Raw genomic sequence first — 113553 nt, 5'->3', positions numbered from 1 at the left:
CATCGTGTATGCCGTCGGCGACGGTGTGCAGGGTGTCGACATCGGCGACCAGGTGGTGATCCACCCCGGCGTGTGGGACGCCGATGATCCCTGGATCGCCGGCGGCGGTGATCAGATGATTGCCCCGAGCGCCAGGATCTGGGGGTACGATACCAACTACGGCTCCTTCGGCCAGTTCGCCCGCGTCCAGGCCCATCAGCTGCTTCCCAAGGCCGCACACCTCAGTTGGGCCGAGGCGGCCGCACCGACCCTGGTCGGCACCACGGCCTACCGGATGTTGCACGGCTGGGCGGGCAACACCGTGGCGCAGGGTGACCTGGTTCTCGTCTGGGGTGGCTCCGGTGGACTGGGCACCCAGGCCTGCCAGCTGGTCCGGGAAGCCGGTGGTCGTGCCGTCGCAGTGGTCTCCGATGACGACCGTGGCCGGTACGCCATGGAATTCGGCGCCATCGGCTACATCAACCGGCGCGAGTTCGACCACTGGGGCGTCCCGCCCCTGGTGGACGACGCGGCAGGTCAGAAAGTGTGGACCGCGGGAGCGCGGGCCTTCGGCAAGGCGATCTGGGGCATCGCAGGATCGCGCGAAGATCCCGCCATCGTCTTCGAGCATCCCGGTGCCGCCACGGTTCCCACCAGTGGATTCGTGTGCCGTCCCGGAGGCATGGTTGTGATCTGCGCGGGGACAACGGGTTTCGATGCCATGGTGGACCTGCGTTACCACTGGACTCGGCAGAAGCGGTTCCAGGGGTCGCACGGCACCAACGACGCTCAGGCCGTGGCGTACAACCAACTGGTTCTCGATCGGAAGATCGACCCGGGCCTGGGCCGGGTGCTGCCGATGTCCGACATCGGCCTGTCGCACGCGCAGATGAGTCGCGGTGAGGAGGTTTTCGGCAACACCGTGCACCTCGTGGGCGCCGACTCTCCCGACCAGGGCCGGGTCTGAGCATGCGGGCCTGGCGGGTCACCCGGCACGGCGACCCCAGGGACGTACTGCGTCTCGACGAGGTCGAGCCACCTGCGCCGGCCGCGGATCAGGTCGAGGTGGCCGTGCTGGCGGCGTCGTGTAACTTCGCCGACGTCCTGCTGTGCCGAGGACGCTACCAGCAGCGCCCGGCTCTGCCGTTCACCCCGGGTCTGGAGGTGTGCGGCCGGGTCACCCGCGTCGGGCCGGGGGCGGACACCGCACTCGTCGGTGCCCGAGTGGTCGGCCAACCGCTGCTGCCACACGGCGGTTTTGCCGAGACGGCGCTACTGCGTGCCCAGCACTGCCACCTCGTTCCGCCCGATGTCGACGACCTGACGGCGGCCACCGCGCATCTGACCCAGCTCACCGCCTGGCTGGGCCTGCACCGGCGTGGGGCGGTGCAGGCGGGGGAGACGGTGGTCGTCACCGCCGCCGCCGGCGGTGTCGGGTCGGCGGCCGTACAGATCGCGCGCGCCGCGGGAGCCGTCGTCATCGCCGTCACGTCCGGACCTGACAAAGCCGCCACTGCACGACGTCTGGGGGCACACCACGTCGTCGACCGGTCCGGTGATGTCATCGGAGACATCCGGCGACTGGCACCGCACGGCGTGGATGTCGTCTTCGAATCGGTGGGCGGGCAGGCCTTTGCGCAGGCCACCAGATACGTCGCCTTCGAAGGCCGCATCATCGTCGTGGGCTTCGCCGGCGGCGACACCCCGCGCGCCGCACTCGACCACACGATGGTCAAGAACTACACCATCGCAGGACTGCACTGGTCGCTGTACCGCGACCACCACCCGAGCCTGGTCCGTGAGGGCCAGAACGCCGTCTTTGCGCTGCTGGCCGCGGGACAGCTCACCCCCGACGTCACCCCAGTGCCCTTCGCCGATCTCCCGACAGCGCTCGAACAGCTTGCTGCCGGGCGCATCCGTGGCAAGGCCGTCATCACCGTCGACAAGAACCAGGACACCCCATGACCACGTACCGCCACCTCCACGTCGAACACCGCGGCACGGTCGCCGTCATCACCCTCGACCGGCCGAAATCGCTGAACGCACTGTGCAACCAACTGACCGAGGAACTTACGGCGGCATTGGACGCCACGGAGGCCGACGACGGTATCGGCGCGGTGGTGTTGACCGGGAGCGCCAAGGCCTTCGCCGCCGGGGCTGACATCGCAGAGATGCAACCGAAGTCGTTCGCCGAGGTGTATCTCGAGGACTTCATCACCAGCAGCTGGGAACGGCCGGCCACAGTACGCAAACCCATCATCGCCGCAGTGGCCGGCTACGCCCTCGGGGGCGGCGCCGAGCTGGCGATGAGCTGCGACTTCATCATCGCCGCGGACACCGCGAAATTCGGCCAGCCCGAGATCACCATCGGCATCCTGCCCGGCGCCGGCGGAACCCAACGCCTCACCCGCGCGGTCGGGAAATCCAAGGCCATGGACATGGTGCTGACCGGACGCACCATCGACGCCGAGGAAGCCGAGCGCATCGGACTGGTGGCGCGTGTGGTGCCCGCCGCCGCGCTGGTCGACGAGGCGGTGGCGGCGGCGGTGAAGATCGCCGGCTACTCGCGGCCGGCGGTGCTGATGGCCAAGGAAGCGGTCAACAGCGCATTCGAAACCCCTCTGCGCGAGGGCCTTCGATTCGAACGGCGACTGTTCCACGCGGCGTTCGCCACCGACGGCCAGAGCGAGGGCATGGCGGCGTTCCTCGACAAGCGCACCCCCACCTTCAACCACCGATGATGACGAAGGAGCACCCGACCATGGTCGCACCCATTGCACTGCCGCGTGTCCTGCGGATCGGCGGCGGCGCCGTCCAGCACATCGGCGACGTCGCCCGTCAACTCGGAGTGAGCCGCCCACTGGTGGTCACCGACGCTTTCCTGGTGGGCACCGGCGCCGCGTCCACCGTGATAGAGAGCCTCGAGGCCGCCGGCCTGCAACCACACCTGTTCGACGGGACGGTGCCCGATCCCACCACCGACTCGCTGCAGGCCGGACTCACAGCCATCGCCGGCCACCGCTGCGACGCGGTGATCGGCTTCGGCGGCGGCAGCCCCATGGACACAGCGAAGGCACTGAGCCTGCTGGCCGGCCGGCGTGGTCAGATGCGCGACTACAAAGCCCCGCATGACAACCGCGACGGCGCCCTGCCCATCATCGCCGTGCCCACAACCGCGGGAAGTGGCTCCGAGGCCACCCAATTCACCGTCATCAGCGACAGCGCCTCGGATGAGAAGATGCTCTGCACCGGCTTGGCATTCCTGCCCACCGCCGCGGTGATCGACTACGAGCTCACCCTGTCGATGCCGGCCCGGCTCACCGCTGACACCGGCGTCGATGCACTCACCCACGCCATCGAGGCCTATGTCAGCAGACGGGCCAACGCCTTCGCCGACACCATGGCGCTCGCGGCCGTCGCCACCATCGGCCGGTACCTGCGGCGCGCGTACACCGACGGCGGCGACACCGAAGCCCGCGAGCAGATGATGCTTGCCGCCACCCAGGCCGGCATAGCGTTCTCGAATTCCAGTGTTGCGCTGGTGCACGGGATGAGCAGGCCCATCGGGGCGCACTTCCACGTCGCGCACGGACTGTCCAACGCCATGCTGTTCCCGGCGATCACCGCGTTCTCGGTGAGCGCGGGTCGCGCGCGGTATGCCGACTGTGCCCGTGCCTTCGGCGTGGCCGGTGATTCCGACGGCGACGCCGTGGCCGCCGACAGTCTGGTGTCGGCATTGCAGGAACTGTGCGCCGACGTCGAGGTGCCCACCCCGCGCGCCTACGGCATCGACCCGTCGCGCTGGGAAGCGCTAATACCCGTCATGGCGCAGCAGGCGATCGCCTCGGGTTCGCCGGCCAACAATCCGCTGATCCCCACCGAGGAGCAGATCCGTGACCTCTACGCCCAGATCTACGGTTGAGCGCCGTGACGTCCTGGCCGGCGTCACCGACAACATCGGCACCATCGAATTGAACCGGCCGGCGGCCCTCAATGCGCTGACCACCGAGATGGTGCGCGACATCCAGGCAGCCCTGACGGACTGGCAGGCACACCCGCTGACGGCGGTGCTGATCACCAGCGCACACCCGGAGGCCTTCTGCGCGGGCGGTGACATCCGGGCCGTCCGCGCCAATGTCCTGGCAGGTGAGTTCGACTGCAACACCCAGTTCTTCGACACCGAGTACCGCCTCAACCTGCACCTGTCCCGGTACCGGACCCCGGTGATCGCGCTGATCGACGGGATCTGCATGGGCGGCGGCCTCGGTCTGTCGGTGCACGGGGCCTTCCGGGTGGTCACCGAGAACGCGGTGCTGGCCATGCCGGAGACGTCTCTCGGCTTCTTCCCCGACATCGGGGCCAGCCATTTCCTGTCCCGACTGGCCGGTGGACTGGGCGCGTACATCGGCCTGACCGGGTGCCGGTTGACGGCTGCGGACGCGCTGTACTCGGGATTGGCCACGCATTGTGTCGGTTCCGCAGAACTGGCGCAGGTGCCTGCCCGATTGGCCGATTCGCCCGGCACCCCGGTACACCAGGTCCTCGCAGGTCTGCAGCAGGAGCTGCCGCAAGACAGTGACCTACAGCGTCACCGGTCGGCGGTCGACCGGTGCTTCACGGCCACCACTGTCGACCAGGTACGGGCGCGGTTGCGTGCGGAGGGCAGCTCGTGGGCCGAGGCCACGCTGGACACCTTGGATCGGCGTTCACCGCAGAGCCTCGCGCTGACGCTCACGCTGCTGGGGTGGGGTAGGCAACTCGACCTCGCGGACTGCCTGGCCATGGAACTGGCCGCCGCCGAAGCAGTCACCAGAACTCCCGATTTCGCCGAGGGTGTCCGCGCCGTCCTGGTGGACAAGGACCAGCAGCCTCGCTGGGTTGCCCACAGCCCGTTCGAATTTCGTCCGCGATGAGAAAGCCGATCCCATGACCGACGCCTACACCGAAGTCCACCGCCACAGTCTGGCCGCGCCGCACGAGTTCTGGCGAACAGCTGCCGAGGCCATCGACTGGGCGAGCGCACCGACGGTGATCCTGGAGGACACCACCTGGTTCGCAGACGGCACCCTGAACACGGCCTTCAACGCGTTGGACCGGCACGTGCTGCAGGGGCGTGGATCAGCCCCGGCGCTGATCCACGACTCCCCGGTCACCGGAGGCCGGCTCACCTTGACCTACGGCGAGTTGCTGCAGAATGTCAAAGACACTGCTGCGGCGCTGCTTTCGCTTGGGGTGCGGACAGGTGACCGGGTGCTGATCTACTGCCCGATGATCCCCGAGGCCGTCATCACCATGCTGGCGTGTGCACGTATCGGCGCTGTGCACGTGGTGGTGTTCGGTGGCTTCGCGGCCGCGGAGCTGGCCACCCGCATCGACGACGCCCGCCCCGCCGTCATCGTCGCCGCCTCCTGCGGCGTCGAACCCACCCGGGTGGTCGAGTACAAGCCCATCCTGGACCAGGCGCTGGTCCTGGCGCAGCATCAACCGCAGTCCTGCGTGATCCTGCAGCGCCCGCAGGCGCGGGCCGCACTGCGGGACGGCGACGTCGACTGGCACCACCTGATGTCCACCGTCGCGGGAAGCGACGTCGAATGCACCGCAGTGAAATCCACCGACCCGCTATACATCCTGTACACCTCGGGTACCACCGGGCGTCCGAAGGGCATCGTGCGCGACAACGGGGGACACGCGGTCGCCCTGCAGTGGTCGATGGCCAACATCTTCGGGATCGGACCGGGGGACGTGATGTTCACCGGCAGCGACATCGGGTGGGTGGTCGGGCATTCCTACATCGTGTACGGGCCGCTGCTGGCCGGTGCGGCGACGGTGCTCTACGAAGGCAAACCGGTGGGAACCCCCGATGCCGGCGCGTTCTGGCGCGTCATCGCAGAACATTCGGTGAATGCGATGTTCACCGCACCCACCGCCATCCGGGCCATCCGGCGGGATGATCCTTCGGCCGAGCTTGTTATCGCACAGGACATCTCGAGCCTACGGGCGGTCTTCCTGGCCGGCGAACGGCTGGACCCGGACACCTATCACTGGCTCGATCAGCACCTCGGCGTGCCCGTCGTCGACAACTGGTGGCAGACCGAGACCGGGTGGCCCATCGCGTCGTGCCTGCTGGGGCTTGCGCCGATGCCGACGAAGCCGGGCTCGGCCACCGTTCCCGTTCCGGGGTACGACGTGCGGGTGCTGGATGCCGACGGTGAGGTGGTCACAGCTGGCGAAGAGGGGGCGGTGTGCCTGAAACTGCCACTGCCACCGGGTGCTTCGACCACGATCTTTGGTGACCCGGACCGGTTCCACCGCGCGTATCTCAGCGCCTACGACGGCTACTACCTCACCGGGGACGGAGGCTACTTCGACCACGACGGTTACCTCTTCATCCTCGGCCGCACCGATGACGTGATGAACGTGGCAGGGCACCGGTTGTCGTCAGGGCAGATCGAAGCGGTGGTCGGCGAGCACGCGGGCGTGGCCGAGTGCGCAGTGGTGGGCGCCCACCATCCGCTCAAGGGGCAGGTGCCCCATGCGCTGGTAGTGTCGACGACATCCCATGCCGGGCATGCCGACGAGTTGTCGGACGAACTCGCGGCACTGGTGCGCGCACGCATCGGTGGCATCGCGTCGCTGTCCCGCGTCGACATCGTGCCGGGGCTGCCGAAAACCCGCTCCGGCAAGATCCTTCGGCGGATACTGCGCCAGATCGTCGACGGCGAGCAGCCCGATGTGCCGCTCACCATCGAGAACCCGGCGGTGGTTCCGTCGATCCTGGACGTGGTGCGCCGACGGTAGGCACGGGTGCCCCGCGTTCAGAGAAAGTAGCGGTCGTGGCGGAAGTTCCACTGTTGGCGTTCCTGTCGCTGAGGCCGGCCAGATGGGCGAGCCCTTCGAAGTAGGACTCCCGGGGCGCGCCGGGGGAGAACAGGATCAGCACCTCGGCGGGCTCGTCGGCGTCGTTGCGGAACCCGTGCACGCCGCCCGGCGGGACGTAGAGGAAGTCGCCTTTGCTGGCCTCGATCCACTTGTCCCCGTCGAGGCCAGCGAGTTACGCACCGAGGCCACCCCTGACACCTTCCCGGTCGCCGCGATGGGCCCGCACACTCTGTGTTAGCGGCCACCGGAGTTGTTCGGCGGCGACGCTAAGCCTGAATCCGTGGACTGACCCGGCGTTGCGGAGCATGATTTAAGCCCTTCTTAGCGCCGCCATAGTTGCAGAGAGCGAAAGGTATTGCATCACAGTATCTTTGGACCGGTCAAGGATCTTGGACCGATTACCGCGGAGTTGCATCACAGTGACGAATCGAGGCATTGGTGCAGGTGTCTAGGAGTCAACGGTTCGCAGGCCCGTAATCGCGCCATTGATGTAGTGGACATCAAAGTGGGATTTTTGGGGGTGGACATAGTGTGGGAACGCTGTTATCGGCGCACGTCAGGGAAGTCGAGGTGGTCAGGAAAGTTGGGAAGCCACAGGCGTACGGCGGACGGCCTAACGATCTCCAGCTGGCGGTGGATTTGCGATCCGGCGCGTCATAGATAGCCGGACAACCGCAGCATAGATTTGCTATGCCAGGTATCTCATGGCTCCGTTTCCAGTAGAACGTGCCCGAGAAAGGGCGAGTTAGGAAGCCTCAGAAGGAATTAGATTCCGTCGGATCGAATTTGCCAAGGAGGGCGGCGACACGCACAGCAGTTGCTCCATTGCGGCACAATACCGTTGTACGGTCTTCCATAGGTCGTTAATCGACGACCAAAAGAGGAAGCCGAGGCCCTAGCCGGAGCGGACTCCAGCTAGGGACTCGGTTGTCTTGGCAGGACTATCGAATCCTATGCGTTCGCCGCGTAACGGCAAAGCCGTTTCGGCGACAGCGCTGCGGTCTGTAGGTGTGTGGTCATTGGCCGTGCGCGGCTATGCCGCAGATGGGGAAGAAATGACCGACAACCCGCGTGTCTACGAACTTGCGGCAGAACTTGGCTGCACATCAAAGCAGTTGATCGCCGAGCTTCACCGATTGGGCGAGTATGTTAAATCTGCTTCGCGCACGGTCGCACCAGCGGTCGTACGCACGATAAGGCGAGCCTTCGCAACAGATGTCGCTCCAACCGAAGATGCAGTCGACATTCTTGCACCTGGTATAGAGCTTCGGTTGTCGACGTTCGACGCCAGCACCTGCGTCGGCGAAACATTCGGAGAAGAACTTCAGCACGCAAGAGCGGAAAGTGCACGACTGCGTGCTTCAGGACGGAACAAGTGGGTCTCGCCGGTGCGTCGTGCCTTGCTGCGCCAACTGACCCCACTGGATACCGAACCTTCTCAACGCGACCTCAGAGAGGCCAGCCGGCAACATCGGCAATGGGCCGAGGCGTGTCTACACGGGCTTGATGACGACGAAGCCGTCATCGCCAAATGGATTGACCTGACTGGTGGTCGATATCCGATGGTCGCTGCGCGCCTCTCGCGGGAAGGCATCACTCCTGACGAGGCAGGTCTACGCCTTTCCAATAGTGGGAGAATAGATATGCAGTCACCGAGCCTCTTTGTGAGATTCCGCGCACGAAAGCTGACTCTTCGGCAAGCTCTCACCGCGGTGACGCTATGGCGCGCGATGCGCATCGCGCGTGGACAATGATCAGGTCGGAAACAGTATGGTTCGATGGTCCAAACCGAGTACCTCCAGTAACTTGCATAAGCATTCGGGTTTAGCATCGACGACCGGGCACCGCGACCGAGACGTTGAACGCCGCGACTACGGTGCAGATCTTCCCCACTCACAACAGCAGTCCGACAAAGATGATGAACGGGATCGGGAGCGCATTGCCGACACGTTCGATCGTGTGTATGACTGGGCCGCTTCCTTGGCGCCGATGCTGGTGCTACGAACGTGATCCTTGTCTTCCGACGGTAGTCGCCGGACACCAGTATCGCGAGCCAGATCAAATCTGCCGGAAAGCGCGGGGATTCGACGCCGTTGCTCTGGATAGCCAGCGACGAAAGCCGCTTCACCAAGGTTTCACCTTCGATATCTGCGGAGACGGGCCACCTACTGGCGCCGGCCTGACATATAAGCCAGTGACGTTACAGGCGTCACGTGACTAAACCGAATCCAATAACTCAGATAGCAGCCGACGGTCCTGGACGGGCGAACCGACTGCAAGTAGCTCAGTGGACACGAAAGTGGGATCTCTACCCGCGGACACGTACTGGGATCGGTTCGATTCGCACCGGTCAGCACGCGTTGGTGGACGTTTTGTGCCCATATCCCATGTCAAATGTCCACATGATGTCCATAAACCGGGATTCTTGCCACCGTTCTATCGATAGGCGAAGGGCCTGCGCGTCGTAGTGCGGGACAGCCGCCGCGCATCCTCCACCATCCTCCTCGTGGAGAATTAAACCGGAAATAAACCGGCACTGTGGGGCACCCATTCGGCTCCGAATGCAAACACCTCGGCAGACACTGCGGCGCGTATCAACGACTCGACCCCGGCCGCGTGATCCTTTCGTAGCCAGACTCAACTACAAGTGGCCCAAACTCGGCCGGTAGTCAGCCACCTCGGACTCGGCAGTAAGCAGCGCAGCCAATTCGCCCTCCTGCTGGGCAACAAACACACCGATCACTTGGCGGCACACCTCGGGCACGCTCACCCCACGCGTATCGGCAATACGTTTCAACCCGATCAGCATTGACGTGGACACGTGAAACTGCACGGCGTATTGACCGCACGAACCGTCCTCGGGCGGCAAGCCCGGTCCCACCACTACGGGATCATCTGCTCCGAATTGGTCCACCTCCGCACGGCCCGTCCTATCAACGACCCCACCACCGGCGACGTCCGCAGTGCGGTCGGCGGAGTCCCGGAACTCCTCATGGCTGAACAAACCCATTCGGGCAACGTTAGACCTTGAAGACCTCCGAAGCCGCCGAGTGAGCGGCACCGCTCGCTGTGGCAGGCCGACAGCGAGCGGTTTGCCGTGGAGCTGTTCGCTCCGATGCGAGCCAGAGCAGCCTCACGCGTAACCTCTCCACATGCCGCGCAAACTGACTGACGACGAAATCACGGCGCTTCTCGACAGCCGTCCGGGCTGGGCGATCTTGACCACCATTGACAAGGACGGGTTCCCACACACCGTGCCGCTGGGCTACTTTCGGATCGGCGGTGACATCGTCATGGGCGTGCGAGATGGCACGCGCAAAGTGGCCAACGTGGAGCGCAATCCGAACGTGAGCGTCATGCTCGAAGCCGGCTCGACCATGGCGGATATCCGCGGCGTGATGTTCCAAGGTCACGCGCGCATCGCTCGGGAACCCGCTGAAACACTGGAGCTCGCGCGGCACGGTGCCCGGTCGCGCGGCGTGCCAGAGTCCGAGTGGCCCACCGCGCCGAGACCGGGTGCCACCTACATCTACGTAACCCCCGTGCGGACCCTGTCGTGGGACTACGGCGCCTCGGCGTCGGACGACGAATAGCCGTGGCGGACCTCGAGTCCGCCGCGGGTGTCGTTCACCTCAGGGCAGTCCCGCCACATGAGCTGTCCCGCACTCACATGACCTGCGTCGAGATGGCATCACATACCAAACATGGCCAAAAAGGGGAACGCTGCGCCAACGGGTGGACCCCGACTCCAGTGGACATGACAGTGGGAGTGCAGGCTGTGACACGGGGTGGGTTGTTGCGGCTCGCCGCAGCTCAGCCGGCGCGCGTGTGGACATCAAACTCGGGAAGCCACAACCGCTGTGGCTTCCCGAGCTTTAATTCGACACCTCAAGTCGAATGTGCACGCGGTGTCCATAGGTGCGGGATCATCAACAGTGCGAGTCTCGGTTCGCTCTGAAGGCAGGGACTGAACGAGTCACTTGAACTAACACACGGGTACGAGAAATCAACGGAGTAGGCGATGACAGTGCGACAGTTCGAGAGCTTCAACGTTCCGTGGGAGAAAAGCTACGGCTACGTTCAGGCGGCCAGACACGGCGATACCATCTACATCTCAGGGCAGTTCGCGCATGACGGCGACAAGCTCGTCGCTCCTGCCCCGCTCGACGATTCGGGTAACGTCACGGACTTCGGCAACATGGCCGAGCAGATGCAACAAACGTATGTGAACGCCGCCGAACTGTTGGCCCGATTCGACTCCTCGCTGGCGGACGTCATCGACGAGGTGATCTACGTGCTCGATATGGACACCGCCTTCGCTGTCGCCGGCGCAGTGAGGAAGGCTGCATACGGAACTGAGAGCCCGCAGGTCGCCAGCACCATCCTCGTGACTCCGAGACTTGCTATGCCATCCCAGCTGGTTGAGATCAAGATGATCGCGAGGGTGTAGTCGAGTCGCAGGCGGATGGTCCGCTGCCGTGGACGTGATGGTGGATTTTCGGTCCCGGACATCGCGCGGGATACTCGCGCTCGACTCAGATTTTCTGCGCAGCAACGCGACTCACACGTGATCGGCACGGTCACCCTCACGCACGAGTCGGGGAGTTACCGCGACTCAGTCGGGGCTCGGCCCCGGCTGACACACCGGGCACCACCACGTGCGGCGCCGTTCCGGATCGCCGGTGACCTCGGCGACGACGCGTACGGTCGTGCCGCACCGCAGGCAGGGCCTTCCGGCGCGGCCGGCCACCCAATGTTGTTCGCCCTTACGCCGATTGCCGGTGGTGACCTGCATGGCGCCCGGCGTGGTGGCCGAGTGGCGGAGCGCGCGTGCCCCCAGGTCGAGAAGCGCACCGACATCCACCTCACCGACCGGCGTCCACGGACTGTGCCCGCGAAGGAAGCACAGTTCGTTGGCCCATAGATTGCCGAAGCCTGCGACGCATCGCTGGTCGAGCAGCACGGCAACCAGGGGCCGCTCCGGCGCGACACAGATCCGGCGCATCGCCTCGGCCGGATCCCAGTCCTCGCGCAGCGGATCGGGCCCCAGATGCCCGATGACAGTCGCCTCATCGCGGGTACGCAGCAGATCCACGACGGGCAGCCGCACCCCATAGGCGGCGGGACCGTCTGTGCGCAGCAGCACCCGCACGTCGGGCATCGTCTTGCGCGGCAGCCACCGACCTTCGGCAGAGATGGTCCACGACCCGGACATCCGCAAGTGGGTGTGCAGGGTGAGACCGTCCGACAGGCGAGTCAAAAGGTGCTTGCCATGGGTGTCGTGCTCGCGCACGGTCAGGCCGGCGAGGTCGTCGGTGGCGTGGGCCGGCACGCGCAGTCGGCCGACGGTCAGCGTGCGACCTCGTAGCGCCGCGTCGAGGCGGCGGGCCAGCGCATACACGGTGTCACCCTCGGGCACCCTTCCATGGTGCCGTCAGGCGACGGCGGCGATCGTGTCGACGGTGATCTCGAATGGGCCCTGCTGCTTGTCGAGAATGTAGATCGACACCTGGTCTATGAGTGATGGGTCCATTGTCGGCGGCGCGTCGGGCGCGGGGTCAAGGCGCATGCCGACGGGCTCGAATCCGTCGACGGTCAGGTCGTAGGTTTGCATCACGCCCGCTTCGGTCGAGAAACGCTGTACGTACGACCACTTCTGGCCCTCGATGCCCGCCTTCAACAGGTAGGTCTTGCCGTCTCCCACGGCGTGGACGCGCAGCGACTCCGCGCCGGATGCTCGCCGCCCGATGTCGGGATCCCGGGGACTGCGGGCGGAGGCGAACCCACCGTTGTTCGCCAATGAGATGTCGCCGGAGAACACGAGGCCGCCATCCCCGACCGCGATTCTCGAGGTGGACCTGCCGCCCATGACGGGGTCATTGACCGTTGTCCAGGCAGGCACGTCGGCATCGTCGAGTTCCACGAGCGCGACCTCGGTACCGTCAGCGACGGCAGGCGAGCGTTCGGTCAATGGTGCTGGGCTCGTCGTCTCGTCGGCCGATTGTCCGGCGCCGGCACACGACACCAGTGCCGAGGATGCGATCACGATGCAGAGCAACCTCTGCTGAAACCGCCGGCGTTGTCGCCACCTACCCATGTGGCCAATGTAGATGGGGCACGCGCCTTGTCAACGGCGGCCGCCGGCTGCTGGGAAACTGTCGATCTGTTCGCGCAAGATGTCGCCGTGGCCTGCATGCCTGGCGAATTCCTGGATGAACATGAGCAGCGTCCACCGCATGCTGACCCTTCCTTCGCGGGGATTGTCCTTGGTGTCGTCCAGGTCGAACCTGGACGCGATCTCCCGTGACCGTTGGCTCGCGCGTTCGAACTCAACGATGACCTGTGGCAACAACTCATCCTCGGCGACGGTGAAGGTGCCCTCATCGCGACGCGCGTACCCGTCGCATTCGGATTCGTCGAGTCCTGCCCAGAAACGTTGAAACCAAATGCGTTCGGCCGCAGCGGCATGCTTCACAAGGGAGATCGGTGTGGTCAGCGACGGGACGAGCCTGCGACGGGCGTCATCCTCGGAGAGGCCGCGCGCCGTCGCGATGAGCGCTTCGCGGTTGTGGTCGAGCAGGTTCTCGATGATGGCTCGTTCGGATCCGGTCGTTATGGCGTGAAGAATCATTGTCTTTTGTTCCCATCTGTCGTGAAGAAGTCATGACTGCAGCAGTCCTTGAGGAGCGACGCGGTCAGCGCCAAAGGATTCCCGCTATCGAGCGGAGGAAAGGGGAGAAAGCCGGCCAAAGGTGCCGACAGAACAGGCGTATGAAAGTCGCCTCAGATCACCCTAGCCGCGGCGCCCACCAACCGCCACCGGCACATCACGAAGCGACAAAGATGCCGCCGGTTGCTGCCCATAATCGCCGGCAGGCTCGTAGCGTGCCCTTGTCCGGTTACCGCGAGAGCGAAGGCTTCCCTTGAGAGTGGTGAACGGTGGGTTCAAGAACGCCGAAGCACGCCGGCGCTACCTGTCTCACTACGACGAGCTACGTGTGCGCAGCCCGCAGCCCAACGTCACGCACGACATCCACACCGAGTTCGGCACGGTCCGGGTGTATCAACACGGCCCCGACGGCGGTGTCCCGGTCGTCCTGATCCACGGCTTCTTCCTGACGTCGGCGATGTGGTGGGGCCAGATCGCCGATCTGTCGGCGGATTTCACCGTGTACACCATCGACGCACCGGGCCAGCCTGGAGCGAGCATCCAAACCCGAGCAATGTTCACCCCTGCGCAATCCACCCGCGCCATCGAGGCAGTGCTGGCGGGGCTGGCGCTCGACGACGTCCATCTGGTCGGCCATTCCTACGGCGGCTGGCTGGCCACCCACATGGCCGCGCGGAATCCCGGTCGCCTGGCCAGCGTGACACTCGTGGACCCGGCCGCCACGGTGGCGCCACTGTCTGCGACATTCTGGCGCAGTCTGGCGCTGCAAGGGCGTCCGCGCACCGATCGGGCACGCCGGGCCGCGATGTGGATCACCGGCCACCCTGCGCTCGCCGAGATCTTCGGCGCCGGGTTCGACGCCTTCGCGCCCCCGATGCGTACACCGGCAGCGCGCCTGATCAGCGACCGCACGCTGCGTGCGGTCGACGTCCCGGTGCAGGTTCTGCTGGCGGGCAACACCGTTCACGACTCCGAAAGAGGTATCGCCCGGATGCGGTCAGTGGTCCCGCACTGGCGATACCACCTGTGGCCGCACGCCTCTCATGCGTTACCGGCGGAGCTGCCCGATGATGTCAACCGGTACATAGGCGTTTTGGTCGACGAACACCGCACGGGAAGGAAATGACCGCTCCAGCGATCACGCCGTCGTCCAGCGGCTGGGGTCGATCTCCAGTGTGTCGCGGTCCCAACGTCCGAGTTCCGCGGCGGCACTGTAGGTGAACTGTAGAAAATCCAGCACACACTGATCCGGATCCGCGGCCGCCCGCGCGACCTCGTACGGCAGCAGGTACTGGCGGAGTTGGGTGTCGTAGAACGCCCCCTCGGGACACCCGGGGAAGTCGGCGAATCCGTCCGGTTCGGGATAGGCGTAGGAGTAGAACGCTCCCTCGTCACCGCCGCCGGGCCAGAACCCACAGCTGCTCAACTCGTGCGAGTAGGCCTCGACCATCACCCAGTCGGCGCAGTTCGGAGTGCCACCCGGGTGGGTGGGGGCCGGTCGTCCCGAGAATCGGCTGCATGCGAGATCGAAGGAGCCCCAGAAGAAGTGCACGGGACTCACCTTGCCGATGAAGTGCGACCGGAAGCGCCCGATCACGCGGTCCGCTTGCACGAGTTGCTGCCAGAACGCCGCGGCCGCCGCAGGGTCGTAGCCGACGTGACGGTCCTGGGCGAAGGGGATCGCAGGATCAACCTCGTTGGGCTCCTTGGAAATTCGGGTGGGAACGCCCAATCGGTCGAGTATGGCCATCGTGTCGTCGTGGAACTGGGCCACGGACTTGTCGCGCAGATCCAAGCGGTCCGCGCCGCCGTCGCTCACCCGGACCGACAAGGCATGGTCGACGAAGTCGAACTCCATGTCGAAAAGCCGATTCCCCGCGGGGATCGGCGATGTCGTCAGCCCGCGCGAGGACACGTACAGCGGTGCCTGCCACCAATGATTGAGCAGCGGCGCATGGGCCAATCGGATCTTGCCGACGATCTGGGACCACATGTGCAACGTTCGGCGCGTTGGCTCCCAGTCTTCGACGCGCAGCGACGGCCATCCGCCACCCGAGATTGCTTCACTCATGTCGGTCCTTCGGTCATGGATCGCCGCCGGTCGGATACGGTTGAAACGCTACGGTCCGGTCCGTCTCGCGTCAAGATGGGTCGAATCGTCGCACCGACGCCGCGTCCCGTTAGGGTGCGGAGATGGTCGTAGGCGTCCGAGACCCCAGCCGGCGAAACGAGAACTCTCGTCGCGCCATCCTGGACGCGACCATGGCGTTGATCTGCGAGGTGGGTTATGACAACCTCTCGATCGAGGCGATCGCCCGACGGGCGTGCGTGGGCAAGCAGACGATCTACCGGTGGTGGCCGTCCAAGGGCGCCGTGGTGCTCGAAGCCGCCACGCACAGCCTCGACACCGTGATCGCCTTTCCCGATACCGCGGATCTGCTCGCAGACCTGAGGGCGCAACTCGTCGGGATCCTGGAGGTGATCACGACGACCGGATTCGGGACTGCCTATCGAGGCTTGATTGCCGCAGGCCAGTCGGATTCGACGCTGCTGCATGACGTCTTCGAGCAGATCATCGAACCGAACGTCGCGGCCTTCGGTGCCCGCCTCGCCCTCGCCAAGGAGCGCGGTGAGATCCGCGCTGACGCCGACGTGCGAAGCCTACGAGACGTGCTCTACGGCGTCATCGAGTACCGGCTGCTACACGCGATGCCGCTCGAACCACACCACATCGACACTGTCCTGCACATCGCCTTCAACGGTGTGCGCGCCTGATCAACTCGCCAAGGGAGTGATCGAATCCGGTTCCGCGGTCGGCAATCTGAGCTGCATGCTCGTCACCCGCAACGAACCGAACGACGTGACCGTGGCATACGTCGTCGACGATGCGACGAGTTGCAGCGTCACGGTCTGCCCGGGCCGCAGGGTATGCGCCACCGGCTCCAACGCCACGGTGATCGAATGCGTGCGGCCATCCAGCGTCACCGGGATCGGGGTCACCTGATCGCCCAGCACCTGTCCGGTGGAATCATCGACCAATTGCGCATAGACGTGTCGGGCAATGCCGGTGCCGCTGTAACTCAGCGTCACTTCCGGCGCACCCACGACGTGGGTTGTCGCGGCCTGCGCGGATGTCGTGAGGTTCAGCGCGTTGAATGCCCGGGAGCCGCCGAACGGCACGACACCGAACATCGGCCCGGATCCCCCGAGGAACGGCACCAGGGGCAACAGCCCACCGGAACCGGCCGACACGACAGGGCTGGCCGTGCCCGGCGGGTACCCGTCCGATGCGTAGAACTGTCCGCGCTGATCCACGAACTCGAACTGCGGGCCGGTCACCGCCTCGGTGTTGCCGTTGACGTAGCGATCGAGCCATGCCAGCGTCGCCCGTTGGATCAGCACGCCGTCGGTCGGATCGAACAGGTCACTGCACAGCCCGTGCCCGCCGCAATACCAAATAACCTTCACCGGAACACCATTGGCCATCAGTGCCCGCGCGGTGGTGTCGGCCTCCTGCAACGAGAAGAGGGTGTCGACGGTGCCCTGGATCAGCAGGGTCGGCGCGGTGATGTTGTCGATGAGGCCGCCTGGACCGAGGCGCGCCAGCCGCTCCTGCTCGGCGGCGGTCTGCTTGCCGGTCAACACGCCATAGATGGTGGCGGGCAGGATCGCCGGATTCGGCCGGGTGAACAGGGTGATGCCCGCGGTCAGGATCGCCGCCCAACTGCTCTTGAACGACGAGTTCTTGTACTGCGCGGTGTTCAGGCTGTTCCAGGCGATGGCCGGCACGATCGCATCGATGCGCGGATCCGTTGCCGCCGTGACCAGTTGTATGCCACCACCATAGGACGCTCCGGTCATCCCGATCCGGGGATCGAGAACGCCGGGGTCGAGGCGCACCTCCGGTTGGGTGGCCACCCAACTGATGATCATCGAGACGTCCTTGGCCTCGAAGTCGGGGGAGTTCTGTTCGAGCCTTCCGCCGGACAGATGTTCCCCGCGCGGATCCCACGTCACCACGTTGTACCCGGCGGCCCGCAAGGTGCCGACGTACACCAAACCGGCGGTGTCGGTGATGATTCCGTCCAGCGGAGTGGGATGAAGGTTGGTGGCGCCGGGCAACAGTAGGCCCGGTCCCTGCAGAATTGTCGCGGCCTTCTCGCCGGGCTTCAATCCGACGGCCGGCATGAAATGCGTATAGATCTGTGTCCCGTCGAACGAGGTCAACATGACATCACGCGGACGTGGCGCGCCGGCCGGCAGTCCGGCACGGAGCGGATAGCCGACGATCGGGTGTAGCAGGTCGCTGACCACCGGTATCTGATTGATGACGGTGACGATCGGTGTGATGACCAGTGGACCGATCACCGGTATCTGCTGCAAGGGTTCCAGCAGTGGGGTCCGCGGGGTCGCGATGACGGGTGCCTGCGTCACCGGATCGGTCACCGTCGCCGCGCCGGTGGTGGGCGCCAAGGTGTTCCTGCTCGCCGCGGCCAGCATCGTCCACGACAGCGGAGGATCGATCGGGGTGGTCGGCGCGTCCTTTGCGGTGCGCACCGTCCGCGAACTGGCCACGGCCCGTGGGACATCCGCGGCGGGAGTCGGGGTGAACACGACCGGATCCGGCGTCGGCGCATCCGACACCGTGGCGTCCGTAAGTTCTGACGTCGCGGTCTTGTCCTCCTCGTCCTCCTCGGGCCGTGCCGCCATGTCGTCCGATGCCGGAGTATCCGCGTCGGTACGGTGCGCCGACGCGGTACGGGGCTTCTTCCGCGCCGACGTTGCCCGGGCACTTTCGGTGGCCGATGGCCGGTCCGCGCTCTCTTTGTCGTCCTTCGACACCGACGAGGTGCTGTCGCTCGACGCCGACGAGTCGGTGCGGCTCTGATCGGATCCGTCGGCCGGGGCCGCCGACGCAACCCCGGTTCCGCAGAACACCGCCGCACCGATCCCCAGCGCCGCTGCGAGTCCGCCGATCCTGCCGATGTAGACCGCGGGGCTGACATGGGTCATGGCATGGTTCTCCCGCCGGTCGAGGACGCGTTTGCTGGGGGACGTGATACACATCACAACACGGCTGCTCGCGCGGTGGCAAGGACGCTCGACGCACCGTCGCTGCGAGCCGGCGCACCGCCGCGAGATGCCGTTCGGTAACGATTTGCCACCCGATCGATTCCGGTCCGGCTCAGCCGTGGCGACCGCCCCGCGCGGGGCCCTAAATTTTTGAAGTGCGCCGCCGAACCCTGCTCCAACTGTCTGCTCTGACGGCTGCGGGGGCGGCGCTCACCCAGTTCCCGAGTGCCTCGGCGGCACCCACGCGCTGGACACCGGAACAGGCACACACCTGGTACCGCCGGCAGGGCTGGCTGGTGGGCGCCAACTACATTCCCGCCACCGCGACCAATCAGATCGAGATGTGGCAGGCCGGTACCTACGACCCGCGACGCATCAACGGGGAACTGCAGGTCGCGCGGACCATCGGGTTCAACACGGTCCGGGTGTTCCTGCACGACCAACTGTGGGCACAAGACCGGGCCGGGTTTCTGCGCCGCATCTCGCAGTTCGTGGACATCGCGTCGAGCCACGGCATCAAGCCGCTGTTCGTCTTTTTCGACTCCTGCTGGGATCCGCACCCCAAGCTCGGCCCGCAGCCGGCACCCACCAAGGGGGTGCACAACTCCAGGTGGGTGCAGAGCCCCGGCGCTGAACTGATCGACAACCCGCGGTACCGACCGGTGCTGCGCGACTATGTCACCGGCGTCATCGGCGCATTCCGCAACGACAGCCGGGTGCTGGGCTGGGACCTCTGGAACGAACCGGACAACCCGGCCCCGCAGTACAGCGACGTGGAGCGCAGCGACAAGAAGCAGGTCGTGGGTGAGTTGCTGCCGCAGGTGTTCGAGTGGGCGCGCGCGGTGAATCCGGGCCAGCCGCTCACCAGCGGCGTGTGGACCGGGTCATTCCGCGATCCGAAGGGTATCGCCAAGGCCCAACTCGACAACTCCGACATCATCACGTTCCACAGTTACGCGGAACCCGAGACGTTCGAGGACAAGATCGACCAGCTGGAGCCGCTGGGCCGCCCAATCATGTGCACCGAATACCTTGCCCGCGAGGACGACAACACCGTCGAGAACATCCTGCCGATCGCGAAACGGCGCGGCGTGGGCGCCTACAACTGGGGACTGGTCGCGGGCCGCACGCAGACCTACTATCCGTGGGACTCCTGGGATGACCCGTATGACGCCCCGCCCGAGAAGTGGATGCATGATCTCGTTCACCCGGACGGGCGGGCGTTCCGGGCCAGTGAGATTCAGACGATCCAGAAGCTGACAGCCAAGACCTGAGGTTCAGCCGAGGCTCAACGCGCCTTTGTGGTGATCGCAGTACTCGGCGACCGAGAATCCGGCGATCATGCCGGCCGTCTCGAGATCCACTCCGTGACCGGCGGCCAGCTGATCTGCGACCGCAGGCAGTGGGTGGCCCGCGTCGAAGCCGGCGCACACGGCCCGACCCATCTCACCCGCGGCGGCGGGGCTGTCGACGACGACACCGATCATCTCCAAAGCGCCACGAAACGTTTCGTCGTCCGCAACGGCCGGTGCCGCCGTGACGCCGCCGGCGACAATCAGGGCGGCAGACAAAGCGAGGGACTTGAGCAGTGCCATGTCCTCGATCATGCCAGGTGATGGTCGGCGACCAATTTCGCGAAAGCGCATGCGCAAGCGCTTGCGCCGTGACTACGCTGCGGACATCAGGATGAGATCGACGTCACATCGGGACAAAGGAGTCCACATGTTCGGTACGCGCACGAGCACGCAGGCGGTCGGAGCGGTGCTCATGGCCGGGTCACTGATCTTCGGTCTGACGGCCTGCGGTAGCTCGGATTCCGACGGCATCAAGGTCGGCCTGATCACCAAGACCGACTCGAATCCCTTCTTCGTGAAACTGCGCGAGGCCGCCCAGGCCCAGGCCGACAAGGACGGCGCCGAACTGATCGCCCTGGCCGGTGCGTTCGACGGCGACAACGAGGGCCAGGTCGCGGCCATCGAGAACATGGTCGGCCAGGGCGTCAAGGGCATCCTGATTACCCCGAACTCGTCGACCGGCGTGCTCGACGCGATCAAGAAGGCCCGCGACGCCGGCGTCATCGTCATCGCATTGGACACCGCGACCGATCCCGAAGACGCCGTCGACGCCACCTACGCCACCGACAACCTGGCCGCCGGCGTCAGCCAGGGCAAGTGGGTGCGCGCCGCTCTCGGCGACGCGCCGGCCCAGGTCGTCATGCTCGACGGCACCCCCGGCGGCACCGTCGACACCTTCCGCCACGACGGGTTCCTCGAAGGCTTCGGCATCACCGAGGGATCCCCGGAGATCGTCGGCCAGGAGAACACCAACGGCGATCAGACCAAGGCACAGACCGCGATGGAGAACATCCTGCAGCGGGCTCCGGGCATCAACGCGCTCTACACCATCAACGAGCCCGCCGCCGCCGGCGCGTATCAGGCCATCGACTCCGCGGGCCGGGCCGATCAGATCACCATCGGGTCGATCGACGGCAGCTGCACCGGCGTCGCCGACGTGAAGTCCGGCAAGATCGGCGCGACGGTCATGCAGTTCCCGGCGAAGATGGCCGAGCAGGGCGTGCAGGCGGTGGTGGCGTTCGCCAAGGACGGCACCAAGCCAACCGGATTCCACGACACCGGTTCGGAACTCATCACCGACAAGCCCGTGCCCGGACTCGCCTCCAAGGACACCGCCTGGGGCGAGCAGAACTGCTGGGGCTGAACCCGCCCATGAGTACCGGCGCCCCGACGACAGCCAAGCCATCGGTCACGAGCCGGTTCAACGCCGACACCATCCTGCGTGAACCGCTGCTCGGGCCGCTGGTGGCGCTGGTCCTGGCCATCGTCATCTTCAGCGCGATCTCGGATTCGTTCCTCAACCCGCAGAACGTCTCGTTGATCCTGCAGCAGTCGGTGGTCATCGGCATCCTGGCCGTGGGCCAGACGCTGATCATCCTGACCGCCGGTATCGACCTCTCGATCGGCGCCATCGCCGTGTTCGGAAGTATCGTGCTGGCCCAGAGTGCCGGCGCCAGTGGCCCGTTCGTGGCGTTGGGGTCGACTCTGCTGGTGTGCGTGGTGTTCGGCGCGCTCAACGGCGGACTGGTCACGATGCTGCGGTTGCCGCCGTTCATCGTCACGCTGGGAACGTTCACCGCCATCCAGGCGGCGACCCGCCTACTCGCGGGTTCGGAGACCTACCGCGTGGAGCAGGGACCGCTCACCTTCCTGGGCACCTCGTTTCGCATCGGTTCGTTCGCCACCACCTACGGCGTCGTCGCGATGCTGCTGGTCTACCTGGTCGCGTGGTATGCGCTGAGCCAAACCGCCTGGGGCAAACACGTTTACGCGGTCGGTGGGAATCGGCAGGCGGCCGATCTGTCCGGGATCAAGTCCGGACGGGTCCTGTTGTCGGTGTACATCACCACCGGCGTCATCGCCGCCATCGCCGCGTGGGCTGCGCTCGGTCGCATCCCGAACGCCGACCCCAACGCCTATCAGAACGCCAACCTGGAATCGATCACCGCCGTGGTCATCGGCGGCACCAGCCTGTTCGGCGGCCGCGGCGGTGTCGGCGGAACACTGGTGGGCACGTTGATCGTCGGTGTCCTGCGCAACGGCCTCACCCAGGCCGGCGTCGACAACCTCTACCAGAACATCGCCACCGGCATCCTGGTGATCGTCGCGGTGGCCGTGGATCAGTTCGCGCGCAGGAGATCACAATGAGTGACACACCCGTGCTGGAAGCCCGCGGCCTGGTCAAGAAGTACGGCAGCGTGACGGCCATCAACGGTGCCGACTTCGCGTTGCGCAGCGGTGAGGTGCTCGCCGTCATCGGCGACAACGGTGCCGGCAAGTCGAGTCTGATCAAGGCGCTCGCGGGCGCGGTGATCCCGGACTCCGGGCAGATCCTGATGAACGGGACCCCGGTGTCGTTCAGGAACACCCGCGACGCGCGCGCCGCCGGAATCGAGACGGTGTACCAGGACCTGGCGGTGGTGCCCGCACTGGACATCGCGTCGAACCTGTACCTCGGCCGCGAGGTGCGGCGGAAAGGTCTCGCGGGCAGCATCTTTCGCAGACTCGACATGCCGAGGATGCGCCAGGAGGCCGCCCAGCACCTGACCGACCTCAAGATCGGCATCAAATCGGTGAACCAGGCGGTCGAGACGCTCTCGGGTGGACAACGCCAGGGCGTGGCGGTGGCTCGGGCCGCAGCATTCGGTCGCGGCGTGATCATCATGGACGAGCCGACCGCCGCGCTCGGCGTGCGGGAGTCCGGACAGGTGATCGACCTGATCCGGTCGATCCGTGACCGCGGCATCCCGGTGGTGCTCATCAGCCACGACATGCCGCATGTGTTCGAAGTGGCCGACCGCATCCACATCCACCGGCTCGGGAAACGCGCCGGTGTCGTCGATCCGAAGAAGCGGTCCATGTCCGAGGTGGTCGCGCTGATGACCGGTGCGGAGGAGCCGACCGATGGGGAACGCGCCGGTATCTGAGAAGGCCCCCGTCGGGGTCTTCGTCGGATTGGCCACGCTGGATGTCATCCACCGCATCGCGAAACCGCCTGCGGTGAACCAGAAGATCACCTCCAGCGCGCAGTTCGTCTCCGCCGGCGGACCGGCCGCCAACGCCGCCGTCACCTTCGCGGCATTGGGCGGTGACGCCACTCTGGTGACCGCGCTCGGTGCCGAGCCGGTCGCCGACCTGATCCGGGCGGAGCTGGCCGCCTATCGGGTGACCGTGGTCGACACGGCGGCCGGTCAGCACCGGGCGGTACCGGTCTCGGCCGTGTCGGTCGTCGAAGCGACCGGTGACCGCTCGGTAATCTCACTGGATGCGGTGAACTCCGACGCGGCCCCACCGGAGAACCTCGCCGGACTGTTGACCGGTGCCGACGTGGTGCTCGTCGACGGGCACCATCCGCTGATCGCCCGGGCGGCCGCCCAGCGAGCCGCGTCGCGGGGTACCACCGTCGTGGTCGATGCCGGACGCTGGAAGCCGGTGATGGCCGATCTCGCGCCGCACGCAACGGATATGGTGTGCTCCAACGACTTCCGAACGCCCGGCGCCGACGCGCCGGATGCGACGGCCGCCGCGCTGGCCGGCATGGGTGTGCGGACCGTCGTCATGACCCGCGGCGGCGACCCGGTGCAATGGTGGTCGGGCGGCAGCTCCGGATCGGTGCCGGTGCCCACGGTGGACGTGGTGGACACCCTGGGCGCCGGCGACGCGTTCCACGGTGCCTATGCCTACTACACGACGCATGCCGGCAGCCTCGCTGAACGCATCGATCGCTGCGCCCGGGTGGCCGCACTACGGTGTTCGATGGTCGGGCCGCGGGTATGGCTGGACCATCTGCCCAACAAGCACAGTCGGAAGCGGGAACGGTGACCCTCGAGCAGGATGCACAGGACGCCACACTGGACCAGTTGGTCGAGTGGGCCAGGGCGCTGATCGTCACCGGCGAACGTCGCATCCTCGGACTCACCGGCGCACCCGGGGCGGGCAAGTCCACCGTCGCCGAGCAGATCGTCACCGCGTTGGGTCCGCAGCTCGCCGTCCTGGTTCCGATGGACGGTTTCCACCTGGCCAACGAGGTGCTGATCGACCTGGGACGCCGGGACCGCAAGGGCGCGCACGACACGTTCGACGACGGCGGATACGCCCGGCTCGTCGCGGCCATGCGGACCCAGCGCATCGACGACCCGGTGGTCTATGCGCCGCGCTTCCACCGCGAGATCGAGGAGTCCATCGGTTCGTCCATCCCGGTCCCGCCGACGGTGCCGCTCGTCGTCACCGAGGGCAACTACCTGTTGCTGGACTCGGACGCCTGGCCGGTCGCCCGCGCCCATATCGATGCGGTCTGGTTCTTGGCCCCGGACACCGATATCCGCCACGACCGCCTGGTGCGACGGCACCAGGCGTACGGAAAGTCGCGGCAGGAAGCCGAGTTCTGGGCACTGGGCTCCGATGAGCGCAACGCCCGGCTCATCGAGTCGACCGCCGGCCGCGCGGACCGCGTAGTGCGCCTGCGATGACGACGATGGGTGACGTCGCGCGTCTCGCCGGCGTCTCGGCCTCCACGGTCTCGCACGTGCTCAACGGCACCCGCAAGGTCAACACCGCCACCCGCCTGCGGGTCGAGGCGGCCATCGAGGAGGTCGGCTATCGGCGCAACGGGGTGGCACGATCGCTGGCGGCGGGACGGACGCACACCGTCGGGCTCTCCATCTCGGCGCTGACCAACCCGTATTTCGGGAGTCTGGTGCACGCCGTGGAGCGTGCCCTGTCGGATGCCGGCTACGTCCTGATCGTCGGCGATTCCCACGATGACGTGACATCGGAACAGCGGGTGACCGGCTCACTGCTGGACCGTCAGGTCGACGGGATGATCGTGGCCCCGGCGGCCGGTTCGGAACGCGTCACGCTTCCCGAGATCACCCGCACCGCAACACCGCTGGTCCTGATCGACCGGGGCGTCGATGTCGGATGTGACCGGGTGGTCCCGGAGAACTTCGCCTCGGCGAAGGGGCTGACCGAGCATCTGCTCGAGCTCGGGCACCGCCGGATCGGTGTCGTGCGCGGCCTTGCCGGGATCACCTCCACCATCGAGCGGTTCGACGGTTACTGTGCCGCACTGGCCGACCGCGGTATCGCCGTCGACCCGGCGTTGGTGGCCGACGGCGAGTCCAATACCGATGTGGCCGAGCGCGAGGTCGCGTCGCTGATGTCGCGTACCGACCGGCCGACCGCCTTGGTCTCACTTAACAACGCGATGACCATCGGCACGCTGAAAGCGGTTCGCGCATTGGGGCTTTCGATACCCGGAGACGTGGCGTTCTCGTGTTACGACGATTTCGAATGGTCGGACCTGTTCGAGCCCAGGCTCACCGCGGCCGCGCAGGATGTCGAGACCATCGGCGTCAAGGCCGTCGAGTTGCTGCTACGCCGCATCCACGGTGACGACGATGCCCCGCAACACATTCGGGTACCGACGACGTTTCATCACCGCAATTCGTGCGGCTGCACCCTTTGAGGCCGGCGGTACCGAGTTTCCACGAGTCACCGCAGGTGCTCTGGCGGACATACCCCACGCAACGCTTAGGCGACTTCGACCTCACGGTCGTTGATCCGCGCATCTGCCTCGACGCCAACAACCTTGCGGCCGATCTCGCCGCGACATCGGTTCCACGGCGGCGAAAACCCAGCGCACCCGCAACAGCACGACCCTCACGTCAAACTCGGCCAACGGTCTGCTGGCCTATCCGGGCAGAGAGCCTCATCGCCGCTGAAGGTCGGCCGGAGCGCCCGGAAGAAGTGGGTTGAAGATCACCACCGAGCACTGGGTGTCGGTACAGCACGATCCCCGGACGTATCCGAACTGAGTGGCAGCCCCGGGCCGCACGCGATGTTCTCGTGAACATAATGTGCGCAACCTGGCGCCGACACGGCCGCACCCGGACGATGGAATCGAGGTCGTATATCGAGAGGTCGTGAGCGTGGTTTCAGCGCAGATTGCAGAATGCACCCGTAAACCGCACTGGTCGTTGGCGCGGACGTGGTTGTTACAGCCGGGCATCCCCGGCGGTGGCGAGGCATTCGATGGCGCTACCGCCGGAAACGCCGACGCGGTGGTCCTCGACATCGAGGACGGTCTGCCCGACGCGCAGAAGAACGACGGCCGTCACGCGGTGGCCGAGTGGCTCACCGGCGGCGGAAACGCCTGGGTCCGGATCAACTGCACGACCCTGCCGGCCTGGTCCGCCGACCTGGACGCCGTCGCTCACGCGCCGGGACTGACCGGGGTGATGCTGGCCAAGGTCGAGACCGCCGAGGACGTCGCCGCCACCGCCGCCCGGCTGCCCGCAGGCATGCCGATGGTCGCGCTGATCGAGTCGGCGCTGGGCATCGAGGCCGCCCTGGACATCGCCCGCAGCCCGGCATGCAGTCGCATCGCCTTCGGCGTCGGCGACTTCCGCCGCGATACCGGGATGAGCAACGACCCGACCGTGCTGGCCTACGCGCGGGCCAGGCTCGTGATCGCCAGCCGGGCCGCTCGGCTGCCCGCGCCGATCGACGGTCCCACCCTGCGCAGTGCCGCCAATCACCTGGCGCGCGAGACCGCGGTCACCAAGGCCGCGGGGATGACCGGCCGGCTGTGCCTGGATCTGGCCCATGCCGAGACGATCAACACCCTGCTGAGTCCCTCACCGATGGAGATCGACGAGGCGCGCGCCACCCTCGCGCGGCTGGACGCACCCACCGGTGCCTACGACGGCAGCGTCGGCCCGACCCGTGCCCGCGCCGAAGCCGTGCTCGAGCTTGCCGCCAAGCTGGGCCTGCTCTGACCCGTCCGGGCTGCTGACAGCGGTGCGGTGGACATCGACACCCCGGAGTTCGTAACCTGTCCCAGTCATGTAGAGCCGGGCCAAGATCGGTCCTTGCAAGCGAAGGATCGTGACGACCGAATGACCCGGATGCGCCATTCACTGCGAACGGCGTGCGGTTCAGCGGCTGCGATCCTGCTGCTGGCCATGTCGCCCGGGAACGTGGTCGCCGACCCTGCCGCCGATGCGTTGGCCAAGCTCAACGAGCTGTCCGCCCAGGCACTGCAGACCCGCGAGGCCGTCACCGCCGCGCAACACGATGTCGACGCGAGGATGGCTGAGCAAACCGTGGCGGTGGACCGACACCGCGCCGACGCGGAAGTCCTCGCGGTCGCCAACGCGCAGTTGCAGCCGTTCCAGGACGCCGCCGACCGGGTGGCGGCGATGACCTACATGAGCGGGCGCGCCAGCCAGATGTCGGCGCTGCTGACCGCGAGTTCCCCGCAGCAACTCATCGACCGGCTTTCGCTGAACCGGGCGATCGCCGACGGCAGCGCCGACCAGTTGGCCGATCTCAAGGCGGCCCGTGAACGCGCGACCACCGCCGCTCAGGCTTCGGAGCGCTCGGCCGCCGGTGCCCGCGCCGCCGCCGAGCGTGCCGCCGCCGTGCGGGCCGAATTGCAGGCCAAGTGGAAGGATCTGCTGGGTCAGATCGCGGCCGCCGAGGCGCAGTACGCGGCTTTGACACCCCAGCAGCAGGCGATGGTCGACAGCGCTCCGCCGCCGGCCGCGGTCCCGCCCGGTGCGGTCCCGCCACCGTTGCTCGCCGCCGCCCAGGTCAACATCCCGGAGGCGCTGCCCGTCGGGGTGGCCAACGAGTCCGGTCTGCAGCCCAACGCGGTGCTGGCGGCCCGGGCGATCAGCCAGCAGTTCCCGCAGATCTCCGAGATCGGCGGTGTCCGTCCGGACCCGAAGCCATGGCATCCCAGCGGCCTGGCGATCGACATCATGATCCCCAACTCGAGCAGCCCCGAGGGCATTGCGCTGGGCGACCAGATCATGGCCTACGCAATGGCCAATGCGGGACGGTTCGGGTTGCAGGACGTCATCTGGCGCGGCACCTATTACACGCCGGCCGGTCCGCAGGCCTCCGGCTACGGGCACTACGACCACGTGCACATCACCGTCATGCCGCGCCGCTGACTCACACCGCGTCGAAGGGCGCCGCGTAGCGGAAGATGCCCGTCCGGCCGGTGTACCGGCTCAGGGCGCGCACCTGGAAGTGGTCACCCCATGTCGGATCCGGTGCAGTGATCCCGGCCGACCGCGCGGGTAGGAAACCGAAACGCCGGTAGTAGCCCGGCTCCCCGAGCAGGCCCACCAGGGACTCGTCGAGTGCCTCGGCGGCACCGAGGACGGCGTGCATGAGGGCCGACCCGACGCCGGATCGCTGCCGGTTCGGCACGACGCTGAGTGGCCCGAGACCGAGCGCGGGCAGATCCTGCACCCAGGCGCGGGTGGCGATGACGTGACCGACGATGGCGCCGTCCTCGACCGCGACCAGGGACAGTTCCGGGATCCAGCCGGCATCATCGCGTAGGTGCGCGACGAGCGTCACCTCGCCGGGGACGTCACCCGCCCCGACGGGCGGCGCGCTGCGCGCGGCGCTCCGGAAGGCGGCGGCCGTGACGGAATCGACGGCTGCGATATCGGCCGCAACCTCTCGTCGGATCAACACGAGGCCACGGTCGTGCACAACCGCACTCGCCGTCAACAGATTTCCGGCGTCGACCTGGTCAGGGGTGGAAGTTCCACTGCCCGCAGTCGCGCGCCAGCACGTCGTTGACGTCGACGCGGATACCGCCGACCACCGGCCCCGGATTCGAGGCGGTGTCGATGATGCGCTGGTAGAGCACAGCACCCGGGAAGATCTGGCCCTTGGACCACGACCGGGTCTGCCAGGCCCATACCTTCCCCGGCGTGCCCGACCGCCCGATCACGCCGTCTTCGGTGGCCCACTGGCAGGTGTTGATACCACCGTAGACCCCGGTGCGCAGCACACCTATGACCGAGTTGATACCGCGAAACCAGGGCAGTGCCAACGTTTCCCAGGCATGGCGGTCGATATCGTCGTCCACACTGAAATAGATCGGCGCGGTGCTGCCGCCGCCGGCCGCGGTGTGCAGCGACCATGCGGTGCGTGCGTCGGCGACACCGCCGGCATAGCCACGGGTGAAATCTGAGGGAGCCGTCCCGCCGGGCTTGCCGTACTGGAAATTGCTGACGATGATCAGGCCCGCGGCGGTCAACGACTGCGCGTACGGCAGGGTGATCGGCTTGGCGCCGAAGGACGAGCCGGGCCGTGACGTCGACACATAGTTGATCACGCCGGCGTGCCCGGCCGCCCGGATGTCGGCGGCCGGGATCTGACGCATCGCGTAGTCGATCAACGTCGGGGCGGCCGCCGACGCGGTGGGGGTACTGGTGGCGACGCCCAGACCGGCCACCGCGGACGCCGCCGCGGCAAGACGCAGCGCATCGCGGCGTGAGACGGGGCGCGAGTGCAGACGGCCCGTCGTCCGCGGCGAGTCCGGCATGGTGCAGATGTTAACACCAGTGACAATTGTGAACGCTGTTGCCGCGACGGAGTGGCGTCCTATGACAGCGCGAAATCCGCAGCGGCCTCGACGTGTAGCTGCGTCGTCGGGTACGTCGGGATGTCGACATCGCCCGGCCGGATCAGGAGTTCGACCTCGGTGCAGCCCAGGATCACCGCCTGCGCGCCGGTGGCGACGAATCCGTCGATGACGCGGCGGTACCGGTCGCGGGACTGCTCACGAATCACGTTGTGGCACAGCTCGTCATAGATGATGTCACTGACGCGTCGCCGGTCTGTGGGCTCCGGGACGACGACCTCGATACCGTGGCCCCGAAACCGCTCGGTGTAGAACGACTCCTCCATGGTGAACGCCGTCGCCAGCAGCCCGACGCGGGAGACACCGTCGGCGGCGATCCGTCGGGCGGTGGTGTCGGCGATGTGCAGAAACGGCACCGTCACGGCGCTTTCGATTGCCGCCGCGACATGGTGCATGGTGTTGGTGCACAGGATGATCGCCTCGGCGCCGGCGGCCTCGAGCCGACGGGCGGCATCGCTGAGGCGCTCCGCCACCGCGTCCCAGTCACCGGCCAGTTTCAGCGCCTCGATCTCGGCGAAGTTCACCGATGCCAGCACCAGGGCGCGGAATGCAGGCCGCCGCATCGGTGGGCGATGGCCTCGTTCAGCAGTCGGTAGTACTCGGCCGTACTGACCCAACTCATCCCACCGATCATGCCGATGGTGCGCATCATTCGACCCTTCCTCGCATCGGCCCCCGCACGGCCGAGGTGACCAGTTGGCGGCGCAGTCGTCCATTCGATATCCGGAACAGGTGGCTCATCGCACGCGCGGTGCCGCGCACGTCCTCACGCGCCGTCAGGTAGGTCCAGCGGTGGGCGGCAGGCAGCGAGAAGAAGGTCTCGAAGAAATCCGGCACCTCGTCGGCGGACATGCGCAACAGCGCCTCCAGGCCGATCCGGCGGAAACGGTGAATCGTGCGCGCCGATCGCGGCCAGACGATCTCGCGGGCCGCCGCCAGAGCGGCATCCCGACCGGCCGGCAGGTGAGCGGCCAGCGCACCGGCGACCTCGGGAGCCAACTGCAGCGACGCGGCCACGCTGAACCCGGTGGCCGGGTGCACCAGCGGGGCGGCCGCGCCGAACCCCACCACATCGGAGCCGTCGTGGCGCGGTTGGTCCAGCGGGAACCACACCTTCTCGTCGCGCGGGTTCTGCGGTATCGCCACATCGTGGTGGGCCAGACGCGCATGCAGTCGCCGGCGCAGCGTCGCCAGCGGCAGCCCCGGCCGCCGGGCCAGCGAGGTCTCCTCGACCAGCACTCGATCACCGCCGAGTGGGACGACGTAGAGGAACGTCGGCCAGCCGAACTCGCCGTGATCGGCACGCCAGTCCATGAACAGCGCTTCGCCCGGCTTCGTCAGCGGCACAACAGCATCCGCGTCCAACACCACGCCGTACGCGGTCTGATCGGCGGAGGTGCGGGCCGAGCCGGTGCGGGCCAGCGGGCGGGCCCGGCCGCCGGCGTCCACGATCACCGACGCACGCAGCCGCGATCCGTCGGCCAGGGCCACCACACCGCGTTCCGGTGATCCGACCACGCGCCCGGGGTGCACCCGCACGCCGTCGAGCCGGTCGGTGAGGTGCGCCTGCAGGGCGGGCACGTCCAGGACGGCGTACTGCCAACCCAGTGCGTGTTCGGTCACCGCGATCGCGCGCCCGACGGCGCGGGCCGCGACCACCGAATCCGGTAGGTCGGCCGGCAGTTCGGCTTCCCACATGCCGTAGGTGGCCGTCCACGGCCGTTCCGGCGCCGGGTCTACCAGCCCGGTGTCCAATCCCAGCCGCCCGCACGCGCCCGCCAGGGCCATACCGGCGGGACCACCACCGACCACCAGAACGTCCATGCGTGCCTCAGCTCAGCGTGAACGGGTCACCGACGCCGACCGTGCCCTCGATCACCACATCGAAGTACGCGCCCGCGCAGGGCAGCCGCCCCAACCCGAAGGAATCGACGAGATTCTCCGCCGCCGGGACGCGCAACGCCTGCGGCGCGCGCTGCAACTGCCCGTGCTCCAGGGTCGGGATCACGCATCGGGGGGTGGCACCCATGCCCTTCAGTGTCGCGCCACCCACCGTGAAAGTGCGCTCAACCCAGTCATTCTCACTGTAGGCGGGATAACCCGGCGGTGTTTCGATGACGATGTTGGGCCGGTAGCGCGCCGCCTCGGTGCCGATCTGCTGCAGCGTGGCGGTGGTGATCACGTGCAGCGGCGCCAGATCGACGAAGGAGTCTCCCGGTGTCGCCTCCCCGAGCTCCAGCAGCGGCGCGTCCACCACGGCGTCCAGGCCGCGTTCGAGCACCTGATCGGGATCGGCGCGCTCCAGGCTCGCCCCGGCCGGGCGGCGGGTGGCCACCCGCACCGGCCGTGCCACCAGGTCGGAGAGCGCCTCGTCGAAACCGGCCTCGCCCGGGGACACCTGCGTGCCGTCGGGCAACCGCACCAGTATGCGGTCCCCGTGCAACGCGGCGCTGCATTGCAGCAGTGCCCGCCACAGCCGCGCCTGCTTGGCGCTGGCAACCCGCCCGGTCTCGGCGTCGATCAGGGCCAGGCGGCGGTCACCCACCGCTCCCTCGGGTCCGACCTGCAGCGTGCGGACCGTCTCGCCGAGCATCGACTTGACGGGATATCGGTGCAGGCTCGCCACGTGCAGCGCGTCTCCGGTGGTCATACCCGAACACTACGCACCCGCACCGGGCCACGCGCTCCCGGTGACGACGGTGTCCGAGCAGTCACTGCAGGGGTGAATCGGGGATCGGATCCAGCACCAGCGTCTCGGCACCGGTGATCGGTCCGATATCGAAATCCGCGTGACCATCGATGAAACCAGCGCTGTGCCGGTACTTTTCGGCCAGTGCCCGCGTCCGCCCTCAGCCGCGGGTGTCGATCACCTGGTCGGCGATCTCGGCCAGCCGGGTGTTGCTGTCCTGGGACAGCTTGCGCAGCAGCGCGAACGCCTGCACCGCGTCGATGTTGAAGCGTTCCATGATGATGCCCTTGGCCTGCCCGATCCGGTCGCGGCTGGCCACCGCCGATTCGAGTTCCTCGCTCTGCCGGCTGGCCAGGATCGCGGCGGCGGCGTGGGCGGCCAGCACCATGCCCGTGGTCTCGGCCTTGGCGCTCCAGACATTGGGGTGGTGACTGAACAGATTCAGGGCTCCCGCGGTGCGGTTGGCCGTGTAGAGCTTGAACGACAGCCCGCTGAGCACCCCGTGTTCCAGCGCGGCGGGGGAGTACTTGGGCCAGCGGTCCTCACTGCGGAAGTCGTCGGTTCGTACCACCACATCGTCGAGGGCCGCCTGCATGCATGGCCCCTCGTCGAACCGCATCTGCAGCTCGTCGAGCTTCGGCGGCAGATCATCGGTGCCGGCCACCGAGCGGTACTTCGAATCCTTGCCGATCAGCAGGATGCCGGCGGTGTCGGCCTCCGGGATCAGCTCGATCGCCGCGGTGGTGACATCCCGGAGCACGTCCTCGACGCTCTGCAACGCCAGCGAGCGCGCGAGGTCCGCCATCCGGTGGGACAGCTCGTTGTTGTGTGCAGAGGTCATTCCGCCACCCTAGGAGGCTTGAACAGCCGCGTACAGCGCAGGTGGTGCGCGCCGTTTCTGCCGTGACGCGCGGGGTACCCAGGTCGACCAGGAGGAAACGACTGTGACCGACCGCGATCGAATCGCCGATCCCTGGGGCCGCCGCACACCCTATGGGCCCGGCCAGCCGTGGCCGGAACGGGTGGATCGCTACCTGCAACCGGGAGTTTCAGCCTCGGACGTCGGGTCAACCCGGCCACGATTCACGACTCCTCGGCCGACCGACTGACGGACCCGCTGATCCGCTCGGCGGGCGCGCTGGTGCGCACCGACTGGGACACCGCGATGGGCCGCATCGTCGAGCGCACCCAGCAGCTGCTGGCCGAGCACGGTCCAAGTTCGATCGCCTTCTACACCTCCGGGCAGCTCTTCATCGAGGAGTACTACACCCAGGCCGTGATCGCGCACGGCGCCATCGGCACCAACCATGTCGACGGGAACACCCGACTGTGCACCGCCACCGCGGCCGAAGCGCTCAAGGAATCCTTCGGCTGTGACGGCCAACCGGGCTCCTATACCGATATCGACCACGCCGACGTCATCGCGCTCTACGGGCACAACGTGGCCGAGACGCAGACGGTGCTGTGGATGCGGATGCTCGACCGGCTGGCGGGCCCGAATCCGCCGGAGATCATCTGCGTGGATCCGCGGCCGACGCCGGTCGCCCGGCACGCCACCGTCCACCTGGCGCCGCTGCCCGGGACGAACGTCGCGCTGATGAACGGCATCCTGAGGGAAATCCTCACCCACGGGTGGATCGATCACAGCTATGTCGACGCGCACACCGTCGGATTCGCCGAACTGGAGAAGCGTGTCGCGGAGTTCCCGCCCGAGCGGGTCGCCGAGATCTGCGGGATCAAGGCCGACGACGTCCGGCGCGCCGCCGAGGTGATCGGATCCGCGCAGCGCCTGACATCGACTGTGTTGCAGGGCTTCTACCAGTCGCACCAGGCGACGGCCGCCGCGGTGCAGGTCAACAACGTCCATCTGGTCCGCGGAATGCTGGGCAAGCCCGGGTGCGGTGTGCTGCAGATGAACGGTCAACCGACCGCGGAGAACACCCGCGAATGTGGCGCCGACGGCGACCTGTCCGGATTCCGGAACTGGGCCAACGACTCTCACATCCACGATCTGGCAACGCTGTGGAACATCGATGACACGCAGATACCGCATTACGCGCCACCCACGCACGCCATGCAGATATTCCGGTATGCCGAGCAGGGCGCGGTGCGCATGCTGTGGGTGACGGCCACCAATCCTGCCGTCTCGCTGCCGGACCTGGCCCGGATCCGCCGGATTCTCGGCCAGGAGCGGTTGTTCCTGGTGGTACAGGACATCTTTCCCACCGAGACCACCGAACTCGCCGACGTGGTACTGCCGGCCGCGGCCTGGGCCGAGAAGACCGGGACCTTCACCAACGCCGACCGCACCGTCCACATCTCAGAGAAGGCCGTCGACCCACCCGGACAGGCGCGGCCCGATCTGGACATCTTCCTCGACTTCGCGCGCCGGATGAACTTCCGTGACAGGGACGCAAAGCCGTTGCCGCACTGGAATTCTGCCGAGGAGGGCTTCGAGGCCTGGAAACAATGCAGCGCAGGCCGGCCGTGTGACTACACCGGACTGAGCTACGACCGGCTGCGCGGCGGCAGCGGAATCCAATGGCCCTGCAACGACGAACATCCCGACGGCACCGAGCGGCTCTACGCCGACGGGAACTTCTTCGCGGATCCGGATTACTGCGAGGCCTACGGCAAGGACCTGATCACCGGCGCACCCTTGGAACCCACCGAGTACCGGGCCATGAACCCCTACGGCAGGGCCGTCATCAAGGCCGCCGAATATGTGCCCGCACACGAACGACCCAGCCGGCGATATCCGCTGGTGCTGATCACCGGCCGCACGGTGTACCACTTCCACACCCGCACCAAGACCGGCCGCACCCCTCAGTTGCAGGCCGCCGCTCCCGACGTCTGGGTGGAACTGTCGGCCGAGGATGCCCGGCGTGCGCGCATCGCCGACGGCGATGACGTCGAGATCTGTACCGCGCGGGGCCGTGTCGTGGCGAAGGCACGGATCACCGAAATGCGCCAGGGTGTGGTGTTTCTGCCCTTCCACTACGGCTACTGGGATGAGGCCTCCAGCGATCATGCCCGCGCGGCCAATGAGCTGACCCTCACCGACTGGGATCCGGTGTCCAAACAGCCCCTCTTCAAGACCGCCGCCGCCGCCATCCGCCGCATCCCCGGAGAGTCCCGATGAGCAAGATCGCCCTGGCCATCGTCGAACTGCATCGCTGCGAACGCCGTCTCGCCGGCGATCTGCGATCGGTGGGCGCCCGGCACCACAGCGAGCACGACATCTTTCATCTCGCGCACGACCTCGCGGTTTGGTCCGAAGAACATGTCGCGGTACTGGCCGACCACGGTCGTCAGCACGGACTGCGGCTGTCGGCGACACCGCGTCGCGGCCGGACACACCGGCTGCAGATCATCCTCAGTGACGCCGTACGCCGCAGGCCCGAGCCGGCCCTGCTGCTGCTGGCCGATCTGCGGCGTATCCACCGCGTGGCGGCCGGCGCCTCGCTGGACTGGGAGCTGCTGGCCCAAGGCGCACAGGCCATCAAGAACGATGAACTGCTCGCCGTCACCCAGCGCTGTCACCCGCAGACCCTGCGGCAGATGCGCTGGGCGAACGCCATGCTCAAGGAGCTGGCACCGCAGGCTCTGGCCGGCTGAAAAGCACCGTGTAGACGCGTCCGGATCGGGTACCTCCCCACCATGCGCCTGGGCGTTCTCGACATCGGTTCCAACTCGGCGCAGTTGCAGATCGTCGATGTGACTGCCGGTGGCCCGCCGCTGCCCGCACAAGCCATCAAGGCGCCGACCCTGCTGGGCGGCGAGGTCGAACCGGACGGATCCATCAGCGACAAGGGCGTGCAACGCGCCGCCGAAGCGGTGCGGGCCGCCATCGAAACCGGTGACCGGCACGGTATCGACGAACTGTACGTGTTCGTCACCTCCGCCATCCGTGACGCGACCAACCGCGAGCTGGTGCTGGACCGGATCGAGCAGGCCGGGGGCATCCGCTCGCAGTATCTGTCCGGCGATGAAGAGGCCCGGCTCACCTATCTGGCGGTGCACCGCTGGTACGGCTGGTCGGCGGGCAAGCTGCTGTTGCTCGACATCGGCGGCGGATCCATGGAGATCGTGCTGGGCCGCGACGCCGAACCGCAACTGGCGATATCGCTACCGCTGGGCGCCGGTCGCCTCACCCGCCGATTTCTGCCCGACGATCCCCCGACACGAGCGCAGATCAAATCGATGCGCAGGTATATCGGTGAGACGCTCGGGGAGATCGCCGACCGGGTGCGGTGGGAGGGCGATCCCCGCCGGGTGGTGGCCACATCCAAGACGTTCAAGCAGTTGTGCCGGCTCGCCGGCGGAGCACCGCAACGCAAGGGACCGTTCGTCCACCGGGGTTTCACCCGACAGGATGTGCAGAAGTGGGTGCCGCGGCTGAGCGCGATGACCGCCGCCGAACGCGAGAAGCTGCGCGGGGTCTCCGCACCGCGCGCTCCGCAGATCCTCGCCGGCGCCATTCTCGCCGACCGGACCATGGCCGCGCTCGACGTCGACGCGGTGGAGGTCTGTCCGTGGGCGCTGCGGGAAGGCATCGTGCTGCTGCACCTGGAGTCGATGGAACGCATCATGCCGTGCTCGCTGCAACCGGTGAAGCGGCGTGAGCACCAGAACGCCAATGTGACGGCGCTCTCACGCTGAGGCGCTTGACTCTCTCCCCGCGGGAGACCTGACGGTGGAGACATGACACTCCAGCAGAACCAGCGCAGCCACCCCGCATGGGAGGGGTTGCCCGAGAAGATCAAGACCTATCTGAGCGCGCACGCCGGCGGCGACGGTGCCACCGCCCTCACCGCGTTCACCACCGATGCCGTGGTGACCGACGAGGGACGGGACCACAGCGGCCGCGAGGCGATCGCGGCGTGGCTTGCCGAGTCGGCCGGCGAGTACACCTACACCACCGAATTCACCGGTGCCGCCACGACCGATGACGGTCGCATCGACGTCCTGCAGCATCTGGCAGGCGACTTCCCGGACGGTGAGGCGGATCTGTACTTCCGGTTCACCTTGGCCGGTGAGCTGATCAGCCGGTTGGTGATCGAACCATGACGCGGCGGTGGTTCATCACCGGCGGCACGCCGGGTGGGTTCGGCATGGCCTATGCCGATGCGGCGCTGGAAGCGGGGGACCGGGTGGTGCTGACCGCCCGCCGTCCCGACGAACTGCACGACTGGGCGCGCAAGCACGGCGACCGCGTGCGCGTCACCGCCCTGGACGTCACCGACAGCGCCCAGGTACGCGCGGCGGTGCGCGACGCCGAGGAACATTTCGGCGGGATCGACGTGCTGGTCAACAACGCAGGCCGTGGACATTACGGATCGATCGAGGGCATGGACGACCAGGCGGTGCGACGCATGTTCGAGCTGAACTTCTTCGCGGTGCTCGACGTGACCCGGGCGGTGCTGCCGGGTATGCGCGCCCGTGGCGACGGCTGGATCATCAACATGTCCTCGGTGGCCGGACTGACCGCGGTCACCGGGTTCGGCTATTACAGCGCCACCAAATACGCCGTCGAGGCCGTCACCGACGCGCTGCGCGAAGAAGTTGCCGCGCAGGGCATCAAGGTCATGGCGGTCGAACCCGGTGCCTTCCGCACCCGCGCCTACGCCGGCTTCGCCGACGAGCCGATCAGCGAGGCCGTGCCCGATTATCACGAGATGCTCGAACAGGTACGTGCCGCGATGATCGCGCAGGACGGGACGCAACCCGGCGACCCCCGCCGCGGTGTGCGCGCGGTGCTCGCCGCGATGGCCCAGGATGCGCCGCCGCGGCGACTGGTCCTGGGCAGCGGCGGATTCGACGCCGCCGTCGACGCACTCGAAGGCACGGTGCGCGATATCCGCGCCGGCGAGTCACTCTCGCGGGGAGCGGATTTCGACTGACCCTCCGGCGGTCGGGGCCAGGCGGAAGACCGGCCACCCGATCTCGGTGCGCCAGCGCGCCGGGTCGGTGGTGTCGCGTGGCCCCACCAGGTAGGTCTCGTAGATCGGACCGTCCACGGCCAGTGCGTGTTCCACCACCCAGGAGCCCAGTCGGCCATAGCTGATATCGATATCGTCATGCGGCCCGGGGTGCACCGTGACCGCCAGTTCCGTCGCGGGCAACTCGATCACCTCGATCCGCCCGGACGGCCAGGGGCGGCGCACCGGTCGGAACACGGCCAGCGTCCCGGCCCCCTGGGTGAACAGATCGTTGGAGTAGTACCCCCCGGGCGGCCCCGTCCGCTCCGGCTCGGGGAAGCGGGCATCCAGTTCGGCCATCGCCGAGTCGTACCACGTCAACGATTCGGTAAGCAGCACAGACCCTTTCACCCCTGCGACGGTGCGGCCGGGTAGCGATCGCAGCTCGACGTCGATACCGCCCGGTTGCGGGTGCAGCAGGCGCTGCAGGGACACCAGCGATGCGCGGGTCCGGTCGAGTTCCTCCTGCAGCCGGCGCAGGTGCCCGGTGATGACGGCGGCCCGCCGGTCGGGGTCGTCGGTGGCCAGGATCGACCGGACCTCGGCCAGCGGCACGTCGAGTTGGCGCAGTTGGTGGATGACCTGTGCGGTGGGGATCTGCTCGGCGGCGTAGTACCGGTAGCCGGTGTCGGGGTCGACGGTGTCGGGCACCAGCAGGCCGGCTTCGTGATAGCGCCGCAGGGTGCGCACACTCAGCCGGGTCAGCGTGGCGAACTCGCCGATGCTCAGCCGCATGAAGGTCCTTCCACTCGTCGCACCGTCGGTCGGGAAGACCGCCGGTGATCACTGTGCAGGTACCGACGGCCTCGTTCAACATCGGCCGGATTCCGAAGCGCCCGACGTGGGTAGACAACTACATCTGCCACAGTCAGGAAGGCGTGTCTGCCATGAACAGAGCGGCGGTCGACGAACCCGATGACACCTCACTGCTGAAGGTTCTCGGCAGCTGGGACGTGCTGGCGCTCGGCTTCGGCGCCATGATCGGCTTCGGCTGGGTGGTGCTGACCGGGGACTGGATCAGCTCCGCGGGCACCTTCGGCGCCGTGCTGGCGATGACCGCCGGCGGCGTGATCATGGCCGTGGTCGGTCTGACGTACGCCGAACTCACCGCGGCCATGCCGAAGGCCGGCGGGGAGCACAACTTCCTGTTACGCGGGATGGGTCCACGCTGGTCGTTCATCGGCTCGTGGGGCATCGTCGGCGGGTACGTCACCATCGTGGCCTTCGAGGCGGTGGCCCTACCCAGAACCGCGCTGTACCTGTTCCCGGACCTCAACCAGATCCGGTTGTGGGAGGTCGCCGGCAGCGAGGTCTACCTGACCTGGGCCCTGGTCGGCGCCGTCGCGGCGGTCATCATCACCACCGTCAACATCCTCGGGGTCAAGTTCGCCAGCATCGCGCAGACCTTCGTGGTCCTGCTGCTGGTGATCATCGCGCTGATGCTGATCTTCGGATCGTTCACCGGCGGGTCGGCCCAGGACATGCGACCGTTCTTCACCGGTGGCGCGGCCGGATTTTTCGCAGTGCTCGTCGTCGTGCCGTTCCTGTTCGTCGGCTTCGATGTCATCCCGCAATCGGCCGAAGAAGTCCACGTGCCGGCGCGCCAGGTCGGCCGTCTGGTGGTCGTCGCCGTCATCCTGGCGACCATCTTCTACGTCACCGTCATCGTGACGACGTCCTCGGCGATGCCGGCCGGCGAACTGGCCGGCGCCGATATCGCCACCGCGGACGCGTTCGGCGTGCTGTTCGGCAGCGACTTCATGTCCAAGATCCTGATCGCCGGCGGCATCGCGGGCATCCTGACCTCGTGGAATTCCCTGCTGCTCGGCGCCTCCCGGCTGATGTACTCGATGGCGCGCTCGGGCATGCTGCCCGCCTGGTTCGGCGTGCTGCATCCCCGGTTCCGCACGCCGATCAACGCGCTGCTGTTCATCGGCGGTCTGTCGTTCCTGGCCCCGTTCCTCGGCGAGGCGATGCTGGGCTGGCTCGTCGACTCCGGATCCCCGAGCATCGTCATCGCCTACCTGCTGGTGTCGGTCGTCTTCCTGATCCTGCGCCGACGGGAACCGCAGATGGACCGACCGCTGCGGGTGGGCGGCGCCGGCGCCGGCGGATTGCTCATCGGCGGTGCGGCGGTGGTGCTGTGCGCCGCGCTGCTGAGTCTGTATCTGCCGGGTATGCCCGCGTTCCTGGACGTGCAGCCCTGGATCCTGTTCGGCGCGTGGTGGGCGCTCGGCGCGGTCTTCCTGCTGCGCATCCCGACGGGAATCGCCCCCGGCGAGGATGCCGAGCATCGCCTATTGGCGCGGTTGAAGCAGCGGCGGTGAACGGCGCTTCGGGGCCGAACTACTCCTGGCTGGAGCTGGAATCGGTCAGCCGCCCCATCACCCACCCGGCATTGATGCCATGGATGACGATCGACAACACGATCGTGAAGGCGACAATCGACCAGATCCTCCCAGCCTCCGGTCCGAGATCGGTGTGCGTCAGCGCGAAGGACGCATAGTAGATCGACCCGATCCCGCGGATGCCGAAAAGTGCTGTGATTAACCGTTCTTGGCGGTTCATCCGGGTGTATCGCAGAAGGGAGAGCCATCCGGCGATCGGTCGGACCACGAGAATCAGCAGCATTCCGACCAGAGCGCCCTGCCAGGACAGCGACGACAGGATTCCCGTCGTGAGCGCCGCGCCGAGCACCAGCAGCACGACGAGCGTCAACACGTGCTCGAGATCCTCGATGATGCTGTGCATCTCTTCGTGGTAGTCGCTGCCGCGCTCGATCCGGCGAATGGCCAACGCACAGCAGAACACCGCGATGAATCCGTAGCCACCGATGAGTTGGGTGAGGCCGTACACGGCGAGGACGGCGGCCGGGGCCACGATCGGTTCGCCGCGGTCGGCGAGCCTCGCCTTCGGGATCGGGAAGTGGAAGAAGGCGCGTCCCAGCAGGTCACCCACCACCGCGCCGATGATGATGCCGACGGCGATCTTGCCGACGAGATCCCAGCTGAACCAGCCGAGCAGCCAGGTGTTCGCGGGCTTCGCGGTGGCCATCAAAAGTGCCAGGTATACGAACGGAAATGCCAGGGCGTCGTTGATGCCGGCTTCGGAGGTGAGCGCGAACCGCACTTCGTCGTCCTCTTCGGACGAGCCCTCGCCGGGCGTCGGGCCCTCCACCTGGACGTCGGATGCAAGGACGGGATCGGTGGGCGCCAACACCGCTCCGAGCAGAACCGCGGCGGCGGGTGTCAGCGCCGCGGCCCACCAACCCAGGAAGGCCACCGCGGCAATGCACAACGGCATGGCGATGGCGAGCAGCCGCCAGGTGCTCGCCCAGGTGCGCCAACTCAGCGGGCGGTCGATCGCCAGCCCCACGCCCATCAACGCAACGATCACGCACAGTTCGGTGAGATGTTCGGTGATCGATGACGTCGCCATCAGCGCGGTGGGGTCGAACCCGCCCAGCCCGAGTACGAGACCGCCCAGAGCGCCGATCCCCAGCACGAGCATCGGCGCCGTGATCGCGCGATTGCGGAACAGGCGCGGGATGGTCGCCGCCGCCAACAGTGCGATTCCGGCGAGCAGGTACACCTGTTCGACGCCGTCTTCGGTCATCGCATTCGCCGGCTCCCGTTCATGCCATCTGTCGATGCGCGGAGTCAGTCGAACTACCCCGCCCAGACGGGTCCGAAACCGCATGGGAGATCGCAACAACGCCGGCGGTGCCGGAGACGAGCCCGCGACCGCCGTGCGGTCAGTCCTGCGCGGGAACCACGTCCGTCCCGGATCCCTTGGTCGACGCCTTGGCCCGGTTCTCCGCCCGCACCGCTCGCTTACCGCGTACGAAGCCGGTCGCCGAGACCGTTGCCGACAGCAGTGCGTTCTCACCGCCGGTGAACGGATGGAACCCGACTCCGGCCCCGCCGCGGCCCTTGACCGGGATATCGGCGACTTCGGTGACCTTCCAGCCCTTTTCGGATATCGACAGGATGGCCTCACCGTTGCGGCAGGACAGCGGGAGCGCCGCGATGACCTCGTCACCGTCGCCGGCGGCGAGCTTCACCCCGGCCACGCCGTTGCCCGCGGCGCCCTGCGGGTTGACTGCCGCGGGGTCGATGCGCAGAACCTTCCCGCGCCGCGTCACCAGGGCCAGGTGATACCCGTCGGGCAGCACGCCCGAACACAGCAGTCCGGTGATATCCGGGGCCACCGGGATATCGCGGATCTTGAACGGCAGGCCGTTGCCGGTGGTGAACTTCACCCGGCCGTCGGTCCACACCGCCCAGCCCAGACCGGAGGTGAGCAGCTCGCCGTGGCTGTCGGAGAACACGCCGCGGTCATCTAGACGCCACGCGGCATTGACCTTCTTCTCCCGCGGCCCGTCGTCGTCGGCACCGGCCGATACCGGAGTGGCGTCGAAGTCCAGTACGGTGCGCCGGTCGTATTCGGGACCCTTGAACAGTTTCGCGGTCTCGACCAGTTCGCTGTCGATGACCTTGCGGCGCGCATCGGGGTCGGCCACCAGCTCGGAGAGCTCCGCGAACTCGGCGTCCAGCTTCTCGGCCTCGGCCTGCAGTTCGATCACGTCGAGTTTCGTCAGTCGCCGAAGCTGAAGTCCGAGGACGTAATCGGCCTGCTCGGCGTCGATCGCGAATCGGTCCTGCAGACCCTGGCGGGCCTCGTCGACGGTCTCGGAGTTCCGGATCACCGCGACGGCGGCATCGATGTCCAGATGGATGGTCATCAGACCGGCCACCAGGTGACGGCGCGCGGTGACCTTCTCCAACCGGTACTCGCTGCGGTGCAGCACCACCGAATCCCGCAGGTGCAGGAATGCCGAGATCAATTCGCGCACCGACCACCAGCGCGGCACCCGGTTCTCGTCGAGTGCGACCAGGCTGGCCGCGAACGTCGACTCCAACGGCGTCAGCGCCAGCAGCTGTTCACGGATCTGCTCGGCGTTGTGTCCGCGTTTGGCGGTGACGACGATGCGCAGTCCGTTGCGGCGGTCGGTCAGGTCGGACATGTCGGCCACCCCCGACAGCTCACCGGACTCGACCAGCGCCCGGATCCGGTCCTGCACGGTATTGCTGGCCACACCGGGCGGTAATTCGGTGATGATGCAGTTCTTACCCTCGACCGACACCGTGCCACGCACGGTGAATGCGCCACGGCCCGTGGTGATGTAGTCGCGCAGGCCGGCGGTGCCGACCACGCTGGCCCCGCAGCCCCAATCCGGACCGGGGATGAGCTTCACCAGCCGGTCATCGGTCATGTTCGGGGTCTTCAGCAGGGCCCGGCAGGCGGCCATCACCTCGCGGGGGTTGTGCGCGGGGACCTTGGTGGCCCAACCCTCGGCGATGCCGACCGCACCGTTGCACAGCAGCACCGGCCACTGCGCCGGCAGCATGGTGGGCTCGGTCCATTCGCCGTCGAAGGTCTGCATCATCGGCACCGCGTGACTGTCCAGTTCGGCGGTCAGCGCCGCACCCGGTGCGGACAGCCGCATCTCGGTGTAGCGGTCGGCCGCCGGGATGTCGCCCTGGATGCGCGGGAACGCACCCTGGCCGTCGATGACCTTGACGCGCTGGAACTCGGCGGCCATCAGCGCGGCGGCCCCGTACATCGATGCCCCGCCGTGCGGGTGCAGGTTGCCGGTGACCGCCGAGCAGATCTTCGACGATTTCTGAGGCTTGTTGCCGGGGAACAACTTCGAATCGTGCATCTGGTAGAGCAGCCGACGCTGGCCCGGCTTGAGACCGTCGAATGCCGACGGGATGGCGCGGTCGCTGACGCTGTAGAGCGCGAAGGTCAGCTGATAGTGGTTCCAGTAATCGTCGGCGCTCTGGTCGAGCACCAGATCCGGATTCTGTTCGGGAACGTCCAGGGTGGCGGTCACAGTGGTTCTTTCCTAGGTGAGGTCCAGCGCGGAGGTGTCGACACGGGAGGCGATATCGGCCATCCACGTGCGTCGCCCCTCCGGCGGCCCGCCGAACAAGGTGTGGTGCAGCTTCTTCTCACCGTCATCGGGGTGCACCCGAATCACGGTGCGGCGCTGCGGATCCAGCACGGTGTTCCAGAAGTCGTCGGCGTCCATCTCGCCGAGGCCCTTGTTGCGCTGCACCTCGACCCGGCGTTTGGAGGTGGCCTTCAGCTGTGCCACGGCGGCGTCGCGTTCGGACTCGTCCTGACAGTAGATCCGGGCAGTGCCGTCCTTGACGACGAACAGCGGCGGCAGGGTGACATAGACCATGCCCGCCTCGACGAGCGGCCGGTAGAAGTCCAGGAACATCGAGATCAGACTCGAGTTGATGTTGCCGCCGTCGGGATCGGCGTCGGAGGCGAACAGGATGCGGTCATACCGGCACAGTTCGGGGTCGCAGCTGTCGCGGATACCGCAGCCCAGGATGCGTTCGATGGCATCGAATTCGTCCTTGATGCGGGCCTTGCTCACGGTGAACCCATAGACGTTGGGCGGCTTGCCCTTCAGCGGGAACGCGGCCTGGAAGGTGGCATCGCGTGCTGCCTTGATGGTGCCCAGCGCCGAGTCACCCTCGCACAGAAACAGTTCGGCGCCGGACCCGCGTCCGGTCTCGCGGCTCGGCAGCAGCTTGGGGGGCAGCGACAGGTTGGTGCCCAGACCCTTGGCCTTCGACGCCGCCCGCGAGCGCGCCTTGGCGCCCTCGGCGCTGCGACGCGCCCGGGCGGCCTCCAGCGCCAGCTTGGTCCACAGTGAGACGGTGTCGCCGTTGGCCGGATTGGCCGCCCAGATGGTGACGCTGCGGGCCACGTCCGGGGCCATCGCCACGTTCAGCGACCGCGACGACACGGCGGTCTTGGCCTGGGAATCCCAGGCCACATCGGGTGCGCGGGTGTCGACGGCCAGTGCGGTGACCGCCGCGAAATCCTGCGGTTCCGGACCGTCCTCCCCCTTGGCCAGGCCCAGATCGCGGATGCGAGATGCCCGGTCGGCCAGGGCCTCCGACAGCCCCTTGACCGCGGCAGTCAGGTGCGAGCCGCCGCCGGGGGTGCGCACGGTGTTGCAGAACGCCGCAACGGTGGCCGGTTCGGCGGGCCCGGCGGTCAGCGACCACCGGAACGGCGTCGGACCGCGACCGGTGGTGTACTCCCCGCGGCCCTCCACGACGGCGCGCACACCGGGGACCGGGGTGTCGGCGGCCGCACACATCAGGTCGAGCAGGGTGTCGGTGCCCCACGGGCCGGTGAATGCTGCGAGCAGTTCCGGCCGGATGTCCGCACCGGGCCAGCCCTCGTCGACGACCGTCAGGTGCACCCCGGGCGACATCCGCGCGGCGGCGTGCGCCCGCAGCAGCACCTCGTTGATATCGATGGCCGAATCCGGCACGACTGCCTGGTCGAACAGGATGCGCACCTCGGTGCCGTGGGCGTCCGGTTTGCGGTTGCCGGCTCCGCGCAGCTTCTGGGTGTCGGCGCGGGTGAACGGCGCGTCCGGGTCGAATTCCTTGCCCTCGAAGACGCCCGGGTAGCCGCCACCGAAGCTCTGCAGGAAGGTCTTACCGCCGCGGCGCACCGTCACATCGGTGCGGGCGGAGATGAACACCGCTGCCGCGGCGCCGATTCCGTTCAGGCCGGCACCGGTGCTGGTCGCATCGGTGTGGGCGGAGAACTTGCCGCCGGCCCGTGCCGTGCCCAGGGTCTTGACGATGCCGTTCTTCCCGGTGGCCGGGTCGGTGTCGACGGGCAGTCCGCGACCGTCGTCGGCGACGCTGACCGAGCCGTCGGCGTGCAGGGTGATGGTCACCGTCGACCCGCCGTGGCCGGGGTCGGCGACCTCCTCGATGGCATTGTCGACCAGCTCGCGCAGTGCCGTGTTCAGCACGTCCAGACCCAGGTTCACCGCCGGCCGCAGGCGGGTGTGCTGGACATCGTCGAGCTCGGTGATGTCGGCGGCGGTATAACTCACTGCTTGTTCTCTCCATCGCGGGCGGGGGTGCCGGAGAAATCGTAGTCCGCCGATCCGACATCTCTGCGCATCCGAGTGCGGGGTGCGCCGGGCCCGGTCCGAAAGAACGTGCGTGGTCAGCCAGTGTGAGACCGCTTACATCGTCGCGTGTTGAGCGGACGCGGCGGATATCGGTGGCGGCCGGTCGCCGACCGGTCAGCCCGCCGGTTGGCCGCGGGATTCGCGCAGCGCGCGGCCCTGCTCGATGTCCTCGAGCTCCTTGGCCCGGTTCTTGTCGGACACCCGGTTGTCGCGCGGGGGCAGCTGGAGATCACGCTCGGCGGCGATACCGGCCTGTAGCTGTCGGCCCCGTTCCAGTTCGGCGTCCAGTTCGGCGCCGAACAGCAGCGCCAGATTGGTGATCCAGAGCCACAGCAGGAAGACGATCACCCCGGCCAGCGCACCGTAGGTCTTGTTGTAGCTGCCGAAATTGCCGACGTAGAAACCGAATCCGACCGATGCCAGCACCCAGAGCACGATCGCCACGGCGGCGCCGACACTGATCCAGCGGAACTTCGGCTGCCGCACATTGGGGGCGACGTAGTACAGCACCGCGACCGCACCGACGACCAGGATCAGGATGACGGGGAACCGGGCGATGTTCCAGGTGGTCTGGGCGGCCGGCCCGAGTCCGATCGCGTCGCCGAGCGCCGCGGCGACCGGCCCGCTGACGGCCAGCAGGAAGGCCACGACGGCGGCGGCAACCAGCCCGGCGAAGGTCAGCAGCAGCTGGGTGGGTCGCAGCTTCCACACCGGGCGGCCCTCGTCGACCTCGTAGATGCGGTTCATCGCACGTCCGAACGCGCCGATGTATCCCGACGCCGACCACAGCGCACCGGCGATGCCGATGACGAGGGCGATCCCGGCCGAGGGCGCCTCGACGAGCTGTTGGATCGGCGCGCGCAGGGTGTCGACGGCCGAGGACGGGCCGAGATCCTCGACGATCTGCAGAACGGCGTCGGTGGTGCGCTTGCCCTGGCCGAAGACGCCGAGCAGAGAAACCATCACCACCAGTGCGGGAAACAGCGAAAGCACCGCGTAGTAGGTCAACGCCGCCGCGAGGTCGGTGCACTGATCACCGCTGAACTCGCGGGCGGTCTTGCGCAGCACGAACAGTATCGAGGGCTTGCTCAGATCGGCCGGTGAATCCGGCTTCACCGGATCGTCGGGGTCCGGTGTCTCCTCCGGATCAGGATTCGCCCGCTCGATCTGAGGTGGGGGCACCGGCGTCGCCGGGTGCTCGGCCGGGCGACGCCGGCCGAGCAGGAAACCCGCGAGCACCCCGCCGACCGCCGCCATCAACCACTTCACCTTCGGCACTCCTATGACTCGGGACGATCCCTGTCGTGATGCCCGTAACCCCCGGTGCGAAAACCGGCTGTCGCATACCGGATCTGTGTGTCACCGGATCGTCGCCAGGTGGCCGACGCGCGGGTTTCACCGCGTGGCGTTGTGGAAATTCAGGCCACAACGGTGGCATCGGCTGGCTGCGTCGTGCCGCCGTAAGGTGGACCCCGTTACGGCGCAGTCGCGTTCAGACAGCAGCGGAGCCCGGTGTCCACCGCTTCATGGTGCGCCGTCGGCATCGGCGCGCTCCTCGCGGATACGGTCCTTGCTGCGTAACAGGCGCAGCAGGGTGACCAGCCCGAGCCCGCCGAGCACGTTGAAGGCGACGACGTAGCCGAACCAGGCCAGCCAGTCCAGGTAACCGAAGGGCACCTGACCGGAGGTCAGCGCGCCGAAGATCAACAGCGAGTCCAGGATTGAATGGAACATCTGCAGCCCGGCGAGCAGGAACGCGCCGGCCACGGCCGCGGCGATCTTGCCGAAGACGGAGTCGGTGCCGTGCTGCATGCGGGTCATCAGGGTGATCGCCATGCCGCCGAGCAGCGCCAGCGTCACCGTCTCGGTGGAGATCGGGGCGTTGATGTAATGCGCCGCCGACTCCACCGTCTGCGCGCGCAGTTTGGGGAAGGCCTGCATGATCAACCACATCAGGACCCAGCCGCCGGCCAGATTGGCCAGCAGGGTTCCGCTCCAGAGCCGGGCGAGTTGTGCCGGGCTCGCGCGCTTGGCGGCCACGGTGGTGATCGGGATCAGGAACCCCTCGGTGAACAGTTCGCTGCGGCCCAGCAACAGCGCCAGGAAACCGATCGAGAAGGCCAGGCCGGCCAGCAGGTGATCGCCGGTGGCGTGCAGGACCGCCAGGTAGGCCAGCACACCCATCGCCACCTCGGTGCCGCCGAAGAACCCGGTGATCAGCACTTCGCGCCAGCTTCGGTGCAAGCGCTGCGTGCCCTCGTCGACCATCCGGTTGAAGGCGTCCTCCAGCTCGTCCTCGATGGGACTGTCCGAGCTGCCCAGGTCGCGCTGACTCGTCTTGCTCATGGCATCCTCACGGCCGGGGATCGGGTGATCGGGGGGAGTACCCCACCAAGGCAGGGGCCAAGCAGGTCGACCGCCGCGATCACGCCGCGAGGATGAACGACAGGAAGAAGCCGGCCGCGGTGGCGAAGGCGTTCAGCGGTCGGCCGTGCTCGAAGGCCTCCGGCATCAGGGTGTCGGCCAGTGAGGCCAGCACGGCGCCCCCGGCGAAGGCCAGCGCCACCGCCAACACCGGGTCACCGAGCTGGCCCGCGGTGAGCCGGCCCAGGACGACGGCGGCCGCCAGCAGCACCGCGCAGCCCACCCAGACGCCGATGACGGCGCGCGGACGCATGCCGGAGTTGCGCATCGCCATCGCGCCGACGAGTGACTCGGGCAGATTCGAGAAGAAGATGGCCACCAACAGCGATATCGAGGCTCCACCTACCAGCGACACCCCGAGCGCCACGTTCTCGGGCACACCGTCGAGGGTGACGGCGGCCAGCAATGCCAGTCCGACTCCGCGCCGTGCCGCGCCGGACACCATTTCGCGCTGGTCGGGTCCGGCTCGGCCGCTGACGTAGCGGTCCAGCAGGCTGTCGGCGATGACGAAGGCGGCCGCGCCGGCCAGCAGACCGAGCCCGGAATGAAGCGCACCGCCGAGGTGGAAGGCCTCCTCGAACAGCTCGAACGCCAGCGCGGAGATCAGCGCGCCGCTGGCGAAGGCCAGCAGGACGCCGGTCACCTTCTTCGGCATGTCCCAGCGCACGCCGATGAAGGCCCCGATCACCAGCGCGCTGGACGCGCCGAGTCCGAACAGGGTTGCGGTCAGCATGGTCCTTGCATTCCCCGAAAGGCCCGTTGGCAACCGGCGATCAGGTGCCCAGCACGGTCACCGATCCCCGGTCCCCGTCGACGCGCACCCGGTCACCGGTCCGCAACACCCTGCTGGCCACCAAAGTGTTGACCACACAGGGCAATCCGTACTCACGTGCGACCACCGCGCCGTGGGATACCGAGCTGCCGATATCGGTCACCAGCGCGGCGATCACCGCGAAGTACGGTGTCCACCCGACATCGGTGACGGGCGCGACCAGGATCTCGCCGGGTTGTAGTTCGCGTGCCTCCAGCACCGAGCGGGCCACCCGGACAACACCTTCCACGGCGCCGTGCCCGGCCGGTCTGCCGACGATCTCATCCGCCGTGCTCGCGGCCGGGGCGGACCGCACGACCGGTGTCGGCCGGCCGACGTAGACATCCTCGAACTCGAGTGCGGCCTGATAGTCGAGCGCGTCGCGGCGGCCGACCGCGCGAGCCACCAGCTCAGCCACGTCGCCGTCGCGCACCAGCACCGGCAGTTCGAGACGGTCGAAGAAGAAGATCAGGTCGGGATCGGGGATACGGCCGGCCTCGCTGAGCACCTCGCCGAGGTGGCGGTAGCCGCGTTTGAGCAGGTGCGCGACCAGTGCCATGCGGGATTTGGTCTCTTCGCGGCCGCGGGCGCCACCCTGGGCGAGACGGGCCAGCATTCGCACCGTCCGTGATGGTGGCGCGGCGGCCGGCGCGGGTGCCTGGTCGGTTTCCGGTGCCCGCAGCATCACCTGCATCATCGAACCCAGCCCGGCGGGATCGTCGGCCCACGAGCGGTCGCGCATGCACAGCTCTCGGTAGCCGCGGTGGCCGTGCTCGGTGAGGAATCGGCGCAGCGCCGCCCCGGACCGGCCGTCGGAGTCGCGTAGCCGTTGCACGGCATCGGCCGGGGTCGCGGTCAGGAACCGTTCGCGTGCCGCGGCGTCGCGCCTCAGCAGGCGGACGACCTCTTCGAGTTGGTCGACCATGGCCGCGCTTTCCACCCCGGCACCGGTCATCAGGCGGATGGCCGCTGCGCTTCCTTCCTGCTCGCCGGCGCCCCGGTTGAGGGCCTGCCGGATGAGCACGCTTTCCAGGATGTTGGCCGCCACCGCCGACCGCGAGGAGGACCGCACATGGGTGAGCGTCACATCGCGGTACATCTGCAACCCGGTCTCCAACTGTGCGAGGACGACTCGGGGATCGCGACTGTCGATGACGGGGAACCCACCGATCGTGGCCGACAGCCGTCGAATGGCCGGGCCGGCGCTGAGGGCGAAGGTGCTCAACCGGACGGTGTTGATCAGCTTGCGCACGAACGGTTTCGGAGGTCCGGGGGTGAGTTCGTCGATGACGCGTCCGCAGATGGACATGGAGAACTGCTCGCGGGAGTTGCCGAGGATCCCGGAGCTCAGCGCGGTCCCCTCGGTCATGTTCAAGAACATGTGGCCGTAGAAATAGCCGACCTGACGCCAGCGGTCGTCGTAGCGCTTCTGCACTCCGCCGGCCACCTGGACCATCTGCATGGCGTAGTCGATGGCGTGCCCGCTCACCGAGGCGGTGAGCGGGCAGAACGCACCGGGCATCATCTCGCCGATATTGCAGCGGGTGTACACGTGCGTGACGCCGGTGACCGGGGAGTCCATCTCGTTGAGATCCCCGGGCAGGGTGGTGATCGGGCGTGCCTGCAGCCACCACAGTTGCCCGGACCGGTCGATCGCCCATTCCAGGTCCAGCGGGCGACCCCAGTGCCGGGCGGCGCGCAGCGCACCGTCGCGGATGTGGTCGATCTCTGCGGCCGACAGCGCCGGGGTGGCACCGACCTCGCTGCTCAGCACAGTGCCGTCATGGGCCAGGACGTGATGGTCCGAGGCCGCCGAGCCGTCGACGAGGTGCTCGCCCAACCCGCGCACCGCATCGACGATCACCAGGTCGCGCCGACCCGAGGTCGGGTCGGCGGTGAACACCACGCCGGCGGCGCGCGCGTCGACCATCTCCTGGACCACCAAGTTCATCTGTGCGGGCGCAGTGCCGACCTGATAGGCGGCGGCGCGTTCGGAATCGACGGATCCGATGCACTTTTCGAGTGCCGCGGCGAGCTCGGCGACCGACTCGACGCCGAGGACGGTCTCGTACTGGCCGGCGAAGGACATGTCGGTGCCGTCCTCGCCCGCAGCGGAGGACCGGACCGCCACGGGTGTCGAGCCTGCCGACTGCATGCGCGAGAATCGCTGGATGACTGCATCCGTCGGTACCGGGTCGGCCACCCGTGCGATGACGAAGCCCGGAGGCACCGGTACACCGAGGCGCATCAGCTCGGCCAGTCCGAGCGCTTTTCCGCCGAAGCTGTCGTCCACCACGTCGCCGAGGTCGATCACGTCAGACATCCGCGATACGTTACACCCGTCACGTATATGAGTGCCGAGTTCGGCCGACCGCGGGATGCCCGGATCGACGCGGCGGTTCTCGACGCCGCGACCGCGCTGCTGTCCGAGGTGGGCTACGCGGATCTGACGGTGGCGGCCATCGCCGACCGGGCCGGCACCTCGCGGCCCGCGGTGTACCGGCGCTGGCCCAGCAAGGCGCACGTCGTGCACGAGGCCGTCTTCCGGGAGGCCGACACCACGGCCATCACCGCCACGGGCGATCTCGACCACGATGTGCGCTCCATCGTCGCGCGGACTGCCGCGCTGCTCACCTCGCCGTTGGCGCGCGTCGCGGTACCGGGCCTGATCGGCGAGGCGGCATCGGATCCGTCCCTGAGTCAACGCCTGCTCGACCGGTTCACCGGTCGGGGCTGGGGCGGGTTGGACGCCTATCTGGCCGAGTCCGCGGCCCGCGGCGGACTCAAGGCCGGCCTCGACGCCGGTGTCCTGCTGGAGTTCGTCATCGGTGCCGCCCTGGCCGCGATCCTGGTCCGCGGGCCCGACGGCCTCACCGACGCCTGGGTGGACACCACCACCCGGATCCTGCTGGACGGCGCCCGCCGGCAGGGCTGACCGCGCCGGTTTCCGCGCACCGCCGATCGGGAACTTCGGTAGGTAACGTCGACAACGGAGGACTTGATGACCACGACGCCGACCGATGCGAATCCACCGGTGCTGCTCTATGACGGCGTGTGCGGTGTGTGCAACGGCGGGGTGCGGACCATTTTGCGGTTCGACCGTCGCGGCACGCTGCGCTTCGCCGCGCTGGACAGCGATTTCGCCCGCGATATCATCGCTCGCCACCCGCGCCTTGCCGGGCTGGATTCCGTTGTGTTCGTGCGCGATCCCGGCGGCGCCGACGAGACCGTGAGCACCGAATCGGCCGCGTTGCTGCAGGTCGCCGACTACCTCGGCGGCTACTGGAAGCTGGCACTGGCGGCACGCGTCATCCCGGGCGTCGTGCGGGACCGGTTGTACGCGGCGTTCGCCAAGGTGCGCTATCACGTCGGCGGCAAGTACGACACCTGTCCCATCCCGTCACCGCAGGTGCGCAGCCGATTCGTCGACGCGACCTACGGTTGACGGGCCGGCGTTCAGGACCCGGCGGCCTCGCGGCCCTGCAGCGCCGATACCACCAGATTGCTCTTGGGCAGTTCCGCGCCGGCCTCGACCGCCTTGGTCCACTCGGCGGTGGTCGCGACGGCGGCGAAATTCGACTGGAACAACACCATCAGCGTGGTGTGCAATGCCTCGGCGTTGACGTGGCCGGCCTCGTTGGCCAGGTGGATCGCACCGCTGGCGTCGGAGAGGATCTCGGTCGCGAAGCCGAGCCCCTCGGCCTCGACGGCGGTACCCAGATCGCAGTTGTTGGTCATGAAGCCGACGATGCTGATGGTGTCGATCTGCTTGCTGCGCAACCACTCTGCGACATCGGTGCCGGCGAACACGCTGCCGTAGTCCTTGTGGACATGCTTCCACGACGGATCGACGGCGGCCTCGATATCCGGGTGCAGCGCCCAACCGGGTGTGCCCTCGACGAACACCGGTGCGCCCTCGGGCATCCGATGCTGCACCACGATGACGGGAATCTCCTGGGCAGCGGCATGCTTGATGGCCGCCACGATATTGGCCAGCGACTCCTCGCGCGGCGGGTACTGAATCTGCAGCGGCCCTTCGAAATACTCCTGCTGGACGTCGACGACGATGAGGGCGCGGCGCGGTGCGGACACGATGTTCTCCCTGGGCTTGGTGATGATGTCCATTCAATTGTTCAGCGCTGATCTTGCCCGCGCGAGTGGCATAGATGCATACTTTCGATGATTTTGTGCCAACCGGAGGGTCACATGCGCATCGCCGTGTACGCGTTCGACGGCATCACCATGTTTCATCTCGCCGCGCCGCTGATGGTGTTCGGTGAACTCGGCCGGTTGGGACTGGCCACCGACTGGGAAACGCGGTTGTGGTCGCATCATCCGGGGTCTGTTCGCACCGCCGAGGGCTACCCGATCGGAGAGATGGCCGGACCGGAGGTCGTCGACTGGGCCGATATCGTCATCGTGCCGTCGTGGCCGCAGCCGGTGACCCCGTGCAGCGAGGAGTTCCGGCAGCGGCTGCGGCACGCGCACGCCAGGGGAGCGACGATCGTCGGACTGTGCCTGGGTGCCTTCCCGGTGGTCGACAGCGGTGTCCTGAAAGACCGTCCGGCCGTGACGCATTGGGAGATGCTGCCGGAACTGGCCGAACACCTTCCCCAGACCGAGATGCAGACCTCGGTGCTCTACATCGACCACGGTGACGTGCTGACCTCGGCCGGGACGGCGTCATCGATCGACGCGTGCCTGCACCTGGTGCGGCGCCATCTCGGGTCTGCCATCGCCGCCCGGGTGGCGCGCAGCCTGGTGGTGGCCCCGCACCGGGACGGTGGACAGTCGCAGTACATCGAGCGCCCACTGCCGCAGGCCGCCACTGATACCGCCATCGCCGACGTCCAGCACTGGGCGCTGAGCCACCTGACCGAGGACCTCTCGGTCGACCGGCTGGCCAACCGGGCCGGGATGAGCCGGCGCAGCTTCATCCGGCAGTTCACCGACGCCACCGGCATCACGCCGGCCCGCTGGGTCGCACAGCAGCGGCTCAACGAGGCGCGTGTGCTGCTGGAGACGACGGACTGGGGCATCGACGACGTGGCGTCGGCATGTGGGTTCGCCAGCGCCGTCACCTTCCGGCAGAACTTCGCCACCGCGTTCGACACCACGCCGACGGCCTATCGGCGTCACTTCAGCCGAGCCTGACCGAGAGCCGCTGGGCCCGCTTGCCACCCTTGGGCCAGAAGTAGCTGCCGGGCTTGCGCGCCTCCTTGGCCAGGAAGTTCAGCGTTCCGGCGCACACGGATTCCTTGATGGTGGCGGCCAGCCGGCCACCGAGGTGCAACCCGATCGCGGTGTCGTCGAAGCGTGACATCTGGATGGTGCCCGCATGCCTGCCGAGGCTGATGCACTGACCCACCGACGCGGGATTCAGGTCACCGGGCTCGCGACCGTCCATCCGCGCCAGCACCGTGTCGGCGGCATGGGAGGCCAGCGGCATGGCGAGCTGGCAGCTCATGCGCAGCGGCAATCCGGATGGTGAGGCCGCGTCCCCGGCCGCGACGATCGAGGTGTGCCCCACGCTGGTCAGCGATTCATCGGTCAGCAAACGCCCGAGTTCATCGGTGGGCAGCCCGCTGGCGGCCGCCAGCGTCGGCACTCCGAAGCCGGCGGTCCACACCGTCGCGGCGGCGGGCAGCACCGTGCCGTCGCCCAGCGTCACCTGGTCGGCGGCGACAGCGGCCACCTTCGCGCCCTCCACCACGGTGACGCCCAGTTTGCGCAGCCGCTTGGCCACCGAGCGGCGGCCGCCGGCCGCCAGGGACGGCCCGAGCGCGTCGGTGACCAGCGTGACGGCGCGACCGGTTTCGGCGAACTCTGCGGCGGCCTCGATACCGGTCAGGCCACCACCCACGACCACGATCGGCGCCGACCCGGGCAGGGCGGCCATCCGGTCGGCCAACCGCCGGGCCGCCTCCAACTCGCCGAGCGGATAGGCGAATTCGGCCGCACCGGGCACCGACGCCGGGACCACGGCGGTGCTGCCGACGGCGTAGACCAGGTAGTCGTAGGCGACCGCGGAACCGGAGGACAGCACCACCTTGCGGGCTTCGGCGTCGATCTGGTCGACGCTGTCCACGATCAGGCGCACCCGGTCGGACAGGATCGTCGCGTAGTCGGCTACGGCGTCATCATTGCCGGCCACCAGTTGGTGCAACCGGATGCGTTCGACGAACTCGGGGCGCGGGTTGATCAGCGCGACGTCGACATCATCGCGTTGCAGCAGTCGGTTGGCGGCCAGCACGCCGGCGTATCCGCCGCCGATCACGACGATCTGGGTGGTGGTCATCGGAGGTCCTTTCATCGGTGTGGTGTCTCGACAGTGGCATCCACGGGTGGTGCCAGGGACCACGGAAAACCCGTAGTCCAAAACGCGCTACGGGACCGGGATCATGTTTCCGCTGGTCCGCGAGAGGGCAATCTGCGGGACCGATGAGGAGACAGACATGACCGAGCACCCCACGATGGGCGTCGAGGAGGAGTTCCTGCTCGTCGATCCGCGCTCGGGTGAACCGGTCCCCTTGAACACCCGGGTCCACCAGATCGCCGCGGACAAGGGGGTCGAGTTGCAACTCGAACTGACCACCTGTCAGGTCGAGACCGCGACCGGGGTGGCCGCCGACACCGCCGATCTGCAGGCTCAGCTGACGCGGATGCGGCGCACCACCGCCAACGCCGCGCATGCGGCCGGTGCCCGCCTGCTGGCGGTCGGACTGCCGCCGACGGTGCCGCAGCACTTCCCGATCACCGACACGCCGCGCTATCGGCGGATCGGTGCCGAGTTCGGGATGATCGCCCACGAGCAGGGCATCAGCGGATGTCATGTGCACGTGGCGGTTCCGGACCGCGACGCCGCCATCCACGTGAGCAATCACCTGCGGCGTTGGCTGCCATTGCTCTTGGCGCTGACCGCCAACTCCGCGATCTACCGCAACGCCGACAGTGGACATGCCAGCTGGCGGCATGTGCTGTGGTCGCGCTGGCCCAGCGCCGGGCCGACACCGTATTTCGCGTCCGCCGCCGACTACGACCAAGCCGTCCAGACGATGCAGGACACGGGCGCCATGCTCGACGACGGGATGGTCTATTGGGATGTCCGGCCGTCGGCGAACTTCCCGACCGTCGAGGTGCGGGTGGCCGATGTGCCCGCGACCGTCGCCGAGACGGTGTTGCACGCCGCACTGACCCGGGCCGCGGTGATGACGGCACTGCAGGACCACCGACGCGGCGAGCATGTCCGGCCCATCCCGGCCCATGAACTCGGTGCCGCCTACTGGCGCTCCGCCCGCGACGGACTCGATGGCCGGGCCCTCGACGCGGACGGGATGCCGGCACCGGCGGTCGATGTCCTGCGTGCGTTCGTCGATCGGCTCGCCCCGGCGCTGCGCGCCGTCGGTGACTACGACCTGGTGTGCGCAGAACTGGACCGGATATCGCGAGAAGGCAACGGCGCCATGCGCCAACGGGCCGCCTGGCGGCGCCGGGGTGAGGTGTCCGATGTCATCGAGGCGGCCGCGGCCGCCACCATCCAGGGCTGCTAGTCACCGAACAATTGCGCCGCCAGGCCCAGCAGCGGGGCGTGCAGGTTCCGGACGTCACCGGCGTCGCCCGCGGCGAGTTCATGGGTGACCAGCGACGATATCGCAGCGACCAGCGCCCGACAGGCGAACCTGTCCTGCTCGGTGTCGGCGCCGAACAATGCGTGCAGACCGTCAACGGTGCGTTGCTGCAACTGCATTCGGGCCTGCAGTGCCTCGGGTCCGGCCGCATAGACCTCGATGAGATAGATCCGCGACATGACGGCATCGCGGGCAAGGGTGTCGAGGTAGTTCGTCAACACGGCGTCGAACACCTGCATCGCGGTGGCGTTCGGCGGCACGGTGCCGGCGGCGACGCTGACCCGCTGGTGAATGCCGGCGTAGGCGTCCAGGAAACAGGCCTGCTTGCTGTCGTAGTGCTCATAGAACGTCTGCCGGGATACCTTGGCCCGCTCGATGATGTCCGACACCGTGGTACCGGCGAAGCCCTTGACCTGCATGGCCTCGCCCAGAGCGCGCACCATCCGGTTGCGTTGGTCGGCGGCCACCTGTTCACGCGTGAGGTTGTGCCGTCCCGGGGGCAGTTTGGTCGGCAAGGTGCTCTCCTCGGAGGGACACATTTGTGTACGCAATCGTTTATAGTTTCATCTGCGGTGAGTCGACGTCGAGGGGTCGTCGACTGCGCGCCTGGTTCAGGTGAACCGTTCCCAGGCCGACTGCCGGGTGACTCCCAGTGCGGCGGCCACCCGCGACCATGCGACGCCGCGGTCGCGCAACTCCTGGACCCGGGCGCGGAGATCGGCTTCGACATTGGCCGTTGTGGCCGCGACCCGCGGGATCTCGTCGAGCAGTTCATCGTCGGTGTAGTCGGCGCGATCACGTAACGGCGGGCTATCGCTCCCGGGCGGGTCCTCCAGGATGGCGACACATTTGGTGACGCACCCGTCGCAGATGTAGACGCCCAGACCGCTGATCAGCTTGGTCACCTCGCGCGATTCCAGACCGCAGAACGAGCAGAACATCACGGTCGTCACGGTCTTGCCCACGGCGACCCCCTTCCTGTCAGGATCACCCTGACACCCATGTCAGGGTAAACCTGACATGGTGTGGTGGCAAGACCGCCGGTGCGCGCCGGCGGCCGCGATACCCTGCGACGGTGCGCGCAGTAGCCGACCGACTCATCGGACTGTGCACCGCGGGTGTCATTCTCGCCGCGCCGGCGTGCGCCCACCCGGACCGCCCGGCCACACACAGCGCACCACCGGCCACCGCCGGCCAGGCGACACCCGCCCCCGTTTCGGCGGCGCCACCGGCCATCGTCACCCCCGCGCTCGCGCACCTCGGCGGGATCGTCGACCGGGCGATCGTCGCCCACCGGTTGCCCGGGGCGGTGGTCCAGATCGGGCACGGGGGACACCCCGTCTACCGGCAGGCCTTCGGCGTACGCAGGCTGGCCGGTGAACCCGGCCTCGATGCGGCGCCGGCCCCGGCCGAACCGATGACGACCGACACCATCTTCGACCTCGCGTCGCTGACCAAACCGCTGGCCACCGCCACCGCCGTGATGCAACTGCACGAACAGGGCAGCATCGAGCTCGACGACCCGCTGCAGAGCTACCTGCCCGGCTTCAACCCGGACGGTGATCCACGCCGGGCGCGGGTCACCCTGCGCATGCTGCTGACCCACACCTCGGGCATCGCGGGGGATCTGAGTCTGGACGGGCCCTGGGGTCTGGACCGGGCCGACAAGGACGAGGGGATCCGGCGGGCGATGGGCGCCTGGGTGGTGCACGAACCCGGCACGCTGTTCCACTACTCGGACATCGGCTTCATCCTGCTGGGCACGGTCGTCGAGAAACTCACCGGCCGGTCCATCGACAGTTATGTGGCCGAGCGGGTGTTTGCGCCGCTGGGCATGGCCGACAGTCATTACCTACCGGCCGCGAAAGCCTGTGGCCCCCATCGAATGTGGGGGAACGCCTTGGCGTTCGACCCGGGCGCGCCCGCCGTCGGAGACTGCCCGGCGGGCACCTGGCGCACCGAACTGCTGGCCCGCGTCGCGCCGACCGCGCACGATGGGGACACTCCGGGGCTCAATCCCGATTTCGGCCGGCTGTTGCGCGGCACCGTCCACGATCCCACGGCGCGCCGGATGGGCGGCGCGACCGGCAGTGCCGGGGTGTTCACCACCGCCGCTGATGTCGGTCGCTTCGCGCAGGCACTGTTGGATCGGCTGGCCGGACGGCCGAGCGCATTCCCGTTGAGCAGGCAGTCGCTGGAGCGGATGACCACACCACAGGCGTCGGTCGGCGGGGATCAGCGCGGACTCGGCTGGGATATCGATACCGCCCATTCCGCGCCGCGAGGTGCGGTCTTCCCGGTCGGGAGCTTCGGCCACACCGGATTCACCGGGACCTCGCTGTGGCTCGACCCCGGATCGGACACGTATGTCGTCGTGCTGGCCAACGTGATCCATCAACCCGGCGGGCCGCCGATCGGCACGCTCAGTGGTCAGATCGCCACCGCGACCGCCCGCGCGCTGCGTCTCTACGGCAGCTGACCCGGGAATCAAACGCCGACCCGAAACCGTTGTAGCCGACATCGCAACAAGAGTTTTCGAAAGAGGCGAGATCGATGAAGAAGATCGGATTGGCAGGCGTCATTGCCGGAGCGCTCACCGCGGGCGTGATCGGTCTGGCCGGGCCCGCACAGGCGCAGGCACCCGTGCTCATGCTTCCGCAAGCTCCCGGCGGCATCTACTACGACGATGACGACGACTACTACCCCTGGCGCGATCAGCTCTTCCCGACCGTGAAGGTGCCCCGCGTCGACACCTCGGTCCGCAACTGACCGAACCGCATGGCTTTCGAGGGCGTCCCGTTTCGGGGCGCCCTCGATCGCTTCCGGCGGTAGGGACAGCCCTACCCTGAACAAGCCGGTGTGCGGGATGGGGGTGGACGACTCAGATGCTTAGCGTCGACGGCGTGACCACCGCGCGGCCGAACGGCCTGCTCAAGCAACTCGGTATCGACTCCGGCTATGTACTGCTCGGCTTCCCACTGGGGATCGTCAGCTTCTGCGTCGTCGTGACCGGGCTTGCCGCGGGACTGGGCTTGCTGGTCGTGATCGTCGGCCTGCCGACCATCGTCGCCACCGCGTTGATCGCCCGGGTGATCGCCGACATCGAACGCTTCCGCTACCCGGCGGTCCTGCGCTCACCGCGCAGCCGCCCGACCTACCGCCGCGCCGCGCCGCGCTCGGGTGTGTGGAAGCGCATGATCACCCCGCTCGCCGACGGGCAGTCCTGGCTCGACCTCACCCACGCCCTGGTCCGGTTCCCGGTATCGGTGACCACGTTCTGCGTCGTGATCACCTGGTGGGCGGTGGCGTTCGGTGGCACCACGACCGTCGCCTGGGACTGGGCGATCCCGCACGGCCCCGACAACCAGTCGCTGGCCCAACTGATCGGGCTGGGCGACAGCGCGGCGGCGCGGATCGCTTTCCAGACCGCGATCGGGCTGCTCTTCCTGTGCACGCTGCCCTGGGTGGTGCGCGGTTGCGCGCTGATCGAGGCCGGACTGGCGCGCGTGCTGCTGACCGGGGTCGCCGAGATGCGGCAGACCATCACCGTGCTGACCGAGCAGAAGTCGGCGGCCGCGTCCGCCGAGGCTCATGCGCTGCGACGGCTGGAGCGAGACATCCACGACGGCCCCCAGCAGCGCCTCATCCGGCTGGCGATGGATCTGGGCCGCGCCCGCGAATATGCCCAACCCGGGCCCGCCCGGGACTCCCTGGACGAGGCGATCACCCAGACCCGGGAGACGCTCGACGAGTTGCGGGCACTGTCGCGAGGTATCGCACCGCCGGTGCTCACCGATCGCGGTTTGCCCAGTGCCCTTGCCGCGCTGGCCATTCGCTGTACCGTGCCGGTCGAACTGGTGGTCGACCCGGCGCTGGGCGAGCCGTGGGGCCGACTCGACGCGGCGGTGGAGACCGCGGTGTACTTCGCGGTGTCCGAGGCGTTGACCAATGTCGCCAAACACAGCGCCGCCACCACCTGTTGGGTGACCGTCGCGCGTGGACCCGACCGGGTGGGGGTGGAGATCGTCGACGACGGGGACGGCGGCGCGCACGTGGCCAAGGGGCACGGTCTTTCGGGGCTGGCCGATCGGATCCGGGCGGCCGGCGGGACACTGGATGTGATCAGCCCCCTGGGCGGGCCGACGACGATCCGGGTGGAGATCCCGTGCTGAAAGTGGTGGTGGCCGACGATTCGGTCCTGTTGCGGGAGGGGCTGATTCGGCTGCTCACCGAGCACGGCCATGAGGTGGTCGCCGCGGTGGGCGACGGACCCGCACTGGTCGAGGCGATCGCGCTGCACCGGCCGGATGTGTCGGTGGTCGACGTCCGGATGCCGCCGTCGCACACCGACGAAGGACTGCGGGCGGCCGTGCAGGCCCGCCGCCTCGTCAGCCGCGCACCGATCCTGGTCCTCTCGCAGTACGTCGAGGTGTCCTATGCCGACGATCTGCTGGCCGACGGCGCCGGTGCCGTCGGCTACCTGCTCAAGGACCGGGTGGTGGCGGTCGGCGAGTTCCTCGACGCCGTCAGCCGGGTGGCCGGTGGCGGCACCGTGCTGGATCCCGACGTCGTCGCCCAGCTGCTGGTGCGGCGGCGACGTAACGATCCGCTGCGGCAACTGACGCTGCGGGAACAGGAGGTGCTCGCGCTGATGGCCGAGGGCCGCTCCAACACCAACATCGCCCGGACGCTCGTGGTCAGCGACGGTGCGGTGGAAAAACACGTCACCAACATCTTCACCAAACTGGGCCTGCCGCCCGACGGTGCACAGCACCGGCGGGTGCTGGCGGTGCTGACCTATCTGCGTGGCTGAGAAATGTTCGGCTGCGATGTCGAGAATGGACGTACAGCTCCGTCCCAGGGGGCAGCGATACCGAATGGGTCGCCGAAACCAGATTGGAGTCAGCGATGGCCAAGTACCTGTTCCTCAAGCATTACCGCGGCGCGCCCGCGGCCCTGAACGATGTGCCGATGGACCGGTGGACACCGGCCGAGATCGATGCCCACGTGCAGTACATGGACGATTTCGCCGACCGGCTCAAGGAGTCCGGTGAGTATGTGGACAGCCAGGCCTTGTCGGCCGAGGGCGCCTGGGTCCGCCACGACGGGCCCGGCAGGCCCGCGGTCACCGACGGCCCGTTCGCCGAGACCAAGGATCTGATCGCCGGCTGGATGATCGTCGACGTCGACTCCTACGACCGTGCCGTGGAACTGGCCGGCGAGTTGTCCGCGGCGCCCGGCGCCGGCGGCGAACCGATCCACGAATGGTTGGAGGTGCGCCCGTTCATGGGCTCACCGACCACGGTCACTGAATAGTGGACGAGGCGCGGCTGCGGGCACTGATCCCGGGCGTACTGTCCGCATTGGTGCACCGCGGCGCCGACTTCGACACCGCCGAGGACGCGGTCCAGGACGCACTGATCCGCGCAGCCGAGGTGTGGCCGTCCGACCCACCGCAGGATCCGAAGGGTTGGCTGATCACGACGGCGTGGCGGCGGTTCCTCGACATCACCCGTTCGGATGCCGCGCGGCGCCGCCGGGAGCAGACCGTGTCGCGGCAGCCGATCCCGGTCCCCGCGTCCGCCGCCGACGAGTCCCTGCAGTTGTACTTCCTGTGTGCCCACCCGAGCCTGAGTGATTCCGCGGCCGTCGCACTCACCCTGCGAGCGGTCGGAGGGTTGACCACGCGACAGATCGCACAGGCCTACCTGGTGCCGGAAACCACCATGGCGCAACGCATCAGCCGCGCCAAGCGCACCGTCAAGGACGTCCGGCTCGATACACCCGGAGATCTGCGGACCGTGCTGAAGGTGCTGTACCTGGTGTTCAACGAGGGCTACAGCGGGGACGTGGACCTGGCCGCCGAGGCGATGCGGCTGACCCGGCAGCTCGCATCGGCCACCGATGACCCGGAGGTGTCGGGTCTGCTCGCGCTGGTCCTCCTGCATCACGCCCGGCGACCGTCGCGCACCCGCGCAGACGGAAGTCTCGTCCCGCTCGCCGAACAGGACCGCACGTTGTGGCGGCGCGATCTGATCGCCGAGGGAATCGAAGTGCTGCAGAAGGCGCTGAGTCGCGATCGGCTGGGCGAATATCAGGCTCAGGCAGCCATCGCTGCGCTGCACGCGGACGCGCCGAGCGCCGCCGAGACGGACTGGCTGCAGATCGTGCAGTGGTACGACGAACTGGTCGCGCTGACCGGCAGCCCCATCGTGCGACTCAACCGGGCAGTGGCCGTCGGTGAGGCCGACGGCCCGCGGGCAGGCCTGGCGGCGCTGTCCGAACTGGACCCCGGATTGCCGAGATACACCGCTGCGGCAGCGCATCTGCACGAACACCTCGGGGACCTGTCGGGTGCGGCCGAACTGTACGCCCGCGCGGCCGAACAGGCGCAGTCCGTCGCCGAACGCCGCCACCTCACCCGGAAGGCGGCCGCCCTGCGCGGCGCATGATCAGCGCGCGGGCGCGGCGATCCGGGACTCCAGCTGGGTGCCCTCGATGTCGAGGTCGGGCACGTACCTGGCGAACCACCTGGAATGCATCCACATCCGATCGCCGAGGATGGCCATCACCGCCGGAATCAGGGTGAGCCGCACCACGAAAGCGTCGAGGAACACGCCCACCGCAAGGGTCAGGCCGACGGACTTGATGATCGGATCGCTGCCGGCGAGGAAGGCGATGAACACGCCGAACATGATCAGCGCGGCCGCCGTCACCACCCGCGCCGACAGGCCGACACCGCTGCGCACCGCGGCCGTGGCGTCCTCCGTGCGGCCCACCTCCTCCTTGATCCGTGAGACGACGAACACCTCGTAGTCGCAGGACAATCCGAAGATGATGGCCAGCACGATGATCGGCAGGAAACTGATCGTCTCTCCCGGAGTGATGCCGAGAAGATCTGCGCCCCAGCCCCATTGGAAGACCGCAACCTGCACGCCCAACGCCGCGAACACCGAGAGGAGAAAGCCGATGACCGAGGTCAGCGGGACCAGGGCGGCGCGGAAGGCCACTGTCAGCAGGATGAAGGCCAGCCCGACGACCACCACGATGAAGATCGGCAACGCCGCGGCGAGCTTGTCGGAGGTGTCGATATTGGATGCGGTGGTGCCACCGACCAGGAACGTCGCCCCCGTGCCCGCGGTGATGGCGTCGCGGTCGGCCCGAATCTGCTTCACCAACTCCGCGGTCGCCACATCGTTGGGTCCGGTCTCGGGGATGACCTGGATCAGGGCGGTGCGGTTGTCGCCGCCGGCCGGGATCGCGGCCACGACGTTGTCCTCGCGGCCGATGCCCGCGGCGATGGTCTGCGCGGCATCGGGAGCGGTGGCCCGGGAGATGTCGGCGACCACCAGCAGAGGTCCGTTGAAACCGGGGCCCAGATGTTCGGTGGTCAGGTCGTAGGCCTGCCGGGAGGTGTTCGACTCGGGCTGGGACGCCCCGCTCGGCAGACCCAGATGCATACCGAGCGCGGGTAGACCGATGACGATCATCGCCGCCGAACCGCCGATGAGCAGCGGCGCGCGGAACCGCACCACGAAACGGGCCCATGCCGCGCCGAGCGTGCGCTGCGGTGTGTAGGCCGCGACCTGGGCCACCTCCTTGGGCCGGCCCGGTTGTAGCGGTGGCTCGATGAACTTGGCGACCTTGCCGCCGGCGAAGCCGAACAATGCCGGCAGCAAGGTGAGCGCGATCAGCATGGCGATGAAGACCGTGATTGCTGCCGTCACACCCATGTAGGTCAGGAACGGGATGCCGACCACGGCCAGGCCGCACAGTGCGATCACCACCGTCAACGCCGCGAAGACAACCGATCCGCCGGCGGTCCCGACGGCCAACGCGGCCGCCTCCTCACGCGGTCTGAGCAACAGCAGGTTGTTGCGGTACCGGTTGAGGATGAACAGTGCGTAGTCGATACCGCAGGCCAGCCCCAGCATCAGCGCCAGCGACAGCGAGGCGGTGGGCATGTCGACGAACGCGGCGGCGATGAAGATGCCCAGCGCGCCGATACCCACACCGATCGCGGCGGTCAGGATCGGTAGCCCAGCGGCCACCACCGAGCCGAAGGTGATGAGCAGCACCAGGAACGCGACGCTGATACCGATGATCTCGGGCAGGTGGGGCACGGCCACCTTGTAGCCCGGGAACACCGCCCCCGAATACTCGACCTGCACACCCGCCTCCTGGGCCGGCCGCATGGCGTCCTCCAGCGCGCTCAGCGCGGAATCGGACACCTCGCCGATGGGGGCGCGCCACTGCACGGTGCCCAGGCCGATGCGTCCGTCGGGGGAGACCTGGCCGGTCTGGCCCGGGCCCGCCGCCGCGGCGATATCCGGGACGGAGCTCAGCTGCGCGACGGCCCGCTCGATGGCCGGCGCCAGGCCCGGATCGGAGATGACGCGGCCCTCGGGCGCGGCGAACGTGATCTGGGTCTGCGCCCCGCCGTAGGCCGGCAGGTTGGTCTGCAACTGCTCGACGGCGCGCTGCGATTCGGTTCCCGGGATGGTGAAGTTGTCGCTGGGTTCGCCGCGGAACCCCACGAAGGCCAGGGCGACACCGGCTAACACGGCCAGCCAGGTGATCAGGACGAGCCACCGGCGACGGAAACTGGCACCGCCCAGGGCGAAGAGGAATCGCGACATAGCGCACGGGGTTCCCGCATCCCGGCAGGGTCAAGCGAACGGATCTGTGTGATCTGACCTACCGGTCGCGCGGTTCGGTCGCCGGGTCCTCCAGGTCGGGGTCCATGGTCGCCGGCACGGGACCGCCTCCCACCTGGTCGGCGAGCTCCAGGCCGGCACCGGCATAGACGTTGAACGCGATGTCCACACCCTGCTCGCGAGCCCAGGCCACCTCGTCGTCGTACCGGGCCACCGCCGCGACGGTGCCGGTGAAGCCGGACTCGCGCAGACAGTCCAGCGCGGTGACATTGGCGCCGTGGCGCGGCATGGCCAGGATCGCCGAGCGCGCGGACTCCGAATGACGCAGCCGATGCCAGAAGTCCAGGTCGGTGGCATCGCCCTCGATGACGTTCAGACCCTCGGCGGCCAGCCGCGCGATACGGCGGCCGTCGTAGTCCACACCGATGACCCGCAGCCCGTAGTGCTCCGACAGTCGCTGATAGGCCGCGAAGCCGACCCGCCCCATGCCGATCACCACGACCTCGGCATCACCGGCGTCGACCGGGCGTTCCTCGGGCTGCAGTCTGCGTTCGTCCTGGGCGGGCAGCCGGGCGGCGATCTTCTCCACCATCAGGTGCCCGCGGCCGTTCACCAGGGCCGACACCACGAAGCTCAGCGCCACCGCGATCGACATCTCCACCAGCCAGGCGGGGGCCAGCATCCCGGCCGAGACGCCGACCGACACCACGATCAAGCCGAACTCGGAATAGTTCATCAGGCTCAGCCCGGCCAGCAGCGAGGTCCGGTGCCGCAGTCGCATCAGCGACAGCAGCGCCACGTACCAACCGACCTTGAACGGCAGCAGCAGCACCATCAGCACGGCGACGCCGATGCTCGGCAGGTCCGGTAGCCCGGTCAGGCCGATCGACACGAAGAACCCGACGAGCAGCAGTTCCTTGATGTGGAACAGGGAGCGCGCCAGCTCGGAGGAGGCCGCGTGCGAGGCCAGCAGCACACCGATGACCAGTGCGCCCAGGTCACCCTTGAGGCCGACGGCGGAGAACAACGCGTAACCCGGGACGAAGGCCATCACGATGCCGAACAACGACTGCATCTCGCCGTGGCCCAGCCGGGACCAGACCCGGCGCAGCACGCGGGTCAGTGGCCACAGGCCGATCAGGGTCAGCGCCCACGGGCTGGGCAGATGACCGCTGGTCGCGGTCAGGAACACCACCGCGACGATGTCCTGCATGACCAGGATGCCGATCGCGACCCGGCCGTACAGGGCGTGCGATTCGCCGCGCTCCTCCAGGACCTTGACGACGAACACGGTGCTGGAGAACGACAGCGCGAAGGCCAGCAGCGCGATCGTCTGCAGGCTCTGCCCGGACAGCATCGACATGCCCGCGACGGCGGCGACCCACAGCGCGGCGCCGCCGAGGACGACGCTGAGGACCATGTGCGCCGATGTCGTCAGCCAGACCTCGCGCCGCAGCAGGATGCGGACGTCGAGTTTCAGCCCGATGGCGAACAGCAGCAGCGTGACGCCGAGGTCGGCCAGGGTCTCCAGTTCCGGGATGTGCTCGACGTTCATCGCGTTGATGACGAAGCCGGCGGCCAGGAAACCGACCAGGGGTGGCAGCCGGACCGCCATGGCGAGTCCGCCCAATCCGAAGGTCACGACGAGATAGATGGCGACAGTCGTCATACGCGGTCGATGGCCTCCTCAGGCGGGTGATGAGCTCCAAGTATCGCGTCTATCGCCGCGGATCTCGCGGCGTGCTGCCGACTCAGCCGGCCGCGGTCAGATGCGCGAAGACCAGATCCAGCGATTGGGTCATGGTCGGCACCTCATCGGCCGCCCATCTGCGCCAGGCCAGATCCAGGCAGGCCAGGGCGGCCACCACGATCGGGCGAGCGGCGTGTGGGTCGGCGATGCGGGCAGCCAGTACCGGTGTGAGGGCCTCTTCGTGGGCGAAGCGTCGCTGCGCCATCCGCGTGCGCAGCGACACCGTCGCGTTGATCATCCGCACCCGTGACCGTTCGAGCTCGGAGTGCTCATCGATATGGCGCAGGGATTCGGTGAACGCCCGGCGCAGGAGCTGCCACGGATTCTCACCGTCGATATCGGGCAGGCGCTCCAGGTCGGCCGCGTAGTCGATCGAGGAGGCCTCGATGGCGGCGAGCACGGCGTCCTCTTTGGAGCCGAAGTACCGGAAGAACGTCGCCCGGGAGATGCCGACCTCGGCGGCGGCCTCGTCGACGGTCACCGCGTCGAAGCCTCGCTCGGCGAACAGCATGCTCATCGCATGGGCGATCTCGGTCCGCAGGGCCAGGCGCGCGCGTTCACGAACTCCGGCGGCCATCGGTCCAGGGTAGCCGAATCGGGAAGGAATATCAGAAACGATACTTAGGTTACGATTTGATACTGAGTCTCAGCCGTCGGTACGGTGGGCCGGGTCGGCGATGTGAAGGGTGGATTGATGACAGTCGGTACGCCGACGGCGCTGAGTCCGCGGCCGGGCGCGTCCCCGCGCCCCGCACGGCCGGCCGGTGTCGTGTCCGCGCTGGCGTTCGCCGGTATGACTGCCGCCTTCACGCAGACCGTTCTGATACCGATCCAGGGCGAACTGCCGCAGTTGCTGCAGGCATCCAGCGGTGACACCGCCTGGGTCATCACCATCACGCTGCTGGTCGCCGCGATCTGTACGCCCATCTCCGGGAAGTTGGGCGACATGTACGGCAAACGCCGGATCGCGCTGACATTGCTCGGGGTGCTGATGGCCGGATCCGTCGTCGCGGCGCTGTCCACGACCGTCGGACCGTTGATCGTCGGCCGCGGACTGCAAGGTGTCGGGATGGGTGTCATCCCGCTCGGTATCGCGATCCTGCGCGACACGCTGCCTGCGGATCGGCTGGGGTCGGCGATCGCCTTGGTCAGCGCCACCCTCGGGGTCGGCGGAGCGCTGGGGCTTCCGATAAGTGCGTTCGTCACCGAACATTTCGACTGGCATGTGCTGTTCTGGTTCGCCGCCGGACTCGGCGGCATCGCCTTCGCGCTGATCGCCACCCTGGTGCCGGAGAGCAATGTGCGCGCCGGCGGCCGGGTCGACGGCATCGGCATCTTCGGTCTCGCGGTCGGTCTGACCGGTGTGTTGCTGGCCATCTCGCGCGGCAACGAATGGGGATGGACCTCGCCGCGCACCGTGGGTGCCCTGGTCGGCGGCGGCGTCGTCCTGCTCGTCTGGGGATGGCTGGAACTGCGCATCCGCGAGCCGCTGGTGGATCTGCGGGTGAGCGCCCGGGCCCCGGTGCTGTTGACCAATCTCGCCTCGATCGCGATGGGATTCGCACTGTTCTCCTCGCAGATCGCCTTTCCGCAACTGCTCGAACTTCCCCGCGAGGCAGGCGGTTTGGGGATGCCGCTGCTACAGGCCAGCCTCTATCTGATGCCGGCGGGCCTGGCCATGCTGGCGATGTCACCGGTGGCCGGCCGGCTCGGACGGCGGTGGGGTCCCAAACCGCTGCTGGTCGCCGGCGCATCGATCATGGGAAGCGGTTATGTCGTGGCGGTGCTCGCGGATCTGCATGCCGGCCACATCCTGCTCATCAACGTGTTGATCGGCATCGGGATCGGGTTGGGGTACGCGGCGATGCCGACGCTCATCATGCGCGCGGTGCCGGCCTCGGAGACCGGTGCGGCGAACGGACTCAACACCCTGATGCGGTCCCTCGGTACGGCGACCGCCGCCGCGGTGATCGCCGCGGTGCTCGCGCGATCCGCCGTCGACATCGGCGATGTCGCCGTACCGAGCACCGCCGGATTTCAGGCGGCGTTCCTGTTCGGGCTCGGGGCGGCCGGCTTGTGCACGGCCATCGCCGTTTTCATCCCGCAGTCTTCGGAGCCGCCGTCAACGCGGGGGTGAACCTTGTTGTACACAGCACCACTTCCTGGGGATGCGCTGTACGCTTCATCTATCCGATGAAAGGACCCTTGTGATCAAGTCACGTTTGACCGTCGCCGCACTGCTCGCAGGCGCGGGTGCCGTCGGCGCAATCATGGCCGCACCGATGGCGTCGGCCGAACCCTCCTGCACCCAGGCGGGCAACATCGTCTCCGGAACCAGCACCGTGTGCCAGAGCCCGGGCAACGCCCAGATCACCAGCTCGCCCGGTCAGCTCGGTGAGACCCAGTGGGGCATGTGGCCCTGGGGCTACGGCGGTTACGGCGGCATCGGGATCCTCTGACCCCAGTCTCTCGGCGAACGCCGGCATCCGCACGCGCGGGTGTCGGCGTTCGCTTTTTATGTGAGGGCGCGGGTCGGCAATCCCTTGCGGCGACGACCGGCGTGCTCACGTCTCGGGTGACAGGTCGCGCCGCTGTAGATAGCAGTCGCTCATCGCCGACAGAACGGCGCGGCCACGGGTGAGCAATCGGATCTCGACACCGCTGTCGCCGTACACTGCGACATCGTGATGGCCAGGCTGGTCGGCGTAGACATGCTCTGCCGCGGCTCCGAGTTCCGCCGCATGGTCACGGACGACCTGCAGGACCACCGGCCACAGCTCGTCTGGTATCGGACTGCTGGACAGAAAGTTTCGAGTACCAACCCGCACGCCACGGGTATCAGCCAACGCTCCGGTGCAGTCCACGTAGTCGGGGTCCCGGTTCCATTTCCACGTCAAACCCGGCATCACAGCGGTGATGTCTTCGGCGATGGCCGCAACTATCGATTCGTAGCGGGGCAGCGCGTCCTCGGCCGCCCCTTTGGGCCGCAGATCGGCTTCGAGCGCGCCGGTGGGGTGGGGGTTCACGGTTGGCTCCTGTTCGGATGAGGGTGCGGAAGACAGTGATCCGACCACCAGCGCGACGGTGGCAGCGACTGCGACGGTGATGCCGATGACCCAGCCGATGGATTTCCGTCGACCGCGGTCAGGTGGTCCCGCCGTGGTCACCTGGGCACCGCCTGTTCAGACAGCCCGGCGATGACAACGGCGGTGTTGTAACCGGTGGTGCGCAGGATGTCCTGCTCACCTACCTGAAACGGTCGCGGGTACTCCGAGTGTCCGGACGCACCTTGCCGTTGTACGCCGTCCGGGGTGGTGGCGGACTCGGCGGACAGCTGCACGAAGGACCCATCCGCGGGGTCTCCGCCACGCCAGCCGAGGCCGGGCAGCGGGTCTACCTTGTCGAGTAACTGAATGGGATCGTCCGGTGCCTGCATGACGAACACATGGCCTTGCTGCATGCCCAGATCCGCCTCATCCATGGCGTAAAAGCCCGGCGACCCATACGCGATGTAGTCGTCGACAACGGAGTTGGCGCCTTCATTGAGCGCCATGCCGGACACCACGGAACCATACGAGTGGCCGACCAGTGTCAGATGAGGGTCGTCGGGCTTGGTGGAGGTGACGTCGATCGACTCCAAGTAATTGGACAGTACCGGCGCGGCACCGGTGGCGCGAGAGTCTCCGCCGGCTTCGGCCAACCCTGGCGGGGTGTCGTATCCGAGCCATGCCACCGTGGCCACCGATTCGTCCTCACGCCCGATGACACCGTCGAGCTGCAGTTCGGCTTCGCGTTGCACCAAACCTGCCTCGCGGACCATGCCCTCGATCGTCCCACCCGCGTCCTTCTGCGACCCCATCCCGGGGACTGTGACCGAGACGTGATCGGCATCGTCGGGGTTGCCCACCGACACAATGGCTTTCGTGCTGTCACCGGATGTGTCGATGTCGATGAGGTAGTGGTCGGGCTTGTCTGCGACTCCACGAATTCTGGTCAGGTCGTCGATCGTGCTACGTAGCTCCTGAATCCGACGCGTCGAGCTCTTGTCGGCGCCCGGGCTGCCCGGGTAAGGATTTGCCGCCAATTCACGATCCAGTTCGGCCTGCAGCCGCGGCAGCTCTGAATCAATCCACCGGCTGTTGGCGGCGTCGCGCACAGCCGTCGGTATGCCGTCGCGATGGCGCACCCAATCCGGGCGGTTCGCGATCATCCATTGCTGCTGTTCCGGACTCAGCGCGTTCCACCAGTCCTCGACCTCTTGCGGATCGGCATCAGGGTCGAGCGCGAAATGAGCGCCGGCCGCGCCGGCCTCATCGGCGCCGTGCAGACCGTCCGTGCCGATCTCACCGGAGTTGGCTGCCCACAGCACCCGTGATGCATCGGCTTCGATCTCGTTGCCGCGCGCGACGACATGCGAGACCATCTCTGCCAGTCGGACGCGGGCGTCTTCGTGGGCCTGAAGTTCGGCCGGGCTGGCGTTCGCTCTGTCATCCAGGTTCCACAGATCGACGATGCTGCCGTTGAACTGAATCGTGTAGTCGTTGGCGGCGGCGAACCGTTTGGCTTCGTCGATCTTGCCCCGCACCTCGTTCAAGTCACCGATTGTTTCCCCGACCTGGGTATGCACCGCGCCGACTGCGGCCGCAGCCTTGTCGATGTCGTCATCCACCGGATCGAACGATTGGCGTGCTGCGTGTGCCGCACTGCCCTCCCAGCCAGGCAGTCGGCGAATGTCGGCGAGCTGGTCCTGGAATCCCGACAGCGTCGTCTGACGCTGCGACAACTCAGTTTGCAAGGCCTCGAGGGTACCGGTCTTACCGGTCCAGTCCTCGATCTCCTCGAACGTCAGTGGCATGGATGGCGCTCCCCCGAACTCCGACCACCCGCCAAAACAGCGTGCGGTGACCCCCAATTCGGCCACTATAGTCAATTGGAGGAGGTCACCGGAAGGAGCTTGAATTGCCCCAACCGCTGCAAGTCGATACCGCCAAAGTGCGGATGAGTGCCGGCCAATTGGACGCCGCAAACGAGGCAGCGTCCACCCAATTGACCCAAAACTCCTTGGCGCTCGCCGGCTGTCAATCCGGATGGGCAGGTTCGGCGTTCGTGGCGTTCGAGCGGGTGAGGGAGACTTGGGAGACGGCGGATGCAGCGCGCACGGATCTCCTGGCCGGCATCGCGCTGGATCTTTATCGCGGTGCCGATATCTATGATTACGGCGATGAAAGCAGTGCTGCGGGCATCGATAGCACAATGTAAAGATCTGCAGCCCGTGCCGGCGTAATCCGGCGGATGAGCGTCCGCCGGATTACGGCAGCGGACTAAAGGATGTCGACGTCGCCGTCGCTGTCGGTGTCGCCACAGCGAATACGAATGTCCTGCAGCGGCTTCCGGATGTTCTTGAGCTCGGCGCCGATCTGCGGGTTGGCCTCGAAGTACTCGTTGACCTTCTGCTCCATCTCGGCGTGCGACAGGCCGTGCAGGCTGGTGAAGAAGTCGTTGACGGCGGGACGCGTGAACAGGTAGGCCGAGGTGGCGGCCGACACCCCGGACTGCACTCCGGCCAGATCGGCTGCGGTGCAGTTCGGCGGCGGCGGCACCGGCTCGGCGAACGCCGACGGAGCGCCGGCGAGCAGCGTCGCACCGGTGACCGCGCCGGCTCCTAGGATTCCGACTACCGCACGACGGGCATTGAGCAACATTGATCGGGCTCCTTAATCGAGGGCGTGGCGACGCGCCAGCGCGGTGCTGACGCTCAAAGCTAATCAGATTCTAGGTGCAGTTTCTCGCCTTGGGGCCATACTGACGGGTCGCGCCAGCACGGGGTGCGGTACCGCCGGGAAGCGTCGATATCAAGGCCCGGGGCACATCAACAGACAAATTTGACGCTCATGTACATTTGCCGTCTGCCTATCCGCGCACTTGGGTGACTGATGCGTGATAGCTAAGTCATTGCGGGAGCAACTATCGGTCGGAATCCGCTACGCAAGTAGCGGAATGGCGTTTACAGTCATCCTCGCCGAACACTGCGTGGTACTTCAGCGCATTGCCGCGGGCGCAGGAAGGCGATCGTGGACGAAGGGGAGTTCGTCCGCACGCGGTTCGATCCGGGGGCACCGACACCGATTTGGAGAGACCCCTATGTGCGCAGCGCCCGCCCGTCACCGTGCCACGCGAGCCAATGAGCAACTGTGGTCGGCGAAAAGCCTGCTGATCGATGGTGATTCGATCGGTTCGGCCAGGCACGCGCGCAGCTCGTCATCGGGATATGCGCTGCACGTCGGTCGGGTGGGCGCGCTGGCCGTCTCGCTGGGTGTCGGGCTCGCCATCGCCAACGCAGGGGTCGCCCAGCCGGCCCATGCCGACACGGGAACCGGTACCGGCAGCCAGAGTTCGGCTTCGGAGACCGGGGACGGAACTCCCTCGGCCGGTCCGCGTACGCCGAAAACGGAACCGGCCGACCGTAAGCGCGGACCCAGGTCGGCCACAGTCGCGCGTACCGCGACCGCGTCGAGCGCGCAGCCCACCGAGACCGCCGACGCCGGTGAGGAGGTCATCGAGCCGACGGAGCCCGCAGATGCCGACGAGGCGTCTGACGGTGGCACCGGCTCGTCCGGCGATACGGCGGCCGGCGCACCGGAGCGCGCCTCGCGGTCGCATCCGGAAACCATCGAGTCGATGACGGTCCGCAAAACGGTCACCGCCGTCCTGCAGGCCGCGCCGCAAATCGTCGTCGAGACCGCGGCAGTGCCCGACGACGATGTTGAGCAGGTACCCGCAGAAACCCCGGCAGCCGAGACGCCGGCGACCCCGGCGGTGCAGGAACCCAAGCCGTCGGCAGGTGCGCTCACCCCGAAGATGACGGCTGCCGGCGTCACGTTGAACACCCAGTCGGCCAACACGCCCACGCCGCTCGACGTGCTCGTCAACTCGATGTTCGCCTGGGTGGCGCGCCAGATCAGCCACACCTTTGCCAACCGGACACCGGTCGCGGGCCCCATCGTCTACGAACAGAACGCACTGGGACAGGTCTACATCGACCTCAACGCCACCGACCCCAACGGCGATGTGCTGAACTACGACATCGTCCAGCCCGAAAAGGGTTGGGTGTACCGGGATCTGATCAGCGGCAGGTTCGTCTACACCCCATGGGAGCTGGTCACCGGACAGCCGCTGACGGATAGCTTCACCATCGTCGTGCGCGACGACTCCGAGCATCTGCCCGGTGTCCTCGGCCAGATCCAGGACATGGTCGAGACCGTCACTCGATTCCTCGGTTTCGCCCAGGCCGACAACCTCACGGTGAGCGTTCCGGTCACGGTCGACCCGGTCTACCAGGCGCCTCCGCTCGTGACGCCGATCGTCGGGGGCGGCTACAAGTTGGGTGAGGACCCGGCGCACATCGTGTCCACCGTGGATATCGTCGACGGGGACTCCGGCCGGCTGAAGCAGGTCGTCATCAAGATTGCGACGCTGGCTCAGACCGGGGACACGTTGTCCTACACCGCCCCTGCCGACAACCCGGTCATCGGGACCTGGGATGCCGAGACGTTGACGTTGACGCTGTCGGGCGTGGCGACGCTGGCGCAGTACGAGGATGCCATCGAGGCGGTGACGTTCTCGGCGACACAGGGTGCGCTGTTGGTGCGCGGCCTGTCGATCGCGGCGACCGATGAGGACGACGTCGACAACATCGCACCCGGGTTCGTGACCGTGGCGGTCTGGGCACCCGCGACGTTGCCGCCTCTGGTCACGCCGATCGCCGGTGGTGGCTTCACGATCGGTGACGGCCCGGCGAAGATCGTCTCGGCGGTCGACATCATCGACGGCGACTCGGGCCGGTTGTCGAAGCTAACGGTCAAGATCACCACCCTGGCGCAAAGTGGCGATGTGCTGGGTTACGTTGCGCCGTCGGGAAATCCGATCACCGCAACCTGGGATGCCGTCGAGCGTACGTTGACGCTGACCGGGGACGGGACACTGGCGCAGTACGAGGAGGCGCTCCAGGCGGTCACGTTCTCGGCGACCCAGGGCGCGGCGTTGGTGCGCGGTCTGTCGATCTCGGCGACCGACGAGCACGGCATAGCGAACATCGCGCCCGGCTTCGTCACGGTCGGAGTCTGGTCGCCCACCAGGTTGGTGCCGCTGGTCACGCCCATCGGCGGCCGGTCCTACAGCATCGGTGACCCGCCGATGAAGCCCGTGGCAGCGGTCGGCATCGTCGACGGCGACTCCAGTCACCTGCAGCAGGTCACCGTGCGCGTCACGACGTTCGGCAAGGACGGCGACACGTTGGCCTTCGGCGGGTTGCCGGACAATCCGGTCACCGCCGCCTATGACGGTGCGACCAGGACGCTCACGCTGTCGGGCATCGCCACCAAGCAACAGTACGAGGACGCGCTGAGGGCCGTCACGTTCACCGCTACCCAGGGCGGCTGGACGACTCGGACGATCCTGATCGTCGCCACCGACACCGACGGTGTGAACAGCGCGCCGGGATCGTTGACGCTGTCGGTGTGGTAGCCAACCATGGTGTGAGTGAACACAGAACTGGTGACCCTGGACCAGATCACCGCGGCCGCCGAGCGGCTGGCACCGGTGATCCGGCAAACGCCCGTCGTCGCATCGCGGGCGCTGTCCGAACGCACCGGTGGCCAGGTCTGGCTGAAATGTGAAAACCTGCAACGCACAGGCTCTTTCAAACCCCGGGGTGCCTACAACCGCATCGCGAACCTGACCCCGGAAGAACGTGCACGCGGCGTGGTCGCGGCCAGCGCCGGCAACCATGCGCAGGGTGTGGCCTGGGCGGCAACGGAGCTGGGCATCGAATCGACGGTGTTCATGCCGGAGAATGCCGCGTTGCCCAAGCTGGTCGCCACCAAGGCCTACGGCAGCCGTGTCCATCTGGCCGGAGCGAACCTGGCCGAGTCGCTCGATGCGGCGGGGGAGTTCGCCGCCGAGACCGGGGCGGTGTTGATCCACCCGTTCGACCACGTCGACATCGTGGCCGGCCAGGCCAGCGTCGGTATCGAGATAGTGCGCCAGATCCCGGATGTGGCAACCATTCTGGTACCGACCGGTGGCGGCGGGCTGATCGCCGGGATCGCCGCGGCCGTGCATCACCTGGCACCGCAGGTGAAGGTGATCGGCGTACAGGCCGAGGGTGCGGCGGCCTGGCCGGGATCGCTGGCCGCCGGTCAGCCCACCCGCGCGCCCGTGTCGACGATGGCAGACGGTATCGCGGTGCCCGTGCCGGGCCAGGTGCCGTTCGAGGTGGTGCGGGCCCATGTCGAGGCCATCCACACCGTCAGCGAGGAGATGTTGTCGCGGGCCTTGCTGTTGTGTCTGGAGCGGGCCAAACTGCTGGTCGAACCGGCCGGTGCGGCGGCGGTGGCAGCGCTGATGACCGGCGAACTGCAGCCCACGGGTCCGGTGTGCGCCGTGCTGTCGGGAGGGAACATCGATCCGCTGGTGCTCACCCACGTGATGAACCACGGATTGCGGGCGGCCGGACGCTACCTCGTCGTCAAGGCCGTCATCGCCGATCGGCCCGGTGGGCTCAGCTCACTGCTCAGCGTGGTCAGCACTGCCGGGGCCAGCGTGCTCGACGTCGTACATCGGCGCACCGCACCGACATTGGGCCTCGACGAGGTGGAGGTGATGCTGACCGTGGAAACCCGCGGTAGTGCGCACCGCGACGCGGTGTTGGAGGCGTTGGCCGGGGCCGGCGTGCGCGCCACCGTCGAGGATGACTGAGGTCAGCTGAACCGGACGTTCAGCGTCGCCAGGCCGAAGATCTTGCGCCCGCCCGATTTGGCGCCCACCAGCACGACACCGGTGCGGGTCTCGGGATCCAGCGACTTGATCTTGCCGGTGAACTCGATCTCGGTCCCGCTGACCGGCACGATGGCCGGCTGCGACAACCGCACCGCGTAACGGGTCACCGCGCCGGGATCGCCCGACCACGCCGAACCGAAGCTGTTGCCCAGACCCATGGTGAGCATGCCGTGGGCCAGCACGTCGTCCTGGCCGGCCAGTTTGGCGATGTTCTCGTCCCAGTGCAGCGGGTTGGCGTCACCGGCCACACCGGCGTAGTTGACCAGATCACCACGCGACAGCCGCGCCTGATGAGCGGGCAGCTCGTCGCCGACCTGGACCTCGTCGAAGGATCGCGACGCCGGCGTCCGCGTGCTGCCGTCCGCGATCGTCACCGCGCCCTCGGGGCGCACCGTCTTGACGTACGGCGCGCCGGACTCCTCGGCGCCGAGCATGTTGATGCCGTGCATCATGACGCCCTGCACCGCAGGCCGGATCGCGGCGTCGACCTCTTCGGCACCGACACCGACCACGGTGGTGTGCAGGGTGTGCACGATCTCACCGGCGGTATCGGTGAAGGTGTTGGTGACCGTGATCAGGTCACGCCCGGCGATCCGGCGCACCGAGGTCAGCTCGATGTCGATGGTGAGCTCGTCACCCTCGACGATCGGGCGATGCTGTTCGAAGACCTCCTCGGTCTGCAGGTACATGTCGTAGCCGACCACGATCTGCTCGAACATGCGCTGGTTGCAGGCCATCGCCGGGGCGGAGGTGAAGGTCAGCGGCGCGACCAGACCCGGGTAACCCAGCTCGCGGGCGGCGTCGAGGTCCCAGTGTGCGGGGTGCTTGTCCTGCACCGCGCGGGCGAATTCGCGGATCTTCTCCCGGCCCACCAGGTAGGTGCCGTCCATCTGGTAGTAGTGGCCGACGCGGGCTTCGAGTGCCGACGCTTCTGCTGCTGCGGTCATGATGGTGGCTCACATCTTCTATCTGCACTTTTGCTGCAACTGACCTCAGCACCCTAGCGCGGACACGCCCTGGCACCGGAATTCGGGGAGCGGCGGTGTAGCGATCGCCCCTTTGTGACGAAACCCGCGTACCCGGGGTGATCTGTGCCTCGGGAGCACCCGAAACGCGGGTTTCGGCGGTCTCCGGTCAAGCTAGCCGACGAAGTCGCGCAGCGCCTGCACCATGATCTCGGGCTGATCCTCGGGGATCAGGGTCCAGGAATCCTCCACGATCTCCTTCGATGCCTGCGGGTACAGGCCGAGCAGCCGGTCGGCGTGCGCGAGGGGCATCATCCGGTCCTCGCGGGCCCACAGCACCAGGACCGGTCGGGTGAAGCCGCGCATCTGTTCGGACAACTCGAGCAGCCGGTGCTTCGAGGGGGCGCCGGTGGCGAACTTGACCAGGTCCCGGCGTATCGCAGGATCGTTCACCGCGGGCGCGAACCAGTCGTCGAACAGCTCGTCGGGTAGCCCACGTTTGGTCAGCGCGCCGTAGGCGCGGGTGCTGTGCCGGAAGAACTTCGTGCCGAGCATCCGCGACAGCACCCATCCGCCGCCCGGCAGCCGGCACAGCATTGCCGCCGGACGGGCGGGTGCGGGTGGATAGTTGTCGAACGCGGTGCAGGACGCCAGAACCAGGCGGGCCAGGCGTTCGTCGCGCCCGTCGGAGATCAGGAACTGACCGCCACCCCAGTCGTTGAGCACGAGCGTGACATCTCGTAGATCGAGGGCGTCGAGGAAATCGGCGAGGATGCCGGCGACCCCCTGCTCGGTGAGGTCGGCATCGGGGCGCATCGGTTCGGTGTGCGCTCCCATCGGCAGTGTCGGTGTGACGCAGCGGTATTCGGGCAGTTGCGGGATCACCTTGCGCCACTGGCGGCCGTCCATCAGCAGCCCGTGGCCGAAGACCAGGACGGGACCGTCGCCGCCGGTGTCCTGGTAGGCGATGCGGCCGGCGGGCACGTCGACCGTGGGCATCCGGACCTCCTAGATAGATCGTTCTACTCAAGGCGACGATATGCTGGTCGTCCAGACGGCGCAAGGAGGAGCGGGATGGCGCAGCCGGGTACCCGGGACCGGATTCTGGAGGCGACGGCCGAGCTCTACCGACGCCAGGGCATGTCGGCCACCGGCCTCAAACAGATCTCCGCTGCGGCCCGGGCGCCGTTCGGATCGATCTACCACCACTTTCCTGGCGGAAAAGAGGCCATCAGTGCCGAGGTGATCCGGGCCGAGGGGGTCCGCTACGGCGCGTTCGTCGGCGCCAAACTCACCCTCACCGATCCGGCCGACGGCATTGTCCGGCTGTTCGAGGATGCCGGCCGGCTGATGGAGTCCCAGGGCTACGACGAGGCATGCTCCATCGAGACGATCGCGCTGGAGGTGGCCAGCACCAACGAGATGCTGCGTCGCGAATCGGCCACCGTCTTCGAGAAGTGGCTGGCCGGCATCTCCGAGTGGTTCGGCCAACTCGACATCAGTGCCGAACAGAGCCGGAATCTGGCCCTCATCACCCTGACCGCGCTGGAGGGCGCCTTCGTGCTCTGCCGCACCCTGCGTTCGATCGAACCGATCATCGCCGCGGGTCACGGCGTGCAGGCCGCGGTCAGCGCGGTGCTGGCGGAATGAGGTCCTTGCGGAAGAACACCCGGTGGAATCCGTGCTCGGTGCGCCGTCGGACCTCCGCATAGCCCAGTCGCGGATACAACGCCAGGTTCTCGGTCATCGCGGCATTGGTGCACAGCCGGAGCTCGGTGAGACCGGCTCGGCGCGCCGAGGTTTCGGCGAAGTTCAGCAGCAACCGGCCATACCCCTTGCCGTGATGCCGGGGATCCACTGCCACATTCTCGACCAGCAGATGATCGGCGGCCATGACGATGACCAGCACCCCCACCACGGCGCCTCCTTCGACAAGTACGTGGGTGTTGTCGGCGGTGTGGATCAGATCTCGATAGTCGACGGTCATCGGTGCGGGCTCGCGGCCGATGCGGGCGACGTAGGGCGCATAGGCGGTGGTCACGATGGTCTCGATGGCGGTCGCATCCTCGATGGTCGCCGGACGGATGGTCACGGGCGGCAATCTAGCTTCTCTACCCTGGAGGCGTGCTCTTCATCTTCGGCTTCGGCACCAAGCAGAAGCTCCTCGGCGCCGGCGACATGCGGACCTGCCCGCGCTGTCACAACACCACGCAGTGGTCGCGGATGCGGCAGTACAAGCAGTTCACGCTGTTCTTCATCCCGATCGCGCGGTGGAAGCGCCGCGAATTCCAGACCTGCGGCATCTGCGGTGCGAGCATCGCCGCATGACCGCGACTCTCGTCGCCAAGAACCTCGCGGGCGGTTTCGCGCATCGCACCCTGTTCGACGGAGTCGATCTGACGGTCGCACCCGGTGACGTCGTCGGGGTCGTCGGCGCCAACGGCGCGGGTAAGAGCACCCTGCTGCGCATCCTGGCGGGGGAGTTGGCACCACTGGACGGGACGGTCAGCCTGGCACCGGCCGACGCGTTCGTGGGCTGGCTACCCCAGGAGCATGAGCGGGTACCGGGGGAGACCATCGCCGCCTACATCGCCCGTCGCACCGGATGCGCGTCGGCCACCACGGCAATGGAGGAGGCGGCCGCGGCGCTGTCGGACGCGCCGGCGAGCGCAGACGCCTATGCCGCGGCCCTGGATCACTGGCTCGCCACCGGTGCGGCCGATCTCGACGAACGATTGCCCGCGGTGCTCGCCGATCTCGGTATGGCCGGCGTCCCGGAATCCACGGCGATGACGGCGCTGTCGGGTGGCCAGGCTGCCCGAGTCGGGTTGGCCGCCCTGATGCTGTCCCGATTCGACATCGTGCTGCTCGACGAGCCCACCAACGACCTGGATCTGGACGGGCTGACGCGGCTCGAACAGTTCGTCGGCGACCTGCGCGGCGGGGTGGTGCTGGTAAGCCATGACCGAGAGTTCCTGGCGCGCACCGTCACCCGAGTCCTCGAGCTGGATCTGGCGCAGAACAGGACGACCGTCTTCGGCGGCGGATACGAGAGCTATCTGGAGGAGCGCGAGGTCGCCCGCCGACACCGCAGGCAGGAGTACGAGGAATTCGCCGGGCGCAAGGCTGATCTGGTGGCGCGAGCCCGGGTTCAGCGTGAGTGGTCGAGCCAGGGTGTGCGCAACGCGATGCGCAAGGCGCCCGACAACGACAAGAACCGTCGTCGTGCGCAGACCGAATCCAGTGAGAAACAGGCGCAGAAGGTACGGCAGATGGAGAGCCGGATCGCCCGGCTGGAAGAGGTCGAGGAGCCCCGCAAGGAGTGGACCCTGCAGTTCACCATCGCGGCGGCGCCGCGGTCCAGCACCGTCGTCGCCACGCTCGACAAAGCCGTTGCCCGACAAGGAGATTTCGTCCTGGGGCCGGTGTCGTTACAGGTGGACGCCGGCGACAGGATCGGCATCACCGGACCCAACGGGGCGGGCAAGTCGACACTGCTGCGCCTGCTGCTGGGGCGCCGACAACCCGACGACGGCCGGGCCGGCCTGGCGGCCAACGTGGCGATCGGTGAGATAGACCAGGCCCGAGCCTATTTCACCGGAACCGGTCGCCTCGTCGATCGCTTCGAACAGCGGGTACCGGACTGGGCGACCGCCGATGTGCGGACCCTGTTGGCCAAGTTCGGGCTGCGCGCAGATCACGTCGAACGCGAGGTCGACGACCTGTCACCGGGCGAGCGCACCCGCGCCGGGATGGCGCTGCTGCAGGCGGTCGGTGTCAACGTGTTGGTCCTCGACGAACCGACCAACCATCTGGACCTGCCGGCCATCGAGCAGCTGGAGCAGGCGCTGGACGGTTATGAGGGCACGCTGCTGTTGGTGACGCATGACCGGCGCATGTGGGACAACGTGCGGCTGAATCGGCAGTGGACGGTCTAGGACGGCCGCGTCCGCGAACGGACGAATTGACGCAGACGTCATGCGTAGCAACGTTGTGGAACGGAGACTTTTTCGCGCGTCACATGCGACGATGAAGCGTCGAGGCCCGGATGGGCAAACATGGCTGAGGAGCGTCTGATGCTGATTACTGGTATGTGTGCATTGGCGGCGGGGGCAGCGCTCGCAGGGTTCGCCGTCACCGGTGCGATCGCCACCGCACACGGATCGCCGACCAGCCCGGATGACCCGTCCTGCGTGGCCGAACCGTTCTCGCCGATCTGCTCGGGCGGTCCGTACGCGCCGTTCGGTGAGCCGGGTTCGGGCCAGATGGTGCCGAATGTCGACGGCGGACTCAGTCTGCCCGGGACGCCGGGGGCCATCTAGCCGCTGGCCTTCTCCAGCACCCCGCCGCGATCGGCAATCCAGGTGCGAATGGCCTCCACCGCCGGCTTGGCCACCCAGTTGCGGTCGTAGATGCCCCACGGCGTCTCGTTGGGCCGGTCGGACAACGAATAGATGAACATGGGCCCGACACCGTCGAGACTCGACCAGGTGTCGGCGAAGTCGACGATCCACGCGGCCTGGGTTGCCGCGCTCACCGCCGAGGTGGGCACGCCGTACTCCGTCGTCCAGATCAGTTTGTCAGCGTCGCCGGCGCCGTCCATCAACTGACGCAACGACATCAGTTGGCGGTACGGGGTATTCGCATACGGCATGCCGGCCGAGAAGCTGCTGGAGAAGTTGTACGGATGGAATGAGAGCGCGTCGAAGTATCCCTGTGCCCCATTGGCGTACATCTGGGTCAGGTAACTGACCGGATTGATGGTCCAGGTACCGAAACTCAGCCCGGCACCGAGCACCCCACCGATGATGAGCGCGGTCGGTTCGACCGCTTTGATCGCGGTGTAGGCCGCCTTGAGCAGCGCCGTGTAACCCGCGACGTTGGGTTCGGGCGACCACCCGATGTTGGCGTTGGGTTCGTTCCAGATCTCGTACGCGGCGATGCGCGGATTCGCGCTGGCCGAGCCGTAGCGCAGGGCGACCTGGGTCATGAACCTCGCATAGTCGGCGGGGTCGTTCGGCGCGGCGTTCGGTAGCCAGAAACCATTGCGGGAGGCCCAGATCGGGGTGCTGGTCACCGCGCCGACGACCGCGATACCCCTCTGTGCGGCTGCGTCGAGGATGCGGTCGGCGATGGTCCAGTTGTACGCGCCACGATTGGGCTCCATGGCCCGCCACGGCAGGAACACCCGGATCTGGGTGACCCCCATCTGCTCGAAGGCCTGCATCGCGGTCGCCAGCTCGGCCGGCGTCATGAAGTACAGATTGGACTCGGCGATGCCGAGTGCGCCGGCCGACGTGTCGATGCGGGCGGGCACCGCGGCATGCGCCACGGACGTTTCGACCGAGCTCGCAAACAACATCACCGCGACGAGAACGGCGACGCGTACCCGGCGAGCGAAGGCGCGAAGCGGCAAGGACGGCATGACGGCCTCTCTGGCAGTCCGGATCGGGGTGCGGCTGTGACGGGGCTCCATGTAAGCAGCACAAGCGCTTCACCGCACCTGACCGAGGTCGCCGTCGTGGCCACCACGAAAGCGGTTGAGCGAATGCTCAACTCGACGATCTCGATCAAGATCAGCAAAGGGTGCCCATGTCACTGGCGGGGTGTCGGACGGTGGCAATCCGGCCCGGCCGAGTCGGCGGCAGGTGTCGTGACAGCTACTTTCGTATGCAAGTATCAACGCGCGATGCCGAATTTGCTGCGAGGTAAAAATGCGCGGGTGTGGATTGCGGTTAATTCGGCGCCGGCGTCGGTACGATCGCGACACAGCGGCACTGCGGGTCAAAGGCGTTGTGCGGTAACACAATACCGTCACCGAATCGTGACGGTACCGAAGGTTTGGCGAGACCTGAGGCCGTGAACCCGTCGGGCGCGCAGTTCGCACCCCGCCGGTCGTCGGCACCCGCCGAGCCGGGACTACCGGCTAGCGGGTAGCCGGTTCTACCGCTGGCCGCAACTGGTGTTTCGGGTCAGCGGTGCTGACTTCGATCTTGATCCGCCGCAGGATTCCAGGCATACCCGATGTTCGCACCGAATGCGAGAAGGACTGCCATGGACAACACTCTCACCGCCGCCTTCGAACGTGACGTGCGCGAGCACCTGGACGTGCTGCGTCGCGGGGCGTATCGGATGACGCGCAACAGCGCCGATGCCGAGGAGCTCGTGCAGGAGACTCTGCTCAAGGCGTTCGCCGCCTTCGGCTCGTTCCAGCAGGGGACCAACTTGAGGGCCTGGCTGTTCCGGATCATGAGCAACACCCATATCGGCAACTACCGCAAGGCGCAGCGACGCCCGGAATACCTGACCGATGATGTCGCCGCACTCGGTGTCCCGGGCCTGATCGGCGCGCAATCGGCCGAGGCGCAGGTGCTGGATTCGATGCCCGATGACGCGGTCACCACGGCCCTGGCCGCTTTGCCGGAGCAATTCCGCGACGTCCTGTGCTACGCGGCGATCGACGGTTACAGCTGTCGCGAGATCGCCGAGTTGATGCAGACCCCGATGGGCACTGTGCTGTCGCGGTTGCATCGGGGCCGCACGCTGCTGCGGGCCGCGCTGGCCCCGCCGCAGCTGGCGGCCGCATAGCCGGGTCGGACCTGCCAGAACCCCGATTCGCTCAACTTGTCGGGGGTCGAATATATGTTCGATTCATGGCAACGGGGGCGGAGGCGGTAGCGGCGTTACGGGCCGCCTTCGACGCGTTCGCCGCGTGTGATCTCGCGTCGTTGACCCGCGACGAGGTGATCGCGGTGATGGACGAGTACGAGACGCTGACGTGTCAGCTGCCCTCGCAGTGGCACCGACTTTTGTCCCGGTTGCAGGCCGAGACGACGGCGCGGGAGATGGGCGCGAAATCCTGGAACGCGGTGCTGCGGATCCGGTGGCGGCTCTCGACCGCCGAAGCCGGCCGGCGTCTGCGCGAGGCCGCGCAACTGGGGCCGCGGCGCACGTTGACCGGGCAGCCGTTGCCGCCGGTGCTGCAGGCCGTGGCCGCGGCCCAGGCCGCCGGGTTGCTCACCGCCGAGCACGTGAAAGTGCTGCGCGACGCGGTCGCCGACCTGCCCGGGTTCGTCGACACCGCCACCCGTGAAGAGTTCGAACTCACCTTGGTGCAGCTTGCTGTTCAGGTCGGACCGAAGGAACTGCGCGATGCCGCCGCGGTGAAATTGTTCCTGCTCGACCAGAACGGACCCGAACCCGATGACACCGAACGTGAACGCAAACGCGGGGTGAGCCTGGGTAACCAGCGCCGCGACGGCACCACCGCGATCACGGGGCATCTGAGCCCGGAAGCGGCGGCCGTGTGGGAACCGTTGCTGGCCCGCTTCGCCGCACCGGGCATGTGCAATCCCGACGACGATGAACCGTGCACCAGCGGAACCCCGACCCAGGCCCAGATCGACAATGATCACCGCAGTGTCGCCCAGCGCCAGCACGATGCGATGATCGCGATCGGGCGCATCGCGTTGATGACCGATCTGGGTCAGCTCAACGGGCTACCGGTGTCGGTGATCATCCGCACCACCCTGCAGGACCTGGAATCGCGCGCCGGGATCGGCGTGTCCGGTGGCGGGACGAAGATCCCGATCAAGGACGTCATCCGGATGGCCGCGCACGCGTCGCACCACCTGGCGATCTTCGACAAGGCCACCGGTGCGGCACTGAACTACTTCCGCGCCCGGCGCACCGCCAGCCCCGCGCAGCGGATCATGTTGATCGCACGCGACGGCGGCTGCACCAAACCGTGCTGCACTGCCGGGGCGTATGAGTGCCAGGCCCACCACGGCCGGGCCGATTTCGCCAAGGGCGGCAACACGAACGTCGACGAACTCACGCTGGCGTGTGGCTGCGACAACCGCATGGTCGACGAGGACGGCGGCTACACCACGACGTTCAACGAACGCGGCGAATGCGAATGGCACCCACCACCGGCATTGGATCACGGCCAGGCCCGCATCAACTACTACCACCGCCCCGAACTGCTGGTGCGGCACGAAGAATCGTTGCCAAGAGCTGCGAGCGACGACGACCTGCAGATCGACGATGAAGACCTGCAGGCCCAGGCCGCTCGGGCCTACCTGGCGGCGATGGCCTACCTCGACGACGAACGCGCGGCGGAAGCTGTCGGATCCGACATCCATGCCGACCTCGTCGACTACTACCCAGGCGACGACGATCTCACCGATGATGCCCTCCTCGAACAACTGCGCAGGGTCACCGAAGATGTCGACTTCTGGCAGATGATCACCGCCGACCACTGCCACGGCGGCACCGCCGTGCGCGGCCCCTGAGCAAGCGGTGGTGGCGGTTTTCCGCCGGCCGGCGAAGATATCTGCGGCCAGTGGTGCGGATGTGACGCGCCGCAAATTGACGTCGGCAGGTTGCTGAGCCCGGCCCGGCAATCGCCGAGTGAGCACGTGGTGCGCTCGCTGAGACCCGACCGCGGCTTTGCCGAGTGCTGAAAAGCCCGCTGACCAGCGCCTCAGCGATTGGCGATCGTCACCGAGCCGCACTAACTTTTGTGATCGTGATGTCCTCAGCTGCTGGCACCGCCGCGCGGTGGCTCGCCCCCTTGTTCGCCGTGGCCGCCGTCGTCGGCCTCGGTCTCACGCCCGCACCCGCACCGGAGGTCCGTTTGGCCAGCGAGGCGAACCCGCTGGCCGGTAGGCCCTTCTACGTCGACCCGATCTCCAAGGCGATGCGTGCGGCGCAGGCGTCACCCGGCACCCCGCAGCTGGACTACGTCGCCAACACCCCGCAGGCCTACTGGCTGGATCAGGCCTTCCCGGCATCCACCGTGTCGGGCACGGTCAGCAAGCTGATCGGTGCCGCGCAGGCTGTCGGCGCCACCCCGGTTCTGTCGATCTACGCACTGCCGCACCGCGACTGCTACAGCTTCGCCGCGGGCGGCTTCGGCTCGGCCGACGGTTACCGCGAGTGGATCGACGCCATCTCCGCCGGATTGGGCACCGCGCCGGCAGCGATCATCCTGGAGCCCGACGCGCTGGCCATGGCCGACTGTCTGACCGCCGACCAGCGTCAGGAGCGGTTCGACCTCATCCGCTACGCCGTGGACACCCTCACCCGCGACCCCGCCGCCGCCGTCTATATCGACGCGGGCCACTCCCGCTGGACCGAGGCCGGCGAGATGGCCAACCGGCTCAACCAGGTCGGCATCGACAAGGCCCGCGGGTTCAGCCTCAACACCACGAACTACTACACCACCGAGGAGCAGATCGGATATGGCGAGGCCATCTCCGGGATGACCGGCGGGGCGAACTACGTCATCGACACGTCGCGCAACGGTGCCGGCCCCGCGCCCGACAGCCCGCTGAGCTGGTGCAACCCGCCGGGCCGAGCGCTCGGCGTCCCGCCGACCACGGCGACCGCCAGCCCCAAGGTCGACGCCTATCTATGGGTCAAGCGCGTCGGAGAGTCCGACGGATCATGTGACCGTGGCGAGCCGAGCGCCGGAACGTTCGTCAACCGATACGCCATCGATCTGGCCCGGAACGCGGGTCTGTAGAACACTTGTCGGCATGACGGCGGACGGCCTACTCGTCGCAGGTCAGACCTGCTGGCAGGTGGCGCACGCCGATCGGTTCGCCTACATCGTCGACGGCGCCGACTACCTGCGCCACGCCAAGGCGGCCATGCTGCGTGCCCGCAAGCGCATCATCCTGATCGGCTGGGACTTCGACTCGCGCACCACATTCGAGCCCGACCACACGACGCTGCCCGGTCCCAACCAGCTGGGCCCGCTGCTGTACTGGCTGCTGTGGAAGCGGCCCGGGCTGCAGATCTACGTCCTCAAGTCCAACCTGCGTCTGCTGCCGGTTTTCGATGACCTCTGGTACGGCCTGACACCGGTGGCATTGCTCAATCGGATCAGCGTGCGGCGCATCCGGTTCGCGGTCGACGGCGCCCACCCGACCGGCGCGGTGCATCACCAGAAGATCATCGCCATCGACGATGCCGTGGCGTTCTGCGGTGGCATCGACCTGACGCTCGAGCGGTGGGACACTCCGGCCCACTTGGATGACAACAAGTTCCGCAAGACCTACGGGCCGCGCCACGAGGTGGCGGCCGCCGTCGACGGAGCCGCGGCGCAGGCGTTGGCGCAACTGGCGCGTGACCGCTGGGAAGCCGCCACCGGACGTGCCCTGGAACCGCTACAGGTGAACCACGGTGTCTGGCCTCGCGGCCTCGACGCCGACATCCGCGACGTCGAGGTCGGCATCGCCCGAACCCGGCCGCAGCTGCCCGACCGCCCGGAAGTCCGCGAGATCGAGTCACTGAACCTCGCCGCCATCGGCGCCGCACGACACACGATCTACCTGGAGAACCAATATCTGGCGTCACGCACGCTGGTCGAAGCGCTGGTCGCGCGTCTGCAGGAACCCGACGGACCCGAGATCGTCATCGTGCTGCCGCGGCGCTCGGAGAGTCGGCTCGAACAGGAATCGATGGACAGCGCCCGCAAGTTGCGGGTCGAGGAGCTCTGGGCCGCCGACAAATACGGCCGGCTCGGTATCTACTGGCCGGTGACCGAGAAGGACCGCCCGATCTACGTGCACTCCAAGGTCGTCATCATCGATGACCGGCTGCTGCGCATCGGGTCATCCAACCTCAACAACCGATCGCTGGGTTTCGACAGCGAATGCGATATCGCCCTGGACTCCCGCGACGGCGGCACCGTCGCGCAACTGATCACCCGGTTGCGGCGGCAGCTGATCTGCGAGCATCTCGGCGTCGCACCAGACGTGTTCGATTCCGAACTGACAGAGGGCGGTTCGTTCCTGGGGGCGGTCGAGCGCCTGCGGGGTGAGGGCCGGACGCTGCGGCCACTCACCGTCGACGAGGTGGCCGGTGAGGCGAGCCGGCTTGCCGAGAACGATCTGATGGATCCCGACCGGGTACCGAGGTCACTGGCGTGGAGCGCCCGCCGGTTCCTCGGTGGGCTTGCTGGTCAGTAGCAGGTTCATCCACCGCGCCGAGGGGTCGGTGTCCACCAGCAACGCCTTGGCCAGCAGCGTCAGCGGGATCGCCAACAGGGCTCCGAGCGCGCCCAGCACCCAGCCCCAGAAGATCAGCGAGGCCATGGCGAGGGTGACCGACAAGCCTGCGGTGTCGCCGACGATCTTGGGCTGGATCACGGTCTGGATGACGAAGTTGATGATGCTGTAGACGACGATGACGATGATCATCGTCACCGGCCCGCCCTCCAGCAGACCGAGCAAGGCCGGTGGCACCAGCCCCAGCACGAACCCGATGTTGGGGATGTAGTTGGTGATGAATGCCAGCAGGCCCCACAGGATGGGCAGCGGGATACCGATGATCCAGAGCGCAATGACGTCGAAGATCGCCACTATCAATCCGAAAACGGTTGACACCACCAGGTATTCGCGCGTGCCGTGAGTGAAGTCGCGCAGCGCCTGCACCAGCCGTGGCCGATCGTCCTCCAGGATCGAGAGCCGACGGGCGTAGCTCGTCGCATCCACCGCCATGAACAGCGCCGACCAGTGGGCCAATTCCAGGCGAACACAGTTGTCGGATTCGGTCGTTCTCGTTCGTCGAACAGTTGGAGAGTGAGTCAGCAGGTTCTGCTCGACTGACCGGAGGTGACCCGATCTACTACCTGCGCGCGCCTTCCTGCGGCGACGGCCGGCCGAGTGCATGGACCGGACCGTCAATCCATGACGTAACGACTCACCTTCTCCGGGTGGATGACGACCCGCACGAAGTCCTCGGACTGCATCGCCGCGAGGTCGCGGGCCCGCGCCGGGTCGTCGAGGTCCCAGTACCGGCCCGCGAGCCTGCTCGCCAAATCCGTTGCGCCGTCGGCCTCGACGGTGACCGGGCCGGCAATCGAGACCCAGTGTTCGCGTTCACCGACGGGCGCGGTCACCACGATCGATGCCCGTGCATCGCGTCGCAGGCGCCGCATCTTGACGGTGTCCGGACCGGTGAACAACTGGATCGCGCCCTCGGCGGTCAGCTCGAACCACACGGGCCGCGGCTGCGCCGGATCGGGACCACCCGCCACGGTGAGGAATCCGTACAGGGGGCGCCGCAGGAGCTCCACATCCGAGGGCTGCAGTGCGCTCACCGGGCCCACGCACCCGCTGCCGCGGCGCGGGCGACGTACTCCTCGAAGGTCCGCGGCTCCCGCCCGAGGACCGTGGCCACCCCGTCGGTGGTGTCCGCGATGCCGCCGCCGGCCATCAGGGTGAACATCGCCGCCACGTGTTCGGCATCGGTTTCGGGGACGCCGGCGTCGACCAGTGCGGCGACATACTCATCCGCGCTCAGCTGCTTGTAGGTCATCGGCAGATCCGTTGCCCGCGCGATCATCTCGGTGGCCTCGTCGAAGCGGACCGGTCGTGGTCCGCTCAATTCGTACACCTTGCCGCTGTGGCCGGACTCGGTGAGCGCCAGGACCGCGACCTCGGCGACATCATCGATATCGATGAACGGTTCCGGTACGTCACCGGCGGGCAATGCCAACTCCCCGGCCAGCAGCGGGGCATGGAACACATCCTCGTCGAAGTTCTGGGCGAAATTGTTGGGCCGCAGGATCGTCCAGTCCAGCGTCGAAGCGCGCACGGCCGCCTCGGCATCCCGCATGTCCAGGCCGAAGGCGGAATCACCCCAGTCGTCCGCGCCCCGTCCGGACAGCAGCACCACGCGTCGCGCCCCGGCGGCCTCGGCCCGGGCGACGAACTCGTGCGCCGGACCCGGCCACGGGGGCGCGACGAGGTAGATCGTGTCGACCCCGGCCAGCGCGGGGTCCCATGTCGCCGGGTCGGACCAGTCGACGCTGGTGCGGCTGGACCGGGAGGCCGCGCGCACCGGCACCCCGCGCAACCGCAGCCGCGGAACGATGCGCCGACCGGTCTTGCCGGTAGCGCCGAGAACCAAGGTGATGTTGTCCATGGCTTCATTCAAGGCGCGTGGCGCGGACATTTCCATGGGTGAAAAGCCGCAATACATGTCCATTCCTCTAACCTGGCGGTTATGGATGCGTTCGGCGACCTGTTCCGTGGAGTCCGTGCGAACGGATCGCTGTTCGGCGGATCGACCCTGACCGCGCCGTGGTCGCTGCATTTCGTCGACGGCGCCCCGTTGACGCTGTGCACGGTGCTGACCGGCGGGGGCTGGATAGTCACCGAGCGCGGCGCGTCGGAGCCGCTGCTACCCGGGGACACGGTGATCGTGCACGGACCGCAGACCTTCCGCTTCGTCGACGAAGTGGGCACCGCCGCCGAACCCATCGCATGCGGCGAGGAATGCGCGGTGCCCGAATACGGTGGCACCCGATATCGGTTGGGCTGGAACGACTTCGGCGACCGCGGCTCGGACGCGACGACGTTGATCGTCGGGGCGTACCCGGTGCGCGGCGAGATCAGCCGGCGCCTGCTCGACGAGTTGCCCGCGGTGCTACGGGTGCCCTGCGGCGCCGAGGGCGATGCGGTGCTGGAGCATCTGGCCGCCGAGGTCGCCATCGACGCCCCCGGTCAGCAGGTCGTGCTGGACCGGCTGTTGGACTGGATGCTGGTGTGCACCCTGCGTGCGTGGTTCGACCGGCCCGGCGGCCGTCCGCCGGCCTGGTGGGCGGCCCAACGCGACCCGGTGGTCGGGGCCGCGTTGCGGCTGCTGCACGCCGAACCCGCCGCACCGTGGACGGTGGCCTCGCTGGCCGACAGCGCCGGGGTGGCCCGTTCGACGCTGGCAAAACGGTTCGCCGAACTGATCGGCGAACCGCCGTCGACCTATCTGACCCGCTGGCGCATGACGCTGGCCGCCGACATGCTGGTCGAGACCCGGACCACGGTCGCCGAGGTGGCCCGCACGGTCGGCTACTCCGACCCGTTCGGCTTCAGTTCGGCGTTCAAGCGGGTGCGCGGTGTCAGCCCCACCGAGTTCCGCCGCCTCGCCCATGCGTGACCGGGATCATCGTCTGCGGCGGTAACACCTGCCGCACCGCGACGCGATATAGACCGCGTGATCATTCGTCTGACAGCGGCGGCCGCGCTGGCCGCCGCCGCACTCGTCGGGCCCGTGGCGGGCACCGCCGCTGCCGAGCCGGCCTGCGCGGACGTGCACTGGATCGGCGCGGCCGGATCCGGCCAGCGCGACGGCGCCCAACTGACCGCCAACGCCGGTATGGGTGATGTGGTCTACGCGTCGTATCAGCAGCTCAGCACCGAACTCGCGGCCAGCGGCAAGACCATGACCGCCGAGGCCGTGCAGTATCCGGCCGCGCCGGTGCCGCTGGCCGGCGGACTGGGCGGCTGGATGGATTTCATGGACAGTGTCGAGGACGGCACCGACGCCACCGCCGAGCAGCTCGAGGCGTTCACCGCGCGGTGCCCGCAGACCAAGGTGGTGCTGGCCGGCTATTCCCAGGGCGCCATGGTGGTGCACCGCAACCTGCATGACCTGGCCGACAACCCGCAGGTGGCCGCGGCGCTGCTGGTCGCCGACGGGGACCGGTTGCCCACCGATACGACCATCAACATGGGGTCGACGGCCGGTCTGGCCGGCGCAGGCAAGGGTGTCGCGCAGGAGCACTCCTTCCTGGCCTCCACGGACACCTCCCCGTTGGATCCGGTGATGGGCGCCCGCACGGTCAGCGTCTGCGATGTGGGCGACCCGGTGTGCGACTACAACGCCGAGCTGGAAGAGGTCCCGGCCTCCTCGATCGCCATCCACACCGCCTACGAGCCGGCGACGAGCGGTCCGCACGCATGGGGTGCGCCGCTGTACCAACTGGTGATGAACTCGGTGGCAGCTCCGTTGCCGTTGACCTAGTTAGGGATCGTGGCGGGACGGGAAGACTATCCGTCGGCAGTGATCTCGAACGAAAGGATGGCATGTGGGCTCCGTGAAGGGCGGCTCTCGACTGGGCACCCGGTTCGGACCCTACGAACTGCGGTCGGTGATCGGTGTCGGCGGCATGGGCGAGGTGTACCGCGCCTATGACACCGCGCGTGAGCGCATGGTGGCGATCAAGCTGCTGCGGCCCGATCTCGTCGCCGATCGCAGCTTCCAGGAACGTTTCCGGCGGGAGTCGCGGCTGGCCGCGCGGCTGCAGGAACCGCACATCATCCCGGTGCACGATTTCGGCGAAATCGACGGTGTCCTCTACATCGACATGCGGCTGGTGGAGGGGCCCAGCCTCAAAGAGGTCCTGACCTCGGTGGGTGCGCTCGCACCGCAGCGCGCGGTGTCGATCATCAGGCAGGTGGCCACGGCGCTGGACGCCGCGCATGCCAACGGCCTGGTCCACCGCGATATTAAGCCCGAGAACATCCTGTTGACCTCCGACGACTTCGCCTATCTGGTCGACTTCGGCATCGCCCACGCCGGTGGCGAGCCCGCCGTGACCTCGACCGGTCTGGTCGTCGGGTCGAGCGCCTATATGGCGCCCGAGCGGTTCAACGGTGATCGTGGCGGCCCGCCCGCCGATATCTATTCGCTGGCCTGCGTGCTCTACGAATCGCTGACGGGACTGGAGCCCTTCGCCACCGGTGACGTGCGCCAGGTGTTGGCGGCGCACATGTTCTCCGCGCCGCCACGTCCGAGCATCATGCGCCGCGGTGTCAGCCGCGGCTTCGACGACGTGATCGCCTGCGGGATGGCCAAGAATCCCGCCGAGCGATTCCGCACGGCCGGGGATCTGGCGTGCGCCGCGGCATCGGCCGTCGACGGTGTCCAGCCGGTCGCCGCGCCCGCCGTCGCGGTGGCACCGCCCTCGACCCGGCAGTACTCGGCCGTCCATCCGAACCCGCACCCGTCGGTGGTGACGCCCCTTCCGCAGCAGTCCCGACCGCAGCGCATCCGCCCGGGTGTCTCGGGCCGCTGGGCACTGGCGGGCGCGACGGTCGGGTTGTTCGCCATCGCCGGCGCACTGGCCTCGGCTCTGGTGTTCGGCGGTGACGACGGCACCCCGACGCGGTCGCAGTTGGCGGTGCCGTCCTCGACGCCGGCCCCGTCGACGACCACGACATCGACGACACCCGCGGTCACCGGTGTGTCCGGAACGGATTCGCAGGGTTTCGTCGGGCACACCGCGCGGTGCGACAACTCCAGCACCCCGGCGGCGCTGATCCGTACGGCGGCGTCGTTGGCGATCATCTGCGAGACCTCCGCCGGCGACTACTACTACCGCGGCGAGAGGTTGCGCGACGGCGCCAACCTCCGATTGCCGGACGCGCGGCGCTCGGGGGACGGATTCGTCGCGGTCAATCCCGACGACGGTGCCCGCTACGAGGTGCGGCCGGGGATGCTGACCATCTCCAGCAACGGCCGGATCGACTCCGCGGAACCGGCGTTGGAGTACGGCGAGGCATCCTGAGCCGGTAGGTGTCAGGCCCGCCGCAGCACGGCGTAGACCGGTGCCTCGACCGTCCCGCGCGCCTCGACGGCGCCGACCACGGTGTCCGCGTCGACGGCGCGGATGTAGTCCATGATCGGGACGCGGTCATAGATCAAGGTGGCGCTCGTGACGCCGCGATAGTGCACCATCCGCAGTCGTGCGGTCGGGCCGTGGGCCGCCACGATCTCGCGGTGCATGCTGATATCGGCCGGGCCCTGAGTCAGCACTTCGAGCACCTTGGACAGATCCGCGGCGAACAATCCCGTCCCGTCGGCCGTCCGGAACAACAACGGATCCACCGACTCGCTGTCGGTGAACCGCATGCCGTACCAACCACTTTCCAACAGGACGCGACCGCCCGGGGTCTCGGCATAGCTCGTGTCGGGACGCCAGAGACCGCGGAGTGCGTCGATGGTGACCGGCGGCAGCGCGTCGAATGCGGCCGCCAGGTTGTGTTGTGTCATCTCCATGCCGGTGGCAACGCACACCACTGACCAGATCATCCATCTGGTCAGTCCTAGAGTGTATGTCCGGCATTGCAGCGCTTCTCGCGAATCAAACTGACCGTTTGACGATTATGGTCAGTATGAACACAAACGAGAACGGATCGGACAGGCGTCGGGCCCTGGTGGTCGGCATGGGTGTCAGCGGTATCGCCGCGGCGGCCCGGTTGCACAGGGCCGGCTGGACGCCGGTGGTGGTGGAACGCTCACCGGAGCGGCGCCGCGGCGGCTACTTCATCGGGTTGTTCGGGGCCGGCAAGATTGCCGCGGACCGGCTGGAGATCCTGCCGCATCTGCACGACCGCAATCCGGAAGGGCTGAGCTATCTGGTGGACCGGCAGGGACACCGGCACCGCACCTTCTCGATGCGCGACCTCCCGGGCCGGCCGTGGTTGATGCTGCGCGGTGATGTGGAGAACGCCGCCTACGCGACGCTTCCCGCCGACGTCGAGGTCCGATACGCCACCGTGCCGACGGCGATCGAGCATGACGCGGACGGTGTCGACGTGACGCTGCGCGACACCGTCACCGGAGCGTCGGTCACCGAACGCTTCGAGTTGGTAATCGGTGCCGACGGTCTGCGCTCCTCGGTGCGGGCACTGGCGTTCGGACCGCACCGCAACTATCTGCGCCGCCTCGGATACATGATCGCCGCCTTCGAATTCCCCGGTACCCCTGCGGGTTTGGAGCCCGGCATGAGCGTGCAGCTGGTCGAGCCCGACCGGGCCATGTGGGTGTTCGCGTTCGCCGACCACAATCCGACGGTGATGATCTCCTACCGCACTGACGACGTCGACGCCGAGTTCACCCGCCCGGCGCCGCAGCGGATCCGCGAGATCTTCGCCGACCGGCCGCTGGGTGAGACGCTCAGCGATGTGCTGGATGCCCTGGACCGCGCCGAGCACGTGCTCTACGACTCCGCCGAGCAGGTACAGATGGACCGCTGGCACAACGGCCGCGTGCTGTTGCTCGGCGACTCCGCATGGTGTGTCACGCTCTACGCCGGCATGGGCGTCTCGGCGGGGTTGATCGGCGCCGATCTGCTCGGCGAGCTGTTGGAACGCAGCTCCGCCGACGTACCCGCTGTGCTCGCCGACTGGGAACGCGCACTGCGGCCCTACATCAGCGAATACCAGGCCGTCGGGCTGCAGCAGCGCCAGTTCTTCGTGCCCGACGCCCCGAAACAGATCCGGTTGCGCCGGGCGATGTCGGTGCTGACCCGTTTCGCCGCGGGCCGGCGGATCCTGAGCAAGATCACCGCACGCGCGGTCGAGGTGCGCACCGCCGATATCACGGCCAAGGCGCTCCGCGATCTGCGGCATGCGGAAGTATGAGGGTCGTGCCCGAACTCCCCGAAACGCACTCGGCGACGGCGGCCCGCATCCTGGCCGCCGCCGACGAACTGCTGCAGCGCCGCGGCAGCAGGGCGGTCACCGTCGCCGACGTGGCCCAGAAGGCACACGTCGGCAAGGGCACCGTCTACCTGTACTGGACCAGCAAGGCCGACCTGCTGTTGGGTCTGATCGGTCGCGACTTCCTGGACCTGGCCGGACAATTCATCACCGACCTGCACGACGACCCGGACCTGGCGCGACCTTCGCGGCTGTTCCCGGCGTTGATGCAGCGGGCGGCGCACCGGCCGTTCGTCCGGGCGATGCTGCGCAATGACGACGACCTGCTCGGTGCGCTCACCGATGATCCGCGTTCGGCGGCCCTCGTCGAAGCACTCGGACCCGATGCGTTGCTGAACACGCTGCTGCCGTCCTGGCGGCACAACGCGCTGGCCCGCACCGACTGGGACACCGACGATCAGGTTCACGCCCTGATGGCGCTGTACCGGGGCTTTCTGCTGCTCGATGCCGAACGCGGCCCGTCGGCCGTCGACACCGCCGACGTGCTGGGCCGCTCGACCACCGCGCTGCTCGGCCCCGAACGTCCCACCAGGACCCAGATGCGCCAGGTGGCCGCCGACGGGATCGCCTTCCTCGAACGCGGTAGATCCGTTGTGTTGCAGATAATCTCCAAGTAGCACCGCGGCTGTCCGGGCGCGGCGGCTAGGGTCGGTGCGTGAACAGAATCGGTGTGCTCGCCGTCGCCGCATGCATGCTCGCCGCGTGCTCCGCTCCCGATGACACGGCGCCCGGCGGCCCGGCCGCCCAGACGCCGCAGACCCCACTGCCGCCGATCGTCAGCCCCGCCCAACTCGACGCGGGCACCTACCCGACGACACCGCGACCCCCACTGGGGCAGGCCGGTGACCCGAAGACCGGAACGGTCGTCGACGCACAACGCCTGGCCGATCACGTGGTCGGGCCGTGGGAAGCCGATCCCGAACTGATCGAGCCGTACCTGAGCACGTACTACCTGTTGGACACCCCCACGACGCTGTCCCAGTTCTCTCCCGACAGCGTCGCGCAGCAGGCGGCCAACCACGGCATGATCAACGGTTTCGCCTCCGCCCGCGAGGCCGCCGACAAGCACGTGATGATCAACGCGGTGCTGCGGTTTCCCGATCCCGGGGCGGCCGCGGCGGCGTCGGCTGCCATGAACACGGCCACCGCCGCACAGTCGATCCGCGGTGTCGCGCCGGCACCGGTGGACATCCCCGGCCACCCCGAGGCGGCGGCGTCCACCTACCCCTTCACCCCGACCGGGTCGGACAGGGAATGGGCGGTCATCCGATCCTTCACGCCGCACGGTCCGTATGTGTTGATGCAACTCGTCCAGTCCGCGGACGGCCTCGACACCGCCGCGTCGCTGGCGGCCGAGGTCATCGACGCCCAGGCACCGCGCCTCGACGATTTCGTCCCGGCCGCCCCCGAGGCCCTGGGCCAGGTCGAGCTGGATCCGACCGGCCTGCTGGCCAGAACGGTTCCGGTGGAGACCAACCCGAGTTCGACCAAGAACGCCGTCTACAGCGCGCGCGGCGCCATGCACTTCCAGACCAATCCGCCCGAGTCCAAGACCCTGTTCACCGACACCGGTGTCAAGACCGTGGCGATGGGCGCTGCGAACGTCTATCAGGCCCGAAACCCCGGGTCGGCCTTGATGATCGTCAACGCCTTCAGCAAGGAGATCCTGTACGGCGGCGAAGCCGCCGCCGCGGTGCCCAACCTCCCGGAGAGCCACTGCGCCACCCGCGGCAAGGCCTTCTACTGTGTCGCGCTGGCCGGCGACCACGCGATCGAGGTGAACGGAGATGCTCTGCCGAATGTGCACCAACTCACCGCGGCCCAGTACATCCTGCTGACGGCCGGCTGACTCGCACCCGGATTAGCCATCGACGATGCCGGGTACGCCCACGCCATGACAGACGACCCGAAACCGACACAGATCCAGGCCGACCACGCAGAAGTTCTCGACATCCCCGCCACCCCGGGTGCGGAGGCCCTGCCCACCGACGCGCCGGAAGAGCGCGACGACACGGACTGACCCGCCGCGCCGCACACCTTCACGACAACGGAAACCCGTAGTCGCTTCCGCTCGGAAGTGACTACGGGTTTTCCGTGATTCTGGGCCGCCTTCCCCGGTGCGATCGTTGTGGCATCGAAGCCCACCGGGAAGGAAAACACCATGTCAGACGTGCTCGAGAAGCTCGCCAAGGCCATGAACGTCATCCAGGGCGTGCAGCCGCCGTTCATCCCCACCGACGCCCACGCCATGACCGCGATCATCGAATGGGGCCCCGGCGACAAGGGCGCGCCGCCGCATCGGCATCCCGGCGGCCCCTGCTTCGGCTACGTCCTGGAAGGCGAGATGCTCTTCGAACTGGAGGGCGAGGCACCCCGGGTGATCAAGGCCGGGGAGGCCTTCTGGGAGCCCGGCGGTGACGTCATCCACTACTCCGACGGCAACCACCGCGACGACATCCCGCTGAAATTCCTGGTGACCATGCTCTGCACGCCCGGCGAGCAGATGTTCGTCCTCGTCGAGGACGACGAGCTCGAGGCCCGCAAGAACCGCCGGGTTCTGACGGTCGACCAGTAAGAGCCTGTCGGCGCACGAGAACCCATCGTCAAACCGTCACTCGGACATTCTGAAGGAGAACACCTCATGACCACCAAGAAGATCACCGTCCTGGGCGCCACCGGTCAGATCGGCGGACCGCTGGTCGATCTGCTGACCGCCAACGGACATCAGGTCACCGCCGCGTCGCGGCGCACCGGAGTGGACGCCGCCCTGGGCACCGGCCTGGACGAGGCCCTGGCCGACGCCGATGTCGTCATCGACGTGCTGAATTCCCCGACCATGGAGGACGAGGCCGCGTTGGCCTTCTTCACCGCCACCTCGGCCAATATCAGCACTGCGGCGAAGAAGGCCGGTGTGGGGCACTACATCCTGCTGTCGATCGTCGGGGTGGACGGTCTGCACGGCGGGGGATACCTGCGCGGAAAGGTGGTGCAGGAGAACACGATCACCCGATCGGGTGTGCCGTACACGATCCTGCGGGCCACTCAGTTCCATGAGTTCACCGAACTGATCGCCGGCTCACTGGTCACCGGCGACGAGGTGCATGCCCCCGACGCGCTGATCCAGCCGATCGCCGCGGCCGAGGTGATCGCCGTGCTGGCGCGGCTGGCCACCGAGGCGCCCATCGATGACATCCATGATGTCGGCGGACCGGAGAAGATGACGTTCGCCCAGATGGTCGAACTGGTGCTGCCCAACAGCGCCGACCTCACGATCGGCACCGACGCGGCCGCCACCTACTTCGGCACCCCCGTCACCGAGACCAGCCTGGTCACCGGCGACGGCGCGGAGCTGGCCCCGACCAGGCTCGCGGACTGGCTGGCCGCCCGATGAGCACCCTGACCGAGGTGGTGCAGCGTCGGCACTCTTCGCGACTGTTCCTGCCGGACCGAGCGGTTCCCGACGAGCTGCTGCAGGAATCGCTGGCGCTGGCCATGCGGGCGCCGTCGAACTCCAATGTGCAACCGTGGCAAGTGTTCTTGGCCACCGGTGCACGCCGGGACAAACTGGCCGCGGCGCTCTCGGCCGAGGCGCGGGCCAATCCACCGGCCAGCCTCGATCTACCGGGGGTCTTCGCCGGTCGGCGCCGGGAACTGGGCGCCATGGTGTACGGCTCGATGGGTGTGGCCCGCGATGACAGCGAGGCCCGCTGGACCGCCCAGCTGCGAAATTTCGAGTTCTTCGGCGCACCCGTCGCCGGAATCGTGTGCATGCACCGCGATCTCGGTATGGCCGACGCCCTGGGAGTCGGCATGTTCGTGCAGACCCTGTTGCTGGCGCTGACCGACCGCGGCATCGACAGTTGTGTCCAGGTCGCCACCACGCTGTATCCGGACATCGTGCGCGAACAACTCGCCATTCCCGAGGAACTGAACATCCTGTGCGGGCTCAGCATCGGCTACGCCGATCCGGACTTTCCGGCCAACAAGTTGACCGTCCCGCGCAACGACATCTCACACAACGTCGTGGTCGTGAACGACTGAGAGCAGGACCATGTCGAACACTCCGACGCCGAGGTCGAGGCCGTCGAGCATCAACGCGCACTTCAGTAACGGAGCCTGAGCTCCCGACGAGAGCGGATGTTCAACTTGGCGAACACCTTTCGCAGGTGATACTCGACAGTGTGAGCGCTGATGAACAGCTGGCCGGCGATCTCCTGATTCGTCAGGCCCTTGCCGGCCAGTTCCGCGATCTGCTGCTCCTGGGGACTCAGCGCGTCACCGGCCGCCGTCGGTTGTTTACGGGTCTTGGCGCCGGCGGCCTGCAACTCGCGGCGCGCCCGTTCGGCGAATCCCGCCGCGCCGATGCGGTGCAGCGCCTCGTGCGCGGTGCGCAGCTCCTCGCGCGCCTGCTTGGCGGCGCGGTTGCGGCGCAACCACTCTCCGTACAGCAGCCGGGTGCGGGCCACGTGCGCCGCCAGCCGGGTGCGGCCGAAATGGTCCAGCGCCTCGACATAGAGGTCACCGGCCGCCGGTCCCTCGGCGAGCAGGGCGCGGGAACGCGCCAGCGACCCGAGCGCGCGCGGGGTCCCGCCGGCCAGGGTGCGGGCCTCCAACCGCTGCATCGCCTCGGTGGCGCGTTCCGGTTCATCGCAGCGGGCGGCGGCCTCGATGATCTCCAGCAGCAGCTCACTGAAGAAGCCGAGATCCTCATAGGCGAAGGCCTGCAGTCCGGCCTGCAGTGCTTCGGGGTACTGCCCCTTGCCGTTGTGCAGGACCGCCGCGGCGTAGTGCGCCAGTCCGGTGATCCGCCCCTCGCCCCGTGCGGTGCTGTCCTTCAGCGCGGCGGTGATCAGTCGGGTCGCCTCGGCATCGTCACCGCACCATGCCGACAACACGAGCTTGTGGTAGCGCGGCGGTGTGTACCCGGTCGCCACCGACATCTCGTGGGCCTTGGCGACCAGCTCGCGGGCCGATGCCAGTTCGCCGGCCTCCATCTGAGCCCCGGCACGGGAGAGCAGCGCGGCGGGCAGCATGGCCAGCGCCCCTCGCTCGGTGGCCAACTGGACGGCGCACGACGAGATCTCGCGCCAGCCCTCGTCATCCCAGGCCTCATGGATCAGTGATTCGTGCACGATCGGGAACCCGAGCCAGAACCACTGGGAGCCCCGCCCCGTCACCTCGTCCCGACCGGCCTGCTTCAACGATTCGAGCGCGGCGCGGACCGCCGGCATGGCGGCCTGCGCGCCCAGCGCCAACCGATCGGCCAGCGCCCGGGTGACCTCGTCGAGTGGGCGCGTCGAGTCGGTGCCGGCGAAGGCCTTCCGCGCGGCGGCCCCGATCTCGGCGGCCTTCGCGTCACCGCGGCGCCCGACGTACATCGCCGCACTCATCGCCTCCAGGTACGCCTCCACTGTCAGGTCGACGTCCAGGGACTCCAATTGCGCTGCTACGGAGTGGAACCGGTCGACGGTCGCGAGCAGGGCCTGCGCGTCACCGCCGGCGCGGGCCGCCACGAAGTCCAGCCGGGTGCTCAGCTGTGCCAGCCGGGCGAGTTGGAGTTCGGAGAGCGGATTGAGCTGGGCAGTCGCCAGCAGTTGGCGTGCGGCCTCGAACGAGGCGACCTCGCGATGGGCCTCGGCGGCCTCGAGCGCGCGGGCGCCGCGCGTGGCAGGGTCCGGGGTGAGCTCCACGGCCCGGGTCAGAAAAGCTGCGGCCGCTGCGGTTCCGCCGCGCTGCCGAGCCCGGCGCGCGGAGGACTCCAGCTCGTCGGCGACCGCAGCGTCCACATCGACGGTGGCCAGCGCGCGATGCCAGGCCCTGCGGTCCGGATCGACGGCGGGGTCGGTGGCATCGGCCAGTGCACCATGGGCGGCGCGCCGCTCCTCGATCGTGGCCGACCGATAGGCGACGCTGCGCGCCAGCGGATGCTGGAACTGCACCCTGGTGTCGACGGTGATCAGCCCGGCATCCTCGGCGGCGATGGCGGCCGCGGCCGGTAACCCTTGGATGTCCATCGCGCGCCGCAGCAGCGCCGGGTCGCCCACCGGCTCGGATGCGGCCAGCAGCAGCACGCGACGGGAGTCCTTGGGCAGCGCCCGCACGGTGGACAGGAAACGGTCCTCGATCTCGGCGATCACCGGACGACGGTCCGGGCGCTGATAGCCCCCGGCCAGCTCGACCGCGGAAAGTCCCTGTGAGATCGCCAACAGCGCAAGCGGATTGCCCCGCGCCTCGGCGATGATGCGGTCACGCACGGCCGGGTCCAGCCGGCCGGGGAACGCCGTCGCCAGCAGTTGCCGAGCGCTTTCGTCGTCGAGGCCGTCGACCGCCATGGCGGGCAGGCCCGTGATCCCGTCGATCGGCGTACGCAGGGCCAGCACCAGGCAGACCGGTGCGGCGGGCAGTCGGCGTGCGACGAAGAACAATGTCTGCGCCGATACCGTGTCCAGCCATTGCACGTCGTCGATCACCAGCAGCACCGGCCGTTCCGCAGCGGCCGCCGAGAGCAGGCCCACGACCGCGAGACCGACCAGGAAGCGATCCGGGTTGGGAGCGGCGTCGCTGAGGCCGAAGGCGCTTTCCAGCGCGGCGCGCTGCGGGACGGGCAGCGCGTGCCGCGACTGCAGGATCGGTGCGCAGGCCTGCTGCAGTCCGGCGAACGGCAACTCCATGTCGGACTCGATGCCGGTCGCTGCGAGCAGCGTGAAACCGTCGGCGCTCGAGCGGAGGTGGTCCAGGAGCGCGGTCTTGCCGACGCCGGCCTGGCCGAGCAGGACCCGCGCCTCGCCGGCACCGGCGCGCACGCGCGCAAGCATGTCGACCAGAACTCGGCATTCGGCGACCCGGCCGGCAAGCGCGCTCATCGAGGTGAATCCTTTCACGACCCCCGAGTCGGGGCATCGTGACCGGCGTGCGCGCGTGCTGTCCTATCCGGCGTTCACGTCCGGGACGCGGCGGCCTGTTCGCACACCTGCACCATGCGGCCCGCGACGGGGCCGGTCTGGATGCTCAGATCCACATCGGCCATCAGGCACCGGCCTCGCAGGGTGGTGAGCATCTGATAGCAGTCACAGGCGAAGAAGTCGACATGTGTCAGGTCGAGCACCATGCGCCTGCACAGCAGTGCCTTGCTCAGCGCGTAGTCGAGCACCTCGTGAGCGTTGGCCGCATCGACCTCACCGGTCACCAGGACCACGGCGAGATCGAAATCCCGCCAGTGGGTCTCCATGCGGAGGTGACGGGTGAAGTTGAGTGGCACTTCGCTGGAGAGTGTGTCTGTCATGGCAGCCTCACTCGAAGGGGATGTCGCCGATGGCGACCGGGCCGGCTGCTGCTCAACCGCACTCAACGCTACTCCGAGGCGAAGTCCAGATTACGACGATTGGAGGCCACGATGCGAAACGCGCGGCGTGTCTCAGCGCCGCAACGTCTCGTGCGGGCTTTCGCCGTAGGTGCGCCGATACAGCACGGCGAACCGGCCGGTGTGGGCGAATCCCCACCGCGCGGCCGTGGCCGCCACCGTGGTCATGGACCGGTCCCCGGCGATGAGCTCCTGACGGGCCTGGGCCAGCCTGATCGAGCGCAGGTACGCGGTCGGTGTGGTGTTCAGATGACGCCGGAACAGGTACTGCACGGTGCGCGGCGACAGGTACAACGCGGCCGCGATATCGCGAACGCTGATATCGCGAGAAGCGTTGTCCTGGATGAACTCAACGGCTTGACGCAGCAGTGCGGGCTGGTCGGCACCGACCTCGTCGGCGGCCGGTTCGGTGGGCAGGTCGTTGGGGAACGTGCTCAACACCGCGCTGGCCAGCATGCGGCCCGCAGAACGCAGCACCATCGGGCTCTCGGCGGCATCATCGGCGTCCAACAACCGGTCCAGGAACCGTTCGGTGGTACCGAGCGCATGTCCGGAGTTCGCGTCGGCGGGGGTCAGCGCGGTGAAGCGCGGCACCGCCGGCGCCTCGGTGTCCATTGCCGCGACCTCGGCGAGCAGTGATCGGGAAACCACCACGGAACGAAATCGGGCGTTGCGCAGGCGTACCCGTACGCCGCCGGTGCCGGTGGAGGCCAGCAACCACTGGCCCCGTTCGGCGACCCCGGTCAGGCCGCCGTGCTCGACCTCCACCCGGCCGTCGGATACGCACAGCGCCACCACGGCAGGCACCCGGTCGGCGACCAGCTGTACCTGGCCGGTGTGCTGCACGTCCTCGATCGCGTAGGCGTCGACGTCGATGCGCGAGTGATTGCACGAACACGCGGTCGGATCGGCGTCCTGCGGGCGGCCGATCGTGAACTGCGTCGAATAGGTCTGATCCAGGTATTTCTGGATCAATTCGGGATCATTGGAGTTGATGCCGACGCGCTCTGGGCGGGCGTCAACGGGATCGGACGTCATCTGGGCTCCATAAAACACAGCTCCGGATGGGCGTCGTACCTGAACCCACGGTCCGTTCAGTTTACCCAGTCTGGCCGGATGTTATTCCTGTGGGGGTTTGTCGGAATCCCGCGACCTGATCACCTGTTCGGCCAGGTCAACAAGCGGTGTATTGCTCTCCTGGGACAGTTTTCGCAACAGACCGAAGGCGCCGGCGGCATCGATACCGAACCGTTCCATGAGCATGCCCTTGGCCTGGCCGATGACATCGCGGGACGCCAGTGCGCTACGAAACTGCTGGTCGCGCATCAAAAGATTCCACGCGACGGCGGTGTGGGTGGCCAGGATCATGCCGAGTTCCACCGAATCGTCATCGAAGGCGTCGGTGGTCTCGGCGTAGAAGTTCAGCGCTCCCATCGACTCTCGGTTGCGGAACAACTGAAACGCCAGCGAAGAACGGACACTGGTGTTCTGCAGAGCCTCCTGGCAGAACAGCGGCCAGCGCAGTTCGGTCCCGATATCGCGGATGCGCATGGTGTGCTGTTCCCAGGCGGCTTCCAGGCAGGGGCCCTGTCTTGTGCGGCGTTGGATGTCGTCGATCTTGTCGGCCACCGAATCGGTGGCCGCCACCGACTTCACCTCGCCATCGCGGGTGGCCACGGTGATGCTCGCCGAGGTCGCGCCCGGCAGGGCCGCCGCCGCGTTGACGGTCAGATCGCGCAGGGCGGTGTCGGTATCGCTGGGTTGGTTCCGTTCCAGGTCGCGCAACAATTCCGCGAAGCGCAGGGCCACTGCGTCACGCCGAGGATTGAGCATCGTCACCAACCGCCTGTCTCTTTCGAATCTGACAGAGCAATTGTGCCCGGGTCAGCTCTGGAGCAGAGATTAGCGCGGGTTGAACGGCGCAGGTCACGGGTATCCCCGATTGGTGACCGGACCCGACGAGATAGACAGCGCACTGACCGTCAAACACCACACCACGGCGTCGCGTGAGCGGGTGTGGGCGATGATCGCCGATGGATGGACCTACTCACAGTGGGTGGTCGGCAACAGCCGGATGCGGGCCGTGGACCCCGACTGGCCGGCGGTGGGCAGCACCATCCACCACACGGTCGGTGTGTGGCCGTTGGTGCTGAACGACGAGACCGTGGTCGAGGAATGCCGTCCACTCGAGATGTTGGTGCTGCAAGCCAAGGGCAGACCCTTCGCGAAGGCCCGGATCACGTTGCGGTTGTTCGACGGTGCCGGCGGAGGCTGCCGCATCGAGATGGCCGAGGTCCCGGTCGGCGCCCCGATGGGTTGGGTGCCCGAACGGGTGGCGCTGGCCTTGGCGGCGCCACGTAATCGTGAGTGCCTGCGGCGACTGTCCGCGCTCGCGGAGCGGCGTTGGCCCGAGGACGCCGAATAGCCGCCGTCAGCGACGCAGGAATTCCAAGATCGCCGGCGCCGCCTGCACCCATGTGTCGAACCCGTTGTACCGCTTGACTTTCCCGGCGGCACGCAGCCGGCTGGCGGTCTCCCAGGCGTCCTCCGGCCAGGGTGGGTCGATCAGCACAGAACCCTTGATCAGGCAGCTGATCTCCAGCGAGGTCCGTTTCGGGTGATCCCAGTCATTCCCGCCACCGCGGATGATCAGGGTGGGGATGTCGATGCCGGCGAACATCTCGTCCGGGACACCCGGGATGGTCTGCCCGGCCTTCGGGACGAACGCGTCCAACCACCGCCGCATCACGCGGAGGAACTCGTCGGCGTCCACGCCCAGCAGGCGCTGCCGGTTGGCCGGGTTGGCGGCGATGCGGTCCTGCCATTCCGGGACGGTCAGCAGCCCTTCGGCTCCGAGCCCGCGCACGGCGTGGATGCTCGGCACGATGTAGTAATTGCCCAGCACGACCGAACCGTAGACACCACCGACGATGTTCCACACCACCAGCCTGGTGAAGTGTTCGGGATAGAGCATCACTGCCAGCATCGAGTCGCGCGCGCCGCCCGAACCGCCGGCGATGATGCAGGGGCCGGTGTCCAGCGCGTCCAGCAACAGGTGCAGCGTCTCGGCCCGCATATGAGATTCGCTGGCGCCGTAGAACTGGACGTCGGAACCGCCGCAGTTGGGCCGGTCCCACAGCAACACGCGGTATCCACCGGCGACCAGCGCCGAGGCCAGGGGTCGCAGACCGGGAATGTCCTTACCGAACCTGCCGCCCGGCGTCAGGACGATCAGATCGCCTGTATCGCCCAGGATTTCGTAGACGACGATGCCGCCGTTGATGTCGAGCGTGGCCATCGGGCCACGCTATCGCCATATCAGCGTGCGACGGGCATACGCGCCGGGGCCGGGGCGACCTCGGCGATGCGGGCTGTCTGCGTGCGGCGCCGCTGACGCTCGTCGCGGTTCATCCGGCGGCACAGGACGCGCAGTTGGCCCGGCGTCAGGGCACGATGGCGGTCCACCAGCGAATCGAGTTGTTGCCAACTCAGTCCGTCGAGGTCACCGTCGCCGTCGTGGGAGGCGATGACGACGCCGCCGCGCAGCAGTGGCGCATTGCGGGCCGTGAAAGTGGTTGTCGCCAGCAACAGTTCGGTGGCGGTGCGGTTGACGCGGCGCTGGCAGTTTCGGGCCGTCGGGCTGAACCAGAAGTCGAACTGCCGGTCGGCGCTGGTCAGTGCCTGCAGGCCCTGAGCATCGACGAGTTCGGTGATATCGGCGGTGGTGTAGGCGCGGGTCTCATAGCTGGCGCCACTGGCGCTGAGAAACAGGACGGTATTCATGCACGTGATCCATTCGGCTCTTTCGTTGTTACCGGGGTGACGCGTAATCGCATCTGTGACTGAAGTTACCCATGTGACAGATGAGCCAAACCTCGGTAACGAATCGATAGCCAAAAAAATTCAGGGCAGTGTGCCGGTCAGCCGGGCCGGGCGGCACAACACCGCGACCCCCAGGGTCAGAACTGCCGCCACCGCGAATGCGGTCTGCACGTTGACGGCATCGGCGGTGCCGCCCAGCACCGCGGCCGCGATGGGACGCGAACCGAGGAATCCGACCAGCCACAGCGCCATGATCCGGCCGCGCAGTTCCGCGGGCGCACGCTCCTGGACCACCGTGCTCAGGCCGGTCAGCGCCCAGCCGAATCCCAGACCCGCGAGCGCGAACCCGGTCACCGCGATCGCGGGGGTGATGCTGCCGGCCAGCACCGCACAACCCAGGCCCAGCCCGGTCAGGCCGATCGAGGACACCCGCGCCGAGGGCATCCGGCCGCCCATCACCGCCAATGCCGCCATGCCGACCGCGGCGCCGATGCCGAACACGGCCGACAGCGTGCCGACCAGGCGGGTGTCCCCGCCGAGAACGTCGGCCAGCGACGGGGCCAGGGTGATCGATGGATCCGCGGCGATGCCGACGGTGGTCACCGCCACCAGCGCCAACAGCAGCGGACGATCGCGCCAGACGTATCGCAGCGCCGCGCGCACCCGGTAATCGGTGCCTGCCGCACGCTCCGGGCGCGCCGGGAATCGGACGATCACCAGGAAGACGGCGAACACCACATGCAGCACGGCGGCGACGGCGAAACCGGTGGCCGCACCGAAGTGGGCGGCCAGATACGCGCCGGCGGCCGGTCCGGCGATGCGGCCGATGGTCATCGGGATGCTGTTGAGCGCCATGGCCGTGGACAACTCGCCGTCGCGGATCAGCTCCGGCACGATCGACTGCATGGCCGGGCCGCCGACCACGAACCCGAAACCCACCAGCGTGGAGCCGAGCAGCACCGGTACCGCGGCGGACATCCCGGCCATATCGGGTGCGGCGAACATCCACGCCGCGATGGACCCCGACCCGGCGATACACAGCAGCCGGCCCAGCAGGATCTGGCGGGTCACGTTGCCGGTATCGGCCCATTTGCCGCTGATGGGACTCAGGATCAGCTGCGGCGCGAACTGCACCACGCCGACCAGTCCGACCATCAGCGCCGAACCCGTGGTCTCGTACATGACGACCGCGGCGATGATGCTGTGTGTCCAGACCGCGACGACCGAGAAGATCTTGCCCCAGAACAGGGCGCCGAAGACCGGGTCGAACATGAGTCGCAGCGCCCCGCGCGGGCGCGCCGCGGCGGCGGCGGTCGCCTGACCGGTCATCGGGTCGCCACGTCCTCGAATCGGACGGTCAGTTTCTCCAGCAGGCCGACCAGGGTGTCGACATCGGCTCCCGGCCAGTCCGCGATGGTCTCGGCCACCAGTTCGCGTCGCCGGTCGGTGACGGTGTCCAGCGCCCGCCGACCCGCCTCGGTCAGCTTCAGGACGCTGCGGCGCTGATCATCGGGTGCGGCTGATTTGGCCAGCAATCCGGCGGCGGCCACGGCCGACACGGTTCGGCTGGCGGTGGAATGCTCGACGGCCAGGTACTCGGCGACATCGCCGACGGAGGCGGCCGCGCCCGCGTTCTGGTGATTTTCGACGGCGCGCAGCACCCGCAGCGTCGACACGCTGGTGACGGGATCGACACCGTCGAGCAGGCGGCGCCGCCAACTCGGACGCTGCCGGGCCAGGTGGATGCGGGTCAGCAGCTCATCCAGTTCGTCGTAGCGGGACGGCGGCATGAAATATGCTTAGCACATACATCTATACCGGGACGAATCGTGCCCGAACGCCGAGTCGCTTGGCGACAGCAAAACCTGGGTACTCCGACGCGGATACGCAAGCTCCGGAAGGATCCATGACCGCATCGCACGTGCAGGCCGCCGACGCAGCACTCCACGACGCCAGGAACGTGGCGGCCGCGGTGGCCGCCGAGTTCTCCACCAAGGTGGTCGGGCAGCAGCACCTTCGGGAATCGATGCTGCTCGCGCTGCTCTCGGGTGGGCATCTGCTGGTGGAAAGTGTCCCCGGCCTGGCCAAGACGACGGCGGCCCGGGTGGTCGCCGAATCCATCGACGGGAGCTTTCGGCGCATCCAGTGCACGCCCGATCTGCTGCCCAGCGACATCGTCGGCACACAGATCTACGAGGCTGCCAGCAACACCTTCGTGACACAGCTCGGGCCGGTGCACGCCAATATCGTGCTGCTCGACGAGATCAACAGGTCCAGCGCCAAGACGCAGAGCGCCATGCTGGAGGCGATGGAGGAGCGCCAGACCACGATCGCCGGTGTCGAATACCCGATCCCGGCGCCGTTTCTGGTGATCGCCACCCAGAACCCCGTCGACCAGGAGGGCACCTACCCGCTGTCGGAGGCCCAGACCGACCGCTTCATGCTCAAGGAACTGGTGCAGTACCCCTCGGTGGAGGACGAGGTCGAGATCATCGACCGGATGGACGCCGGGCTGTATGAACGCGAGCACCACGCCAATGCCGTGGTCACCGTGGAGGACGTCCGTCGCGCCCAGCACGCCGTGCGCGGTGTGCACATGGATCGGGTGCTCGTCGAGTACGCCAGTCGGCTCGTCGGGGTGACGCGCGACCCGGGACATCATCTGCCGGCCAACATCGCCCGGCTGCTCGAGTACGGCGCCAGCCCCCGCGCGACCATCGCATTCTGCCGCACGGCAAGGGCTCTGGCAGCCCTGCGCGGACGCAACCACGTGCTGCCCGACGATATCGCCCGACTGGCACACCGGGTGCTGCGGCACCGGCTGATCCTCGGCTTCGAGGCGGCCAGTGCGCGGATCACGCCGGATGCGGTCGTCGACGCGGTGCTGCGCGTCGTGCCGGTGCCGTGAGGCCGCGATGGGTAAACACCTCGACGCCGCCAAGGCGTATCTCGGCCGGCAGGCATCGGGCATGCTCGCCGGCGGCCGGTACGCGTTGGTGCACACCAGAAGTCTGGAGTTCGACGAACTGCGCCCGTACGTCCCGGGCGACGATGTGCGCGATATCGACTGGAAGGCCACGGCCCGTTCCGGGCACACGCTGATCAAGCAGTTCGTCTCCGAGAAGCATCACAAGATCCTGGTGGTCGCCGATACCGGACGCAACACCTCGGCGCTGGCCCCGTCCGGGCAACGCAAATGCGAGATCGCATCGCACCTGATCGGTGCCGTCGGACTGATCGCGCTGCCGCGCTCGGACGAGATCGGCATGGTCTGCGGTGACCGACGCGGGTGCGTCGACATCCGGTTGCGACGCGGCGAGACGCATATCGAGCGCATGTTGCACCGCTACCTGGCGCTGGCCGAGTCCGATTCCGGCGCAAGCGATATAGCGAACCAGCTGGAATGGGTGGCCCGGCATTACCGGCATCGGATGCTGATCGTCGTCGTCTCGGACGAACCCGATGTCGATGATCGCCTGTGTGAGGTGGTGCGGTCACTGACCGCGCGGCATGACGTGCTGTGGGCGATGATCTCCGATATGCCCGCCGTCGGCGCCGATGATGTCGGGGTGGGCTATGACGTCGCCGACGGCCGAACCGTGCCCGATGTCGGCATCCTCGGCGACGCGGTGATCGCCGCGTACCGCGAGGCCGAAGAACAGCGACGTGCCGAACTCGCGGAATTCATGACCACACAGTCGATTCCGCATGCTCGGATCGTGAGCAGCCGCGGCATAGCACCGGCACTGGTGGCGATGACGGGGGTGTACGCCCGTGCCGGATGACCTCCTCGGCTACCTCGTCGGCCCGACTCCGTACTCGTCGGTCTGGTTGTGGCTGGCCGCGGCACTGGTCGCGCTGACCGTGCTGTGGTACCTGGGCGTGCTCTGGTACACCCGCCCGCATGCCGAACCATCCGTGATCGGGACGGCGCGCGTGGCGCTCTCGCGGCGCCGTACCCTGCGCGCCATCGACGGAATCGAGAAGCAGGTGCGCGCCGGCGACCTGGACGACGGTGCCGCCGGTGCCGCCCTCGGCGCGCACCTGCGGGGATTCCTGCGTGATGCCACCGGGGTGCGCGCCGAGTACGTCCAGGTCCCCGATCTGGTGGCGGTCTCCGGCGGAACCCTGGCGCCGGCGGTACCGGTGCTGACCGATCTGGCGGACGTGCAGTTCAACGCCGGATCGGCCGTCGACATCGGCGCCGCGATCACCGCGGCACGGGATCTGGTGCGGCAATGGACGTGATCTGGTGGGCGGTACCGGTGGTGGCCTGTGTCGCGCTGGCCGCGTGTATCGCCGCGGCGCTGTTCCGGCCGCGACGCGATCAGCCAGAACAGCTGCGGGCACTGGCCAACACCCGCCGGCTGACCCGGCTGCCGGAGTATCGCCGCGCGGTTCGCAGGCACACCATCGCCTCCGCGGTCGTCATCGCCGCGCTGACGCTGGGCTTCGTGGCCGCGGCCATGTCGGTGGCCAGACCCACCGGGCTGCCGGCACCCGACCGCAGCAGCGCTGCCGAACAACCCGAGGACATCATGGTGTGCGCGGGTGCGGCGGGCACCGACCCGGCCGTGGACACCACCTTGCGGTACTTCGCCGAGGCCGTGCAGGGCTATGGAACCGAGCGCATCGGGCTCACCTCCGCCAACCGCCGGGTCATCCCGATGACGCGCGATCACCAGCACGCGGCCGGGCAATTCGCCCGCGCGGCCCCGGCACTGGTCTCCCCGGTGGCCTACGTCGACTACACCGCCGGTGTCGAGGATGTGCTGGCGATGTGTCTGACCGGGTTCCCGGAGTTCGACACCACCACCGGCACGCGGCGCTCACTGATCTACGTCGGACCCGCGACGACGGACGCCGAGGGCCGGCCGTCGTTGTTCTCGGCCCAACGGGTGCGCGAACTGGCCGCCGACGCGGGGGTACAGGTCAACGCGGTGTCGGACGCCACCGGTCTGCCCGCCGAACTGGCCGCCGAGTCGGGCGGGCGCCTGCACTCCCGAGACGGTGATATCGCCGCCGCGCTGAACGACATCCGTAACAACCCGCCGCCGGCCCAGCGCGATGATCGGCCGGCGACCGCGAGATCGGTCGAGACCCCGGAGATCCTGTTGGCCGCCGCCCTGCTGGCGCTGGCCGTCATCGGCGTGGTGGTGCTGACGCGACGGCGAGCCGGACTGGCCCGCAGATACGTGCTGCCGGTCGCGGCCGTTGCGCTGCTGGTGGCACTGTGGCGCCCGGTCGTCGGTGGTGCCGACGCGTCCGTCACCCGGATCGCCGGTGAGAGCGACCCGAACATCTTTTTGATCGTCGACCGCTCGGCCGCCATGCCGGAGGCGGCGCGCAGCGATATCGACGCCGTCATCGAGCGATACCCGGCGGCGCGGGTCGCCCTCATCAGTTTCGACGCACGCCCGTCGCTGGACTGGCCGCTGTCGGCCGACGTGTGGAGCCTGGCTCCGGTACTGGACGCCGCGACGCCGAACCCGGCGACCGACGATGTCACCACCAATGTCGGCGCGGCCAGCAATGTGCTGCGCTACCAGCTGATCGCAGCCGTGCAACAGTTCCCGCGGGCGCAGAACCTGGTCTTCTACTTCGGTGCCGGTGCCCCGGAATCGACCGTGCCGCAGCGGGAATTCCGGATACCGCCGGGTTCGGTCGACGGCGGC

At 67.8% G+C, this 113553-nt stretch carries 110 protein-coding genes and 3 pseudogenes (2 of these 113 running past the window's edge); 64 read left to right on the top strand and 49 right to left on the bottom strand.

Features of this window, described 5'->3' with window-relative positions; genetic code table 11:
• The 6 genes in view from ccrA to ACWDUN_RS12995 are tightly spaced (at most 20 nt apart) and all read left to right on the top strand, a layout consistent with a single transcriptional unit that may run on beyond the window.
• Nucleotides 1-946: the 3' portion of a crotonyl-CoA carboxylase/reductase gene (gene ccrA, locus ACWDUN_RS13020; RefSeq protein WP_449929148.1), read on the top strand. 335 nt of this gene lie to the left of the window's left edge; only the last 946 of its 1281 coding nucleotides appear in the window; the start codon falls outside the window, past its left edge; the stop codon is at nucleotides 944-946.
• 2 nt (nucleotides 947-948) lie between these two features.
• Entirely contained in the window at nucleotides 949-1944 is a 996-nt protein-coding gene (locus tag ACWDUN_RS13015) for an NADPH:quinone oxidoreductase family protein (protein ID WP_449929146.1), read from the top strand.
• The gene (locus tag ACWDUN_RS13010) at nucleotides 1941-2720 is read left to right on the top strand and encodes an enoyl-CoA hydratase (RefSeq protein WP_449929144.1); all 780 of its coding nucleotides are present in this window, start codon (nucleotides 1941-1943) and stop codon (nucleotides 2718-2720) included. Before ACWDUN_RS13015 ends, ACWDUN_RS13010 begins: the two co-directional genes overlap by 4 nt.
• Before the next feature lie 20 nt (nucleotides 2721-2740).
• A complete protein-coding gene (locus tag ACWDUN_RS13005; RefSeq protein ID WP_449929143.1) occupies nucleotides 2741-3901 on the top strand; it encodes an iron-containing alcohol dehydrogenase in 1161 nt (386 codons plus the stop codon).
• The gene (locus ACWDUN_RS13000; protein WP_449929141.1) at nucleotides 3873-4892 is read left to right on the top strand and encodes an enoyl-CoA hydratase/isomerase family protein; all 1020 of its coding nucleotides are present in this window, start codon (nucleotides 3873-3875) and stop codon (nucleotides 4890-4892) included. Before ACWDUN_RS13005 ends, ACWDUN_RS13000 begins: the two co-directional genes overlap by 29 nt.
• Nucleotides 4893-4905: 13 nt before the next feature.
• Entirely contained in the window at nucleotides 4906-6777 is a 1872-nt protein-coding gene (locus tag ACWDUN_RS12995) for an AMP-binding protein (RefSeq protein WP_449929139.1), read from the top strand.
• Nucleotides 6778-6794: 17 nt separating this feature from the next.
• Here the strand turns inward: ACWDUN_RS12995 and ACWDUN_RS12990 are convergent.
• Nucleotides 6795-7018: pseudogene (locus ACWDUN_RS12990) on the bottom strand (cupin domain-containing protein); the annotation flags it as partial.
• 895 nt (nucleotides 7019-7913) lie between these two features.
• Between ACWDUN_RS12990 and ACWDUN_RS12985 the strand changes: the two are divergent.
• Complete coding sequence (locus ACWDUN_RS12985) at nucleotides 7914-8612, top strand: translation initiation factor IF-2 N-terminal domain-containing protein (protein WP_449929137.1); 699 nt, start codon at nucleotides 7914-7916, stop codon at nucleotides 8610-8612.
• An 887-nt stretch (nucleotides 8613-9499) separates the two neighbouring features.
• Here the strand turns inward: ACWDUN_RS12985 and ACWDUN_RS12980 are convergent.
• Nucleotides 9500-9868: a hypothetical protein gene (locus ACWDUN_RS12980; RefSeq protein WP_449929135.1), complete on the bottom strand. Its 369-nt coding sequence runs from the start codon at nucleotides 9866-9868 to the stop codon at nucleotides 9500-9502.
• Nucleotides 9869-10010: 142 nt separating this feature from the next.
• On the opposite strand from ACWDUN_RS12980, the gene ACWDUN_RS12975 reads away from it, so the two are divergent.
• Nucleotides 10011-10451 carry a pyridoxamine 5'-phosphate oxidase family protein gene (locus ACWDUN_RS12975; protein WP_449929134.1) on the top strand — a complete coding sequence of 147 codons (441 nt, stop codon included), beginning with the start codon at nucleotides 10011-10013 and terminating at the stop codon, nucleotides 10449-10451.
• 428 nt (nucleotides 10452-10879) lie between these two features.
• A complete protein-coding gene (locus tag ACWDUN_RS12970; RefSeq protein ID WP_449929132.1) occupies nucleotides 10880-11308 on the top strand; it encodes a RidA family protein in 429 nt (142 codons plus the stop codon).
• A gap of 165 nt (nucleotides 11309-11473) precedes the next feature.
• Here ACWDUN_RS12970 and ACWDUN_RS12965 read toward each other — a convergent pair whose 3' ends face one another.
• The 3 genes from ACWDUN_RS12965 to ACWDUN_RS12955 all read right to left on the bottom strand — a co-directional run bounded on the left by ACWDUN_RS12965 (nucleotide 11474) and on the right by ACWDUN_RS12955 (nucleotide 13489).
• Complete coding sequence (locus ACWDUN_RS12965; protein WP_449929130.1) at nucleotides 11474-12277, bottom strand: DNA-formamidopyrimidine glycosylase family protein; 804 nt, start codon at nucleotides 12275-12277, stop codon at nucleotides 11474-11476.
• Nucleotides 12278-12292: 15 nt separating this feature from the next.
• A complete protein-coding gene (locus ACWDUN_RS12960) occupies nucleotides 12293-12904 on the bottom strand; it encodes a CIA30 family protein (protein ID WP_449929128.1) in 612 nt (203 codons plus the stop codon).
• Between the two features lie 81 nt (nucleotides 12905-12985).
• The gene (locus ACWDUN_RS12955; RefSeq protein ID WP_449929126.1) at nucleotides 12986-13489 is read right to left on the bottom strand and encodes a DinB family protein; all 504 of its coding nucleotides are present in this window, start codon (nucleotides 13487-13489) and stop codon (nucleotides 12986-12988) included.
• Nucleotides 13490-13790: 301 nt separating this feature from the next.
• Here ACWDUN_RS12955 and ACWDUN_RS12950 point away from each other — a divergent pair, with 301 nt between their 5' ends.
• Entirely contained in the window at nucleotides 13791-14654 is an 864-nt protein-coding gene (locus tag ACWDUN_RS12950; RefSeq protein WP_449929124.1) for an alpha/beta fold hydrolase, read from the top strand.
• 12 nt (nucleotides 14655-14666) lie between these two features.
• On the opposite strand, the gene ACWDUN_RS12945 is transcribed toward ACWDUN_RS12950, so the two are convergent.
• The gene (locus ACWDUN_RS12945; RefSeq protein ID WP_449929122.1) at nucleotides 14667-15599 is read right to left on the bottom strand and encodes a DUF5996 family protein; all 933 of its coding nucleotides are present in this window, start codon (nucleotides 15597-15599) and stop codon (nucleotides 14667-14669) included.
• A gap of 122 nt (nucleotides 15600-15721) precedes the next feature.
• Between ACWDUN_RS12945 and ACWDUN_RS12940 the strand changes: the two genes are divergently transcribed.
• Complete coding sequence (locus tag ACWDUN_RS12940) at nucleotides 15722-16303, top strand: TetR/AcrR family transcriptional regulator (protein WP_449929120.1); 582 nt, start codon at nucleotides 15722-15724, stop codon at nucleotides 16301-16303.
• Here ACWDUN_RS12940 and ACWDUN_RS12935 read toward each other — a convergent pair whose 3' ends face one another.
• Nucleotides 16304-18541 carry a CocE/NonD family hydrolase gene (locus ACWDUN_RS12935; RefSeq protein WP_449929118.1) on the bottom strand — a complete coding sequence of 746 codons (2238 nt, stop codon included), beginning with the start codon at nucleotides 18539-18541 and terminating at the stop codon, nucleotides 16304-16306.
• Nucleotides 18542-18756: 215 nt separating this feature from the next.
• Between ACWDUN_RS12935 and ACWDUN_RS12930 the strand changes: the two genes are divergently transcribed.
• Nucleotides 18757-19875 (top strand): cellulase family glycosylhydrolase, encoded by a 1119-nt coding sequence (locus ACWDUN_RS12930; protein WP_449929116.1) that lies wholly within the window; start codon nucleotides 18757-18759, stop codon nucleotides 19873-19875.
• Between the two features lie 3 nt (nucleotides 19876-19878).
• Here ACWDUN_RS12930 and ACWDUN_RS12925 read toward each other — a convergent pair whose 3' ends face one another.
• On the bottom strand, nucleotides 19879-20208 hold the full coding sequence (locus ACWDUN_RS12925) for a DUF732 domain-containing protein (protein WP_449929114.1): 330 nt from the start codon (nucleotides 20206-20208) through the stop codon (nucleotides 19879-19881).
• Nucleotides 20209-20323: 115 nt separating this feature from the next.
• Between ACWDUN_RS12925 and ACWDUN_RS12920 the strand changes: the two genes are divergently transcribed.
• From ACWDUN_RS12920 to ACWDUN_RS12885, 8 genes are all read left to right on the top strand, one after another.
• Nucleotides 20324-21319, top strand: a complete 996-nt coding sequence (locus ACWDUN_RS12920) for a substrate-binding domain-containing protein (protein ID WP_449929112.1) — start codon at nucleotides 20324-20326, stop codon at nucleotides 21317-21319.
• An 8-nt stretch (nucleotides 21320-21327) separates the two neighbouring features.
• On the top strand, nucleotides 21328-22323 hold the full coding sequence (locus tag ACWDUN_RS12915) for an ABC transporter permease (protein WP_449929110.1): 996 nt from the start codon (nucleotides 21328-21330) through the stop codon (nucleotides 22321-22323).
• Nucleotides 22320-23102: an ATP-binding cassette domain-containing protein gene (locus tag ACWDUN_RS12910; protein WP_449929108.1), complete on the top strand. Its 783-nt coding sequence runs from the start codon at nucleotides 22320-22322 to the stop codon at nucleotides 23100-23102. The genes ACWDUN_RS12915 and ACWDUN_RS12910 overlap by 4 nt, the downstream gene beginning before the upstream one ends.
• Nucleotides 23080-23997: a PfkB family carbohydrate kinase gene (locus ACWDUN_RS12905; protein ID WP_449929106.1), complete on the top strand. Its 918-nt coding sequence runs from the start codon at nucleotides 23080-23082 to the stop codon at nucleotides 23995-23997. Before ACWDUN_RS12910 ends, ACWDUN_RS12905 begins: the two co-directional genes overlap by 23 nt.
• Nucleotides 23994-24644: a nucleoside/nucleotide kinase family protein gene (locus tag ACWDUN_RS12900; protein WP_449929104.1), complete on the top strand. Its 651-nt coding sequence runs from the start codon at nucleotides 23994-23996 to the stop codon at nucleotides 24642-24644. Before ACWDUN_RS12905 ends, ACWDUN_RS12900 begins: the two co-directional genes overlap by 4 nt.
• A 5-nt stretch (nucleotides 24645-24649) precedes the next feature.
• Nucleotides 24650-25642, top strand: coding sequence for a LacI family DNA-binding transcriptional regulator (locus ACWDUN_RS12895; RefSeq protein WP_449929102.1), 993 nt, complete (start codon nucleotides 24650-24652; stop codon nucleotides 25640-25642).
• 457 nt (nucleotides 25643-26099) lie between these two features.
• Nucleotides 26100-26954, top strand: a complete 855-nt coding sequence (locus tag ACWDUN_RS12890; RefSeq protein ID WP_449929101.1) for an HpcH/HpaI aldolase/citrate lyase family protein — start codon at nucleotides 26100-26102, stop codon at nucleotides 26952-26954.
• Between the two features lie 120 nt (nucleotides 26955-27074).
• On the top strand, nucleotides 27075-28136 hold the full coding sequence (locus ACWDUN_RS12885; protein ID WP_449929099.1) for a coiled-coil domain-containing protein: 1062 nt from the start codon (nucleotides 27075-27077) through the stop codon (nucleotides 28134-28136).
• 1 nt (nucleotide 28137) lies between these two features.
• On the opposite strand, the gene ACWDUN_RS12880 is transcribed toward ACWDUN_RS12885, so the two are convergent.
• The 7 genes from ACWDUN_RS12880 to ACWDUN_RS12850 form a co-directional block, all read right to left on the bottom strand.
• Entirely contained in the window at nucleotides 28138-28671 is a 534-nt protein-coding gene (locus ACWDUN_RS12880) for a GNAT family N-acetyltransferase (protein WP_449929097.1), read from the bottom strand.
• A gap of 58 nt (nucleotides 28672-28729) precedes the next feature.
• Nucleotides 28730-29530: a DUF1906 domain-containing protein gene (locus tag ACWDUN_RS12875; RefSeq protein WP_449929096.1), complete on the bottom strand. Its 801-nt coding sequence runs from the start codon at nucleotides 29528-29530 to the stop codon at nucleotides 28730-28732.
• Between the two features lie 59 nt (nucleotides 29531-29589).
• A complete protein-coding gene (locus ACWDUN_RS12870; RefSeq protein WP_449929094.1) occupies nucleotides 29590-30192 on the bottom strand; it encodes an aspartate/glutamate racemase family protein in 603 nt (200 codons plus the stop codon).
• Nucleotides 30150-30281, bottom strand: coding sequence for a hypothetical protein (locus ACWDUN_RS12865; RefSeq protein WP_449929092.1), 132 nt, complete (start codon nucleotides 30279-30281; stop codon nucleotides 30150-30152). The genes ACWDUN_RS12870 and ACWDUN_RS12865 overlap by 43 nt, the downstream gene beginning before the upstream one ends.
• Nucleotides 30278-31453 (bottom strand): lycopene cyclase family protein, encoded by a 1176-nt coding sequence (locus ACWDUN_RS12860; RefSeq protein ID WP_449929090.1) that lies wholly within the window; start codon nucleotides 31451-31453, stop codon nucleotides 30278-30280. The genes ACWDUN_RS12865 and ACWDUN_RS12860 overlap by 4 nt, the downstream gene beginning before the upstream one ends.
• A 7-nt stretch (nucleotides 31454-31460) precedes the next feature.
• Nucleotides 31461-32279, bottom strand: coding sequence for an MOSC domain-containing protein (locus tag ACWDUN_RS12855; RefSeq protein WP_449929088.1), 819 nt, complete (start codon nucleotides 32277-32279; stop codon nucleotides 31461-31463).
• A 199-nt stretch (nucleotides 32280-32478) separates the two neighbouring features.
• Nucleotides 32479-33159, bottom strand: coding sequence for a GAF and ANTAR domain-containing protein (locus ACWDUN_RS12850; RefSeq protein ID WP_449929086.1), 681 nt, complete (start codon nucleotides 33157-33159; stop codon nucleotides 32479-32481).
• A gap of 103 nt (nucleotides 33160-33262) precedes the next feature.
• On the opposite strand from ACWDUN_RS12850, the pseudogene ACWDUN_RS12845 reads away from it, so the two are divergent.
• From ACWDUN_RS12845 to ACWDUN_RS12825, 5 genes and pseudogenes are all read left to right on the top strand, one after another.
• Nucleotides 33263-35460 (top strand): annotated as a pseudogene (locus tag ACWDUN_RS12845) (molybdopterin oxidoreductase family protein).
• The gene (locus ACWDUN_RS12840; protein ID WP_449929084.1) at nucleotides 35457-35936 is read left to right on the top strand and encodes a hypothetical protein; all 480 of its coding nucleotides are present in this window, start codon (nucleotides 35457-35459) and stop codon (nucleotides 35934-35936) included. The pseudogene ACWDUN_RS12845 and the gene ACWDUN_RS12840 overlap by 4 nt, the downstream one beginning before the upstream one ends.
• Before the next feature lie 42 nt (nucleotides 35937-35978).
• Nucleotides 35979-36980 carry a Ppx/GppA phosphatase family protein gene (locus ACWDUN_RS12835; RefSeq protein WP_449929082.1) on the top strand — a complete coding sequence of 334 codons (1002 nt, stop codon included), beginning with the start codon at nucleotides 35979-35981 and terminating at the stop codon, nucleotides 36978-36980.
• A gap of 42 nt (nucleotides 36981-37022) precedes the next feature.
• Nucleotides 37023-37388 (top strand): nuclear transport factor 2 family protein, encoded by a 366-nt coding sequence (locus tag ACWDUN_RS12830; protein WP_449929080.1) that lies wholly within the window; start codon nucleotides 37023-37025, stop codon nucleotides 37386-37388.
• A complete protein-coding gene (locus tag ACWDUN_RS12825) occupies nucleotides 37385-38221 on the top strand; it encodes an SDR family NAD(P)-dependent oxidoreductase (protein WP_449929078.1) in 837 nt (278 codons plus the stop codon). Before ACWDUN_RS12830 ends, ACWDUN_RS12825 begins: the two co-directional genes overlap by 4 nt.
• Here ACWDUN_RS12825 and ACWDUN_RS12820 read toward each other — a convergent pair.
• Nucleotides 38192-39034, bottom strand: coding sequence for a MerR family transcriptional regulator (locus tag ACWDUN_RS12820; RefSeq protein ID WP_449929076.1), 843 nt, complete (start codon nucleotides 39032-39034; stop codon nucleotides 38192-38194). The genes ACWDUN_RS12825 and ACWDUN_RS12820 overlap by 30 nt on opposite strands.
• 152 nt (nucleotides 39035-39186) lie before the next feature.
• Between ACWDUN_RS12820 and ACWDUN_RS12815 the strand changes: the two genes are divergently transcribed.
• On the top strand, nucleotides 39187-40626 hold the full coding sequence (locus ACWDUN_RS12815; RefSeq protein ID WP_449929074.1) for an APC family permease: 1440 nt from the start codon (nucleotides 39187-39189) through the stop codon (nucleotides 40624-40626).
• A 19-nt stretch (nucleotides 40627-40645) separates the two neighbouring features.
• Here ACWDUN_RS12815 and ACWDUN_RS12810 read toward each other — a convergent pair whose 3' ends face one another.
• The 7 genes from ACWDUN_RS12810 to ACWDUN_RS12780 all read right to left on the bottom strand — a co-directional run bounded on the left by ACWDUN_RS12810 (nucleotide 40646) and on the right by ACWDUN_RS12780 (nucleotide 51883).
• On the bottom strand, nucleotides 40646-41914 hold the full coding sequence (locus ACWDUN_RS12810; RefSeq protein WP_449929072.1) for a cation:proton antiporter: 1269 nt from the start codon (nucleotides 41912-41914) through the stop codon (nucleotides 40646-40648).
• Nucleotides 41915-42053: 139 nt separating this feature from the next.
• Complete coding sequence (locus tag ACWDUN_RS12805) at nucleotides 42054-44198, bottom strand: DNA gyrase subunit A (RefSeq protein ID WP_449929070.1); 2145 nt, start codon at nucleotides 44196-44198, stop codon at nucleotides 42054-42056.
• Nucleotides 44199-44210: 12 nt separating this feature from the next.
• Complete coding sequence (locus ACWDUN_RS12800; RefSeq protein ID WP_449929068.1) at nucleotides 44211-46244, bottom strand: toprim domain-containing protein; 2034 nt, start codon at nucleotides 46242-46244, stop codon at nucleotides 44211-44213.
• 195 nt (nucleotides 46245-46439) lie between these two features.
• Nucleotides 46440-47582, bottom strand: a complete 1143-nt coding sequence (locus ACWDUN_RS12795; protein WP_449929541.1) for a YihY/virulence factor BrkB family protein — start codon at nucleotides 47580-47582, stop codon at nucleotides 46440-46442.
• A 267-nt stretch (nucleotides 47583-47849) separates the two neighbouring features.
• Complete coding sequence (locus tag ACWDUN_RS12790) at nucleotides 47850-48671, bottom strand: formate/nitrite transporter family protein (protein ID WP_449929066.1); 822 nt, start codon at nucleotides 48669-48671, stop codon at nucleotides 47850-47852.
• Between the two features lie 79 nt (nucleotides 48672-48750).
• Nucleotides 48751-49482 carry a ZIP family metal transporter gene (locus tag ACWDUN_RS12785; protein ID WP_449929064.1) on the bottom strand — a complete coding sequence of 244 codons (732 nt, stop codon included), beginning with the start codon at nucleotides 49480-49482 and terminating at the stop codon, nucleotides 48751-48753.
• 40 nt (nucleotides 49483-49522) lie between these two features.
• The gene (locus ACWDUN_RS12780; protein WP_449929062.1) at nucleotides 49523-51883 is read right to left on the bottom strand and encodes a PEP/pyruvate-binding domain-containing protein; all 2361 of its coding nucleotides are present in this window, start codon (nucleotides 51881-51883) and stop codon (nucleotides 49523-49525) included.
• 27 nt (nucleotides 51884-51910) lie between these two features.
• On the opposite strand from ACWDUN_RS12780, the gene ACWDUN_RS12775 reads away from it, so the two are divergent.
• Both ACWDUN_RS12775 and ACWDUN_RS12770 read left to right on the top strand, forming a co-directional pair.
• The gene (locus ACWDUN_RS12775; protein WP_449929060.1) at nucleotides 51911-52495 is read left to right on the top strand and encodes a TetR/AcrR family transcriptional regulator; all 585 of its coding nucleotides are present in this window, start codon (nucleotides 51911-51913) and stop codon (nucleotides 52493-52495) included.
• A 66-nt stretch (nucleotides 52496-52561) separates the two neighbouring features.
• The gene (locus ACWDUN_RS12770) at nucleotides 52562-53005 is read left to right on the top strand and encodes a thiol-disulfide oxidoreductase DCC family protein (protein ID WP_449929058.1); all 444 of its coding nucleotides are present in this window, start codon (nucleotides 52562-52564) and stop codon (nucleotides 53003-53005) included.
• Nucleotides 53006-53016: 11 nt separating this feature from the next.
• On the opposite strand, the gene ACWDUN_RS12765 is transcribed toward ACWDUN_RS12770, so the two are convergent.
• Nucleotides 53017-53652 (bottom strand): isochorismatase family protein, encoded by a 636-nt coding sequence (locus ACWDUN_RS12765; protein ID WP_449929539.1) that lies wholly within the window; start codon nucleotides 53650-53652, stop codon nucleotides 53017-53019.
• A gap of 114 nt (nucleotides 53653-53766) precedes the next feature.
• Here ACWDUN_RS12765 and ACWDUN_RS12760 point away from each other — a divergent pair, with 114 nt between their 5' ends.
• Nucleotides 53767-54714, top strand: a complete 948-nt coding sequence (locus tag ACWDUN_RS12760) for a GlxA family transcriptional regulator (RefSeq protein WP_449929056.1) — start codon at nucleotides 53767-53769, stop codon at nucleotides 54712-54714.
• Here the strand turns inward: ACWDUN_RS12760 and ACWDUN_RS12755 are convergent.
• Nucleotides 54701-55858, bottom strand: coding sequence for an NAD(P)/FAD-dependent oxidoreductase (locus ACWDUN_RS12755; RefSeq protein ID WP_449929054.1), 1158 nt, complete (start codon nucleotides 55856-55858; stop codon nucleotides 54701-54703). The genes ACWDUN_RS12760 and ACWDUN_RS12755 overlap by 14 nt on opposite strands.
• 157 nt (nucleotides 55859-56015) lie before the next feature.
• Here ACWDUN_RS12755 and ACWDUN_RS12750 point away from each other — a divergent pair, with 157 nt between their 5' ends.
• The gene (locus ACWDUN_RS12750; RefSeq protein ID WP_449929052.1) at nucleotides 56016-57110 is read left to right on the top strand and encodes a glutamate--cysteine ligase 2; all 1095 of its coding nucleotides are present in this window, start codon (nucleotides 56016-56018) and stop codon (nucleotides 57108-57110) included.
• Here ACWDUN_RS12750 and ACWDUN_RS12745 read toward each other — a convergent pair.
• Both ACWDUN_RS12745 and ACWDUN_RS12740 read right to left on the bottom strand, forming a co-directional pair.
• Nucleotides 57107-57703 (bottom strand): TetR/AcrR family transcriptional regulator, encoded by a 597-nt coding sequence (locus ACWDUN_RS12745; RefSeq protein ID WP_449929050.1) that lies wholly within the window; start codon nucleotides 57701-57703, stop codon nucleotides 57107-57109. The genes ACWDUN_RS12750 and ACWDUN_RS12745 overlap by 4 nt on opposite strands.
• Nucleotides 57704-57799: 96 nt before the next feature.
• Nucleotides 57800-58153, bottom strand: a complete 354-nt coding sequence (locus ACWDUN_RS12740; RefSeq protein WP_449929048.1) for a ClpX C4-type zinc finger protein — start codon at nucleotides 58151-58153, stop codon at nucleotides 57800-57802.
• A 110-nt stretch (nucleotides 58154-58263) separates the two neighbouring features.
• Between ACWDUN_RS12740 and ACWDUN_RS12735 the strand changes: the two genes are divergently transcribed.
• From ACWDUN_RS12735 to ACWDUN_RS12710, 6 genes are all read left to right on the top strand, one after another.
• Nucleotides 58264-59667: a serine hydrolase domain-containing protein gene (locus tag ACWDUN_RS12735; RefSeq protein WP_449929046.1), complete on the top strand. Its 1404-nt coding sequence runs from the start codon at nucleotides 58264-58266 to the stop codon at nucleotides 59665-59667.
• Nucleotides 59668-59741: 74 nt separating this feature from the next.
• Nucleotides 59742-59957, top strand: a complete 216-nt coding sequence (locus ACWDUN_RS12730; RefSeq protein ID WP_449929044.1) for a hypothetical protein — start codon at nucleotides 59742-59744, stop codon at nucleotides 59955-59957.
• A gap of 134 nt (nucleotides 59958-60091) precedes the next feature.
• Nucleotides 60092-61360, top strand: coding sequence for a sensor histidine kinase (locus ACWDUN_RS12725; RefSeq protein ID WP_449929042.1), 1269 nt, complete (start codon nucleotides 60092-60094; stop codon nucleotides 61358-61360).
• Nucleotides 61357-62001 (top strand): response regulator transcription factor, encoded by a 645-nt coding sequence (locus tag ACWDUN_RS12720; protein ID WP_449929537.1) that lies wholly within the window; start codon nucleotides 61357-61359, stop codon nucleotides 61999-62001. The genes ACWDUN_RS12725 and ACWDUN_RS12720 overlap by 4 nt, the downstream gene beginning before the upstream one ends.
• Before the next feature lie 95 nt (nucleotides 62002-62096).
• Nucleotides 62097-62504: a YciI family protein gene (locus tag ACWDUN_RS12715; RefSeq protein ID WP_449929040.1), complete on the top strand. Its 408-nt coding sequence runs from the start codon at nucleotides 62097-62099 to the stop codon at nucleotides 62502-62504.
• Nucleotides 62501-63640 (top strand): RNA polymerase sigma factor, encoded by a 1140-nt coding sequence (locus ACWDUN_RS12710; RefSeq protein ID WP_449929535.1) that lies wholly within the window; start codon nucleotides 62501-62503, stop codon nucleotides 63638-63640. The genes ACWDUN_RS12715 and ACWDUN_RS12710 overlap by 4 nt, the downstream gene beginning before the upstream one ends.
• Here ACWDUN_RS12710 and ACWDUN_RS12705 read toward each other — a convergent pair whose 3' ends face one another.
• The 3 genes from ACWDUN_RS12705 to ACWDUN_RS12695 form a co-directional block, all read right to left on the bottom strand.
• Nucleotides 63641-65827, bottom strand: a complete 2187-nt coding sequence (locus ACWDUN_RS12705) for an MMPL family transporter (RefSeq protein ID WP_449929038.1) — start codon at nucleotides 65825-65827, stop codon at nucleotides 63641-63643.
• Nucleotides 65828-65885: 58 nt separating this feature from the next.
• Nucleotides 65886-67514 carry a cation:proton antiporter domain-containing protein gene (locus tag ACWDUN_RS12700; protein WP_449929036.1) on the bottom strand — a complete coding sequence of 543 codons (1629 nt, stop codon included), beginning with the start codon at nucleotides 67512-67514 and terminating at the stop codon, nucleotides 65886-65888.
• Nucleotides 67515-67596: 82 nt separating this feature from the next.
• Entirely contained in the window at nucleotides 67597-68172 is a 576-nt protein-coding gene (locus ACWDUN_RS12695; protein ID WP_449929034.1) for a TetR family transcriptional regulator, read from the bottom strand.
• A gap of 117 nt (nucleotides 68173-68289) precedes the next feature.
• Here ACWDUN_RS12695 and ACWDUN_RS12690 point away from each other — a divergent pair, with 117 nt between their 5' ends.
• Nucleotides 68290-69732 (top strand): MFS transporter, encoded by a 1443-nt coding sequence (locus tag ACWDUN_RS12690; RefSeq protein WP_449929032.1) that lies wholly within the window; start codon nucleotides 68290-68292, stop codon nucleotides 69730-69732.
• A 70-nt stretch (nucleotides 69733-69802) separates the two neighbouring features.
• Nucleotides 69803-70054 (top strand): hypothetical protein, encoded by a 252-nt coding sequence (locus ACWDUN_RS12685; RefSeq protein ID WP_083060527.1) that lies wholly within the window; start codon nucleotides 69803-69805, stop codon nucleotides 70052-70054.
• Nucleotides 70055-70159: 105 nt separating this feature from the next.
• Here the strand turns inward: ACWDUN_RS12685 and ACWDUN_RS12680 are convergent, their stop codons facing one another.
• Entirely contained in the window at nucleotides 70160-70621 is a 462-nt protein-coding gene (locus ACWDUN_RS12680) for an LppA family lipoprotein (RefSeq protein WP_449929029.1), read from the bottom strand.
• Nucleotides 70622-70758: 137 nt separating this feature from the next.
• The gene (locus ACWDUN_RS12675) at nucleotides 70759-72621 is read right to left on the bottom strand and encodes an alpha/beta hydrolase (protein ID WP_449929027.1); all 1863 of its coding nucleotides are present in this window, start codon (nucleotides 72619-72621) and stop codon (nucleotides 70759-70761) included.
• Between ACWDUN_RS12675 and ACWDUN_RS12670 the strand changes: the two genes are divergently transcribed.
• Complete coding sequence (locus ACWDUN_RS12670; RefSeq protein WP_449929025.1) at nucleotides 72594-72854, top strand: hypothetical protein; 261 nt, start codon at nucleotides 72594-72596, stop codon at nucleotides 72852-72854. The two genes, ACWDUN_RS12675 and ACWDUN_RS12670, sit on opposite strands and share 28 nt — an antisense overlap.
• 62 nt (nucleotides 72855-72916) lie before the next feature.
• Here ACWDUN_RS12670 and ACWDUN_RS12665 read toward each other — a convergent pair whose 3' ends face one another.
• Nucleotides 72917-73297, bottom strand: a complete 381-nt coding sequence (locus tag ACWDUN_RS12665; protein ID WP_449929023.1) for a heme-binding protein — start codon at nucleotides 73295-73297, stop codon at nucleotides 72917-72919.
• Between the two features lie 439 nt (nucleotides 73298-73736).
• Between ACWDUN_RS12665 and ACWDUN_RS12660 the strand changes: the two genes are divergently transcribed.
• Entirely contained in the window at nucleotides 73737-76118 is a 2382-nt protein-coding gene (locus ACWDUN_RS12660) for a hypothetical protein (protein ID WP_449929021.1), read from the top strand.
• A 15-nt stretch (nucleotides 76119-76133) separates the two neighbouring features.
• Nucleotides 76134-77351 carry a threonine ammonia-lyase gene (gene ilvA, locus ACWDUN_RS12655; protein WP_449929019.1) on the top strand — a complete coding sequence of 406 codons (1218 nt, stop codon included), beginning with the start codon at nucleotides 76134-76136 and terminating at the stop codon, nucleotides 77349-77351.
• A 2-nt stretch (nucleotides 77352-77353) separates the two neighbouring features.
• Here the strand turns inward: ilvA and ACWDUN_RS12650 are convergent, their stop codons facing one another.
• Together ACWDUN_RS12650 and ACWDUN_RS12645 are read right to left on the bottom strand one after the other, a co-directional pair.
• The gene (locus ACWDUN_RS12650) at nucleotides 77354-78379 is read right to left on the bottom strand and encodes a fused (3R)-hydroxyacyl-ACP dehydratase subunits HadA/HadB (RefSeq protein ID WP_449929017.1); all 1026 of its coding nucleotides are present in this window, start codon (nucleotides 78377-78379) and stop codon (nucleotides 77354-77356) included.
• Nucleotides 78380-78571: 192 nt separating this feature from the next.
• A complete protein-coding gene (locus ACWDUN_RS12645) occupies nucleotides 78572-79396 on the bottom strand; it encodes an alpha/beta fold hydrolase (protein WP_449929015.1) in 825 nt (274 codons plus the stop codon).
• Between the two features lie 75 nt (nucleotides 79397-79471).
• On the opposite strand from ACWDUN_RS12645, the gene ACWDUN_RS12640 reads away from it, so the two are divergent.
• Nucleotides 79472-80047 (top strand): TetR/AcrR family transcriptional regulator, encoded by a 576-nt coding sequence (locus tag ACWDUN_RS12640; RefSeq protein WP_449929013.1) that lies wholly within the window; start codon nucleotides 79472-79474, stop codon nucleotides 80045-80047.
• Here ACWDUN_RS12640 and ACWDUN_RS12635 read toward each other — a convergent pair.
• Nucleotides 80025-80489: a GNAT family N-acetyltransferase gene (locus ACWDUN_RS12635; protein ID WP_449929011.1), complete on the bottom strand. Its 465-nt coding sequence runs from the start codon at nucleotides 80487-80489 to the stop codon at nucleotides 80025-80027. The two genes, ACWDUN_RS12640 and ACWDUN_RS12635, sit on opposite strands and share 23 nt — an antisense overlap.
• Nucleotides 80490-80521: 32 nt before the next feature.
• Between ACWDUN_RS12635 and ACWDUN_RS12630 the strand changes: the two genes are divergently transcribed.
• From ACWDUN_RS12630 to ACWDUN_RS12620, 3 genes are all read left to right on the top strand, one after another.
• The gene (locus tag ACWDUN_RS12630) at nucleotides 80522-80725 is read left to right on the top strand and encodes a zinc-ribbon domain-containing protein (RefSeq protein ID WP_449929009.1); all 204 of its coding nucleotides are present in this window, start codon (nucleotides 80522-80524) and stop codon (nucleotides 80723-80725) included.
• A complete protein-coding gene (locus tag ACWDUN_RS12625; protein WP_449929007.1) occupies nucleotides 80722-82335 on the top strand; it encodes an ABC-F family ATP-binding cassette domain-containing protein in 1614 nt (537 codons plus the stop codon). Before ACWDUN_RS12630 ends, ACWDUN_RS12625 begins: the two co-directional genes overlap by 4 nt.
• Nucleotides 82336-82455: 120 nt before the next feature.
• A complete protein-coding gene (locus ACWDUN_RS12620) occupies nucleotides 82456-82719 on the top strand; it encodes a hypothetical protein (RefSeq protein WP_449929005.1) in 264 nt (87 codons plus the stop codon).
• On the opposite strand, the gene ACWDUN_RS12615 is transcribed toward ACWDUN_RS12620, so the two are convergent.
• Nucleotides 82716-83822, bottom strand: a complete 1107-nt coding sequence (locus tag ACWDUN_RS12615; RefSeq protein ID WP_449929003.1) for a cellulase family glycosylhydrolase — start codon at nucleotides 83820-83822, stop codon at nucleotides 82716-82718. The two genes, ACWDUN_RS12620 and ACWDUN_RS12615, sit on opposite strands and share 4 nt — an antisense overlap.
• A gap of 629 nt (nucleotides 83823-84451) precedes the next feature.
• On the opposite strand from ACWDUN_RS12615, the gene ACWDUN_RS12610 reads away from it, so the two are divergent.
• From ACWDUN_RS12610 to ACWDUN_RS12595, 4 genes are all read left to right on the top strand, one after another.
• A complete protein-coding gene (locus tag ACWDUN_RS12610) occupies nucleotides 84452-84985 on the top strand; it encodes a sigma-70 family RNA polymerase sigma factor (protein ID WP_449929001.1) in 534 nt (177 codons plus the stop codon).
• A 50-nt stretch (nucleotides 84986-85035) separates the two neighbouring features.
• The gene (locus ACWDUN_RS12605) at nucleotides 85036-86691 is read left to right on the top strand and encodes a DUF222 domain-containing protein (RefSeq protein WP_449929533.1); all 1656 of its coding nucleotides are present in this window, start codon (nucleotides 85036-85038) and stop codon (nucleotides 86689-86691) included.
• 239 nt (nucleotides 86692-86930) lie between these two features.
• Complete coding sequence (locus ACWDUN_RS12600; protein WP_449928999.1) at nucleotides 86931-87926, top strand: glycoside hydrolase family 6 protein; 996 nt, start codon at nucleotides 86931-86933, stop codon at nucleotides 87924-87926.
• A gap of 13 nt (nucleotides 87927-87939) precedes the next feature.
• The gene (locus ACWDUN_RS12595; protein ID WP_449928997.1) at nucleotides 87940-89376 is read left to right on the top strand and encodes a phospholipase D-like domain-containing protein; all 1437 of its coding nucleotides are present in this window, start codon (nucleotides 87940-87942) and stop codon (nucleotides 89374-89376) included.
• Here ACWDUN_RS12595 and ACWDUN_RS12590 read toward each other — a convergent pair.
• The 3 genes and pseudogenes from ACWDUN_RS12590 to ACWDUN_RS12580 form a co-directional block, all read right to left on the bottom strand.
• A pseudogene (locus ACWDUN_RS12590) lies at nucleotides 89326-89913 on the bottom strand (AI-2E family transporter); the annotation flags it as partial. The gene ACWDUN_RS12595 and the pseudogene ACWDUN_RS12590 overlap by 51 nt on opposite strands.
• A gap of 176 nt (nucleotides 89914-90089) precedes the next feature.
• On the bottom strand, nucleotides 90090-90518 hold the full coding sequence (locus tag ACWDUN_RS12585) for a pyridoxamine 5'-phosphate oxidase family protein (RefSeq protein ID WP_449928995.1): 429 nt from the start codon (nucleotides 90516-90518) through the stop codon (nucleotides 90090-90092).
• Nucleotides 90506-91336 (bottom strand): NAD(P)H-binding protein, encoded by an 831-nt coding sequence (locus tag ACWDUN_RS12580; protein ID WP_449928993.1) that lies wholly within the window; start codon nucleotides 91334-91336, stop codon nucleotides 90506-90508. Before ACWDUN_RS12580 ends, ACWDUN_RS12585 begins: the two co-directional genes overlap by 13 nt.
• An 81-nt stretch (nucleotides 91337-91417) precedes the next feature.
• Between ACWDUN_RS12580 and ACWDUN_RS12575 the strand changes: the two genes are divergently transcribed.
• The 3 genes from ACWDUN_RS12575 (at nucleotide 91418) to ACWDUN_RS12565 (ending at nucleotide 94760) form a co-directional block, all read left to right on the top strand.
• Entirely contained in the window at nucleotides 91418-92347 is a 930-nt protein-coding gene (locus ACWDUN_RS12575; protein ID WP_449928991.1) for a cupin domain-containing protein, read from the top strand.
• A 57-nt stretch (nucleotides 92348-92404) separates the two neighbouring features.
• Nucleotides 92405-93214: a cutinase family protein gene (locus ACWDUN_RS12570; protein WP_449928989.1), complete on the top strand. Its 810-nt coding sequence runs from the start codon at nucleotides 92405-92407 to the stop codon at nucleotides 93212-93214.
• A 64-nt stretch (nucleotides 93215-93278) separates the two neighbouring features.
• Entirely contained in the window at nucleotides 93279-94760 is a 1482-nt protein-coding gene (locus tag ACWDUN_RS12565; RefSeq protein WP_449928988.1) for a serine/threonine-protein kinase, read from the top strand.
• An 11-nt stretch (nucleotides 94761-94771) separates the two neighbouring features.
• On the opposite strand, the gene ACWDUN_RS12560 is transcribed toward ACWDUN_RS12565, so the two are convergent.
• A complete protein-coding gene (locus tag ACWDUN_RS12560) occupies nucleotides 94772-95284 on the bottom strand; it encodes a DUF4334 domain-containing protein (RefSeq protein WP_449928986.1) in 513 nt (170 codons plus the stop codon).
• Nucleotides 95285-95367: 83 nt separating this feature from the next.
• On the opposite strand from ACWDUN_RS12560, the gene ACWDUN_RS12555 reads away from it, so the two are divergent.
• The 7 genes from ACWDUN_RS12555 to ACWDUN_RS12525 all read left to right on the top strand — a co-directional run bounded on the left by ACWDUN_RS12555 (nucleotide 95368) and on the right by ACWDUN_RS12525 (nucleotide 100737).
• Nucleotides 95368-96618, top strand: a complete 1251-nt coding sequence (locus ACWDUN_RS12555) for an FAD-dependent monooxygenase (protein WP_449928984.1) — start codon at nucleotides 95368-95370, stop codon at nucleotides 96616-96618.
• The gene (locus ACWDUN_RS12550) at nucleotides 96615-97313 is read left to right on the top strand and encodes a TetR/AcrR family transcriptional regulator (RefSeq protein WP_449928982.1); all 699 of its coding nucleotides are present in this window, start codon (nucleotides 96615-96617) and stop codon (nucleotides 97311-97313) included. The genes ACWDUN_RS12555 and ACWDUN_RS12550 overlap by 4 nt, the downstream gene beginning before the upstream one ends.
• A gap of 38 nt (nucleotides 97314-97351) precedes the next feature.
• Entirely contained in the window at nucleotides 97352-98545 is a 1194-nt protein-coding gene (locus ACWDUN_RS12545; RefSeq protein WP_449928981.1) for a DUF7373 family lipoprotein, read from the top strand.
• A 45-nt stretch (nucleotides 98546-98590) separates the two neighbouring features.
• Nucleotides 98591-98716 (top strand): hypothetical protein, encoded by a 126-nt coding sequence (locus ACWDUN_RS12540; protein WP_449928979.1) that lies wholly within the window; start codon nucleotides 98591-98593, stop codon nucleotides 98714-98716.
• A 141-nt stretch (nucleotides 98717-98857) separates the two neighbouring features.
• Nucleotides 98858-99271 (top strand): cupin domain-containing protein, encoded by a 414-nt coding sequence (locus ACWDUN_RS12535; RefSeq protein ID WP_449928977.1) that lies wholly within the window; start codon nucleotides 98858-98860, stop codon nucleotides 99269-99271.
• 66 nt (nucleotides 99272-99337) lie between these two features.
• Nucleotides 99338-100087: an SDR family oxidoreductase gene (locus tag ACWDUN_RS12530; RefSeq protein ID WP_449928975.1), complete on the top strand. Its 750-nt coding sequence runs from the start codon at nucleotides 99338-99340 to the stop codon at nucleotides 100085-100087.
• On the top strand, nucleotides 100084-100737 hold the full coding sequence (locus ACWDUN_RS12525; protein ID WP_449928973.1) for a nitroreductase: 654 nt from the start codon (nucleotides 100084-100086) through the stop codon (nucleotides 100735-100737). Before ACWDUN_RS12530 ends, ACWDUN_RS12525 begins: the two co-directional genes overlap by 4 nt.
• 62 nt (nucleotides 100738-100799) lie before the next feature.
• Here the strand turns inward: ACWDUN_RS12525 and ACWDUN_RS12520 are convergent, their stop codons facing one another.
• The 4 genes from ACWDUN_RS12520 to ACWDUN_RS12505 form a co-directional block, all read right to left on the bottom strand.
• Nucleotides 100800-103559: a helix-turn-helix transcriptional regulator gene (locus ACWDUN_RS12520; protein WP_449928971.1), complete on the bottom strand. Its 2760-nt coding sequence runs from the start codon at nucleotides 103557-103559 to the stop codon at nucleotides 100800-100802.
• Between the two features lie 74 nt (nucleotides 103560-103633).
• Nucleotides 103634-103978 carry an STAS domain-containing protein gene (locus ACWDUN_RS12515; protein ID WP_449928969.1) on the bottom strand — a complete coding sequence of 115 codons (345 nt, stop codon included), beginning with the start codon at nucleotides 103976-103978 and terminating at the stop codon, nucleotides 103634-103636.
• A gap of 132 nt (nucleotides 103979-104110) precedes the next feature.
• Nucleotides 104111-105094 (bottom strand): AraC family transcriptional regulator, encoded by a 984-nt coding sequence (locus ACWDUN_RS12510; RefSeq protein ID WP_449928967.1) that lies wholly within the window; start codon nucleotides 105092-105094, stop codon nucleotides 104111-104113.
• A gap of 81 nt (nucleotides 105095-105175) precedes the next feature.
• The gene (locus tag ACWDUN_RS12505) at nucleotides 105176-105865 is read right to left on the bottom strand and encodes a GAF and ANTAR domain-containing protein (RefSeq protein ID WP_449928965.1); all 690 of its coding nucleotides are present in this window, start codon (nucleotides 105863-105865) and stop codon (nucleotides 105176-105178) included.
• Nucleotides 105866-105998: 133 nt separating this feature from the next.
• Between ACWDUN_RS12505 and ACWDUN_RS12500 the strand changes: the two genes are divergently transcribed.
• Nucleotides 105999-106481, top strand: coding sequence for an SRPBCC family protein (locus ACWDUN_RS12500; RefSeq protein WP_449929531.1), 483 nt, complete (start codon nucleotides 105999-106001; stop codon nucleotides 106479-106481).
• 6 nt (nucleotides 106482-106487) lie between these two features.
• Here the strand turns inward: ACWDUN_RS12500 and ACWDUN_RS12495 are convergent, their stop codons facing one another.
• The 4 genes from ACWDUN_RS12495 to ACWDUN_RS12480 all read right to left on the bottom strand — a co-directional run bounded on the left by ACWDUN_RS12495 (nucleotide 106488) and on the right by ACWDUN_RS12480 (nucleotide 109668).
• Nucleotides 106488-107354: an alpha/beta fold hydrolase gene (locus ACWDUN_RS12495; protein WP_449928963.1), complete on the bottom strand. Its 867-nt coding sequence runs from the start codon at nucleotides 107352-107354 to the stop codon at nucleotides 106488-106490.
• A 20-nt stretch (nucleotides 107355-107374) separates the two neighbouring features.
• The gene (locus ACWDUN_RS12490; RefSeq protein ID WP_449928961.1) at nucleotides 107375-107839 is read right to left on the bottom strand and encodes a hypothetical protein; all 465 of its coding nucleotides are present in this window, start codon (nucleotides 107837-107839) and stop codon (nucleotides 107375-107377) included.
• Nucleotides 107840-107959: 120 nt separating this feature from the next.
• Nucleotides 107960-109207 carry an MFS transporter gene (locus ACWDUN_RS12485; protein ID WP_449928959.1) on the bottom strand — a complete coding sequence of 416 codons (1248 nt, stop codon included), beginning with the start codon at nucleotides 109205-109207 and terminating at the stop codon, nucleotides 107960-107962.
• Entirely contained in the window at nucleotides 109204-109668 is a 465-nt protein-coding gene (locus ACWDUN_RS12480; RefSeq protein ID WP_449928957.1) for a MarR family winged helix-turn-helix transcriptional regulator, read from the bottom strand. The genes ACWDUN_RS12485 and ACWDUN_RS12480 overlap by 4 nt, the downstream gene beginning before the upstream one ends.
• Nucleotides 109669-109784: 116 nt before the next feature.
• Between ACWDUN_RS12480 and ACWDUN_RS12475 the strand changes: the two genes are divergently transcribed.
• The 4 genes in view from ACWDUN_RS12475 to ACWDUN_RS12460 are tightly spaced (at most 7 nt apart) and all read left to right on the top strand, a layout consistent with a single transcriptional unit that may run on beyond the window.
• A complete protein-coding gene (locus ACWDUN_RS12475) occupies nucleotides 109785-110786 on the top strand; it encodes an AAA family ATPase (RefSeq protein WP_449928955.1) in 1002 nt (333 codons plus the stop codon).
• A 7-nt stretch (nucleotides 110787-110793) separates the two neighbouring features.
• Complete coding sequence (locus ACWDUN_RS12470; RefSeq protein ID WP_449928953.1) at nucleotides 110794-111663, top strand: DUF58 domain-containing protein; 870 nt, start codon at nucleotides 110794-110796, stop codon at nucleotides 111661-111663.
• Entirely contained in the window at nucleotides 111653-112126 is a 474-nt protein-coding gene (locus tag ACWDUN_RS12465; protein ID WP_449928951.1) for a hypothetical protein, read from the top strand. Before ACWDUN_RS12470 ends, ACWDUN_RS12465 begins: the two co-directional genes overlap by 11 nt.
• Nucleotides 112117-113553: the 5' portion of a hypothetical protein gene (locus ACWDUN_RS12460; protein ID WP_449928949.1), read on the top strand. 267 nt of this gene lie beyond the right edge of the window; 1437 of the gene's 1704 nt are visible here — the first part of the coding sequence; the start codon lies at nucleotides 112117-112119; the stop codon falls past the right edge of the window. Before ACWDUN_RS12465 ends, ACWDUN_RS12460 begins: the two co-directional genes overlap by 10 nt.

This window comes from Mycobacterium sp. NPDC003323, assembly GCF_053589535.1.
This window is presented reverse-complemented; position numbering and strand designations above follow the sequence as displayed.

Bases quoted from the DNA above. Each gene is read 5' to 3' on its own strand.
- ACWDUN_RS12620 (WP_449929005.1), top strand. From the start codon at position 82,456: ATGGCTGAGGAGCGTCTGATGCTGATTACTGGTATGTGTGCATTGGCG.
- ACWDUN_RS12855 (WP_449929088.1), bottom strand. From the start codon at position 32,279: ATGACCACCGGAGACGCGCTGCACGTGGCGAGCCTGCACCGATATCCC.
- ACWDUN_RS12540 (WP_449928979.1), top strand. From the start codon at position 98,591: ATGACAGACGACCCGAAACCGACACAGATCCAGGCCGACCACGCAGAA.
- ACWDUN_RS12650 (WP_449929017.1), bottom strand. From the start codon at position 78,379: ATGACCGCAGCAGCAGAAGCGTCGGCACTCGAAGCCCGCGTCGGCCAC.
- ACWDUN_RS12780 (WP_449929062.1), bottom strand. From the start codon at position 51,883: ATGTCTGACGTGATCGACCTCGGCGACGTGGTGGACGACAGCTTCGGC.
- ACWDUN_RS12985 (WP_449929137.1), top strand. From the start codon at position 7,914: ATGACCGACAACCCGCGTGTCTACGAACTTGCGGCAGAACTTGGCTGC.
- ACWDUN_RS12820 (WP_449929076.1), bottom strand. From the start codon at position 39,034: ATGCGGCTGAGCATCGGCGAGTTCGCCACGCTGACCCGGCTGAGTGTG.
- ACWDUN_RS12790 (WP_449929066.1), bottom strand. From the start codon at position 48,671: ATGAGCAAGACGAGTCAGCGCGACCTGGGCAGCTCGGACAGTCCCATC.
- ACWDUN_RS12835 (WP_449929082.1), top strand. From the start codon at position 35,979: ATGCGCCTGGGCGTTCTCGACATCGGTTCCAACTCGGCGCAGTTGCAG.
- ACWDUN_RS12775 (WP_449929060.1), top strand. From the start codon at position 51,911: ATGAGTGCCGAGTTCGGCCGACCGCGGGATGCCCGGATCGACGCGGCG.
- ACWDUN_RS13015 (WP_449929146.1), top strand. From the start codon at position 949: ATGCGGGCCTGGCGGGTCACCCGGCACGGCGACCCCAGGGACGTACTG.
- ACWDUN_RS12975 (WP_449929134.1), top strand. From the start codon at position 10,011: ATGCCGCGCAAACTGACTGACGACGAAATCACGGCGCTTCTCGACAGC.
- ACWDUN_RS12830 (WP_449929080.1), top strand. From the start codon at position 37,023: ATGACACTCCAGCAGAACCAGCGCAGCCACCCCGCATGGGAGGGGTTG.
- ACWDUN_RS12760 (WP_449929056.1), top strand. From the start codon at position 53,767: ATGCGCATCGCCGTGTACGCGTTCGACGGCATCACCATGTTTCATCTC.
- ACWDUN_RS12945 (WP_449929122.1), bottom strand. From the start codon at position 15,599: ATGAGTGAAGCAATCTCGGGTGGCGGATGGCCGTCGCTGCGCGTCGAA.
- ACWDUN_RS12715 (WP_449929040.1), top strand. From the start codon at position 62,097: ATGGCCAAGTACCTGTTCCTCAAGCATTACCGCGGCGCGCCCGCGGCC.
- ACWDUN_RS12895 (WP_449929102.1), top strand. From the start codon at position 24,650: ATGGGTGACGTCGCGCGTCTCGCCGGCGTCTCGGCCTCCACGGTCTCG.
- ACWDUN_RS12525 (WP_449928973.1), top strand. From the start codon at position 100,084: ATGAGCACCCTGACCGAGGTGGTGCAGCGTCGGCACTCTTCGCGACTG.
- ACWDUN_RS12610 (WP_449929001.1), top strand. From the start codon at position 84,452: ATGGACAACACTCTCACCGCCGCCTTCGAACGTGACGTGCGCGAGCAC.
- ACWDUN_RS12935 (WP_449929118.1), bottom strand. From the start codon at position 18,541: ATGACCCATGTCAGCCCCGCGGTCTACATCGGCAGGATCGGCGGACTC.
- ACWDUN_RS12670 (WP_449929025.1), top strand. From the start codon at position 72,594: ATGAGTGCCGGCCAATTGGACGCCGCAAACGAGGCAGCGTCCACCCAA.
- ACWDUN_RS12555 (WP_449928984.1), top strand. From the start codon at position 95,368: ATGAACACAAACGAGAACGGATCGGACAGGCGTCGGGCCCTGGTGGTC.
- ACWDUN_RS12810 (WP_449929072.1), bottom strand. From the start codon at position 41,914: ATGACCGAAGACGGCGTCGAACAGGTGTACCTGCTCGCCGGAATCGCA.
- ACWDUN_RS12700 (WP_449929036.1), bottom strand. From the start codon at position 67,514: ATGACGACTGTCGCCATCTATCTCGTCGTGACCTTCGGATTGGGCGGA.
- ACWDUN_RS12485 (WP_449928959.1), bottom strand. From the start codon at position 109,207: ATGACCGGTCAGGCGACCGCCGCCGCCGCGGCGCGCCCGCGCGGGGCG.
- ACWDUN_RS12795 (WP_449929541.1), bottom strand. From the start codon at position 47,582: ATGGCGGCGGTCGGCGGGGTGCTCGCGGGTTTCCTGCTCGGCCGGCGT.
- ACWDUN_RS12875 (WP_449929096.1), bottom strand. From the start codon at position 29,530: ATGCCGGACTCGCCGCGGACGACGGGCCGTCTGCACTCGCGCCCCGTC.
- ACWDUN_RS12770 (WP_449929058.1), top strand. From the start codon at position 52,562: ATGACCACGACGCCGACCGATGCGAATCCACCGGTGCTGCTCTATGAC.
- ACWDUN_RS12785 (WP_449929064.1), bottom strand. From the start codon at position 49,482: ATGCTGACCGCAACCCTGTTCGGACTCGGCGCGTCCAGCGCGCTGGTG.
- ACWDUN_RS12825 (WP_449929078.1), top strand. From the start codon at position 37,385: ATGACGCGGCGGTGGTTCATCACCGGCGGCACGCCGGGTGGGTTCGGC.
- ACWDUN_RS12695 (WP_449929034.1), bottom strand. From the start codon at position 68,172: ATGGCCGCCGGAGTTCGTGAACGCGCGCGCCTGGCCCTGCGGACCGAG.
- ACWDUN_RS12730 (WP_449929044.1), top strand. From the start codon at position 59,742: ATGAAGAAGATCGGATTGGCAGGCGTCATTGCCGGAGCGCTCACCGCG.
- ACWDUN_RS12815 (WP_449929074.1), top strand. From the start codon at position 39,187: ATGAACAGAGCGGCGGTCGACGAACCCGATGACACCTCACTGCTGAAG.
- ACWDUN_RS12925 (WP_449929114.1), bottom strand. From the start codon at position 20,208: ATGATCGAGGACATGGCACTGCTCAAGTCCCTCGCTTTGTCTGCCGCC.
- ACWDUN_RS12615 (WP_449929003.1), bottom strand. From the start codon at position 83,822: ATGCCGTCCTTGCCGCTTCGCGCCTTCGCTCGCCGGGTACGCGTCGCC.
- ACWDUN_RS12600 (WP_449928999.1), top strand. From the start codon at position 86,931: ATGTCCTCAGCTGCTGGCACCGCCGCGCGGTGGCTCGCCCCCTTGTTC.
- ACWDUN_RS12665 (WP_449929023.1), bottom strand. From the start codon at position 73,297: ATGTTGCTCAATGCCCGTCGTGCGGTAGTCGGAATCCTAGGAGCCGGC.
- ACWDUN_RS12575 (WP_449928991.1), top strand. From the start codon at position 91,418: ATGGATGCGTTCGGCGACCTGTTCCGTGGAGTCCGTGCGAACGGATCG.
- ACWDUN_RS12705 (WP_449929038.1), bottom strand. From the start codon at position 65,827: ATGTCGCGATTCCTCTTCGCCCTGGGCGGTGCCAGTTTCCGTCGCCGG.
- ACWDUN_RS12840 (WP_449929084.1), top strand. From the start codon at position 35,457: ATGAGCAAGATCGCCCTGGCCATCGTCGAACTGCATCGCTGCGAACGC.
- ACWDUN_RS12885 (WP_449929099.1), top strand. From the start codon at position 27,075: ATGACCCGGATGCGCCATTCACTGCGAACGGCGTGCGGTTCAGCGGCT.
- ACWDUN_RS13010 (WP_449929144.1), top strand. From the start codon at position 1,941: ATGACCACGTACCGCCACCTCCACGTCGAACACCGCGGCACGGTCGCC.
- ACWDUN_RS12920 (WP_449929112.1), top strand. From the start codon at position 20,324: ATGTTCGGTACGCGCACGAGCACGCAGGCGGTCGGAGCGGTGCTCATG.
- ACWDUN_RS12865 (WP_449929092.1), bottom strand. From the start codon at position 30,281: ATGATGCGCACCATCGGCATGATCGGTGGGATGAGTTGGGTCAGTACG.
- ACWDUN_RS12510 (WP_449928967.1), bottom strand. From the start codon at position 105,094: ATGACGTCCGATCCCGTTGACGCCCGCCCAGAGCGCGTCGGCATCAAC.
- ACWDUN_RS12870 (WP_449929094.1), bottom strand. From the start codon at position 30,192: ATGCGGCGGCCTGCATTCCGCGCCCTGGTGCTGGCATCGGTGAACTTC.
- ACWDUN_RS12475 (WP_449928955.1), top strand. From the start codon at position 109,785: ATGACCGCATCGCACGTGCAGGCCGCCGACGCAGCACTCCACGACGCC.
- ACWDUN_RS12970 (WP_449929132.1), top strand. From the start codon at position 10,880: ATGACAGTGCGACAGTTCGAGAGCTTCAACGTTCCGTGGGAGAAAAGC.
- ACWDUN_RS12640 (WP_449929013.1), top strand. From the start codon at position 79,472: ATGGCGCAGCCGGGTACCCGGGACCGGATTCTGGAGGCGACGGCCGAG.
- ACWDUN_RS12495 (WP_449928963.1), bottom strand. From the start codon at position 107,354: ATGGCCACGCTCGACATCAACGGCGGCATCGTCGTCTACGAAATCCTG.
- ACWDUN_RS12755 (WP_449929054.1), bottom strand. From the start codon at position 55,858: ATGACCACCACCCAGATCGTCGTGATCGGCGGCGGATACGCCGGCGTG.
- ACWDUN_RS12530 (WP_449928975.1), top strand. From the start codon at position 99,338: ATGACCACCAAGAAGATCACCGTCCTGGGCGCCACCGGTCAGATCGGC.
- ACWDUN_RS12470 (WP_449928953.1), top strand. From the start codon at position 110,794: ATGGGTAAACACCTCGACGCCGCCAAGGCGTATCTCGGCCGGCAGGCA.
- ACWDUN_RS12850 (WP_449929086.1), bottom strand. From the start codon at position 33,159: ATGACCTCTGCACACAACAACGAGCTGTCCCACCGGATGGCGGACCTC.
- ACWDUN_RS12515 (WP_449928969.1), bottom strand. From the start codon at position 103,978: ATGACAGACACACTCTCCAGCGAAGTGCCACTCAACTTCACCCGTCAC.
- ACWDUN_RS12690 (WP_449929032.1), top strand. From the start codon at position 68,290: ATGACAGTCGGTACGCCGACGGCGCTGAGTCCGCGGCCGGGCGCGTCC.
- ACWDUN_RS12980 (WP_449929135.1), bottom strand. From the start codon at position 9,868: ATGGGTTTGTTCAGCCATGAGGAGTTCCGGGACTCCGCCGACCGCACT.
- ACWDUN_RS12580 (WP_449928993.1), bottom strand. From the start codon at position 91,336: ATGGACAACATCACCTTGGTTCTCGGCGCTACCGGCAAGACCGGTCGG.
- ACWDUN_RS12480 (WP_449928957.1), bottom strand. From the start codon at position 109,668: ATGCCGCCGTCCCGCTACGACGAACTGGATGAGCTGCTGACCCGCATC.
- ACWDUN_RS12860 (WP_449929090.1), bottom strand. From the start codon at position 31,453: ATGGACGTTCTGGTGGTCGGTGGTGGTCCCGCCGGTATGGCCCTGGCG.
- ACWDUN_RS12955 (WP_449929126.1), bottom strand. From the start codon at position 13,489: ATGATTCTTCACGCCATAACGACCGGATCCGAACGAGCCATCATCGAG.
- ACWDUN_RS12995 (WP_449929139.1), top strand. From the start codon at position 4,906: ATGACCGACGCCTACACCGAAGTCCACCGCCACAGTCTGGCCGCGCCG.
- ACWDUN_RS12535 (WP_449928977.1), top strand. From the start codon at position 98,858: ATGTCAGACGTGCTCGAGAAGCTCGCCAAGGCCATGAACGTCATCCAG.
- ACWDUN_RS12520 (WP_449928971.1), bottom strand. From the start codon at position 103,559: ATGAGCGCGCTTGCCGGCCGGGTCGCCGAATGCCGAGTTCTGGTCGAC.
- ACWDUN_RS12595 (WP_449928997.1), top strand. From the start codon at position 87,940: ATGACGGCGGACGGCCTACTCGTCGCAGGTCAGACCTGCTGGCAGGTG.
- ACWDUN_RS13005 (WP_449929143.1), top strand. From the start codon at position 2,741: ATGGTCGCACCCATTGCACTGCCGCGTGTCCTGCGGATCGGCGGCGGC.
- ACWDUN_RS12660 (WP_449929021.1), top strand. From the start codon at position 73,737: ATGTGCGCAGCGCCCGCCCGTCACCGTGCCACGCGAGCCAATGAGCAA.
- ACWDUN_RS12490 (WP_449928961.1), bottom strand. From the start codon at position 107,839: ATGAATACCGTCCTGTTTCTCAGCGCCAGTGGCGCCAGCTATGAGACC.
- ACWDUN_RS12750 (WP_449929052.1), top strand. From the start codon at position 56,016: ATGACCGAGCACCCCACGATGGGCGTCGAGGAGGAGTTCCTGCTCGTC.
- ACWDUN_RS12905 (WP_449929106.1), top strand. From the start codon at position 23,080: ATGGGGAACGCGCCGGTATCTGAGAAGGCCCCCGTCGGGGTCTTCGTC.
- ACWDUN_RS12910 (WP_449929108.1), top strand. From the start codon at position 22,320: ATGAGTGACACACCCGTGCTGGAAGCCCGCGGCCTGGTCAAGAAGTAC.
- ACWDUN_RS12645 (WP_449929015.1), bottom strand. From the start codon at position 79,396: ATGCCCACGGTCGACGTGCCCGCCGGCCGCATCGCCTACCAGGACACC.
- ACWDUN_RS12550 (WP_449928982.1), top strand. From the start codon at position 96,615: ATGAGGGTCGTGCCCGAACTCCCCGAAACGCACTCGGCGACGGCGGCC.
- ACWDUN_RS12940 (WP_449929120.1), top strand. From the start codon at position 15,722: ATGGTCGTAGGCGTCCGAGACCCCAGCCGGCGAAACGAGAACTCTCGT.
- ACWDUN_RS12915 (WP_449929110.1), top strand. From the start codon at position 21,328: ATGAGTACCGGCGCCCCGACGACAGCCAAGCCATCGGTCACGAGCCGG.
- ACWDUN_RS12625 (WP_449929007.1), top strand. From the start codon at position 80,722: ATGACCGCGACTCTCGTCGCCAAGAACCTCGCGGGCGGTTTCGCGCAT.
- ACWDUN_RS12560 (WP_449928986.1), bottom strand. From the start codon at position 95,284: ATGATCTGGTCAGTGGTGTGCGTTGCCACCGGCATGGAGATGACACAA.